Annotated in this window: 96 protein-coding genes and 4 pseudogenes (1 of these 100 only partly in view); 50 read left to right on the forward strand and 50 right to left on the reverse strand. The window is 71.5% G+C overall.

Annotation, left to right across the window (positions count from 1 at the left end; translation table 11 throughout):
• From KBX00_RS14685 to KBX00_RS14695, 3 genes are all read left to right on the forward strand, one after another.
• On the forward strand, positions 1-126 hold the final stretch of the coding sequence (locus KBX00_RS14685) for a helix-turn-helix transcriptional regulator (RefSeq protein WP_210827169.1). The gene continues 855 nt to the left of window position 1, outside the view; 126 of the gene's 981 nt are visible here — the last part of the coding sequence; its start codon lies beyond the left edge, outside the window; its stop codon occupies positions 124-126.
• Between the two features lie 68 nt (positions 127-194).
• Complete coding sequence (locus KBX00_RS14690) at positions 195-431, forward strand: DUF397 domain-containing protein (RefSeq protein ID WP_210827171.1); 237 nt, start codon at positions 195-197, stop codon at positions 429-431.
• A 212-nt stretch (positions 432-643) separates the two neighbouring features.
• On the forward strand, positions 644-916 hold the full coding sequence (locus tag KBX00_RS14695; RefSeq protein WP_210827172.1) for a hypothetical protein: 273 nt from the start codon (positions 644-646) through the stop codon (positions 914-916).
• A 137-nt stretch (positions 917-1,053) separates the two neighbouring features.
• On the opposite strand, the gene nudC is transcribed toward KBX00_RS14695, so the two are convergent.
• The 9 genes and pseudogenes from nudC to KBX00_RS14740 form a co-directional block, all read right to left on the reverse strand.
• On the reverse strand, positions 1,054-2,007 hold the full coding sequence (gene nudC / locus KBX00_RS14700; RefSeq protein ID WP_210827177.1) for an NAD(+) diphosphatase: 954 nt from the start codon (positions 2,005-2,007) through the stop codon (positions 1,054-1,056).
• Positions 2,004-3,335, reverse strand: a complete 1,332-nt coding sequence (locus KBX00_RS14705; RefSeq protein WP_210827375.1) for a pitrilysin family protein — start codon at positions 3,333-3,335, stop codon at positions 2,004-2,006. Before KBX00_RS14705 ends, nudC begins: the two co-directional genes overlap by 4 nt.
• Before the next feature lie 197 nt (positions 3,336-3,532).
• The gene (locus KBX00_RS14710) at positions 3,533-4,846 is read right to left on the reverse strand and encodes a pitrilysin family protein (protein WP_210827179.1); all 1,314 of its coding nucleotides are present in this window, start codon (positions 4,844-4,846) and stop codon (positions 3,533-3,535) included.
• 98 nt (positions 4,847-4,944) lie between these two features.
• Entirely contained in the window at positions 4,945-5,127 is a 183-nt protein-coding gene (locus KBX00_RS14715; RefSeq protein ID WP_210827181.1) for a hypothetical protein, read from the reverse strand.
• A gap of 265 nt (positions 5,128-5,392) precedes the next feature.
• A complete protein-coding gene (locus KBX00_RS14720; RefSeq protein WP_013735772.1) occupies positions 5,393-5,596 on the reverse strand; it encodes a cold-shock protein in 204 nt (67 codons plus the stop codon).
• 201 nt (positions 5,597-5,797) lie between these two features.
• The gene (locus KBX00_RS14725; RefSeq protein WP_210827183.1) at positions 5,798-9,301 is read right to left on the reverse strand and encodes an ATP-dependent DNA helicase; all 3,504 of its coding nucleotides are present in this window, start codon (positions 9,299-9,301) and stop codon (positions 5,798-5,800) included.
• Positions 9,298-12,885 carry an ATP-dependent DNA helicase gene (locus KBX00_RS14730; protein WP_210827185.1) on the reverse strand — a complete coding sequence of 1,196 codons (3,588 nt, stop codon included), beginning with the start codon at positions 12,883-12,885 and terminating at the stop codon, positions 9,298-9,300. The genes KBX00_RS14725 and KBX00_RS14730 overlap by 4 nt, the downstream gene beginning before the upstream one ends.
• A 455-nt stretch (positions 12,886-13,340) precedes the next feature.
• On the reverse strand, positions 13,341-13,886 hold the full coding sequence (locus KBX00_RS14735) for a TIGR00730 family Rossman fold protein (protein WP_210827187.1): 546 nt from the start codon (positions 13,884-13,886) through the stop codon (positions 13,341-13,343).
• Positions 13,887-14,048: 162 nt separating this feature from the next.
• Positions 14,049-14,873: pseudogene (locus KBX00_RS14740) on the reverse strand (TIGR00730 family Rossman fold protein); the annotation flags it as partial.
• Between the two features lie 138 nt (positions 14,874-15,011).
• Here KBX00_RS14740 and KBX00_RS14745 point away from each other — a divergent pair.
• Positions 15,012-15,170 carry a hypothetical protein gene (locus tag KBX00_RS14745; protein WP_210827398.1) on the forward strand — a complete coding sequence of 53 codons (159 nt, stop codon included), beginning with the start codon at positions 15,012-15,014 and terminating at the stop codon, positions 15,168-15,170.
• Between the two features lie 53 nt (positions 15,171-15,223).
• On the opposite strand, the gene dapE is transcribed toward KBX00_RS14745, so the two are convergent.
• Positions 15,224-16,297 (reverse strand): succinyl-diaminopimelate desuccinylase, encoded by a 1,074-nt coding sequence (gene dapE / locus KBX00_RS14750; RefSeq protein ID WP_210827191.1) that lies wholly within the window; start codon positions 16,295-16,297, stop codon positions 15,224-15,226.
• Between the two features lie 127 nt (positions 16,298-16,424).
• Between dapE and dapD the strand changes: the two genes are divergently transcribed.
• On the forward strand, positions 16,425-17,384 hold the full coding sequence (gene dapD / locus KBX00_RS14755) for a 2,3,4,5-tetrahydropyridine-2,6-dicarboxylate N-succinyltransferase (RefSeq protein WP_210827193.1): 960 nt from the start codon (positions 16,425-16,427) through the stop codon (positions 17,382-17,384).
• A 48-nt stretch (positions 17,385-17,432) separates the two neighbouring features.
• Here dapD and KBX00_RS14760 read toward each other — a convergent pair whose 3' ends face one another.
• A complete protein-coding gene (locus tag KBX00_RS14760; RefSeq protein WP_210827195.1) occupies positions 17,433-20,762 on the reverse strand; it encodes a S8 family serine peptidase in 3,330 nt (1,109 codons plus the stop codon).
• A 140-nt stretch (positions 20,763-20,902) separates the two neighbouring features.
• Between KBX00_RS14760 and KBX00_RS14765 the strand changes: the two genes are divergently transcribed.
• The gene (locus KBX00_RS14765) at positions 20,903-21,460 is read left to right on the forward strand and encodes a sugar O-acetyltransferase (protein ID WP_210827197.1); all 558 of its coding nucleotides are present in this window, start codon (positions 20,903-20,905) and stop codon (positions 21,458-21,460) included.
• 103 nt (positions 21,461-21,563) lie between these two features.
• The gene (locus KBX00_RS14770; protein WP_210827199.1) at positions 21,564-24,191 is read left to right on the forward strand and encodes a hypothetical protein; all 2,628 of its coding nucleotides are present in this window, start codon (positions 21,564-21,566) and stop codon (positions 24,189-24,191) included.
• Here the strand turns inward: KBX00_RS14770 and KBX00_RS14775 are convergent.
• The 4 genes from KBX00_RS14775 to KBX00_RS14790 form a co-directional block, all read right to left on the reverse strand.
• Positions 24,168-24,815 (reverse strand): nucleoside/nucleotide kinase family protein, encoded by a 648-nt coding sequence (locus KBX00_RS14775; RefSeq protein ID WP_210827202.1) that lies wholly within the window; start codon positions 24,813-24,815, stop codon positions 24,168-24,170. The genes KBX00_RS14770 and KBX00_RS14775 overlap by 24 nt on opposite strands.
• Positions 24,815-25,462: an SIMPL domain-containing protein gene (locus tag KBX00_RS14780; RefSeq protein ID WP_210827204.1), complete on the reverse strand. Its 648-nt coding sequence runs from the start codon at positions 25,460-25,462 to the stop codon at positions 24,815-24,817. Before KBX00_RS14780 ends, KBX00_RS14775 begins: the two co-directional genes overlap by 1 nt.
• 51 nt (positions 25,463-25,513) lie before the next feature.
• A complete protein-coding gene (locus KBX00_RS14785) occupies positions 25,514-26,524 on the reverse strand; it encodes a prephenate dehydrogenase/arogenate dehydrogenase family protein (RefSeq protein WP_210827211.1) in 1,011 nt (336 codons plus the stop codon).
• Between the two features lie 158 nt (positions 26,525-26,682).
• Positions 26,683-27,018, reverse strand: a complete 336-nt coding sequence (locus tag KBX00_RS14790; RefSeq protein WP_210827213.1) for a hypothetical protein — start codon at positions 27,016-27,018, stop codon at positions 26,683-26,685.
• A 274-nt stretch (positions 27,019-27,292) separates the two neighbouring features.
• On the opposite strand from KBX00_RS14790, the gene KBX00_RS14795 reads away from it, so the two are divergent.
• A complete protein-coding gene (locus KBX00_RS14795) occupies positions 27,293-29,137 on the forward strand; it encodes a M48 family metallopeptidase (RefSeq protein WP_210827215.1) in 1,845 nt (614 codons plus the stop codon).
• A 99-nt stretch (positions 29,138-29,236) separates the two neighbouring features.
• Here KBX00_RS14795 and dapC read toward each other — a convergent pair whose 3' ends face one another.
• Together dapC and fdxA are read right to left on the reverse strand one after the other, a co-directional pair.
• The gene (dapC, locus tag KBX00_RS14800; protein WP_301547977.1) at positions 29,237-30,340 is read right to left on the reverse strand and encodes a succinyldiaminopimelate transaminase; all 1,104 of its coding nucleotides are present in this window, start codon (positions 30,338-30,340) and stop codon (positions 29,237-29,239) included.
• Positions 30,337-30,663 carry a ferredoxin gene (gene fdxA / locus KBX00_RS14805; protein WP_030490464.1) on the reverse strand — a complete coding sequence of 109 codons (327 nt, stop codon included), beginning with the start codon at positions 30,661-30,663 and terminating at the stop codon, positions 30,337-30,339. Before fdxA ends, dapC begins: the two co-directional genes overlap by 4 nt.
• A 79-nt stretch (positions 30,664-30,742) precedes the next feature.
• Here fdxA and KBX00_RS14810 point away from each other — a divergent pair, with 79 nt between their 5' ends.
• A complete protein-coding gene (locus tag KBX00_RS14810) occupies positions 30,743-31,771 on the forward strand; it encodes a GNAT family N-acetyltransferase (RefSeq protein WP_210827217.1) in 1,029 nt (342 codons plus the stop codon).
• Positions 31,772-31,780: 9 nt separating this feature from the next.
• Here the strand turns inward: KBX00_RS14810 and KBX00_RS14815 are convergent, their stop codons facing one another.
• The 3 genes from KBX00_RS14815 to mshB all read right to left on the reverse strand — a co-directional run bounded on the left by KBX00_RS14815 (position 31,781) and on the right by mshB (position 33,766).
• Complete coding sequence (locus KBX00_RS14815; RefSeq protein ID WP_210827219.1) at positions 31,781-32,245, reverse strand: hypothetical protein; 465 nt, start codon at positions 32,243-32,245, stop codon at positions 31,781-31,783.
• A 112-nt stretch (positions 32,246-32,357) separates the two neighbouring features.
• Positions 32,358-32,792 carry a hypothetical protein gene (locus KBX00_RS14820; protein WP_210827221.1) on the reverse strand — a complete coding sequence of 145 codons (435 nt, stop codon included), beginning with the start codon at positions 32,790-32,792 and terminating at the stop codon, positions 32,358-32,360.
• 14 nt (positions 32,793-32,806) lie between these two features.
• Positions 32,807-33,766 (reverse strand): N-acetyl-1-D-myo-inositol-2-amino-2-deoxy-alpha-D-glucopyranoside deacetylase, encoded by a 960-nt coding sequence (gene mshB, locus KBX00_RS14825; protein WP_307868657.1) that lies wholly within the window; start codon positions 33,764-33,766, stop codon positions 32,807-32,809.
• Positions 33,767-33,852: 86 nt separating this feature from the next.
• Between mshB and KBX00_RS14830 the strand changes: the two genes are divergently transcribed.
• The 7 genes from KBX00_RS14830 (at position 33,853) to KBX00_RS14860 (ending at position 43,347) form a co-directional block, all read left to right on the forward strand.
• A complete protein-coding gene (locus KBX00_RS14830) occupies positions 33,853-35,994 on the forward strand; it encodes a prolyl oligopeptidase family serine peptidase (protein ID WP_210827231.1) in 2,142 nt (713 codons plus the stop codon).
• Between the two features lie 92 nt (positions 35,995-36,086).
• Positions 36,087-36,239 (forward strand): hypothetical protein, encoded by a 153-nt coding sequence (locus KBX00_RS14835; protein ID WP_210827233.1) that lies wholly within the window; start codon positions 36,087-36,089, stop codon positions 36,237-36,239.
• Positions 36,240-36,273: 34 nt separating this feature from the next.
• Complete coding sequence (locus KBX00_RS14840) at positions 36,274-37,710, forward strand: TldD/PmbA family protein (RefSeq protein WP_210827234.1); 1,437 nt, start codon at positions 36,274-36,276, stop codon at positions 37,708-37,710.
• 88 nt (positions 37,711-37,798) lie between these two features.
• Positions 37,799-39,232, forward strand: coding sequence for a TldD/PmbA family protein (locus KBX00_RS14845; RefSeq protein ID WP_210827379.1), 1,434 nt, complete (start codon positions 37,799-37,801; stop codon positions 39,230-39,232).
• A 259-nt stretch (positions 39,233-39,491) separates the two neighbouring features.
• Entirely contained in the window at positions 39,492-40,298 is an 807-nt protein-coding gene (locus KBX00_RS14850) for a hypothetical protein (protein ID WP_210827235.1), read from the forward strand.
• A gap of 11 nt (positions 40,299-40,309) precedes the next feature.
• The gene (locus KBX00_RS14855; protein WP_210827236.1) at positions 40,310-42,277 is read left to right on the forward strand and encodes a fumarate reductase/succinate dehydrogenase flavoprotein subunit; all 1,968 of its coding nucleotides are present in this window, start codon (positions 40,310-40,312) and stop codon (positions 42,275-42,277) included.
• Positions 42,277-43,347, forward strand: a complete 1,071-nt coding sequence (locus tag KBX00_RS14860) for a succinate dehydrogenase/fumarate reductase iron-sulfur subunit (RefSeq protein WP_210827237.1) — start codon at positions 42,277-42,279, stop codon at positions 43,345-43,347. The genes KBX00_RS14855 and KBX00_RS14860 overlap by 1 nt, the downstream gene beginning before the upstream one ends.
• A gap of 160 nt (positions 43,348-43,507) precedes the next feature.
• Here KBX00_RS14860 and KBX00_RS14865 read toward each other — a convergent pair whose 3' ends face one another.
• Positions 43,508-43,945 carry a (deoxy)nucleoside triphosphate pyrophosphohydrolase gene (locus KBX00_RS14865; protein WP_210827238.1) on the reverse strand — a complete coding sequence of 146 codons (438 nt, stop codon included), beginning with the start codon at positions 43,943-43,945 and terminating at the stop codon, positions 43,508-43,510.
• Between the two features lie 183 nt (positions 43,946-44,128).
• Here KBX00_RS14865 and KBX00_RS14870 point away from each other — a divergent pair, with 183 nt between their 5' ends.
• From KBX00_RS14870 to KBX00_RS14890, 5 genes are all read left to right on the forward strand, one after another.
• Positions 44,129-44,434, forward strand: a complete 306-nt coding sequence (locus KBX00_RS14870) for a 4a-hydroxytetrahydrobiopterin dehydratase (RefSeq protein ID WP_164447772.1) — start codon at positions 44,129-44,131, stop codon at positions 44,432-44,434.
• A gap of 29 nt (positions 44,435-44,463) precedes the next feature.
• Positions 44,464-44,826 carry a PH domain-containing protein gene (locus KBX00_RS14875; RefSeq protein WP_210827244.1) on the forward strand — a complete coding sequence of 121 codons (363 nt, stop codon included), beginning with the start codon at positions 44,464-44,466 and terminating at the stop codon, positions 44,824-44,826.
• Between the two features lie 203 nt (positions 44,827-45,029).
• Positions 45,030-45,764: a class I SAM-dependent methyltransferase gene (locus KBX00_RS14880; protein WP_210827246.1), complete on the forward strand. Its 735-nt coding sequence runs from the start codon at positions 45,030-45,032 to the stop codon at positions 45,762-45,764.
• Positions 45,765-45,851: 87 nt separating this feature from the next.
• Positions 45,852-46,574 (forward strand): vancomycin high temperature exclusion protein, encoded by a 723-nt coding sequence (locus tag KBX00_RS14885; protein ID WP_210827248.1) that lies wholly within the window; start codon positions 45,852-45,854, stop codon positions 46,572-46,574.
• A 162-nt stretch (positions 46,575-46,736) separates the two neighbouring features.
• The gene (locus tag KBX00_RS14890) at positions 46,737-46,958 is read left to right on the forward strand and encodes a hypothetical protein (RefSeq protein WP_210827251.1); all 222 of its coding nucleotides are present in this window, start codon (positions 46,737-46,739) and stop codon (positions 46,956-46,958) included.
• Positions 46,959-47,002: 44 nt separating this feature from the next.
• Here the strand turns inward: KBX00_RS14890 and KBX00_RS14895 are convergent, their stop codons facing one another.
• The 4 genes from KBX00_RS14895 to KBX00_RS14910 form a co-directional block, all read right to left on the reverse strand.
• Positions 47,003-47,605, reverse strand: a complete 603-nt coding sequence (locus KBX00_RS14895) for a hypothetical protein (RefSeq protein WP_210827253.1) — start codon at positions 47,603-47,605, stop codon at positions 47,003-47,005.
• 124 nt (positions 47,606-47,729) lie between these two features.
• Positions 47,730-48,815: a redox-regulated ATPase YchF gene (gene ychF / locus KBX00_RS14900; protein ID WP_210827257.1), complete on the reverse strand. Its 1,086-nt coding sequence runs from the start codon at positions 48,813-48,815 to the stop codon at positions 47,730-47,732.
• 71 nt (positions 48,816-48,886) lie between these two features.
• On the reverse strand, positions 48,887-49,891 hold the full coding sequence (locus tag KBX00_RS14905) for a hypothetical protein (RefSeq protein WP_210827259.1): 1,005 nt from the start codon (positions 49,889-49,891) through the stop codon (positions 48,887-48,889).
• A gap of 137 nt (positions 49,892-50,028) precedes the next feature.
• Positions 50,029-50,514, reverse strand: coding sequence for a hypothetical protein (locus KBX00_RS14910; protein ID WP_210827261.1), 486 nt, complete (start codon positions 50,512-50,514; stop codon positions 50,029-50,031).
• Positions 50,515-50,687: 173 nt separating this feature from the next.
• On the opposite strand from KBX00_RS14910, the gene KBX00_RS14915 reads away from it, so the two are divergent.
• From KBX00_RS14915 to valS, 5 genes are all read left to right on the forward strand, one after another.
• Positions 50,688-52,130 carry an AlkA N-terminal domain-containing protein gene (locus KBX00_RS14915; RefSeq protein WP_210827263.1) on the forward strand — a complete coding sequence of 481 codons (1,443 nt, stop codon included), beginning with the start codon at positions 50,688-50,690 and terminating at the stop codon, positions 52,128-52,130.
• A gap of 97 nt (positions 52,131-52,227) precedes the next feature.
• The gene (locus KBX00_RS14920; protein WP_210827381.1) at positions 52,228-52,752 is read left to right on the forward strand and encodes a methylated-DNA--[protein]-cysteine S-methyltransferase; all 525 of its coding nucleotides are present in this window, start codon (positions 52,228-52,230) and stop codon (positions 52,750-52,752) included.
• Positions 52,753-53,114: 362 nt separating this feature from the next.
• Positions 53,115-54,965 (forward strand): ABC transporter ATP-binding protein, encoded by a 1,851-nt coding sequence (locus KBX00_RS14925; RefSeq protein ID WP_210827265.1) that lies wholly within the window; start codon positions 53,115-53,117, stop codon positions 54,963-54,965.
• The gene (locus KBX00_RS14930; protein WP_210827266.1) at positions 54,962-56,839 is read left to right on the forward strand and encodes an ABC transporter ATP-binding protein; all 1,878 of its coding nucleotides are present in this window, start codon (positions 54,962-54,964) and stop codon (positions 56,837-56,839) included. Before KBX00_RS14925 ends, KBX00_RS14930 begins: the two co-directional genes overlap by 4 nt.
• Positions 56,840-56,897: 58 nt before the next feature.
• Entirely contained in the window at positions 56,898-59,462 is a 2,565-nt protein-coding gene (valS, locus tag KBX00_RS14935; protein WP_210827268.1) for a valine--tRNA ligase, read from the forward strand.
• A gap of 90 nt (positions 59,463-59,552) precedes the next feature.
• Here valS and KBX00_RS14940 read toward each other — a convergent pair whose 3' ends face one another.
• Genes KBX00_RS14940 through KBX00_RS14955 form a run of 4 tightly spaced genes read right to left on the reverse strand, consistent with a single transcriptional unit; the run spans position 59,553 to position 62,998 of the window.
• Positions 59,553-60,263: an ABC transporter permease gene (locus KBX00_RS14940; protein WP_210827270.1), complete on the reverse strand. Its 711-nt coding sequence runs from the start codon at positions 60,261-60,263 to the stop codon at positions 59,553-59,555.
• Entirely contained in the window at positions 60,263-61,213 is a 951-nt protein-coding gene (locus tag KBX00_RS14945; protein WP_210827272.1) for an ABC transporter ATP-binding protein, read from the reverse strand. The genes KBX00_RS14940 and KBX00_RS14945 overlap by 1 nt, the downstream gene beginning before the upstream one ends.
• The gene (locus KBX00_RS14950) at positions 61,210-62,091 is read right to left on the reverse strand and encodes an ABC transporter permease (protein ID WP_210827274.1); all 882 of its coding nucleotides are present in this window, start codon (positions 62,089-62,091) and stop codon (positions 61,210-61,212) included. Before KBX00_RS14950 ends, KBX00_RS14945 begins: the two co-directional genes overlap by 4 nt.
• Positions 62,084-62,998: an ABC transporter ATP-binding protein gene (locus tag KBX00_RS14955; protein WP_210827276.1), complete on the reverse strand. Its 915-nt coding sequence runs from the start codon at positions 62,996-62,998 to the stop codon at positions 62,084-62,086. The genes KBX00_RS14950 and KBX00_RS14955 overlap by 8 nt, the downstream gene beginning before the upstream one ends.
• Before the next feature lie 220 nt (positions 62,999-63,218).
• On the opposite strand from KBX00_RS14955, the gene KBX00_RS14960 reads away from it, so the two are divergent.
• From KBX00_RS14960 to galT, 5 genes are all read left to right on the forward strand, one after another.
• A complete protein-coding gene (locus KBX00_RS14960; protein ID WP_210827278.1) occupies positions 63,219-64,814 on the forward strand; it encodes a glycosyltransferase family 2 protein in 1,596 nt (531 codons plus the stop codon).
• A 47-nt stretch (positions 64,815-64,861) separates the two neighbouring features.
• Positions 64,862-65,437 carry a DM13 domain-containing protein gene (locus KBX00_RS14965; RefSeq protein WP_210827280.1) on the forward strand — a complete coding sequence of 192 codons (576 nt, stop codon included), beginning with the start codon at positions 64,862-64,864 and terminating at the stop codon, positions 65,435-65,437.
• A 196-nt stretch (positions 65,438-65,633) separates the two neighbouring features.
• Positions 65,634-67,163: an adenylyl-sulfate kinase gene (gene cysC / locus KBX00_RS14970; RefSeq protein WP_210827281.1), complete on the forward strand. Its 1,530-nt coding sequence runs from the start codon at positions 65,634-65,636 to the stop codon at positions 67,161-67,163.
• Positions 67,164-67,256: 93 nt separating this feature from the next.
• Positions 67,257-68,045, forward strand: coding sequence for a DeoR/GlpR family DNA-binding transcription regulator (locus KBX00_RS14975; RefSeq protein WP_210827282.1), 789 nt, complete (start codon positions 67,257-67,259; stop codon positions 68,043-68,045).
• On the forward strand, positions 68,042-69,118 hold the full coding sequence (galT, locus tag KBX00_RS14980) for a galactose-1-phosphate uridylyltransferase (RefSeq protein ID WP_210827283.1): 1,077 nt from the start codon (positions 68,042-68,044) through the stop codon (positions 69,116-69,118). Before KBX00_RS14975 ends, galT begins: the two co-directional genes overlap by 4 nt.
• Before the next feature lie 333 nt (positions 69,119-69,451).
• Here the strand turns inward: galT and KBX00_RS14985 are convergent, their stop codons facing one another.
• A complete protein-coding gene (locus KBX00_RS14985) occupies positions 69,452-70,669 on the reverse strand; it encodes an NADP-dependent isocitrate dehydrogenase (protein WP_210827284.1) in 1,218 nt (405 codons plus the stop codon).
• 184 nt (positions 70,670-70,853) lie between these two features.
• On the reverse strand, positions 70,854-71,252 hold the full coding sequence (locus KBX00_RS14990) for a VOC family protein (RefSeq protein ID WP_210827384.1): 399 nt from the start codon (positions 71,250-71,252) through the stop codon (positions 70,854-70,856).
• Positions 71,253-71,334: 82 nt separating this feature from the next.
• Here KBX00_RS14990 and KBX00_RS14995 point away from each other — a divergent pair, with 82 nt between their 5' ends.
• Positions 71,335-72,111 carry a TetR/AcrR family transcriptional regulator gene (locus KBX00_RS14995; RefSeq protein WP_307868665.1) on the forward strand — a complete coding sequence of 259 codons (777 nt, stop codon included), beginning with the start codon at positions 71,335-71,337 and terminating at the stop codon, positions 72,109-72,111.
• 69 nt (positions 72,112-72,180) lie between these two features.
• Here KBX00_RS14995 and KBX00_RS15000 read toward each other — a convergent pair whose 3' ends face one another.
• Both KBX00_RS15000 and KBX00_RS15005 read right to left on the reverse strand, forming a co-directional pair.
• A complete protein-coding gene (locus tag KBX00_RS15000) occupies positions 72,181-73,131 on the reverse strand; it encodes a malate dehydrogenase (protein WP_210827289.1) in 951 nt (316 codons plus the stop codon).
• Positions 73,132-73,211: 80 nt separating this feature from the next.
• Positions 73,212-74,072 carry a bifunctional methylenetetrahydrofolate dehydrogenase/methenyltetrahydrofolate cyclohydrolase gene (locus KBX00_RS15005; RefSeq protein ID WP_210827291.1) on the reverse strand — a complete coding sequence of 287 codons (861 nt, stop codon included), beginning with the start codon at positions 74,070-74,072 and terminating at the stop codon, positions 73,212-73,214.
• Between the two features lie 652 nt (positions 74,073-74,724).
• Between KBX00_RS15005 and KBX00_RS15010 the strand changes: the two genes are divergently transcribed.
• From KBX00_RS15010 to KBX00_RS15040, 9 genes and pseudogenes are all read left to right on the forward strand, one after another.
• The gene (locus KBX00_RS15010; protein WP_210827293.1) at positions 74,725-76,329 is read left to right on the forward strand and encodes an ABC transporter substrate-binding protein; all 1,605 of its coding nucleotides are present in this window, start codon (positions 74,725-74,727) and stop codon (positions 76,327-76,329) included.
• Positions 76,330-76,410: 81 nt separating this feature from the next.
• Positions 76,411-77,349: an ABC transporter permease gene (locus KBX00_RS15015; protein WP_210827295.1), complete on the forward strand. Its 939-nt coding sequence runs from the start codon at positions 76,411-76,413 to the stop codon at positions 77,347-77,349.
• Positions 77,342-77,464 carry a hypothetical protein gene (locus KBX00_RS29305; RefSeq protein WP_301547943.1) on the forward strand — a complete coding sequence of 41 codons (123 nt, stop codon included), beginning with the start codon at positions 77,342-77,344 and terminating at the stop codon, positions 77,462-77,464. The genes KBX00_RS15015 and KBX00_RS29305 overlap by 8 nt, the downstream gene beginning before the upstream one ends.
• Positions 77,461-78,417 (forward strand): ABC transporter permease, encoded by a 957-nt coding sequence (locus KBX00_RS15020; protein ID WP_210827297.1) that lies wholly within the window; start codon positions 77,461-77,463, stop codon positions 78,415-78,417. The genes KBX00_RS29305 and KBX00_RS15020 overlap by 4 nt, the downstream gene beginning before the upstream one ends.
• A gap of 123 nt (positions 78,418-78,540) precedes the next feature.
• Positions 78,541-79,578 (forward strand): ABC transporter ATP-binding protein, encoded by a 1,038-nt coding sequence (locus KBX00_RS15025; RefSeq protein WP_210827299.1) that lies wholly within the window; start codon positions 78,541-78,543, stop codon positions 79,576-79,578.
• Positions 79,562-80,590 carry an ABC transporter ATP-binding protein gene (locus tag KBX00_RS15030; RefSeq protein WP_210827301.1) on the forward strand — a complete coding sequence of 343 codons (1,029 nt, stop codon included), beginning with the start codon at positions 79,562-79,564 and terminating at the stop codon, positions 80,588-80,590. Before KBX00_RS15025 ends, KBX00_RS15030 begins: the two co-directional genes overlap by 17 nt.
• A gap of 87 nt (positions 80,591-80,677) precedes the next feature.
• Entirely contained in the window at positions 80,678-83,047 is a 2,370-nt protein-coding gene (locus KBX00_RS29680) for an EAL domain-containing protein (RefSeq protein ID WP_307868668.1), read from the forward strand.
• Between the two features lie 63 nt (positions 83,048-83,110).
• Positions 83,111-83,212, forward strand: a pseudogene (locus KBX00_RS29315) (NUDIX hydrolase); the annotation flags it as partial.
• A 62-nt stretch (positions 83,213-83,274) separates the two neighbouring features.
• Positions 83,275-83,502, forward strand: coding sequence for a hypothetical protein (locus tag KBX00_RS15040; protein WP_301547991.1), 228 nt, complete (start codon positions 83,275-83,277; stop codon positions 83,500-83,502).
• 123 nt (positions 83,503-83,625) lie between these two features.
• Here the strand turns inward: KBX00_RS15040 and purH are convergent, their stop codons facing one another.
• Complete coding sequence (gene purH / locus KBX00_RS15045; protein WP_210827387.1) at positions 83,626-85,197, reverse strand: bifunctional phosphoribosylaminoimidazolecarboxamide formyltransferase/IMP cyclohydrolase; 1,572 nt, start codon at positions 85,195-85,197, stop codon at positions 83,626-83,628.
• A 3-nt stretch (positions 85,198-85,200) separates the two neighbouring features.
• Positions 85,201-85,812 (reverse strand): annotated as a pseudogene (purN, locus tag KBX00_RS15050) (phosphoribosylglycinamide formyltransferase); the annotation flags it as partial.
• A gap of 154 nt (positions 85,813-85,966) precedes the next feature.
• On the opposite strand from purN, the gene KBX00_RS15055 reads away from it, so the two are divergent.
• On the forward strand, positions 85,967-86,266 hold the full coding sequence (locus tag KBX00_RS15055) for a CD225/dispanin family protein (RefSeq protein ID WP_210827305.1): 300 nt from the start codon (positions 85,967-85,969) through the stop codon (positions 86,264-86,266).
• Positions 86,267-86,273: 7 nt separating this feature from the next.
• The gene (locus KBX00_RS15060; protein ID WP_210827306.1) at positions 86,274-86,933 is read left to right on the forward strand and encodes a DUF4190 domain-containing protein; all 660 of its coding nucleotides are present in this window, start codon (positions 86,274-86,276) and stop codon (positions 86,931-86,933) included.
• Positions 86,934-87,064: 131 nt separating this feature from the next.
• Here KBX00_RS15060 and KBX00_RS15065 read toward each other — a convergent pair whose 3' ends face one another.
• Positions 87,065-88,357 carry a DUF6350 family protein gene (locus KBX00_RS15065; protein WP_210827307.1) on the reverse strand — a complete coding sequence of 431 codons (1,293 nt, stop codon included), beginning with the start codon at positions 88,355-88,357 and terminating at the stop codon, positions 87,065-87,067.
• A 179-nt stretch (positions 88,358-88,536) separates the two neighbouring features.
• Here KBX00_RS15065 and KBX00_RS15070 point away from each other — a divergent pair, with 179 nt between their 5' ends.
• A complete protein-coding gene (locus tag KBX00_RS15070) occupies positions 88,537-88,797 on the forward strand; it encodes a DUF4190 domain-containing protein (protein ID WP_210827308.1) in 261 nt (86 codons plus the stop codon).
• Positions 88,798-88,840: 43 nt separating this feature from the next.
• On the opposite strand, the gene sucD is transcribed toward KBX00_RS15070, so the two are convergent.
• The 3 genes from sucD to KBX00_RS15085 all read right to left on the reverse strand — a co-directional run bounded on the left by sucD (position 88,841) and on the right by KBX00_RS15085 (position 91,850).
• Positions 88,841-89,728, reverse strand: coding sequence for a succinate--CoA ligase subunit alpha (gene sucD / locus KBX00_RS15075; protein WP_210827309.1), 888 nt, complete (start codon positions 89,726-89,728; stop codon positions 88,841-88,843).
• Between the two features lie 3 nt (positions 89,729-89,731).
• A complete protein-coding gene (gene sucC / locus KBX00_RS15080) occupies positions 89,732-90,910 on the reverse strand; it encodes an ADP-forming succinate--CoA ligase subunit beta (RefSeq protein WP_210827310.1) in 1,179 nt (392 codons plus the stop codon).
• Positions 90,911-91,445: 535 nt separating this feature from the next.
• Positions 91,446-91,850 (reverse strand): cobalamin B12-binding domain-containing protein, encoded by a 405-nt coding sequence (locus KBX00_RS15085; protein ID WP_210827311.1) that lies wholly within the window; start codon positions 91,848-91,850, stop codon positions 91,446-91,448.
• A 472-nt stretch (positions 91,851-92,322) separates the two neighbouring features.
• Here KBX00_RS15085 and KBX00_RS15090 point away from each other — a divergent pair, with 472 nt between their 5' ends.
• Positions 92,323-93,036, forward strand: coding sequence for a M23 family metallopeptidase (locus tag KBX00_RS15090; RefSeq protein WP_210827313.1), 714 nt, complete (start codon positions 92,323-92,325; stop codon positions 93,034-93,036).
• Between the two features lie 278 nt (positions 93,037-93,314).
• The gene (locus tag KBX00_RS15095) at positions 93,315-94,097 is read left to right on the forward strand and encodes a M23 family metallopeptidase (RefSeq protein WP_374225303.1); all 783 of its coding nucleotides are present in this window, start codon (positions 93,315-93,317) and stop codon (positions 94,095-94,097) included.
• 42 nt (positions 94,098-94,139) lie between these two features.
• Here KBX00_RS15095 and pcrA read toward each other — a convergent pair whose 3' ends face one another.
• A complete protein-coding gene (gene pcrA / locus KBX00_RS15100; RefSeq protein WP_210827316.1) occupies positions 94,140-96,542 on the reverse strand; it encodes a DNA helicase PcrA in 2,403 nt (800 codons plus the stop codon).
• Between the two features lie 284 nt (positions 96,543-96,826).
• On the opposite strand from pcrA, the gene KBX00_RS15105 reads away from it, so the two are divergent.
• Positions 96,827-97,165, forward strand: a complete 339-nt coding sequence (locus KBX00_RS15105; protein ID WP_374225301.1) for a chorismate mutase — start codon at positions 96,827-96,829, stop codon at positions 97,163-97,165.
• 147 nt (positions 97,166-97,312) lie between these two features.
• Here the strand turns inward: KBX00_RS15105 and KBX00_RS15110 are convergent, their stop codons facing one another.
• From KBX00_RS15110 to KBX00_RS15145, 8 genes are all read right to left on the reverse strand, one after another.
• Complete coding sequence (locus tag KBX00_RS15110) at positions 97,313-98,323, reverse strand: ABC transporter ATP-binding protein (RefSeq protein WP_210827317.1); 1,011 nt, start codon at positions 98,321-98,323, stop codon at positions 97,313-97,315.
• Positions 98,316-99,353 (reverse strand): ABC transporter ATP-binding protein, encoded by a 1,038-nt coding sequence (locus KBX00_RS15115; protein WP_210827318.1) that lies wholly within the window; start codon positions 99,351-99,353, stop codon positions 98,316-98,318. Before KBX00_RS15115 ends, KBX00_RS15110 begins: the two co-directional genes overlap by 8 nt.
• 85 nt (positions 99,354-99,438) lie before the next feature.
• The gene (locus KBX00_RS15120) at positions 99,439-100,374 is read right to left on the reverse strand and encodes an ABC transporter permease (RefSeq protein ID WP_210827319.1); all 936 of its coding nucleotides are present in this window, start codon (positions 100,372-100,374) and stop codon (positions 99,439-99,441) included.
• A 72-nt stretch (positions 100,375-100,446) separates the two neighbouring features.
• Complete coding sequence (locus KBX00_RS15125) at positions 100,447-101,508, reverse strand: ABC transporter permease (RefSeq protein ID WP_210827320.1); 1,062 nt, start codon at positions 101,506-101,508, stop codon at positions 100,447-100,449.
• Positions 101,509-101,608: 100 nt separating this feature from the next.
• Positions 101,609-103,246: an ABC transporter substrate-binding protein gene (locus KBX00_RS15130; RefSeq protein ID WP_210827323.1), complete on the reverse strand. Its 1,638-nt coding sequence runs from the start codon at positions 103,244-103,246 to the stop codon at positions 101,609-101,611.
• A 417-nt stretch (positions 103,247-103,663) separates the two neighbouring features.
• Positions 103,664-104,848, reverse strand: coding sequence for a thioester domain-containing protein (locus KBX00_RS15135; protein ID WP_210827325.1), 1,185 nt, complete (start codon positions 104,846-104,848; stop codon positions 103,664-103,666).
• 178 nt (positions 104,849-105,026) lie between these two features.
• The gene (locus KBX00_RS15140) at positions 105,027-105,713 is read right to left on the reverse strand and encodes a response regulator transcription factor (RefSeq protein ID WP_210827327.1); all 687 of its coding nucleotides are present in this window, start codon (positions 105,711-105,713) and stop codon (positions 105,027-105,029) included.
• Positions 105,713-106,978: an ATP-binding protein gene (locus tag KBX00_RS15145; RefSeq protein WP_210827391.1), complete on the reverse strand. Its 1,266-nt coding sequence runs from the start codon at positions 106,976-106,978 to the stop codon at positions 105,713-105,715. Before KBX00_RS15145 ends, KBX00_RS15140 begins: the two co-directional genes overlap by 1 nt.
• 172 nt (positions 106,979-107,150) lie before the next feature.
• Here KBX00_RS15145 and KBX00_RS15150 point away from each other — a divergent pair, with 172 nt between their 5' ends.
• The 3 genes and pseudogenes from KBX00_RS15150 (at position 107,151) to KBX00_RS15160 (ending at position 110,748) form a co-directional block, all read left to right on the forward strand.
• A complete protein-coding gene (locus tag KBX00_RS15150) occupies positions 107,151-108,887 on the forward strand; it encodes a PspC domain-containing protein (RefSeq protein ID WP_210827329.1) in 1,737 nt (578 codons plus the stop codon).
• Positions 108,884-109,066, forward strand: a pseudogene (locus KBX00_RS29685) (hypothetical protein); the annotation flags it as partial. The gene KBX00_RS15150 and the pseudogene KBX00_RS29685, both read left to right, overlap by 4 nt.
• A 434-nt stretch (positions 109,067-109,500) precedes the next feature.
• Positions 109,501-110,748 carry a phosphatidylserine decarboxylase gene (locus KBX00_RS15160; RefSeq protein WP_210827333.1) on the forward strand — a complete coding sequence of 416 codons (1,248 nt, stop codon included), beginning with the start codon at positions 109,501-109,503 and terminating at the stop codon, positions 110,746-110,748.
• A gap of 66 nt (positions 110,749-110,814) precedes the next feature.
• Here the strand turns inward: KBX00_RS15160 and KBX00_RS15165 are convergent, their stop codons facing one another.
• Together KBX00_RS15165 and KBX00_RS15170 are read right to left on the reverse strand one after the other, a co-directional pair.
• Positions 110,815-111,759 (reverse strand): phosphatidylcholine/phosphatidylserine synthase, encoded by a 945-nt coding sequence (locus KBX00_RS15165; RefSeq protein WP_210827393.1) that lies wholly within the window; start codon positions 111,757-111,759, stop codon positions 110,815-110,817.
• 363 nt (positions 111,760-112,122) lie between these two features.
• Complete coding sequence (locus KBX00_RS15170; protein ID WP_210827397.1) at positions 112,123-113,031, reverse strand: NUDIX hydrolase; 909 nt, start codon at positions 113,029-113,031, stop codon at positions 112,123-112,125.
• Between the last annotated feature and the right edge of the window lie 14 nt (positions 113,032-113,045).

The raw sequence follows: 113,045 nt of genomic DNA on the forward strand, positions 1-113,045 counted from the left end.
CTCTCCTGGCTGATGGATTCGTCGGGACGGCTGTCCGGCGCGGCGATCCCGCCCACCGTGGCGGGTGGTCCGGCAACGGCGCCGACCCAACGCCGCAGACCCTCCGGGCGCCTGACGGAACGGTGACCAGCACCGGCCCGCCGTCGGGACGTGCGCTGCCACTCGGTCCATCGGTTCACCTCAGGAGCGCAACGATGAACGAGTTCCGCAACACGCCGTCCGTCCTCGCCCAACTCGCGGACGCACCCTGGCGCACCAGTACGCGCAGCCAGACCTCCAACTGTGTGGAGGTCGCACCGCTGTCCAACGGTCGCAGCGCGGTGGCGCTACGCGACAGCAAGGACCGTGGTGGCCCGGTGCTGCTGTTCGGCCGGGCGGGATGGCAGGGCTTCATCTCCGGCGCGAGGAACGGGCAGTTCGACAAGCCCTAGCAAGCGGACATCCTCGCGGGGCCGCCGGCTGACCAGCCGGCGGCCCTCGTCGTCCACACTCCACCGACCCTGAGCAGGGATCGGATGATCGGTCGGGTCTGCCGAACGATGGGCGCGTTTCAGTTGCTGGGACGAGCGCCGGGCGTACGATGGCGGCATAGTGACGTGGAACTTCCACGGTTCCACCCGTCGCGACACATCCGGAGACCCACATGCGGTTCCTGATCGTTCGCACCGAGATTCGCACCGCCGCCGACGCCGACATCACCGCCGCCTGGGCGGAAGGTCAACGCCTGCGGGACGAGACCGCCCGGCCCGAGCCACGCCGCCAGGTCGTTCACGCCGACGACCGCGACGCCGCACTGCTGCTGGCCCGCGCGATCGCCACCGTGGGCTCCGTACGCTCCGGTAAGCAGCGGGTCAAGGTGCTGCCGCTGGACGGACCACGCCACCACCAGGCCATCGCGGACTGGCCCGGCACCTGATCCACCGCACGTCCGTCGTGGTCGACCGGCTCCCCCGCCGAGTTCCTCACCCAGCCGACCACGACGGCCCGTGTCCCCGGTCCGTGACCGCCGCGGCAACGACGGTCACGGGCCGGGGCCGCACCGCGTCGGGCTGATCAGCAGCGTCCGTCGAGCCAGCGGTGCATCAGGAACAGCGCGATCGACGAGGGCGGTGGCAGCAGCAGGCGGGTGCCACCCACCTCGACCGCCCCGCCGGCGAGCGCCACCTCGATCTCCTGCCGGGAGAACCAGCGCGCCTCGGCGATCTCGGCCGGATCGAGCCGCAGCGGATGCGCCGGGTCGGCGGTGGCCAGGAAGCCGAGCATCAGCGAGCCGGGGAACGGCCACGCCTGGCTGCCCGCGTACGTGATGTCGTGGACCTCGACGCCGACCTCCTCGCGGACCTCGCGCAGTACCGCGGCCTCGGCCGACTCCCCCGGCTCCAGATAACCCGCCAGGCAGGAGAACCGCCGTCCGCCCTTGGTACTGGGCCAGGTGGCGTTGTTGCCGAGCAGGCACCGGCCCTCGCCGCCACCGACCCCGTCGTGCACGAGCACGATCATCGCCGGGTCGGTACGCGGCCACACCCGCTCGCCGGTACGGTCCACCCGGCTCCAGCCTGCCTCGTCGGCCCGGGTCGGCTCACCGGTCACCGGGTGGTAGAGATGCCGCAGGTGCCAGTTGGTCAACGCCAACGCGGTGGTGAACAGCCCGGCGTCCCGGTCGCTGAGCAGGTGCCCAATGGTCCGCAGCTGGGCCGGCCGGGTCGCCGGCACCGTCGGCAGGGTGCCGTGGACACAGAAGACCGGCGTCCCGTCCGGCTCGACGCCGAGGAACATCGCTCCGGCGGCGAGCGCCGGTGGCAGGCCGTCGGCAGCCACCAGCACCAACTCCGGTACGACCGTGTCGGTGCGGACCAGCGCCCGCCCGCCCGCCTCGACGTCCAGCACCAACACCCGCGCACCGGCCCACGCCTGGGCCAGCCACTGCAGATCGGTACGCCGGTGCGCCGACCGGTCCAGCGTGGACCGGGCCAACGGCGGACTGCCGTCCCCACGCCCGTCCGTCACGGAACAGGGACGGTCTCGACCGGGGCGAGCGTGGCCAGTGCGGCGGCGACCCGTTCGGCGTCGCCGAGCACGACCGTGACCGCTCGTGACGGCGCGAGATAGCGGGCAGCCGCCTCGGTGACGTCATCGACGCCCACCTTCGCCAGCCGGGCCGCGTGTTCGGCCAGGAAGTCCAGCCGCAGCCCGTTGCCGGCGTAGGCGCTGACCAGTGACGCCAGCCCGGCCTGGGTGGAGATGCCGAGCTGGAGCGTACCGAGGGCGTACTGCCGGGCCTGCTCCAGCTCGTCCGGAGCGGGCGGCACGGTGGCGAGCCGACCCATCTCGTAACTCGTCTCCAGCAACGCCGGCGCCGTCACCTCGGTGGCCACCTCGGCGGCGGCCACCAGTACCGAGCCGGCCACCGCGTGCTCGATCAACGAATGCGGGCCGTAGGTGTAGCCCTTGTCCTCGCGGATGTTCTCCACCCAGCGCGAGGAGAAGTAACCGCCGAAGATCAGATTGGCCAGTTGCAGGGCGGCGTGGTCGGGATGGGTACGCGGCACCGCCGGCAACGCCACCCGCATCGACGACTGCACCGATCCGGGCCGGTCGACAAGCAGCAGCGGACCCGGTTCCAGTGGTGGGGCGGGTGGCACGTCGGTTGGGTGTCCGGCACCGTTCCAACCGCCGAGGGCCTTCTCGGCCGCGTCCAACGCCCGCTCCGCACGCAGGTCACCGACCAGCACGAGCACCGCACCCGCTGGATGCACCCGCTGGGCGTGCAGCGATCGCAGCGCCGCCGGACGGACCGCTGCGACCTGCTCCGGTTCCGGTGTCTGCACGGCGTACGGATGCCCGTCGAAGATCCGCCGCAGCAGCGCCGTACGCGCCAGGTGCGCCGGCTGGCTCCGGGCGACCTGGATGCCGTCGACGAGCCGGTCCCGCTCGACACCCACCCACCCGGCCGGGTAGTTGGCCCCGGTGAGGACCTCGGCGAGGATCTCCAGCATCCGGTCCAGCCCGGTGGCCAGGCCGGTGCCGGAGATCATCAGCCGGTCCGGGTCGAGCCCGGCGGAGAGCCCACCGCCGATCTTCTGCAGCTCCGCGGCGATCTGCACGCTGCTCATCGTCTCGGTGCCGGAGAGCAGGGTCTGCGTGAGCAGATGCCCCCGGGCCAGGTGAGCCCGCCCGAAGGGCATCCAGAGCCGCAGCTCCACCAACGGGACCGCCGGGCGGCGTACCACGATGACGGTGAGCCCGTTGCCGAGCGTGCGCTCGGCCTGCCGGGGCAGCTTGAGCCGGCGGGTCGGGCCCAGCGGCGGCAACTGCCGCGACTGCGGGGCTCGCAAACCCGGCTCACTCCTCGCGCTCACCGGCCATCCTCCGTTCGCGACTGCGGGGCTCGCAAACCCGGCTCACTCCTCGCGCTCACCGAACCACCTCCGTTCGCGACTGCGGGGCTCGCAAACCCGGCTCACTCCTCGCGCTCACCGAACCACCTCCGTTCGCGACTGCGGGGCTCGCAAACCCGGCTCACTCCTCGCGCTCACCGCGACCCACCTCCGGGGAGGATCTCGACGGACGCGCGGCGCTCCGGGCGCAGGGTGGCCGCGGCGGCGCGGACCTGCTCGTCGGTGACCTCACCGATCAGGCTGGGCAGCTCGCCGAGCAGCCCCGGCTCGCCGCGCTGCTGCTCCAGCACCGCCATCCGCAGTGCCCGGCCGAGCACCGCGTCGGTGTCGCGGAGCAGGTGGGTGGCCATCCGCGCCTGGGTGCGCGCCAGTTCGCCGTCGCCGAGCCCGTCGTGGGCGAGCCGATCCAGTTCCTCGTCCAGGGTCCGCAGCACCTTGTCGACGTCGCCACCGGGCGGCAGATGCGCCTGGAGCAGCAGCGCGGTCGGGTCGCGTACGTCGAACGGATCGCCCATGAAGCCGAGGTAACCACCGACGCTCGTCACCGCGCGGTCCCGACGCACCAGCCGCTCCACCAACCGCGACGCATCACCGTCGGTGAGCACCTCGGCCAGCACCACGTACGGCAGGTAGGCGTCGAAGTCGTCGATCGGGTCGGGCACCCGCCACGCCGACGCCACCGCCGGCAGCGGAGCCAGCTTGTCGGGGTACGCGGTGCGCCGCTCGACGGTCAGGTCCGGCTCGGCGAAGTCCGGCCGGTCGGGTGCCGGGCGGGCCGGTACGTCACCGAAGTGTCGCTCGATCAGCGTGACCGCCTCGGCGGTGTCGATGTCCCCGCTGACCGCGAGCACCGCGTTACCGCTGGCGTAGTAGTGGCGGAAGAAGTCGGCGGCGTCGGCGACGGTGGCCGACTCCAGATCGTCGAAGGAGCCGTACCCGTCGTGTGCGTTGGGGAAGGTGTCGAACAGCACCGGCGGCAGGGTCAGCCAGGGAAACCCGCCGTACGGCCGGTTGAGCACGTTGACCCGGATCTCCTCCTTGACCACGTCGACCTGGTTGCGCAGGTTCTCCTCGGTCAACCGGGGGCCGCGCATCCGGTCGGCCTCCAGGAACAGCGCCCGCTCCAGCGCGTTGCTCGGCAGGGTCTCGAAGTAGTCGGTGTAGTCCAGGTGGGTGGAGCCGTTGAAGGTGCCGCCGGCCCCCTGCACGTGCCGGAAGTGGGCCAGCTTCTCCAGGTTCTCCGAGCCCTGGAACATGAGGTGCTCGAAGAGGTGCGCGAAGCCGGTGCGTCCCTCCGGCTCGGATCGGATGCCGACGTCGTAGACGACCGCCACACCGATGACCGGGGCGCTGCGATCGGGGGTCAGGACGACCCGTAGGCCGTTGTCGAGGGTGAACCGTTCGACCGGATACCTCGTCGCTGGGATTCTCGCTCTGCGGGTCGGCACGGATCCGACCCTAACGTCTCGGCACGCCCGCCGGTGCCTGCGTGCGAGGAAGCGCACGTGGGTCGGGTCGGCGCGCACCCGATTGGCGCGCCCGGCCGTCAGCCGGCCGCGCTGCCGGTGCGGTCGGTCGGTGCCGGGCGGTTCAGTTCCACCAGGCCGGACGGAGCGGACCCACCCGGGGCGACCGGCCACGGCGCGAACGTCACCGCCGTGGCCAGCAGCAGCCCGACTGCCGCGACCGCGATCACCAGGAGCAGCTCACGCGCCGCCACGCCCACCATTGTCGTCCTCCCCCGGCCGATCACGAGCCCCCCGGCCCTGCCCGCCAGGGTCGCGGAGCCGGACGAGGAAAACAGTCGCCCACCCGACGGTCGACAGGCTGATTGCCGACTCAGGGTTGCGATGCTGCTCGCGCGTGCCGGCACGCGCGAGCAGGGCCGGCCGGTAGGGCCGAACCTCGCGCCCGCGCAGGAAACACGGACGGCCGGGCCGCCACCGGTGCGCAGAGCACGGCGGCGACCCGGCCGACACCGGGTGACCGAAAGGTCAGAGCGGACGGATGTTCTCCGCCTGCGGGCCCTTCTGGCCCTGCACGACCTCGAACTCCACCCGCTGGTTCTCGTCGAGGCTGCGGTAGCCGGAGGACTGGATCGCCGAGAAGTGGGCGAAGACGTCCGCGCCGCCGCCGTCCGGGGTGATGAAGCCGAAGCCCTTGTCAGCGTTGAACCACTTGACGGTGCCAATAGCCATGCTTGTTTCGTCTCCTTGACGGAACGTCAACTCCGCACCTGTTGCGGAGTTGAAAGAGGAATGTCCCGGACGAACCTGCCCGGAACGCCTGTCGCTGCTGGTCGCCCCGCCCGGAGAAGTCCGGACATAACAAAGAGCGCCTGGGGCCACATTCCGCCAGGCGCAAACAGAGCTGGTAACCGAAACTGCAACGCGGGAACTCTACCACGGATTCGCCACCACGCCAGTGCTTCCCGGCGACTCGGGAACCGATCTGATCAACTCGGTCAGCCCGTCGGCGTCGAGCAGGTCCGCCGGCCGGACGGTCACCCCGTCCCGCACGTAGTGGAACGCCGCGCCGACCCGGTCGACCGGCACACCGGCCAGCTCCGCCCAGGCCAACCGGTAGACCGCCAACTGCACCGCCGCCACCTCGGCGGCGGTGCCGTCCGGGCGCGCCCCGGTCTTCCAGTCGACCACGTCGAAGCGGTCGCCGGGCCGGCGGAACACGGCGTCCATCCGGCCGCGTACCACCACGCCGCCGAGCACCGTGGCGAAGGGCACCTCCACCTCGAACGGCGTTCGGTCCGCCCACTCGCTGGCCAGGAAGCGCCGCTGCAGCTCGGCGAGTTCCTCGTCCGGTGCCGCGTCGGCATCCGCCGCCCCCGGCAGCTCGTCGGTGTCGAGCAACCGGTCCGCGCCGAACCGCTGCTCCAGCCAGGCGTGGAACGCGGTGCCCCGGCGGGCGTACGGGTTGGGCTCGGTCGGCATCGGGCGGCGCAGTGCCCGGGCCAGCCCGGCCGGGTCCCGGCGCAACGCGACGAGTTGCGTCACCGACAGGTGTTCGGGCAGCGACACCTCGACCGGGCCGGCGAGCCGGCTCAACTCCGCCCGCTCGGCCAGCAGCAGCTCAGCCTCCCGCCGCCACCGGATCACCTCCGGATCCGACCCGGCCGGGTCGTCCGGCCGGTCCCCGTCGGCGTCGGCGTCACCGTCGGCGTCGGCGTCGGCGTCGGCGTCACCGTCGGCGTCGGCGTCGCCGTCGGCGTCACCGTCGGCGTCGGCGTCGCCGTCGGCGTCACCGTCGGCGTCGGCGTCGCCGTCGGTCAGGAAGCGGCGTACCAGCGCGGCGGCCTCAGCCAACACCGGACGGCGGGGACCGAGCGGGTCGGCGGGCCACTCGGCGCGCAGTACCACCTCGGTGGTCGGGTTCACCGCGTCCGGCGCGGGTTCCGGGGTCCACTCGTCCACCAGGTGACCGGCACCGCCGGCCAGGCAGGCGTCGTGCACCTCGCGCAGCAACGCCGACGGGCCGCGCGGCCGCTTGGTGCCCTCACCCCACCAGTGACCGGAGCAGAGCAGCAGCCGCCGGGGACGGGTCACCGCCACGTACGCCAGCCGCCGTTCCTCCCGCTCGTCGTGGGCCCGCCAGGCGTCGGTGAAGTCCTCCACCGCCCGGGCCACCCCACGCTGGTCGTCCACCTCGGCCAGGGCCAGCTCGGGCAGCCCGTCGGCGTCGCCGCGCAGTGGGAACGGCAGCACGCCCAGGCCGCCGAGCCAGTGGTCCGAGTTGCGGACCGGTCCCGGCCATACGCCACGGCTCAGCCCGGCCACCGCCACCACGGCCCACTCCAGCCCCTTGGCGGCGTGCGCGGTGAGGATCTGCACCGCCCCATCGACCACCTCCACCTCGCCCGGCGCGAGCCCGCGCTCCTCGTCCTCGGCGGCGGCGAGATAGGCCAGGAACCCGGCGAGCGTGGCCGCCGGTGACTCCCCGCTGAACCGGGCGGCCACGTCACCCAACGCGTCCAGGTGGCCCCGGGCCAGGCCGGCGTCACCGGCACCGTCGCGGCCGGCCCGCACCGCCACCTCCACGTCCAGCCCGGTGGTCCGCTCCACGTCCGCGATGAGTTCCGGCAGGGTCTGGTCCAACCGGTAGCGGAGCAGGCCGAGTTCCCGCGCGTACGCGCGCAGCCGCGCGTACCCCTCGGCCGAGTACGCCTGCGCCGGCCCCAGGTCGGCGAGCGCCTCCACCAGGGTCGCCTCGTCGAGGCGATCGGGGGTGATCTCCGGAGCGCCGTCGTCGGCCAGCCGGCGGCGGGCCGCCGCGATGGCCCGCGCCCGGCGGTGCAACGCCACCAGATCCCGTGGTCCGATCCGCCACCGGGCGCCGGTCAGCAGCCGCAGCAACGCGGCACCGTCGGTCGGGTCGGCCAGCACCCGCAGGGTGCAGACCACATCGCGTACCTCGGGGGTGTCCAGCAGGCCGCCGAGCCCGACCACCTCGACCGGCAGGCCGCGCTCGCGCAGCGCCGCGGCGATCGCCGGGATCTGGCTGCGCAGCCGGACCAGCACCGCCGTGGTCGGGCGTCGGGTCACCGGGATCTGCTCGGGCAGTACGCCCGGGGTGCCGGCCGCGCCCCGCCAGGCGGCCAGCAGGCTGTCGGCGATCCACTCGGCCTCGTCGGCGTACGTGGGCAGCAGCGCGCAGTGCACCGTGCCGGCGGCGGATCCGCGCGGGCTGCGATGCGGGATCGGGTCGTCGACGCCGAACGCGGCGTGCAGCTCGGGTACCTGGGCCCCGGCCGCGCGCAGCGGCGTGGCCAGCGCGTTGGCCACCGCCAGGATCTCCGGTCGGTTGCGCCAACTGGTGGTCAGCCCGAGCACCCGTGCCGGCGCACCGTCGGTGCGGGCGAACTCGGTCGGGAACCGGTCGAGGGTGCCGGCGCTGGCTCCCCGCCAGCCGTAGATCGACTGGCAGGGATCACCCACCGCGGTCACCGGGTGTCCGCCGCCGAACAACGCCTTGAGCAGCACCACCTGGGCGTGGCTGGTGTCCTGGTACTCGTCGAGCAGCACCACCCGGTAGCGGCTGCGCTCGATCTCACCGACGCCGGGGTGGTCCCGGGCCACCCGGGCGGCCCGGGCGAGCTGGTCGGCGAAGTCCATCGCCTCGAAATCGTCCTTGCGGCGGGCGTACCCGCGCACCAGCGGCAGCAGCTTCAACCGGGTCTGCTGCAGGGCGAGGGCCTTGCGTACCCCGGCGTAGACCCGACCCGGACGCGACTGCACGTCGGCGAAGAACCGGCCGGTCCAGGCGGCCAGCTCGGCCGGGTCGACCAGGTGCTCGTCCAGCTCGCCGGCGAGCGCCAGTACCGCGTCGGTGACCGTGCTCGGCATCCGGTCCACCTCGGACATGTCCCCGTCGTAGTTGCGCACGATCAGGTCGACCAGCTGCCAGCGGGAGGCCTCGGTCAGCAGCCGGGTGGAGGGCTCGTAGCCGGCGCGCAGGCCGTGCTCGGTGACGATCCGGCCGGCGTACGAGTGGTAGGTGGCCACCGTCGGCTCGCCGGCGAGGGGATCGTCGAGCGGGTTGCGCTCCCGGCGGCCGAGCCGGCGGACCAGTTGGTCGAGCCGGACGCGTACCCGGTGTGCCAGCTCACCGGCGGCCTTGCGGGTGAAGGTGAGGCCGAGCACCTGCTCCGGCCGGACGTACGAGTTGGCCACCAACCACACCACCCGGGCGGCCATCGTCTCGGTCTTGCCCGAGCCCGCGCCGGCGACCACCAGCAGCGGCTCCACCGGCGCGGCGATGATCGCCGCCTGTTCCCGGGTGGGGGCCGGCAGGCGAAGCAGCTTCGCCAGCTCCACCGGCGTGTACCGGGGGCCCGCGTCGGCGGCCCGGGGCGCCGGCGGGACCGGCTCGAACAGGGTGGGCTGGGTCACGGCTCGACCACCTGCCGACCCTGACCGGACACCGGGCAGCTGCTGCGGACCGGGCAGACCCGACACTTCGAGTTGGCGACCGCCGCGAAGGTCGCGGCGGCCATCGTGTCGGCGGTGCGACGCACCAGCGCGGTCGCCCAGCCGGCCTCGGGCCCGTCGGTGGCGGGTGACTGGGCCTGCTCGCGGGCATCCTTCGCGCCGGTGCCGAGTTGCACGAGGGCCGCACCGCCGGGCTCGTCGCCGAACTCGGCGAACGCGCCGGCCTCCACCGCCGCCTGGTACGCGCCCAACTGCGGGTGCTCGGCCACCTCTCCCTCGGTGACCGCGGTGGACTTGCCGGTCTTGAGGTCGACCACCACAAGCCGGCCGTCCGCGTCGATCTCCAACCGGTCGACCCGGCCGGTCAACTCGACCGGCCGGTGCGGGTCGTCGAGGCGTACCGCGAACTCCTGTTCGATGGCGAGCAACCGGCGCGGGTTGGCGGCCAGCCAGCGCAGCAACTTGTCGACCATGGCCTCGGCCCGGGCCTGCTCCGGACCGACCATCCACCGCGCGGCCAGTTCGATCGCGTCGAACCGGGCGGCCACGTACTCCAGCAGCGTCTCCCGGTCGGCACGGGCGTCCTCGGCGAGCATCGCCGCCGCGTGCACCAGGTTGCCGACACCCTGCGCGGTGCTGGCCGGCGCGCTGCCGCCGTGTCGTTCCAGCAGCCAGCGCAGGCTGCACCGCAGCGCGCTCTCCATTCCCGACGGGGTCACCCGCACCGGCTCGCCGTCGTCGACAAGCGGCCGGTCGTCGGAGAGGGGGCGCAGCCCCCACCAGTCGTCGGGGTGTGCACCGGACACCCCGGCGGCGGCCAGCCGGGCCAGTTCGGCCGCCGCCGCGCGCCGCCGGGCGACCGGCGCCGCCGGATCGACGATCGCGGTACGCAGCTCCGCCACCAGCGCGGGCAACGTGAGCGCCCGGGGCGGCCGACTCAACGGCAGCCGACCGGGACCGGGATGCTCGCTCGCGACGCTGTCCGCCGGGTCATCGTCGCCCGCGTTCTGGTCCACCGGGGCACTGCTGGCCCGCGACGTGTCCGGCGAGGTCGACGGCCTGCCCGCGATTGATGGCGCGTCCGGTGACCGGGGCGGCGGCGGACCGGCGGACCCCTCGACGGCGCCACCCGGGTCGTCGGTACGGCCCAGCTCGTAGAGGAAACGGCTGGGTTGCTCCTCGTGGTCGTCGCCGCCCACGGACGCGGAGGCGACCGCGCTGACCAGCAGCCGCCGCCGAGCCCGGGTCACCGCGACGTGGAACAGCCGCCGCTCCTCGTCCAGCAGCGCCGAGGTCTGCCCGACCACGGTGGCCACCGCGGCCGCGCCGTCCCCCCGGCCGGCCAGCACGTCGACCAGGCGCTCCGAGCCGAGCAGGCTGCCACGCAGCCGCAGATCCGGCCAGACCCCCTCCTGCACCCCGGCCACCGCGACCAGGTCCCATTCGAGTCCCTTGGCCGCGTGCGCGGTGAGCAGCCGCACGGCGTCGCCCCGGTCGGCGGTCGGTGCGAGCGTGTCGGCGGGCAGCTCCTGACCGAGCACGTGGTCCAGAAACACCTCGGTACGCGCGCCCGGCAACCGGTCGGTGAACCGGGCGGCGGCGTCGAAGAGAACCAGCACGGCGTCCAGGTCCCGGTCGGCCGCCTCGGCCCGGCGACGTCGGGCGAGATCACCCTCGCCGGCCACGGCCGGACCCCGGGTCAGCGCGGCCGACCACAGCTCGGCCAGGCCGCTGACCCGCCACACGGCCCAGAGGACCTCCTCGGCGGTGGCGGCCGGCCGGTCCGCCGCCTCCCGGGCCACGGCCAGCAGCCCGGCCACCGTCTGGGCCGGTTCCGCCCACCGCCGCTCGACTCCGGCAAGCTCGGTCGGGTCACGGAGCGCCTCGATGATCAGCTCTCCGGAGGGCCGGCGATCGCCCCGGGCCAGGGCGAGGGCACGCAGGCCCTGCCGCAGCCGTCGCTCCGCCAACGGGTCGGCACCGCCGAGCGGTGAGTGCAGCAGCGCCACGGCGGCCTCCTCGTCGAGCCGCTCCGGCTCCAGCGCGCAGCGCAGCAGGAGCAGCAGCGGCGCGACCGCCGGTTGCAGGTGCAGCGGCAGATCCTCGCCGTGCACCACGGTCGGCACACCGGCCGCGTGCAGCGCCCGTCGCAGCCCGGGCAGCTGCCGGGCGGTGGAGCGGACCAGCACCGCCATCCGCGACCACGGCACGCCGTCGAGCAGGTGTGCCGCGCGTAGCGCGTGCGCCAGCCACGCCGCCTCGCTCGTGGTCGAGGAGAACGTGCGCACCTCCACGGTCCCCGCCGGGGCGTCCGGCAGCGGTTGCAGCCGCCGGTGCGCGGCTGGCCCGCGCAGCCGTCGGGCCAGCCGGGTGGTGGCGGCCAGCAGCCGCTCGCCCGCGCGGTAACTGGTGCTCAGCAGCACCTGGGCGGCCGGCGCGCCGGAGGCGGTGCGGAACCGGTGCGCAAAGGTCGTCACGCCGCCCGGGTCGGCTCCCCGGAAGGCGTACGTCGAGGAGTCGGGGTCGGCGAAGGCGACCAGGGGTAGGCCGCCGCCGGCCACGGTGTCCAGCAGCTCCAGCTGCGCGGGGTCGGTGTCGGCGAGCTCGTCGACGTAGACATGCGCCAGCCGGCGTCGCTCGGCGGCCAGCAGCTCCGGATCGTCGCGCAGCATTCCGGTGGCGGCCCGCACCAGCTCCGCCGGGTCGTAGGCGACCGAGCCACGGTTCGCCACGTCCCGCAGGGCCAGCACGGCCACGTACTGCCGGAGGAACCGGGCGGCGGCCGGCCAGTCGGCGCGGCCCAGCCGCTCACCGAGCCGGGCCAGCTCGACCGGACCCACACCCCGCTCGGCGGCACGCATCAGCAGGTCGCGCAGTTGGGCGGCGAATGCCCGGGTGCCCAGCGCCGGCCGTAGATCTTCCGGCCAACCGACCGGGTCGTCGTCGGGCTCCCCGTCGGGTTCCGCACCGACGACATCCAGCAGCTCGCGGATGATCAGATCCTGCTCCGGGCCGGTGAGCAGCCGGGGTGACGGCTCGCCGCGCTCGGCGGCGGCCCGCCGCAGCAGCCCGAAGGCGTACGCGGGAAAGGTGCGCACCAGCGGCTCGCGCAGCACCCGCTGACCGGTCGCGGCGATCCGCGCCTCGATCCGGTGCCGTAGGTCGACGGCGCCACGTCGGCTGAAGGTCAGCACCAGAATCCGCTCCGGGTCGACTCCCTCGGCGACCCGGGCGGTGACCGCCTCGACCAGGGTCCGGGTCTTCCCGGTGCCCGGCCCGCCGACGACGAGCATCGGACCGGCGGTATGCGCGACGACCTCCGCCTGCCGCGGATCGACCTCTCCCCGCCCCGCGTCCCGCCTTAAGGCGCGACCCGAGTCGGCGTGACCCGACGCAGCATGGCCCGACGCAGCTTGACCCGACGCAGCATGACCGGACGCAGCATGGCCCGACGCAGCATGACCGGACGCAGCATGGCCCGACGCAGCATGGCCCGACGCAGCATGGCCCGACGCAGCGTGACCCGACCCGGCGTGACCCGGCACAGCCGAGTCCGGCGCATGACCCGACGCAGCATGACCCGACCCGGCGTGACCCGGCACAGCCGAGTCCGACGTGGCGTGGCCCGGGGCGGGCTGCGGATGAGCTGCGTCCGAGGGCGGCCCGGCGGACGGGCCACTCCCCTCGGTCGGCCCGGCGGGCCGACGCACCAACCGGTACGCCTGCATCCCGCCATCCCATCACGGCACTGAGACAACGCCCGACCCGCCACACCCGACGCGGTCGGTATCCAGCGCTCGACATGCGGCATGTCGCGGCTTCCGCTCGGCGAGAAGGCCCGACATGCCGCATGTCGAGTCGATCAGCCGCCCGACGCGATCAGCCACCCGACGCGACCGGCCGCCCGACGCGACCGGCCACCCGACGCGACCGGCCGACCGGCCGACCGCGTCGGTGGGGCGCGCCGGGTCGAGCCACGGCCCCGGCCGGGTGGGTGGGTTCAGCTGAGCTGGGATTCGATGAGGTCGAGTGCGCCGGGGACGGTGTCGACCGACCGGAGCAGGTCGAAGCCGGCCGGTTTGAGGAACGTCTGGTCGGTCAGGTCGCGCAGCCAGGCCAGCAGCGGGTCGTAGAAGCCGTCGGTGTCGACAAGCACCATCGGCTTGTGGTGCAGGGCGAGCGTCGCGGTGGTCCAGACCTCGAAGAGTTCGTCGAGCGTGCCGAGCCCGCCGGGCAGGGTGAGGAAGGCGTCCGACTTCTCGATCATCAGAATCTTTCGGCTGGCCATCGACTCGGTGACAAGCAGTTCGTCGGAGGCGAGGTCGGCGACCTCCAGGTCGACAAGCGCCTGCGGGATCACCCCGACCGTGCGGCCTCCCGCGGCGCGTGCGCCGTTGACCAGCGCACCCATCATCCCGACGCAGCCGCCCCCGCTGACCAGCGTGTGCCCGCGTCGAGCGACCTCCGCACCGGTTTCGGCCGCCAGGTCCAGCCACCGCCTGTCGAGCGTGCGGGAGGACGCGCAGAACACGCAGATCGCGGCCACCGGTCAGCGCCCCGCAGGGTCGTCGGTCGCGGCCGACCCGTCGACAGCGGCCGCCCCGTCCGCAGCGGCCCGCCCGTTGACAGCGGCAGATCCGTCCCCCGCGCCCGCCCCGTTGGCAGCGGCCGGCCCGTCCGCAGCGACCGGCCCGTTGGCAGTGGCCGAATCGTCGGCGGCCGCCTGCTGGTCGGCGGCCACCCGGGCGACCGCTTCCTCGCGTACGGTCTCCTGCTCGACGTTGAGGGCGGCCTCGGCCTCCACGATGTGCCGCACCGCCGCGGCGACTTCGTCGGTGACGCAGATCAACTCCAGATCGACCGGGCCGATCTTGCCTTCGGCAGCCATCGTGTCCCGCAGCCAGTCGAGCAGGCCCTGCCAGTAGTCCACGCCCATCAACACCACCGGGAACCGGGTGACCTTCCCGGTCTGCACCAGGGTGAGCGCCTCGAAGAGTTCGTCCATGGTGCCGAAGCCGCCGGGCAGCACCACGAACGCCTGGGCGTACTTGACGAACATGGTCTTGCGGGCGAAGAAGTACCGGAAGTCTATGGCCAGGTCGACCCACTCGTTGATGCCCTGCTCGAAGGGAAGTTCGATGCCGAGGCCGACCGAGTGACCGCCGGCCTCACTGGCCCCCCGGTTGGCCGCCTCCATCACACCCGGGCCGCCCCCGGTGATCACCGCGTAGCCGGCGCGGGCCAGTGCCGCGCCCAACGCCTCGGCGAGTTGGCACTCGGGGCTGTCCGGCTTGCTGCGCGCCGAGCCGAAGACGCTGACCGCCGGCGGGAGGTCGGCGAGGGTGTCGAAGCCCTCCACGAACTCGGAGAGGATGCGTAGCGCCCGCCAGGCGTCCTTCGTTTTCCAGTCGGCCCGCGCCCGGGAATCCAGCAACCGCTGATCCGCAGTGCTACCGGTGATCGACTGGCGACGAAGTGTGACGGCGCCGCGATGCCGCTCCTGTCCTCGTTCGCGCCCGTTGCTCTGGGTCATGGAAGCAACCGTAGTGGAGTCGGACCGAAGAACTCGGCAAACACTTCGTGATCTTGTGCAACCAAATCGCTTTCCCGTACGTCTTACTATTCACATACCGGGTATGCCCCGGCACGCGACTTCTGGGGAGGAGACAGCGTGATCAGCAACGACGAACGGGTCCGGATCCGCCGCCAGATGCAGCGGCGCATCCGCGACGTGGTGGCCGAGCGCCGCCGCGCCCGGCTGCTCGACAAGCCACCCGAGCCGCCGGCCGATCCCGACGCCGAGTCCCAGTCCCACCTGACCACCGTCTGACTACCCCTCACCGAACCCGCCGGCCACGCCACTACTGGTCGCACCGACGGTGGTCAGGCCGGGGCGAGCCAGCGGTGCAGCGTCGCCGCACCGTCGCGGATCTTGCTGATCTCGACGTGCTCGTCCGGGTGGTGTGCCAGGTTCGGATCACCCGGACCGAAGTTCAACGCCGGGATCCCCATCGCCGCGAACCGGGCCACGTCGGTCCAGCCCAGCTTGCCGATGGGTGCGGCACCCACCGCCGCCACGAACTCCCGCGCCGGGGGCGCCTCCAGGCCGGGCAGCGCGCCGGCCGCGCAGTCGGTCACCGTCAGCTCGTAGTCCGCGAACACCTCGCGCAGGTGTGCCTCGGCCTCTGCCGGCGTACGGTCCGGCGCGAAGCGGTAGTTCACCTCGATCTCGCACCGGTCCGGCACCACGTTGCCGGCGACCCCGCCATGGATGCGGGTCGCGTTCATGCCCTCCCGGTACTCACACCCGTCGATGGTCACCCGCCGGGCCTGGTACGTCGACAGGCGGCGCAGCACCTCCCCGGCGCCGTGCACCGCGTTGACACCGTGCCAGGAACGGGCCGAGTGGGCTCGGACCCCGGTGGTCACCACCACGGCCCGCATGGTGCCCTGGCAGCCGGCCTCGACGATGCCGTACGTCGGCTCCAGCAGCAGCGCGAAGTCGGCCGTCAGCCAGTCCGGGTGCGCCTGCGCCACCAGGTGCAGGCCGTTGTACCGCGACTCGATCTCCTCGGCCTCGTAGAAGAAGTACGTCACGTCGTAGCGGGGCTCGGGCAGGGTGGTCGCGAGATGCAGCGCGTAGGCGACTCCGGACTTCATGTCCGAGGTGCCGCACCCGTACATCAGATCGCCGCGCAGGGTCGACGGGAAGTTGTTGTTCAGCGGCACGGTGTCCAGGTGGCCGGCGAGCACCACCCGCGAGGCCCGCCCCAGGTCGGTACGGGCCATCACCGTGTTGCCGTGCCGGTAGGTGGTCAGGTGCGGGACCACCCGCAGAACCTCCTCCACGCAGTCGGCGATGGCCTTCTCGTTGAGGGACACCGACTCGATGTCGACCAGCGCGCGGGTCAACGCCACCGGATCGGCGAGGACCTCGGGGGTAAGCGGGTTCTCCATGGTCCGCACGGTACCGTCACAACCGGCGACCGCGAGACGCGAGCCCGTCGGGCAGCGCGAGGCGTGGGCCGGCGAGCCCCACGGTCGCGAGCAGCAGCCAGCCCGCAGGGGAACGAGAGGTGAGTAAGTGACGTCCACACAATCCGCGTGGGGCATCGGCCTGGCCACCGTCACCGCCGAGGACCAGGTGCTCGACACCTGGTACCCGACCGGCAAGCTGGGCCTCGGCGAGCTGCCGCTGGTCGCCGGTGAGGACGAGGCCGACGTGCTGGACCTGCCGCCCGGCGCGATCGGCGACCGGGCCCTGCCGGGTCTGCGTACCGTCCAGGTGGTCACCGTCATCGGCTCGCTCGACGATCCGATCAAGGACGCGGCGGACGCGTACCTGCGGCTGCACCTGCTCTCCCACCGCCTGGTGCGGCCCAACGAGATCAACCTCGACGGCGTCTTCGGCAAGCTGGCCAACGTGGCCTGGACCTCCGCCGGGCCGTGCCCGCCGGAGCGGGTGGACGAGCTGCGCGTCATCGAGCGGGCCGCCGGCCGCCACCTCGGCGTGTACGGGGTGGACAAGTTCCCCCGGATGACCGACTACGTGGTGCCCTCCGGGGTGCGGATCGCCGACGCCGACCGGGTCCGCCTCGGTGCCCACCTCGCCTCCGGTACCACCGTCATGCACGAGGGCTTCGTCAACTTCAACGCCGGCACGCTCGGTGCCTCGATGGTCGAGGGACGCATCGTGCAGGGCGTGGTGGTGGGTGACGGTTCGGACATCGGCGGCGGCGCCTCCATCATGGGCACCCTCTCCGGCGGCGGCACCGACAAGGTACGCATCGGCGAGCGCAGCCTGGTCGGCGCCAACGCCGGTGTCGGGATCTCGCTCGGCGACGACTGCGTCGTCGAGGCGGGTTGCTACATCACCGCCGCCTCGAAGATCAGTCTCCCGGACGGCCGGGTCGTCAAGGCGCGCGAGCTGTCCGGCGTCGACGGGTTGCTGTTCTGGCGAAACTCGGTCTCCGGCGCGCTTGAGGCCCGTCCCCGCACCGGCCGGGGCATCGAGCTGAACGCCGCCCTGCACGCCAACGACTGAGCCCCCCGGTGGGGCGGGCCCTGATCGGACCCGTCCCACCGGCACGGCTCACCGCAGGCGGTACGCCTGGATGATCCGTTGGGTGACGGTGTTGCCGTCGGTGTCGCGGGCGGTGGCCCGCAGCGACACGTGGCCGGCACCGCGCGGGTGCTGCACGGTGGCCTGCCAGCCGTTTCCGGCCTTGCGCAGCTTGGCGCGCTGCCAGCGCTTTCCGCCGTCGTAGGAGACCTCGACGGTCAACGACGCCGTCTTCGCCGCCGGTACACCGGGTTGACGCTGGACCGCCACCGGGATCACGTAGGCCCGGCCGGCCGGCGCCGCGTTCCGCTCGTCGAGTCGCGGCGCGAAACGGATCGCGGAGGCGGGCAGCCGGACCGGGTCGTCGCCCCGGACGTGCCGGGACCGGAAGGTCCAGGTGACGGCGACCTCGGTGCTCAGGTCGGAGACGCTGCGCTTTGCCGACGTCTCCAGCCGATACCTGGCGAGCCCGGCGGGCACCTCGAACTGGCCCCAGCCATAGTCCGAGGTCTCCCCGACCAGTTTGCCGTTGCGGTAGAGGGCGACACGCGAGGCGTCCGTGAGCGAACCACCCACGTGCCCTGCGGTGTCGCCGTGCAGCGGCACGGACAGGCTGATCAGATCGCCCTGCCTGGTCAGGCCCTCGTCCGGCCAGCGTGGCACCGGGAACGACGGTCCGTGGGGCGCACCGTTCCAGACGTCCCGGTAGGTCCGTCCGCCCCGGTACGCCGTCGGGTCCGAATACAGCGCGGCCACCGATTCGAGCCAGGGTGAGTCGTCGCTGCGGGTGCCGAAGAACAGCTCGGTGCTCCAGCGCACGTCCCTGGTGCTGTAGTACTCGACCCGCTGGCCCGGCACCGCGGCCGGCAGCGCGAGGGCCCAGCCGCCCAGGTCGGGCTCGAACACCGCGAAGGACATCCGCTCGGCGAGCGTGCCGGGGTAGCCGTCCCGGAACGTCTGCTTGACGGTGGCCAGGTCACTGCTGCGGTAGTTCCGGGTCAACCCGGCAGGCATCCGGCCCGGGACCATCTCGGCCAGCGCGTAGAGGTACGGACTGCTGGCCGCCTCCAGGTCGGCGAACTGGCTGCTGAACGTGGCGAAGAAGTGGTCCGCCGCAGTCCGCCCGCCGACCTGTCCGCTGAAGAGCCCACCGAAGTCGTCGGCGACCGCGCCGAACCCGGCCGACCCGTCGTCGAGCAGGAAGGTCGCGTCCACGGCGACAAGCGCTGGCGTCGCCGACCGGTCCGGCACGGTCATCCGCACCGGCCCCGCCGTGCGCGCGTCAACGACGATCTCGGCGTCCGACCGCACCATCAGTTCCGGCCGGCTCATCAGCGTCAGGCTCTCGCTGTCCGCGTCCAGCAAGAAGCTGGCCAGCCCGTACCGTCCCTTCGGCACGCGCACCTCGGCGGTGCCGTCCGGGTCGTACGCGAGAATGTCGACGAACTCGTCCAACCCGAGCAGGAAGGTCGCGTAGTCGTCCGGCACGGTACCCTCGCGGCTCAGGTGGCTCAGGGTCAGCGTGTAACTCTCCACCTCCTTGTGGACCGCCACCGGGGTGACCGCCACCAGGTCGCCGGAGCGGGCGACCACCCGGCCGGTGTAGTGGCCGTCCGGGCTGTCGAGGCTCGTGTCGACCGTGACCGTGGCGGACGCGGTACCACCCGCCGGCACCTCGACCTGCTCCGTGCCGAGCGTGAACACGCCAGCCGGGGCGGTCTCCCCGTCCGGGCCGGTCGCCTCGATGCCGAGGTCCAGGGTGAGCGGGGCGGTGCCGGTGTTGCGCCAGGTCACCTCGCGCTGGATGGGTTCGTCGTCGTCGTGCGGCCAGAGCGTCCGGCCGAACGAGACGCTCGCCGGCTCGCTGACCACCGACTGGTCGATGGCACGCGCCACGTCGACCCGGCCGGCACCCTGCTGGTACGCGGTCAGCTCCGGATGTGGCCGGGCCGAGGCCATCAGGGTGGCCTTGAGCAGCTGCGCCGTCGCGTCGGTGTGCTGCTGGGCGAGCAGCGCCGCCGCACCGGCGACGTGTGGTGCGGACATCGACGTGCCGGAGAGCGAGACGTACTGGTCGCCGACCGGTTCACCGAGCTGCGTGCCCTGCCCCCGGGCGGCCACGATGTCCACTCCCGGGGCGGTGATGTCCGGCTTGAGGGCGTCGTCACCGACCCGCGGGCCCTGGCTGGAGAAGTAGGCGAGCTGGTCGTCCCGGTCGACCGCACCGACGGCGAGCGCGGCGTCGGCGCTGGCCGGCGAGCCGACCGTCCCGGCCCGTCCGGCGTTACCGGCGGAGATCACGAAGAGGGCACCCGTCTGCTCGGTGAGGGTGTTCACCGCCTCTTCCAGCGGATCGACCTCCGGGGTGTCCGCCCCGCCCAGGCTGAGGTTCACCACGTCCGCCTCGACCTCGGTGGCGGCCCACTGCATGCCGGCCAGGATGGCCGACTCGGTGCACCCGAACTCCTCGCAGACCTTGCCGGAGAGGAGGGTGGCGTCGGGTGCCACCCCCCGGTTGCGGCCCTCCGAGGCGGCACCGCTGCCCGCGATGATCGAGGCGACGTGGGTGCCGTGCCCCACGATGTCGCCCGCGTTCGTCTCCTCGGTGAAGTTCCGCGACTCGGCGACCCGGCCGGTGAGGTCGGGATGCGCGGCGTCGACACCGGTGTCCAGCACCGCCACGCGTACCCCCTGACCGGTGAAGCCGGCCTGGTGGGCAGCGGGCGCCCCGATCTGCGGCACGCTGTGTTCCAACGTCAACTGCCGTCGACCGTCGAGCCAGATCCGCTCGACACCCCCCGCCGCGTCGAACCGGGCGCCACCGTTGCCGGCGACCGTCGCCCAGAGCTGGCTCGCTCGCTGCTTGTCCGCGGTGGCCGCGACCCCACCGATGGCCGCCAGGTCGCGGGTGACGGTCACCCCGTCGGGTGCGCCGGTGCGCCGGGCGGTCGACCCGTAGGTCATGAGCAGCGGCAGGTCGTCGCGGTGCGCGTCGTCGTAGCCGGCGGCGATCAAACCGGCCACGTCGAAGAGCCGGCGGTCGACCCGTCCGTCGCGGACCAGCGGCAGGGCGTCCTGCGGCAGCACCCAGAAGTGGTCGCCCTGCCGCTGGGTGAGAAAGCGGATGCCGTCGCGGCCATCGGCCGGGCGTACGCTCGCCCCGGTCGCGGTGACCGTGACCTGGTCACCGGTGACCAGGGTGACGGTGGCTGAGGTGCGGGCGTTGTCGGGTCGGCCGGTCGGGACGGGGGTCGGTGAGGCCGCTGTCGGCGCCGCCGGTGCGGCCGTGGCCGCCGCCGGTACGCCGAGCACCAGACCCAGCACGAGTCCGGTGGCGGTCAGTTTGCTTCTTCGTCGCAACTGAATCCTCCTCTGGAGCGTCTATATCGATGTACGACACATCGACTCTCATCAGAGTTGCATACTGAGTATGCAAAAGGGAGTCAAGAATTCGACGAAGTCGAGTCCTCGCCGCGGCGGTGCCAGGCATGATCGGACGGATGACGTCCATGAAGGAACGCATGCTCGCCGGCGAGCCCTACCTCGCCGACGACCCGGAACTGATCGCCGATCACGTCCGTGCCCTGCGCCTGATGGATCGGATCAACGGTGGGGGCGTCGACGACCAGGAGGCACGTCGGACGGCGCTGCACGAACTGCTCGGCGAGATCGGCGAGGAGACCGGCATCCGGCCTCCGTTCTACTGCGACTACGGCTACCACATCCGGATCGGGCCGCGCAGTTTCGTCAACTACCACGCGGTCTTCCTCGACGTCGCACCGATCACCATCGGCGCCGACGTGCAGATCGGCCCGAACGTGCAACTGCTCACCCCCACCCATCCGGTGGAGCCGGCACCGCGCCGGGCGAAGTGGGAGGCGGCCCGACCCATCACCATCGGTGACAACGCCTGGCTCGGCGGTGGAGCGATAGTCCTCGCCGGAGTGACCGTCGGTGAGAACACCGTCGTCGGCGCGGGTGCCGTGGTAACCCGGGACCTGCCCGCAAACGTCGTCGCGGTCGGTAACCCGGCTCGGCCGGTACGCCAGCTCGACTGACCCCCAATCAGCCTTCTAGCTGCGCAAACATCTCCACGGCGAGTGGCAACCAGCGCACCACATCGGGCACTGTAGGTGACAGGAATGTCACCGGGAGGCCCTCATGGGAGGTCGGATCCTCGAACTTCGCGTACACGGAGTGTCCAACACCCCGCCCGCCGAGACCCTGGGTCTGACCGGTGAACCCGGGGGCGAGCCGCCCCAGCCACGGCTCGTCGCCGGCGGCCCGGTCACCGGCTTCTACCGCTTGCCGACCGCCGCGCCGCTCGACCCGATCGTCGTCGAGGCGTACAGCTGGGGGCAGTTGACCTCCGGCGCGCGGACCGCCCGTGACGTGGAGCGGGCCCTGTGGACGCTGCTGCTGCCCTTCACCCTGGCCAATGTGGCGTTGCATGCCCGGCCGGGGATACCGGCGGACCCCACCACCGAACGACTGGCCAGCCGCTCCGGCGTGACGGCCTGGCTGATCAGGCTCTTCTGCCTGAGCCTGACCGCCACCCCGGTGCTCGCGATGACCGGCGTCGGCGTCGATCTCATCGGCTGGCAGTGCGTGGACGAGGTCTGCCTGAGCCGGGTTCCCGGCCCGTGGGAGTTCCTCGCCGGCGCCTGGTGGCAGCAGGGCGGCCGGGCCCTGGCCGTCGGCCTGACCGTGCCACTCGCCATGATCGGAGTCCTCGGCCTGGTCACCTGGCGCACCTACCAGTACGAGGCGGTGATGCCGGCCGACCCCACCACGAATCCCGTGGGACGCCGTACCCCGCCGCCGGCCGACGCCGACGTGCCGGTCGGTCAGCCGACACCGGAGCCACCGCCCCTACCCGAACCACCCCCCGGAACCCCGACCAACCCTCTTCAGGATCCGACGTTCTGGTGCGGCGAGGGACAACTACGCCGAACCGCCGTGCTGCACCTGTGCACCGGCACCGTGGTGGCGGCGGCGGTCCCGCTCGGCACGGTCACGGTGCTCGACCCGCCGCAGGGTGCTCGGGCGGTGGTCACCTGGGCAGCCGCGGCCGCCTTCACCGCCGTCCTGACAGTCACGCTGGTGGCCATCGGCCGACCCTTCCTGACCCAGCGCGAGGGTGCCAGCCCGCTCGGCCGATGGAGCATCGCGGTCATCATCCTCACCGGACTCGGCGTGGCCGGCACCTTCGCGGTGCTGCTGCTAACCGACGCCGCCACGGGCAGCGCACTTGCCGAACTACGTCCACCCGCCGGCTGCGACCAGGACCCCACCCAGCCCGGATGCCGGACCGATCGATCGCTGCCCGGCTTCGACCGGGTCGTCGCCTGGCTGGGCACCGGTCAGCTGCTACTGCTCATCGCGATCGGCGCGACCGCCCGCTCCGGCCGACGCGGCGGAGCCACGCCGGCCGCCGCCGCGCTGCTGATCGCCCTCGGCGCCGCCTGGTGCCACGGCTGGCTACCCGCCGCACCACCGAGTCCGGTGGCGCTATGGCAGTTCGCCCTGCCACTGCTCGCCCTCGCCGGGATCGGCCTGCTGCTACCCCGGACCCGCCCAACCACTGTCAAACAACCGCTCGAACCGCACACCGACCTGGCCTGGCGTGGTCAGGCACCCGCCGTCATCGCCGGCTTCGGCTGGCTGCTCTGCCTCGCGTACAGCAACGGGGTGCTCTACTGGTTCACCAACCGGCTCAACGGCGGGGACACGCCCGGCGGCCGGTCCCTGGTGTTCCTGCCGACCCCGGTGACCTGGGCCGGCCTGACCTTCGCCGCCACATTGCTGATGCTCGCCCTGGTCGCCATCCGCGCCGCGGTGCTCTTTCACCAGCTACGCCGCCGGGAGTACGCCCAACTGAGCGCCCGTGGCGGCCGACTGTCCGCGCACGACCTGCGGCGCGCCCGGGACGTCAGCACCCACCAGGCGCTGCACCGCCTGGTCGGCGAACACGCGCTGCGGCTGACCGGCTGGTACGCCGCTGCGATGGCCGTCCTCGCCGTGCTGGGTTGCGCGGCAGTTCTCGCCCGCCCCCTCCCCCTCAACGGGACGGACGGACCGACCGTCGTGATCAAGGCGGTCGCGAACGTCGGCGACGCACTGCTCGGCTGGCTGCCGGTGGCGGTGGCCGCCGTCGGCCTGCTCGTCTACCGCAAGAACACCATCCGCCGCTCCGTCGGCGTGGTCTGGGACGTGGGAACCTTCTGGCCGCGCGCCGCCCACCCCCTGGCACCACCGAGCTACGCCGAACGGGCGGTGCCCGAACTGCTCACCCGCACCGCCGGTCTGATCGCACTGGCCGAGCACGATCCGCGCCGGGTGGACGGGATCATCCTCTCGGGGCACAGCCAGGGCACGGTGATCTGCACCGCCGTCATCCTCCAGATGCCGAACCGTTGGCGGCGCCGGATCTGGTTCTTCTCCTACGGCTGCCAGCTGACCCGCCTCTACGGCCGGATCTTCCCCGCCTACTTCGGACCCGATCGCCTACCCGTACTGGCCGAGGTACTGACCCGCCCCGGCGGCGGCACCCGGTGGACGAACTTCTGGCGGGACACCGATCCGCTCGGTTGGTCGGTCACCGCGGGGGAACGGGACATCGCGGTGACCGACCCGGAAGCGCTGCATCCGAGCGACGGCGAGGTTGCCGATCCACCGATCCGCAGCCACAGCGGCTATCCGGAGGCCGCCGAGTTCCAACGGGAGAGATCCCGGGTGGCGTGGCTGCTGCGGCGGGCGGTCCCGTCACCCCGCCGGGGGCTCGGCTAGGCGTACCACCAGATCGGCGCGGTCGGCGGTGCCGGCCACCAGTGCCGCGTTCGCCTCGTCGCTGCCCAGCGCCCAGGCCCGGGCATCCTGCTCCGACCTGCCGTGCGCCATGTGCCGGGCGATCAGCCGACGACGCCGCAGGTCGGCGTCGAGGTCCAGGAACCACGCCTCGTGCAGCAGGGCGCGGACCTCGTCCCAGGGCCAGTTCGGAATCAACAGATAGTTACCCTCGGTGACCACCAGCCGGACCTCCGGCGGCACCTCGACCGCACCGGCGATCGGCTCCTCCAGATCCCGGCGGAACTGCGGCGCCCAGACCGACGTCGGCTCCTTGCGGCGCAGCCGACGCAGCAGCGAGACGTAACCGTTGGCGTCGAAGGTGTCGACCGAGCCCTTCCGCAGCTCCCGGCCGAGCCGACGCAACTCGCTCTGGGCGAGGTGGAAGCCGTCCATCGGCACCAGCCGGGCGGCCGGGCCGACCGCCTCGACCACCTGCTCGGCCAGCGTGGACTTGCCGGCCCCGGGTGCGCCGGTGATGCCGAGCAGTTGCCGCGGCCCGGCATCGGCCAGCCCTCGGGCCCGCTCCAGCAGCGCCTCGACCGACAGCACCTGTGCGACGGTCATCAGGACAGGACCGGCCGGCTGATCGTGAACCGGGCCCGGACGGCCGCGTGCACGCCCTGCGGCTGCGGGTCGAGTTCCAGCTCCGGCGGGCCACCGGACTCCACGCCGCCGGCGTCGAACGCCATCCGGGCCATCATCGGCTGGGCGGTGCCACCCTCGTCGGACAGCTCGACCAGGTCGGTCACCTGGGCACCGAGCGCCTCGGCGTACTCACGGGCCCGCTGCAACGCGTCGCTGATCGCGGTGTGCCGGGCCTGCCGGTACGCCGGGCTGTCCGGGCGCAGCGACCACCACGGGCCGGCCACCTCGACCTGGTCCTGGTCGGCCAGACGCAACATCAGCTCGCCCAGAGCGGTGAAGTCGGTGACCGTCACCGTGGTCACCACCGAACCGTGCCAGGCCACCACCCGCTCACCGGAGCGGCGGGTCTCGGGGCGCACCCGCAGCTCGCCGGTCTCGCGTCGGTCGATCGTCGGGCCGTACGAGTCGAGCAGCACCCGGATCGCCGCGGCCCGCTCGGCCAGCCGGGTCAACGTCGGCTCCCGCTCCCGGTCCCGGGCCAGCGCGGTCACGGTGAACCGGGCGAGTTCCGGCGCGACCTCACGGTACGCCTCGCCGCGTACGGTCACGACTGGTCCGTCCACCATGCCCTCACCCTACTGGCGGGCTCTTCGCCGCGCCCACCGATGAGCCGGGCTTCAGACCTGCGGACGTTGAGCGACGTAGGAGACGGTGCCGGCACCGACCCGGCACCCGCTGAGGTGGCCACCGGCCGCCCCGACGCCGTACAGCCAGGCCACCTCGGCCGCCGCCGCGCCCACCGGGAACGACATGACCTGCTCGTCGTGCGGGCGACCGGTCAACTCGGCGCGGGCGGCACCGGCCTCGGCGTACCGGGCGGTGAGGGCGTCGACGTCGTCGGAGCGCAGCGCGGCGGCCAACTCGTCGAGGAACGCGGTGACCTGGCTCAACGCGGCCAGCACCTGATCGCGGTTGCCGCGCAGCATGTTGCCGGTGCGATGGGCCGGGGTGCCGGCGACCCGGGTGCCGTCCCGGAAACTCCCGGCGGCCAGCGCCAGGACCGCGTCCCGCCAGGGCGACCGCTGCGCCGCACCGGCCAGCGCCCCGGCGAGCAGGTGCGGCACGTGCGAGGCGAGCGCCACCACGGCGTCGTGCCGGTCCGCGGCCATCGGCACCACCCGGGCGGCGAAGACGTCGGTGACCAGGGTGACGAGGCGGCGGAACGCGGCCAGCCCATCCGGTGCGGGGCAGAGCACCCAGGCGGCGCCGGTGAACAACTCCGGCAGCGCCGCCGCGAGCCCGGCCCGGTCGGTGCCCGCCATCGGGTGCCCGGGTACGAACCGACTGGTCAGCCCCTGTTCCGTGGCGAATGCCGCCAACTCGGCCTTGGTGCTGCCCACGTCGGTGAGCAGGCAGTCCTCGGTGGTGGCGGCGGCGACCTCGACCAGGGTCGCGGGGAGCGTGGGCAGCGGTCCGCCGAGGAACACCACGTCCCGTCCGGCGACGGCGTCGGCCAGCCGCTCCGCCATCGGTATGCCGGCCCGCCGGGCCTGCCCGCGGGTGTGCTCGTCCGGATCCCAGCCGGTCACGTCGGCTCCGGCGGCGTGCAGTCGGAGGAGCACCGATCCACCGATCAGGCCGGTGCCGACCACCGCCGCCCGCAGCCGTGCGTCAGCCCTGAGCACCATCCGCGTACCTCGGCGTTCCGTGTCGTCACGGAGCCGGCCGGCCCCGCGGCGTGCCTGCCCGTCCCGCGCGGAACCGCCACGGCGTCCGCGGGCACGCCCTGCGTCCGCGCCGAGGATAACGCCGGCCGGGTCGACGGTCGGACCGCGCCGCCCGGCGGTCAGGCACGTACGGCGTATGCCTTGTCCCGGAAGCGACCGAACGCGCCGGTCGGATCCGCACCGTCGAAGTACTGCCACGGCCACTCGGTGACCTGGTCTCCGATGACGTCGAACTGCCCGCCGGCCGAGATCAGGTTCCCCGAGAAGGCGAACCCCGTGGCGAACAGGTTGTGCACCGCCGCCCGGCCGGGCCGCCGCGCGTACGACGGATGCCGCACGGACTGGTCGGCGGCGGCGTTCAGCTCGTCGATCACCTCGTCGGCGCCGATGTGGTCGGCGTCCTCACCGGGCGGAAGGTCCAGCCACATCTCCAGGTGCGCGTGTCTGCGCGGCACGCGCCCCGCCCCGCGCCTCGCCGGCCCAGAACACCGCGTGCGCGCCCCGCACCAGCAACGGCAGGGTGGACCGGGGTTCCGCGTCGACCCATTCGCCGATCCAGTCCTGCACGCCGCTCACGCCGGCCAGCACGGAGACGTGGAAGGCGTCGGAATCGGCAAGATCGTAAGGCCGGCCGAACCGGACCGGAAGGGGGTTGTCCGGCAAAGATCCACGTCGTACGGTCCCTGCGCCGCCCGCAGCCAGGCGGGCACGGAACGGGGAGGAACGGTCATGGCCGCGACGTACCGGGCACTCGCCTCGGTGGTCATGTTGATCGGGTTCTACGTGGTCGCGCTGCTTCAGTTGGCGGCCGTCGCCGCCCTCGGCGTATGGCTGTACGGCCACACGAACGGACTGGTCACCGGGAAGCTGCTGCTGCCGCTGATCGTCGCGCTGGGTGCGGTGGCGGTCGGGCTCTGGCGGGCGATCCGGACGAAGAACGAACCGGCACCGGGTCTGGTGCTCGACGAGCGGGAGGCACCGCAGCTGTGGGCCACCGTCCGGGAGCTTGCCGACGCGGTCGGTACCCGGGCGCCGGACGAGATCCGGCTGGTGCCCGAGGTGAACGCGGCGGTCGGCGAGCAGAGCCGGCTGCTCGGGCTGATCGGCGGGCGACGCACCCTCTACGTGGGTCTGCCGCTGCTCCAGGCGATGCGGGTCGACCAACTCCGCTCGGTGCTGGCGCACGAGCTGGGTCACTACTCCGGTAAGCACACCCGGCTCGGCGGCGTCGCCTACCGGGGACGGCTGGCGATCGAGGGCACCATCGAGCGGATCAAGCCCCGCAACCCGATCGGCCTGATCTTCAAGGGATACGCGAAGCTGTACCTGATGGTCGACAACGCCGCGTCGCGGCGGCAGGAACTGGAGGCCGACCGGGCCTCCGTCCAACTCGCCGGCCACGAGGCGGCCACGTCCGCGCTGCGCAGCCTGCCGGCGCTCGACGCGGCCTGGAACTTCTTCACCGACCGCTACGTGGACTCGGGCTGGCAGGCCGGCCTCGCCCCGGACGACCTGTTCGGCGGCTTCGGACAACTGCTGACGGCTCGTCGGGAGCAGATCGACGCGCTCCAGCAGGATGTGCCGGACCGCGAGCCGTCCCGGTGGGACACCCACCCACCGATCGGCATCCGGATCGAGGCGATGGCACAGCTGCCGGCCGGTGCGGCCTGCATCGACGACCGTCCGGCACACGTGCTGGTCACCGACGTCCCGGCCGCCGGCCGCCGGCTGCAGAGCCTCGTCGTGGACCTCGGCAACCGTCAGGTGCTGCCCTGGCCGGAGTTCACCCACGCGGCGATCGCCGCCGGGATGCAACGTCAGGCGGACGGCATCTACCGGGCGGCCGGCCGGTTCACCGGCAGCCCGGAGCCGGGCCTGACGACCGTGCTCGACCTGGTCCGGGCGGGCCGGCTCGGCGAGTTCGCCGAGCAGTTCTTCAGCGGCGCCACCCGGCGGGAGGCAGCGGCGCGCTTCGCCGGACCGATGGAGATGCTGCTCGACAACGCGGCCGTCCGCGCCCAGCGGGCCCGTTGGCAGCTGTCCTGGGGTGGCCCGGCCCAGTTCGTCGGCACCGACGGTGAACCGTTGGACCTCGCCGAGATCGCCAAGCTGGCGGTATCGGCGGAAACCCTCGACGAGGCCCTGGTCCGGCTGGCCGAGTTGGGCATCGACCCCTCCGCCGCCACCGTGGTGCAGGGCCGGGCCACCGCCGACAACGCCGGCGTCATCGGTGCCATCGGCAACATGAAGGTCGACGGTGTGCCGCACGACCTGCTGATCCTCGACCGTGGTCTGATCCTCGTCGGGGGCCCGGGCAAGGCCGGTGACGGCGAGAAGCGGCTCAAGAACCTGCTCGAATCGACGCCGGTGGCGACGTTGGCCACCCGACACCAGTTCCTGCCGTACGAGGAGCTGGTGTCGGTGAACGTGACCAGGGAGATTCCGCTGAAGGCCGAGCTGACGCTGCACGGTGGCCGGACGGTGGCCCTGCAGGAGTTGTACGGCAGCGAGTTGCTGGAGCGGCACAGCCGGGACAACCTGCTGCGGGTGTTCGAGCGGATCAACGAGGACTGAACCGACGAGGCGAGGCGAGGTCGCGCCCGGCAGGTGTCGGGCGCGACCTCGAAAGCTGTCGGCAAAAGCGGAACCAGCATCCGACCGCCTCGGCCGTGGTCAGGACAGGCGGGCGGCGACCGCCGCGATCCGCTCGTCGGACTCGGTCAGCGCCGCCCGGACGTACTGCCGCGCGCCGGGACCGTAGAAGACACCGGCGGCGACCAGGATCCCCCGTCGGGCCAGCCAGTCGACGGTGGCCCAGCAGTCCTCGCCACGGGTCAGCCACAGGTAGAGCCCCGCCTCGGAGTGCGCCACGGTGAAACCGGCGCCCACGAACGCCGCCCGCAGCGTCTCGCGCCGCGCACCGTACCGCTCCCGCTGCTCGTCGGCGTGCCGCTCGTCGCTCAGGGCCGCCACCATGGCCGCCTGCACCGGCGCCGGCACGATCATCCCCGCATGCTTACGGATCTTGAGCAGCTCCGCCACCAGCGCCGGGTCGCCGGCCACGAAACCGGCCCGGTAGCCCGCCAGGTTGGAACGCTTGGACAGCGAATGCACCGCCAGCACGGAGTCGTACGACCCGCCGCACACCTCGGGTGCCAGCACCGACACCGGCTCGGCGTCCCAGCCCAACGGCAGGTAGCACTCGTCGCTGGCCACCACCGCGCCGCGCTCACGCGCCCAGTCCACCACCTTGCGCAGGTGGCTGGCGGGCAGCACCCGTCCGGTCGGGTTGCCCGGCGAGTTCACCCAGACCAGGCGCACCCGGGACGTCGGACCGACCGCGGTCAGCGAGTCGGCGCGTACGGTGGTGGCGCCGGCCAACCGGGCACCGTCCTCATAGGTCGGATAGGCGATCGACGGGACCACCACGACGTCGCCGGGCCCCACCCCGAGCAGGGTCGGCAACCAGGCCACCAGTTCCTTCGAGCCGATCGTCGGCAGCACCCCGAGCCCGTCCGCGCCCGCGCCGCAGGCCCGCGACACCCAGCCCGTGATCGCTTTCCGCAGCGCCGGGGTGCCCGCGGTCAGCGGGTAGCCGGGCGCGTCCGAGGCGTCCGCGAGAGCCTGCCGGATCACCTGCGGCACCGGATCGACCGGCGTACCCATGGAGAGGTTGATCAGGCCGTCCGGATGCGCCGCGGCCAGCGTGGCCGCGGCGTCCAGGGTGTCCCAGGTGAACTCGGGCAGCCGCGACGAGACGGGGCGGGGCCGGTTCAGTGGCCCTCGCCGCGGGGCGGCTGGGCGGCGACGAAGGTGGCGTCCTTCTCCACCTTGCCGACCTTCGAGGCCCCGCCGGGCGAGCCGAGATCCTCGAAGAACTCGTAGTTGGCGCCGGTGTAGTCCTTCCACTGCTCCGGGACGTCGTCCTCGTAGAAGATCGCCTCCACCGGGCAGACAGGCTCACAGGCACCACAGTCGACGCACTCGTCGGGGTGGATGTAGAGCATCCGGTTGCCCTCGTAAATGCAGTCGACCGGGCACTCCTCGATGCATGCCTTGTCGAGCACATCCACGCACGGCTCGGCGATGATGTAGGTCACCGGTCTTCTCCTCCGCAAGACACGCCGCGATCACCCGCGACGGTAAGAGCCTAGTATCTCGCCGGGGAGGAGGTCGATCGTGCTCCGAGAGCAAGACGTGGGACACCGGATCGTGGTGCGGCGTCGCGTCGGCGTACGCGGTGGCCGTCCGGTCTACTCGGATGCCCTCGGTGAGCTGGTCGAGCTGAGCGAGACACATCTCACGCTCACCACCCGACAGGGCCGGCTGCGGGTGCCGATCGCCGAGGTGCACCGGGCCAAGCGGGTTCCGGCCGCCCGGCGGCCGACCGCCGCCGCCATGGTCGAGCTGGAACTCGCCGCCGACGAGGCATGGCCGGCACCCGTCCGGGCCCGGTTGGGCGACTGGCTGCTGCGGGCCGCCGACGGCTGGACCGGCCGGGCCAACTCGGCGCTGCCGGTGGGCGATCCGGACCGTCCGCTGCCGGCCGCCGTCGACGCGGTCGAACGCTGGTACGCCGAGAACGGACGGCCGGCCATGATCAACACGCCGCTGCCGCTGGCCGCACCGATCGGCAGCGAACTCGACCGGCGCGGCTGGGGCAGCCGCCCACTGGTGCTGGTGCAGACCGCTCCACTCGCCACCCTCCTCGCGGCGGCATCCGACGACGCGGTCGCCGCAGCGTCCGCCGCCCCCGGAGCCGGTGGCGACCCGGGTGGCGCCGCCGGCACGGGGGGCGCGGCCAGCCCGGTGGTCGAGCTGGCCGCCGCGCCGTCAGCGGACTGGCTCGCTGTCGCGGCCGGCCGCAAGGGCGGGCTGCCGGATGCCGCCCGGCACGTGCTCACCGCCGTCGACCACATCCGCTTCGCCCACGTGTACCTCGACGGCGTGCTCGTCGCCGTCGGTCGTGGCACCGTGACCGGCCGGGGGCGCTGGTTCGGGCTGTGCCTGGTCGAGGTGCTGCCCGCCGCACGCCGGCAGGGACTCGCCGTGCGACTGATCCGGGCGCTCGCCGACTGGGCCGCCGAGACCGGCGCGACCGACGCCTTCCTCCAGGTCGAGCAGAGCAACGCCGGTGCCGTCGCGCTCTACGGCAAGCTGGGCTTCACCACCCACCACACCTATCTGACCCGCGTCGCGCCACGGTGACCTGGCCGGTCAGCGACGGACCACGCGGCGGGGCTTGGCCGCGGTGGTCTCGGCGTACCGTTGCAGGCTGCGCGAACGGTAGTCGCGACCGAGGGTGACCAGCAGCAGGTAGCCCAGCATCGTCCCGACGGTGGTCGCCACCAGATAGAGCCCGATCTGCGCGAAGAACGTACCGCCGCCACCGGCGAACGGGTTGTCGCCGACCAGCAGCGGCCCGACCAGCACGGTCAACCCGACCGCGATGCCGATCGCGGCGGCCACGTCGCCGGCCCAGCGGGCCAACGGACGCCGCGCGCCCCAGACGAAGGCGACGCCGGCCAGCAGCAGACCGATCACCACGAACATCCCGAGCGACACCCGGTCGGCGACACTGTCGTTGCCGTCGAAGCCGAACCGGATGACCAGCCGGGCGACCACGTTGACCGCGAACAGTGCGATCGCGAGCACCCCGACCGCACGCCACCGCTGTCCCATCACACGCCTCCCGCCGTACCGCCCGCCCGGATGGCGGGTCTCCTGGCAGGAATATCTACCACCCGTCGCTGAGCGGCGTCAGTACCGTCCGGAAGCCGGGGCCGGCGCGAGATTACCGTCCGGAAGCCGGGGCCGGCGCGAGGATCGACCGGAACGCCATCACCGTGAAGGTCATCGCACCGCCCACCACCAGGGTGAGCCCGACCCAGTTGCCGACGAGCAGGACGTCGCCCTCACTGGTCCGGTCGGCGGCGATCACCATGACTGCCACCCAGGGCAGTGCCGGCAGCGCCACCGCCCAGCGCCGGCCCACGGTCTCCACGGCCAACCAGCTCAACGCGATGTTCGCGGCCACCGCCACGAGTACCGTGACGCCGATCAGGTGCCCGCCGATCCGCAGCGGGGCGAGCAGCAACTCCAGCACCGCGCTCAGCATCGCCGCCACGACAGCGAACCCGCCGCCGGCCACCCGCAGGCCGACGTCCAGCGGACGTCGCCACCTCCGGATCGGCCGGGGCGGCTCCTGCTCCTGCGGTGCGACCGACATCGCGGCGGGCAGCGTCACCGCTGACCGGCCGGGGTGACCGGTCTACGGCCGGGACCGCCGACGGCCTCCGGGCCGCCGGCCGCGTCCGGCGCTACGGCGTCCACGCCGGCGAACAGATCCGACTCCCAGCCGTACGGGCCGTTGCCCGCCCCCTTCTCGCCGAACGCCAGGGTGAAGTACTCCACCCCCATGAACTCGGCGCCGAAATTGCCGGCGATCGAGTACAGCCAGGAGGTGGCCGGGATCTGGGTGGCGTGGGCGCGCATCGCCGCCTCCTTCGCGGCGTGCTGTTCGGTGGCGTCGATGCGGGCGGCGATCTGCGCGTCCGGTGTGCAGAACGGCAGCTCGGTGGCGTCGGCGATGCCGGCGAACGGGTTGTCCGACGCCTCCGCGAAGTGCGTCATGCCGGCCTCCAGCACACTGTGCGGCATCGCCGTCCAGTAGACCTTCGCCGGTGCCAGGCCCTCGGCGGTGGCCAGCTCCACGGCCCGCATGGTCACCCGGTGCGCCTGGATGTGGTCGGGGTGGCCGTAGAAGCCGTTGTCGTCGTACGTGACGACCACCTGCGGGCGGATCTCCCGGATGATCTCCAGCAGCTGGCCGGCGGCCTCGTCCAGGTCGGCACCCCAGAAGGCCCGGGGATGCTCGTTGGTCGGCAGCCCCATCATCCCGGAATCGCGGTAGCGGCCGGCCCCGCCGAGGAACCGGTGATCGGTGACGCCCAGCTCGACGCAGGCGGCCGCCAGCTCGGCGATCCGGTACCCGCCGAGCTGGTCGGCCTCGGTCGCGGCGAGCCCGGCCAGCTCCGGTACGTGGATCTCACCCTCCTCGCCCAGAGTGCAGGTCACCAGGGTGACGTGCGCACCCATGGCCGCGTAGTGGGCCATCGTCGAGCCGGTGCCGATGGACTCGTCGTCGGGATGCGCGTGGACCAGCAGCAGGCGGCGGTCAGGCAGCGTCGTCACGACGGTCACTCTAACCGGCGGTTCTCGCCTACCGGCCCAGGCGCGTCCGCGCAGGTCGCTCACATCGGACTCGGTACCGGCCTACGATCTGGCCTGTGGACTTTCCCGAGCTGGCCGCCCGCACCCGCAGGTTCAGCCACGGGGCGCCGCGTGCCGTCTCCGTGGCCGACGACGGTGCCCGGGTGGTCTTCCTACGCTCGGCCGGGCCGGAGGACCCGGCCGACGCGCTCTGGCTGCTGGACCTGACGACCGGCACGGAAACCCTGGTCGCCGACCCGGGCGCCCTGCTCGGCACCGACCCCGACGCGCTGAGCCCGGGGGAACGGGCCCGCCGGGAACGGCTGCGGTTGAGTGCCTCCGGCATCGGCTCGTACGCCCTCGACGCCGCCGGTCGGGTGGCGGTGTTCGCGCTGGCCGGGCGGCTCTTCCGGGCCGACCTGGTGCACGGCGACGTGATCGAGGTGCCCACCGTCGGGCCGGTGCTCGACCCCCGGCCCGACCCGAGCGGGCAGCGGCTGGCCTACGTGACCGACGCCGCCGAGGGAGTCCGCCGGGGCGAGCTGCGGGTGATCGACAGCGACGGCGCCGACACCATCCTGGCCGGCGAGGACTCCGGGGTGCTCTGGGGGCTGGCCGAGCACATCGCGGCGGAGGAGTTCGGGCGGCACCGCGGCTACTGGTGGGCCCCCGACGGTCGGTCGGTGCTCGCCGCCCGGGTCGACGAGACCCGGCTGCCCCGCTGGCACCTGCACGATCCGGCACAGCCGGGCAGCCCGCCGACAAGCGTCGCGTACCCGGTCGCGGGTGGCCCGAACGCCGAGGTCAGCCTGCACCTGCTCGACCTCGACGGCGGCTGGGTCGACGTGCACTGGGACCGGGAGACCTACCCGTACCTGACCGCGGTGCACTGGGGCGAGGGCGCCCCACTGATCACCGTGCTGCGCCGCGCCCAGCAGCACGGGCTGGTGCTCGCGGTCGATCCGCGTACCGGGGAGACCCAGGTGCACGCCGAGCTGGCCGACCCACGCTGGGTCGAGCCGGTTCCGGGCACCCCCGCGCACCTGCCCGACGGGCGGGTGCTCGTCGGTGGCGAGCTGGCCCACGACGGGTACGACGCCCGTTGCCTGTTCGCCGACGGCACGCTGCTCACCCCGCCCTCGCTGTACGTGCGCCGGGTGGTCGGCCGGCTGGCCACCGGCGGCGGTCCGGCGGACCTGCTGGTCGAGGCGAGCGACGGCGAACCGAGCGAACAGCACCTGTTCCGGGTCCGGACCAGCATCGGCGGCGGCGTGGACGCCCGCCGGATGACAAGCGAGGCCGGCTGGCACGTCGGCGCGGTCGGTGGTGGCGTGCTGGTCATCGGCAGCGCCTCGCTTGATCACGCGGGCGTGCGGTGGACGGTGTTCCAGGGAGACCGGGAGGTGGGCACGCTGCGGTCGCTGGCCGCCACGCCCAGCTACTCGCCGCTGCCGCTGCTGGAGCGGGTGACCGACCGGCGGCTTCCTGCGGCGGTGCTCTACCCGGACAACCACGTCACCGGTCGTCGGCTGCCGGTCCTGCTCGACGTCTACGGCGGTCCGGGCCATCAGGAGGTGGTGGCCGCCCGCTCGGCCTGGCTGGAGCGGCAGTGGTGGGCCGACGCCGGTTTCGCGGTGGTGGTCACCGACAACCGGGGTACGCCGGGCATTGCCCCGTCGTTCGAGAAGGCCATCCACCGGCGGGTGGCCGACGTGATCCTGCTCGACCAGGTGGAGGCGCTCACCGCGCTCGCCGACAAGCACCCGGACCTGGACCTGGACCGGGTCGCGGTGCGCGGCTGGTCGTTCGGTGGCTGGCTGGCCGGCCTGGCGGTGCTGCGGCATCCGGAGCTGTTCCGGTGCGGCATCGCCGGCGCGCCGGTCACCGACTGGGCCCTGTACGACACCGCGTACACCGAGCGGTACCTGGGTCCGCCCGCGGACGGCGAGGACGTCTACGCGCACCACTCGCTCGTGGAACTGGCCGCCGAGCCGGTCACCGACCCGGCACACGCCCGACCGCTGCTGCTGGTGCACGGCATGGTCGACGACAACGTGGTGGCGGCGCACACGCTGCGGCTGTCGGCGGCGTTGCTGGCCACCGGCCGGCCGCACTCGGTGCTGCCGCTGACCGGCGCCACCCACATGGCCGCCGGTGGCCTCGCCGAACGCCTCCTCCGCCTGGAACTCGACTTCCTCCGCACCCACCTCGGGGCGTGAGCCGCGGCTACGGTTCGGCGCCGTGCCACTCGCACGAAGGGTGCGACGATGGAGACGCCCCGGCAGGCAGGATCCCGGCGGGACGAGCGGAGGTGACCATGACCGTGGCGGTGTTCGACCACGAGGGCCCGTGGACCGAGGAGGAGTACCTCACCGAGTGGTACCTGCTCATCGAGCCGGGCCAGGTGCTGGTGCTCAGCGAACCGGTCAAGGTGACCATCCGTCCCGAGGACCTGCTTCCCTGACGGTTGTCGGTCGGCTGGCCTAGGGTCGGGTGCCATGAGCGAGTTCGGGGCGGCCGAGGCGGCCGTGCAGGCGGCGCTGGACGCGGGTGCCCGCTACGCCGACGTCCGGGTGATGCACCGGCGCTACGAGTCGATGACCGCCCGCAACGGCGACATCGAGTCGCTGACCCAGGACGAGAGCGTCGGTCTGGGCGTACGCGCGCTTGTCGGTTCCAGCTGGGGCTTCCACGCCGTACCGGAGCTGTCCGACCGGGCCGCGCGCGACGCCGGCCACCGGGCCGCGCGGACCGCGGCGGCAAGTGCGCTGGTTCCGGGCCCGCCCGTCGACCTGGTCGCGGTCACCCCGGTCACGGCGAGTTGGTCCGCGCCCTGCGCGGTCGATCCGCTCGGCGTCTCCCTCGCCGTCAAGGGTGACCTGCTGGTGGCCGCGACCCGCACCATGGCCGAGCACGGCGCCGACCTCGCCGAGGGGCTCTACCAGGTCTGGGACACCGCGAAGTGGTTCGTCTCCAGCGAGGGACACCGCATCGACCAGCGCATCCGTGAGTGCGGCGGCGGCATCTCGGCCACCTCTGTCGGTGCCGACGAGACCCAGCGCCGGTCCTGGCCGAGCTACCGCGGTCAGTACGGCACCACCGGCTGGGAGCTTGTCGACTCGCTGGAGCTGACCGCCCATGCGGCACGGATCGCCGAGGAGTCCCGGGCGCTGCTGACCGCACCGCTCTGCCCCACCGGAGAGACCGACCTGATCCTCGGTGGCGAGCAGTTGGCCCTGCAGATCCACGAGTCGGTCGGGCACGCCATCGAGCTGGACCGGATCCTCGGCTGGGAGGCGGCCTTCGCCGGCACCTCATGGCTGGATCTCGCGCAGCTCGGCTCGCTGCGCTACGGCTCCGAGCTGATGACCATCACCATCGACCCGACAATTCCCGGCGCGCTGGGCAGTTTCGGCTACGACGACGAGGGCTCACCGGCGGTCAAGCGCGACGCGGTGCGGGACGGCCGTTGGGTGGGTGTGCTGGCGGGCCGGGACTCGGCCGCCGTCGCGGGCCTCGACCACGGCGGCAGCGTACGCGCCGACGGGTGGGCGCGGCTGCCGATGGTGCGGATGACGAACGTGGGCTTGGAGCCCGGTCCGCACACCCTGGAGGAGATCGTCGCCGCCACCGACAACGGGGTGCTGATGGACGTCAACCGGTCCTGGTCCATCGACGACAAACGGCTGAACTTCCAGTTCGGCTGCGAGATCGGCTGGGAGATCCGCAACGGCCGGCGCGGACGGATGCTGCGCAACCCGACCTACACCGGCATCGGCCCGCTGTTCTGGCGTTCGATGGACATGCTCTCGTCGGAGACGGTGCCGTGGGGCACCCCGAACTGCGGCAAGGGCCAGCCCGGCCAGATCGGGCACACCGGGCACCCGTCGGCACCGGCCCGCTTCCGCAACGTCCGGGTTGGGGTACGCGCATGACCGGCCGCCAGCCGACGACTCGACGATGTGCGGTGGTGGCGCCGCACGGCGTCGCCGATCCCGGGGAGGCGGCGTGAGTCGCGCGCCGATGCGGGCCGGTGACACCGAGTTGGACATCGCCGGCCGGGTGGTGGATCTGGTCACCCGGCTGGCCGGGCCGGCCGCGCAGGCGGAGGTGACGGTGACCCGGGTCGAGTCGGCGTTGACCCGGTTCGCCAACTCGGCGATCCACCAGAACGTGGCCGCGTCCGCCGTGGACGTCCGGCTGCGGGTCCACCTGGCCGGCCGTACCGCCACCGGCAGCGGAAACGCCGTCACCACCGACGGGTTGCGCGCGCTGGTGGAGCGGGTGCTGACGGCGGCCCGGTTCACTCCGCCGGATCCGGCCTGGCCGGGACTCACCCCCGCGACACCGGTGGCGCCCGTCCCGGACTGGGACCCGGCCATCGCCCACGCCGGACCGGAGCAACGGGCCGCCCTGGTCCGGGCGTTCGTCGACGCGGCCGCCGGGTTGACCACCGCCGGATACTGCCGCACGGGTTACCGCGTCACGGCCTTCGCCAACTCGGCCGGCCACTCGGCTCAGGGGCAGGCGGCCGAGGCGGCGATGGACGGCATCGCCCGGGCCGGCGGCGCGGACGGCACGGCCCGCCAGCACGTCGATCGGCTCGCCGACCTCGACGGCACCGGCCTTGGGCGGGAGGCCGCCGCGAAGGCGCGGGCGGCGGTCCACCCGGTCGAGCTGCCCCCCGGACGCTATCCGGTGGTGTTTGAGCCGGCTGCCGTCGCGGACCTGCTGGAGAACCTGGCCTGGTACGGCTTCAACGGCCGGCGGTACGCCGAACGTCAGTCGTTCGCCGCTCCCGGCGTGGCCCAGTTCGATCGTGCGGTCACCCTGGTCGACGATCCGCTCGCCGCCTCGGGGCTGTCGTTCGACCTGGAGGGCACCCCGACCCGGGCACTGACCCTGGTGGACGCGGGCACCACACGCGCCGTCACCCACGACCGGCGCAGCGCCGCCGAGCTGGGCGTCGCTTCGACCGGCCACGCCTGGGCCGGCAGCCCCACCTTCGGCCCGATCCCCCGCAACCTGCGCCTCGCCCCTGCCGGCACGGCGGGCGCAGCCGACCCGACGGGCGTTTTCCTGGCTGGCGGTCAAGGGCTCGGCGGCCCGGCAGTGGACGGTGCGATCGGCGATCCGGACACCGCCGCCCTGGTTTCCCGGATGGGCCGCGGCCTGCTGGTCAGCGACCTCTGGTACACCCGGGTCCTGGATCCGTTGAGTCTGGTCGTCACCGGCCTGACCCGCAACGGGTTGTGGCTGGTCGAGGACGGTCGGATCACCCGGGCGGTCCGCGATCTGCGCTTCACCGAGTCGTACCCCCGGGCGCTCGCCCCCGGGGCGGTGCTGGAGCTGGGCCGGCGCGCGGTACGCCTGCCGGACCGGGTGGACGGTGTCTGGTGGGAGGCCCCGCCACTGCGGTTGGCCTCGTGGAACTTCACCGGCGGGGCGTCCGGCTGACCGTTTGTCGATCTTTTCCGCACGCTCGCATATCGATCTTGGCGAGAGGCTTTCCAAAGTGCGGGACACACGGGACACTGCCTTGCGCGGACGGCCCGCCTAGATCGGCGTAACGTGTGTCACTTAGCTGCTCCGGTACGCCGGCGCGGTCGTTGGTGCGCGCATGACGCGACAGGCGGGTGCGGGTTCGCCCGGGTCCGCGTGCCGCCCGTAAGTGTTCCGCCGCCCGTGACAGGGCCCCGTCAGGGAGACGACGCGAATGACATCATCGGCAACGAAACCGCGGGGTGTGCGCGCACGCGCCGCCATCGCGGCGAAGACGTTGCGGACGGACCGTTGGTGGTTTGCCCCGCTGATCACGGTCATCGGGCTCAGCGCGTGGGTAGCGTACGCGACGGTCCGGGTCTTCATGCACAAGTGGTACTGGGTCGAGGACTACCACTACCTGACCCCGTTCTACTCCCCGTGCGTGACCGACCGGTGCCTGCCGGAGGCCGCCCACTTCGGGCAGTACCTGCCCGGCTGGTGGATCATCCCGGACGCCGCGTTCACCCTGCCGTTCCTGCTGCTGTTCCGGCTCACCTGCTACTACTACCGCAAGGCTTACTACCGGTCGTTCTGGCTGTCGCCGCCGGCCTGCGCGGTGCCCGACGGTCACGCCTCGTACGGTGGCGAGACCCGGTTCCCGCTGATCGTGCAGAACTCGCACCGGTACTTCTTCTACTTCGCCGCGATCATCTCGCTGATCAACACCTGGGACGCGATCCTGGCCTTCCACAGCCCCGAGGGCTTCGGCTTCGGGCTGGGCAACCTGATCCTGCTCGGCAACGTGGTCATGCTCTGGGCGTACACCATCTCCTGCCACTCCTGCCGGCACATCATCGGCGGGCGGCTGAAGACCTTCTCCAAGCATCCCGTCCGCTACCGGGCCTGGGGCTACGTCTCCTGGCTCAACGTCCGGCACATGCAGCTCGCCTGGATCACGCTCGGCACGCTGGCCCTGACCGACTTCTACGTCATGGCCGTCTCCGCTGAGTGGATCTCCGACCTGCGGTTCATCAACTGAGGGCCCCTGACATGACGACCAATTCTCACCGCGACACGAGCGCTACCACTCGCATCGAACGACACCACTACGACGTCGTCGTGATCGGGGCCGGCGGCGCCGGCCTGCGCGCGGCGATCGAGGCGCGGCTGGCCGGCAAGAAGACCGCCATCATCTCGAAGTCGCTGTTCGGCAAGGCGCACACGGTGATGGCCGAGGGCGGCGCCGCCGCGGCCATGGGCAACGTGAACAGCCGGGACAGCTGGCAGGTGCACTTCCGGGACACCATGCGCGGCGGCAAGTTCCTCAACAACTTCCGGATGGCGGAGCTGCACGCGAAGGAGTCGCCGCAGCGGATCTGGGAGCTGGAGACCTACGGTGCGCTGTTCGACCGCACCAAGGACGGGAAGATCTCGCAGCGCAACTTCGGCGGCCACGAGTACCCCCGGCTGGCGCACGTCGGCGACCGGACCGGCCTGGAGCTGATCCGCACCCTCCAGCAGAAGATCGTGTCGTTGCAGCAGGAGGACAAGCGCGAGCACGGCTCGTACGACGCACGGATCAAGGTCTTCTCCGAGACCACCATCACCGAGCTGCTGCTCGACGGCGACCGGGTCGCGGGCGCGTTCGGCTACTACCGGGAGTCCGGCGAGTTCGTCCTCTTCGAAGCGCCCGCCGTGGTGCTCGCCACCGGTGGCGTCGGTCGGTCCTACAAGGTCACCTCGAATTCGTGGGAGTACACCGGGGACGGCCACGCGCTGGCGCTACGCGCCGGCGCGACTCTGATCAACATGGAGTTTCTCCAGTTCCACCCGACCGGGATGGTCTGGCCGGTATCGGTCAAGGGCATCCTGGTCACCGAGTCGGTACGCGGTGACGGTGGCATCCTGAAGAACTCCGAGGGCAAGCGGTTCATGTTCGACTACGTCCCCGACGTCTTCCGCAAGCAGTACGCGGAGACGCCCGAGGAGGCGGACCGCTGGTACGACGACCCGGACAACAACCGGCGTCCGCCGGAACTGCTGCCCCGCGACGAGGTCGCCCGGGCGATCAACAGCGAGGTCAAGGCCGGTCGGGGTACGCCGGCCGGCGGCGTCTACCTGGACATCGCCTCCCGGTTGCCGGCCGAGGAGATCCGTCGTCGTCTGCCGTCGATGCACCACCAGTTCAAGGGGCTGGCCGACGTCGACATCACCAAGGAGCCGATGGAGGTCGGTCCGACCTGCCACTACGTGATGGGTGGCGTGGAGGTCGACCCGGACAGCGGCGCCGCGTACGGCGCGGTGCGGGGGCTGTTCGCCGCCGGTGAGGTCTCCGGCGGCATGCACGGCTCCAACCGGCTGGGCGGCAACTCCCTGTCCGACCTGCTGGTCTTCGGCAAGCGGGCGGGCGGCCACGCCGCCACCTACGTCGACCAGCTCACCGGCCGCCCCCGGGTGGCGGTGACAGCGGTGGAGACGGCGGTGGAGACCGCCCTGGCGCCGTTGCAGCGGGACACCGGCGAGAACCCGTACACCCTCCAGCAGGACCTCCAGGCGGTGATGGGGGATCTGGTCGGCATCATCCGGCGGGAGGCCGAACTGGAGGACGCGCTGGCCCGCCTGGCGGAGTTGCGCGAGCGGGTGGCGAAGGTCAGCGCCGCGGGCGGCCGGCGGTACAACCCGGGCTGGCATCTGGCGCTGGACCTGCGCAACATGCTCGTCGTCTCCGAGTGCACCGCGAAGGCGGCGCTGGAGCGGCGCGAGTCGCGCGGCGGGCACACCCGCGAGGACTTCCCCACGATGGATCCGCAGTGGCGGCGGGTCAACCTGGTCTGCTCGCTGGTGGGCGACACCGTCCGGCTGGAACGCAAGCCGTTGCCGAAGATGCGCTCCGAACTGATCGGTCTGTTCGACCGCGCCGAGTTGGCCAAGTACCTCACCGACGAGGAGCTCACCGAGTTCGACGCCCTCGTCGCCGCCGATGCCGCCGCCGCTGACGTCGAGAAGGAGAACCGCTGATGGGGACGAAGCGCCAGTTCCGGGTCTGGCGGGGTGACGCCGAGGGTGGCGACCTGCAGGACTACACGGTCGAGGTCAACGAGGGCGAGGTGGTCCTCGACGTGATCCACCGGTTGCAGGCCACCGACGCGCCCGACCTGGCCTGCCGGTGGAACTGCAAGGCCGGCAAGTGCGGCTCCTGCTCCATGGAGATCAACGGGATGCCCAAGCTCGGCTGTATGACCCGGATGTCGACGTTCGAGGAGAACGAGACGATCACGGTGACCCCGCTGCGGACGTTCCCGGTCATCCGCGACCTGGTCACCGACGTGTCGTTCAACTACGAGAAGGCGCGGGAGACCCCCGCCTTCGCTCCCCCGGCCGATCTGGCTCCCGGCGACTACCGGATGCAGCAGGTCGACGTGGAGCGCTCGCAGGAGTTCCGCAAGTGCATCGAGTGCTTCCTGTGCCAGAACGTCTGCCACGTGATCCGGGACCACGACGAGAACAAGCAGGCGTTCTCCGGCCCCCGGTACTTCATCCGGGCCGCGGAGCTGGACATGCACCCGCTGGACACCCGGACCGACCGCAAGGACTACGCGCAGACCGAGCAGGGGCTCGGCTTCTGCAACATCACCAAGTGCTGCACCGAGGTCTGTCCCGAGCACATCAAGATCACCGACAACGGGATCATCCCCATGAAGGAACGGGTCGTCGACCGCAGGTACGATCCACTCGTGTGGCTCGGTAGCAAGATCTTCCGGAGGGGTCAGGTGCCTCAGACCAGCGTGACCAGCGGACACTCCCCGGGCGCGGTGCGCTCCAGCGCCGCGGGCGGCGGCGTTCACTCCCACGCGGGTGGCTCCCACGACGCCCAGGCCGAGATTCAGGCCCAGCAGGGCGTCAACTGGCACCGTGAGGTGCCCCACCCGACCGCCCCGGCGGTCGACGCCAGCGGCAAGCTCCCCCTCACGGAGCTAACCTTCGACCGCGCGGCGGCTCCGTCGCCCTTCGGCGACGACGTCACCTTCCCCCTCCCCCCCGAGCACCTCAACTTCGCCCACCCCGACCAGGACGAGCGCAACCACTAACCACCCGAACATCAACGGGGGCCGCGGCATCCGCCGCGGCCCCCGTCCCTTTCCATCCCAACCCTTGTTGATCATGAAGTTATTGCCCCTGCAAGCGCTTACCGCTGGCAACAACTTCATGATCAGCGCAGGGAAGGGTCGGCGCAGGGTCAGCGGGGGATCAGGGGGAGAGGAGGGGGCGGAGGGCGGCGACTATGGGGGCGTCGGCGGGCAGCCAGGTGACGGTGTCCAGGTCGGCGGCGGAGAGCCAGCGTAGGGCGGAGTGTTCGAGGGGCTGGGGTTCGTCGTCGTGCAGGAGGCGGGCCGCGTACACCTTGAGGACCGAGCGGCCGTGCGCCATCCGGACGTCGCGGCCGATTCGCTCGCCGATCTCCACACGTACGGCCAACTCCTCGACGCACTCGCGGGCCAGCGCCGCCGTCTCACTCTCCCCCGGCTCCACCTTGCCACCCGGAAACTCCCACATGCCCGCCACCTCCGGCGGGGCGGACCTGGCGCAGGCCAGCACCCGCCCTTCGCTGATGATGGCCGCGCCAACGATCACCTTCGGATCGCGCCGTGCGGCATTTCCGCCGCCGTTCGCCCGTTCGGTCCGCACGGGCGTCCAGGGTGCCAGATCAATCGGCGGTTTGGGTAGCTTGGTCGTCCGTCAGGCCAGGAATACCCGGAAGTGTGGGCGTGGACACCCCCTCCGTGCGACGTAAGACTAGAAGCACCGACAATGACACGGGGCGGCGACGATTTGGCCACAAGCCGGCAACGAAGCCTGGGAGGAGCGGTGATGCGTGCGCTGTTTGGCGGTCGGACGAAGCACGACTACCTCAGCGACGCCCTCACCCTACTGTCCGGTTGGACGCGTGAGGGTGAGCAGATCCGGCGGACTCTCGTCATCGACGACACGCAGCACGCGGCGCTCACCGAGCGGGTGAAGGTGGTCGCCGACGCACTGCATCTGCGCCCGGAGATCAGCCGGCGCGCCGATCACACCCAGATCCGGGTCGGCCACGGCAACGAGCCCCTCTCCGAGGGCGAGGTCCTGTTGGCCGCCCGCATCGAGGATGCCTACCGCGCGGTCACCGAGAGCTGAACTGGCGGACGCTGCCTACCGTGGGCGTCATGGCCAACGCGACCTATGACCGCAAGGAACAGTTCCAGCAGATCCAGAGCGGCCTGCTCGACGGTGAACAGATCATCGCGGTCTACGACGCCGTCGGTACCGGCACCGGGTTCATCGGGCTGACCGATCGGCGCGTCATCATCCAGGACCGCTCGTTCGTCGGCAAGAAGTACGCGATCACCAGCATTCCGTACACGAAGATCACCAGCGTGAGTGTGGTCAGCAACAAGTCCTGGGGCGGCTCGTTCTTCTCCACCGGCGCGATCGCCATCCACGTCGGCACCCACACCTACGAGGTGGAGTTTCGGGGCGACCAGAAGAGCCACCACGTGCACAACGTCATCCTGCACTACATCAGCTGATCGGTGAATTGCAGTTGCCGCCGGCCATCGATACCGATTGACTGACGAGCCAGCCGAACGGAGGGAGCGACGACATGAGGCACAGCACGACGCCCAGGCAGCGAGTAGGCATCGTCAACCCCATCGAATCGAGGCTTCGTGCGTACGTGGGAATCATCGAAGAAGGCGCCGTGCGGCGCCGGTAGCAACGACGGAGGCCGCTGATGTCGGTCTTCGACGACCCGGGACACTTCGGCCGGCTCTGGGCCGACACCTATGACCTGCCGGGTGGCCTGCCCGACCCGGCACCGGCGGTGGAGTTCCTCGCCGAGTTGGCCGGCGACGGCCCGGCGCTGGAACTGGCCATCGGCACCGGTCGGGTCGCCCTCCCCCTGGCCGAGCGCGGGATCGCCGTGGCGGGGGTCGAGGCGTCGCCGGAAATGGTCGCGAAGATGCGGGCCAAGCCCGGTGGTGGCGACATCCCGGTGGCCATCGGCGACATGGCGGACGTGCCGGTGACCGGCCCGTACACCATGGCGTACCTGGTCTTCAACACCCTGTTCAACCTGGTCCGCGCCGAGCGGCAGGCGGACTGCTTCCGCAACGTCGCTCGGGTGCTCGCCCCCGGCGGCGCGTTCGTCGTCGAGACGTTCGTGCCCGACCCGGCGGACTTCGACCGGGACGAGCAGGTCCAGATGCGGGAGGTGACCGAGGACTCGGCCACCATCCGGCTGCACAGGTACGACCGGGAGGCGCAGACGTTCCTCCGGCAGACCATCACGTTCAACGCCGCCGGAGTGCACCTGCACCCGTTCGCGATGCGTTACCTGTGGCCCGAGCAGATCGACGAGCTGGCGGAGCGGGCCGGTCTCCGGCTCGCCGAGCGGTACGCCGACTGGGACCGGTCACCCTTCGGCCCGGACAGCACCGCACACATCTCCGTGTACCGGCTCGGGTGATCCACGGCGCGGGTACGACGATCCAGCCGTCGTACCCGCGCCACAGCGCGCACTGAACGGCTCGCGCCGCGCTGGGATACTGGCCACATGCCGATCCGTGTGTCACTGACGGCCATACTTCGACAGCTCCGGGACCGAGGCCGTGGGCGTTGGCTACGCCGAGCGGCGCTGGCCGGAGCGCTCGGTGCGGTGCTGCTGACAGCTGGCGTGTGGGCGAGCGCGACCTGGATCCGCTCCGGCGCGCAGGGGCGTACCTACCCGGTCGCGACGGTGCCCGAGGCGCCGGTCGCCCTGGTGCTGGGGACCCGGGTCCAGCCCGACGGCACGCCGGCGCCGTTCCTCGCCGCCCGGCTGGAGATCGCTCGCGAGCTGTACGTCACCGGCAAGGTGCAGGCGATCCTGGTCTCCGGCGACAACATGCGCCACGAGTACAACGAGCCCGAGGCGATGCAGCGCTGGCTGGTCGAGCAGGGTGTGCCGGCCGACAAGGTGGTGCTCGACCACGCCGGCTTCGACACGTACGACTCGTGCGCCCGGGCGAAACGGATCTTCGGGGTGGAGCGGGCGACGGTGGTGACCCAGCAGTTCCATCTGGCCCGCGCCGTCACGGTCTGCCGGCACCTCGGCATCGACGCCAACGGCGTCGGCGACGAGACCGCCCGGGAGCTGAGCCACCGCACCTGGCGGATCAGCTCCGCCCGGGAGTACGGCGCCGGCCTCAAGGCCGCGCTGGACGTGCTCTCCCGCCGCGACCCGGTGCATCTGGGCGACCGCGAGACCGGCGTCGACGACGCCCTGCACGCCGGCTGACACCGCCCGCCGGCAGTTCCGCCACACCGTCGAACAGGGCGGTGCGAGGTGGCGGGCGATCAGGGCGGAACTGAGAACACCTGTCCCGCCACCAGCGGGAACAGCGTCCGACGCCTGCTCACGAGTCGTCTCGGGCGGCCGAACCTCTGGCAGACTGCGGCCATGCCGCCTCAACCGCAGTCGTGGACCATCAGGCACTTCTCGCAAGCCAATCCCGAAGGCCCCGGCCAAGGTAGCGTCCCGGCGCTGCTACGCCGCATCGCAGACAGCATCGAACAGTGGCCTGCTGGCATCGAGGTCCAAGACGTCGTCCTGCACAGCGAGGTGACTGCCGACGGCGACTGGTGGTCGGCCACCGTCTACTTCCATGAACCATCGCTCTAGCGGGTAGGGCCAGACGACCCCTCGCTTGCTTGTTCTGGGCGCTCCTACTGGTACGTCAGCGGCAGATACCGCTCCCGGCCGCCCTGCTCAGTCGTCTGCGTGAACCCGGCCGCCTCCAGGATCGCAGCGAACCTAGCCCGTCTGCGTCGACGAATGGAGACCAAGAACAGGGTAACGGACATCAGCGCCGCCCAGGTGACAGCGGCGACAGCCGCGGCGGCGGCGGGGGACGTCCCTCCTACTCCGAGCCACACACCGAGGATCGTGCACAGCACGGTGAGGACGACATAGAGGAGCCACGTTCGCTGCTTGTCGTCGTTCCAGCCCTCAAGGTCGTAGCTGATACGGGCCTTGAACAGATCCAGCACGTCGGCAGGCACGGGGGGCAGTGCGCCCCCGGTGGAAGCATCCGGGTACTGCACTCGGTTCCGCTCGGCCCTTTCGCGGGCCTGCGGACGGGGGTCGGGTACGAAGAACAGCTGCGGTCCGTTGCGGTGTCGCTGCCGCGTGTCCGTGTACGCGTAACCGAATTGCTCGGCAACAGCAGCCATGAGGGCGAGTGAGCGCAACGTGGCCACCTGCTCGACCTCCACCGGCTGCCCGCCGGCCATCTTCCGCAACATTTTCCGCACGTGCCGCTGTCCCACCAGCGATCCCCCATCACATCGTTGATCAGACTTGCACAGCCTCTCGCCCGGGAAAGGCCGGAGGTCCACGACCAGCGCCACGGTCCGAAGGACCAACCCGCTGACCTGTGCGAACGGGCTGGATTCAGACGTTGAAGCGGAACTCCACGACGTCGCCGTCCTGCATCACGTACTCCTTGCCTTCGATGCGGACCTTGCCGGCCGCCTTCGCCGCGGCCATCGAGCCGGCCTCGACCAGGTCGGTGTAGGAGACCACCTCGGCCTTGATGAAGCCGCGCTGGAAGTCGGAGTGGATCACACCGGCGGCCTCCGGGGCGGTCGCGCCGATCGGCACGGTCCAGGCCCGCGCCTCCTTGGGGCCGGCGGTGAGGTACGTCTGGAGGCCGAGCGTGCGGAATCCCACCCGGACCAGTTGGTCCAGCCCGGGCTCGGACTGCCCGATCGACTCCAGCAGTTCCCGGGCCTCCTCCTCGGGCAGGTCCACCAACTCGGACTCGATCTTGGCATCCATGAAGACCGCCTCGGCCGGTGCCACCAGCGCCCGGAGTTCGTCGAGGAACTGGGCGTTGTTCAGCTCGGCCTCGTCGACGTTGAAGACGTAGAGGAACGGTTTGATGGTGAGCAGGTGCAGCTCACGCAGGTGCTCCAGCTCGATGTTGGCTGCCGCGGCACCGGCGTAGAGGGTGGTGCCGTTGTCCAGCACCTCGACCGCGGCCTTCGCGGCGGCCACCGCGGCGGCCCGGTCCTTGCGGAGCTTGGCCTCCTTCTCCAACCTGGGCAGCGCCTTCTCCAGCGTCTGAAGGTCGGCGAGGATCAGCTCGGTGTTGATCGTCTCGATGTCGTCGGCCGGTGAGACCTTGCCGTCGACGTGCACCACGTTCGGGTCGGAGAAGGCCCGCACCACCTGGCAGATCGCGGCGGCGTCGCGGATGTTGGCCAGGAAGGCGTTGCCCCGTCCCTGGCCCTTCGAGGCGCCGCGCACCAGGCCGGCGATGTCGACGAACGACACCGGGGCGGGGATCACCTTCTGCGAGCTGAAGATCTCGGCGAGCTTGTCCAGCCGCCCGTCCGGCAGCCCGACCACGCCGACGTTGGGCTCGATGGTCGCGAACGGGTAGTTCGCGGCGAGCACGTCGTTCTTGGTCAACGCGTTGAACAGGGTGCTCTTGCCGACGTTGGGCAGGCCGACGATGCCGATGGTGAGACTCACGACGAGCCAGCTTACGCGCTCCGCCGCCGCATCTTGGCGGTAGTCCCGGCACGCCGACACGGGCCTCTCGATCAGGAGCCGGTACTGACCAGCCGAAGCTGATCGATCATCGTGGTGGCCGGGTTCCCGTCGCCGCCGGAGAGAGGCAAATGCCGCAGCGTCAGCCGGTGGGCACCGGCGGTGAGTCGGACCGTGCCGTGCGGCGTCCAATCGGTCAGCCGGTAGCGGGCCGCTGACTCGGCGAACTCACCGCCGACCGGCTGATCGGCGATGAGGTATGTGGTTCTTCCCGAATGCGGCCCGATCAGGCGAATGTCGAGCAGTTCGTAGTCTCCGCTCGCCGGGACGGTGACCGTCACGGTGAAGGAGTCGTGCGGCCGGGCGTAGAAACCAAGTGCGTGCCCACCGGAATAGCCGTAGTGACAGCAATCATTGGCGGCCCACAACTCACAGGCGCGCCCGGCACAGGCCGGCCGGGCCGGTACCCCACCGACCGTCACCGTGGTCGCCGGGTCGCCGACCAACTCCTCCATCTCAACCGTCACCACGACCCTGGTCGACGGCGTGACCGGCGGGGTGGTCGACGGCGTGGCCGGCGGGGTGGCCGGCGGAACGGCGGCGGGCACGCGGCCCGGACGAAGCAGGGACACCCCGACCGTCACCAGCGCGACCGCGAGAACCGCCGTCGCGACCGCAGCGAGGATCCACCGCCGGCGGCGCGGCCGCTCGGGCTGCCGGTGCTGTTCGACGGTCACCCGGCCGCTGAACCGTGAGCTCTCTTCGGGGGGAGAACCGGCCGAGAAGACCAGTGCGCGCACCTCGTACCGGCCGGCCGGCACGTCGGCCGGGACGTTCACGGTGACCAGGTACGAGACAGTGCTGTTGGCGGGGACAGCGCGCTGTGGTCGGTCGACGGTGAACCAGGACGACGGCACACCGTCGTCGGGGGCGAGTTGCAGCACCGCGGTGTCCGGCGTGGCGCTCGGATTGGACACCGTGAAGACGATCTCGCCGTGTCCGGTGTGATCAAGCATGACGTGTGCGGCGACCGCGTCGACCGCCCAGGACGTGGTCATGGGTCGACTCCGAGAGATTGGCAATCGCGAGTGCCTGAACGGTAGAAGAAGAAACCGCTCGGGTGGTGGCCGGAGTCGCAAGAACGACCGTCGATCCCACTTCGACGCCGCCACCTCGGAATCTCAGCGGCGGGCGTTCAGTCCCGCTCGGCTGGAGCAGCCTGGCGCGGTGGCCCGCTTCCCACCCAGGGCAACACGCGCGGCGCCAGTTCACCCGCTGCGGCGAGTGGCAGCGAGAACCGGTCGGCGGCCACCGGGCTGGCCGCGTACGACTCGCGCAGCATCCAGTGGACCTCGTCGGCCGTCCAGCCAAGCGCCGGACGAGCCGCGATCTCCCGGAGCAGCCGCCGCGCGGCGCGAGTGTCGTCGTCGTAGAAGCGCATGCACCAGTGGTGCACCCACATCCCGAGCGCACGCACTCCGTCCGGTTCGAGCGAGCCGACCAGCCGGCCGCAGGCGGTGTCGCCGAAGGCACGCCCCGGGTCATCGGCACGGTCCCGCTCGATGGCGCCGACCGCGGCCGGAGCCACGGCGCGCATCCGGCGATAGAAGCGCTCAACCACTGTCGGGGCGGGCGGTGGGTGCTCGTGTCCCGACGCCGCCCGACCCGCCACGCTCGCCATTGCCGCACCCTTCTGGAGTTGGTGGCCGAACGCTACCCACGACAACCGACAGTTCCTCTCGCCCCGCCCCACGCTCCGGCCGCGATCATGCAGTTTGTGGCAGACGGGCGGAGCGAGGGTGTGGTCCGAATTCCGCGAGCCGGGTGGGTGGTGGCAGGCGCATCATCGGTGACGTGGAACTGGACTTCGAGCGGTGTTACCGGGCCGTCGACAGCCGTGACCAGCGGTTCGACGGCTGGTTCTACACCGGCGTGACCTCGACTGGCATCTACTGTCGGCCGTCCTGTCCGGCGATGACCCCGAAGCGACGGAACGTGCGTTTCTTCCCGTCGTCGGCGGCGGCCCAGCGGGCCGGGCTGCGCGCCTGCCGGCGCTGCCGCCCGGACGCCTCCCCCGGCTCACCCCAGTGGGACGTACGGGCCGACGTGGTCGGCCGGGCGATGCGACTGATCGCCGACGGCGTGGTCGACCGCGACGGGGTACCCGGGCTGGCCGCCCGGCTCGGCTACACCGAGCGGCACCTGCACCGGATGCTGCGGGCGGAACTCGGCGCGGGACCGCTGGCACTGGCCAGGGCCCAGCGCGCGCAGACCGCCCGCACCCTGATCGAGACGACTGGGCTGGGACTGGCCGAGATCGCGTTCGCCGCCGGGTTCGGCAGCGTCCGGCAGTTCAACGACACCGTACGCGCGGTCTACGGCGCACCGCCGTCGCAGTTGCGTGCTGGAAACGGCACGGCGGTCGGCGGCGCGGGCACCGTCACCCTGCGGCTGGCGTACCGGCCGCCGCTGCATGCCGCCGCGCTGCTCGACTTCCTCGCCCGGCGCACGCTGCCCGGAGTCGACGAGGTGGTGGACGGGACGTACCGGCGGGGGTTGCGGTTGCCGCACGGTTCCGGAGAGGCCACGCTGACCCCGGCGGTCGGTCATGTGGCGGCGACGCTGCGCCTGACCGACCTGCGCGACCTGGCCCCCGCCGTGGCCCGCTGCCGGCGTTTGTTCGACCTGGACGCGGATCCGGTCGCCGTCGACCAGGGGCTCGCCGCCGACGCCGCGCTGACCGCGACGGTGGCGGCCGAGCCCGGCGTACGCGTTCCCCGCGCGGTGGACGGCTTCGAGATGGCCGTCCGCGCCATCGCCACCCAGCAGGTCTCCCTGGCCTCCGCCCGCACCACCCTCACCCACCTCCTCGCGCACACCGGCACAGTTGATCAAGAGGTTCTGGTCAAGGGTGGCGCGCTGCGCGGGTTCGCCACCGCGGAGGAGGTGCTGGGGGTGGCGGATGCGGGGTTCCGGATGCCGGCCGGGCGGCGCGAGACGATCCGAGCGGTGGCGCGGGCGGTCGCGGCCGGTGAGCTTGACCTGGAGTCGGGTGGCGACCGGGAGGAGACAGTGCGGCAGCTGACCGCGATTCCTGGCATCGGTGCCTGGACCGCCGGCTACCTGGCCATGCGCGCGCTCGGCGACCCCGACACGTTCCTCCCCACCGACCTCGCGCTACGTCGGGGCGCCGCGACCCTCGGCCTCACCGACAACCCCAGAACCCTCGACGAGTACGCCGTCCGCTGGCGTCCCTGGCGGTCGTACGCCGTGATCCGCCTCTGGCGATCGGCGTGAGCGCCGCCTGCGCCACCCGAATCCAACCGCCCGACCCAGCCTGCGTTCGCCTGGGCAGGCCAGCATCGATCCAACCCTGGAGTGCCGCATGAGCAGCATGAACACCACGAGCAGCAGGAACAACATGATCGACAGCACGGTCGTCGACACCCCCGCCGGGCCGTTCACCGTCCTCGTCGGTCCGGATGGCGCGGTACGGGCGTCGGGTTTCACCGCGGACCCGGCGAACCTGCTGCCGCTCGTGCACCCGAGCCTGCGCGGCGAGCCGCGACGCCGGCTGGACCTCGGTCCGGTCACCGCAGCCGTCGCCGCCTACCTCGGCGGTGACCTGGCCGCGATCGACGACGTTCCGGTGGAGCAGCACACCGGCGGGGCGTTCATGTCACATGCCTGGCAGGTGTTGCGCGACGTCAAACCGGGGGTCCCGGTCACCTACACCGGGTACGCCGCTCTGGCCGGCCGTCCCACCGCGGTACGCGCCGCCGCAGCGGCCTGCGCCCGCAACGCCGCTGCGCTCTTCGTCCCCTGCCATCGGGTGCTGCGTACCGACGGCACGCTCGGCGGCTACCGCTGGGGGCTGCCGGTGAAGCGCTGGCTCCTCGACCACGAACGACTCGGCTAGTAACGCACAATCCGTAACGATCACGGTGTGCGACGACACTCGCCGGTCGCCCGCCGACCAAGGTGCCCCACCCACCCGCTTTGCTCTGCTTCACTCCACGCAACAGACCGCTGAGCAGCGACGACGCACCGACGGCGAATCGATCACGAAGCTGCCATCCAAACGGAGGGTAACCGTTGCGTGGGTTGAAGCAGAGCAAAGGCGAGGATTAGTAGGGCGGCGGACCGTGAACGCACACGCAGTGTGAGAAGCCAGCCGGACAGTGACGGGCAGCGGGAGCAGGGCCACAAGCAGCGGAGCAACGGAGCAGCTGACAGCAAGCCGACAGCGGCGTTGCTCTCAGATGCGGCTACCGTCGGGTAGTGGCTGCGGGGAGCGGCGGCGGCCCGGCCGACCGGGACGAGGTCCGTCGACATCCCCTGCGCAACCTCTGGCGGCTGCGCCGCTACCTGCGTCCGCACGCGGTCGAGTTCGGTTGGCTGATGCTGGCCGGGCTGGCCGCCACGGCCGCCGGCATCGCCGTGCCTCTGGTGGCGCAACGGGTGGTCGACGGGCCGGTGGCGGGGCGTGACCTGACCGGCCTGTTCCTGCTGGCCGGGTTGGCACTGCTGCTCGGCCTCGCCGAAGCCCTACTGATCTTCATCCGTCGGTGGGTGCAGTCGTCGTCCTCGGTGGCGATGGAGGCGGCCATCCGCACCGACGTCTACGCCCACCTGCAACGGCTGTCAGCCAGTTTCCACGACCGGTGGCCGTCCGGCCAGCTGCTCTCCCGGATCACCAGCGACCTGTCGGTGCTGCGCCGGTTCCTCTCCTTCGGCCTGTTCTTTCTCGTGCTCAACGTGGTCACCTACCTGGTCGTGGTGGTGCTGCTGATCCGGCTGCACCCCGCGCTGGGCCTGCTGGTGGCCGCCAGCGCGGTACCGCTGTTCCTGATCGCCCGTCGTTTCGGCCGGCACTACCACGTCGCGTCCCGCCGGATGCAGGACCAGCAGGGCGACGTGGCCACGCTTGTCGAGGAGACCGCGCAGGGCCTCCGCACCATGAAGGCGTACGGGCGGGGGCCGCAACTGGCCGGCCGGTTCGCCGTCGGCACCAAGGCGTTGCACGACACCGGGGTCGCCAAGGGCCGGCTGCTCGCGCGTACCTCCGCGCTGCTCGACCTGGTGCCGAACCTGACCCTGGGCACGGTCCTGGTGGCCGGCGCCGCAGCGGTCGCCGGCGGACGGCTCACCATCGGTCAGCTCGTCGCCTTCGTCAGCCTTCAGCTGATGCTGATCTGGCCGGTGCAGTCGCTGGGCTGGATCATCGCCAACGGGCAGGAGGCGGCCACCGCCGCCGACCGGATCCAGGAGGTGCTGGACACCCGGCCGCTCATCGTCGACCCTCCGGTCGCCATCGCCCTGGCCCGCTCGACGGTTCGCGGTCGACTCCGCTTCGAGGCAGTGACCTTCCGTTATCCGGGGAGCATCGTGCCGGTGTTACGCGGGCTCGATCTCACCGTCGAGCCCGGTGAGACCGTGGCCGTGGTCGGTGCCACCGGCAGCGGCAAGAGCACCCTGTTGTCCCTGGTACCCCGGCTGCACGAGGTGAGCGGCGGCCGCATCACCCTCGACGGGCACGACCTGCGCGAGCTGCGGCTGGCCTCGCTGCGCGGACTGGTCGGGGTCGCCTTCGAGGAGCCGACACTGTTCTCCATGTCGGTGTGGGAGAACCTCACCCTCGGCCGGCCCGACGCCGACGAGGACGAGGTTCGGGCCGCCCTGGCACTGGCCCAGGCCGAGTTCGCCTACGACCTGCCGTGGGGGCTGCGCACCCGGCTCGGAGAGCAGGGCCTGTCGCTCTCCGGCGGCCAGCGGCAACGACTCGCCCTGGCCCGGGCGGTGCTGATCCGACCGGCCGTGCTCGTGCTCGACGATCCGCTCTCCGCGCTCGACGTGCACACCGAGGCGTTGGTGGAGTCGGCGCTCAAGCGAGTGCTGCGCGACACCACCGCGCTGCTGGTGGTGCACCGCCCGTCCACCATCGCCCTCGCCGACCGGGTGGCGCTGCTGGAGCACGGTCGGATCACCGCCGTCGGCACCCACACCGAACTGCTCGCCAGCGTGCCCACCTACCGTGGGCTGCTCTCCGCCGAGCCGGCCGCGGCGTCGATCGCCGGCACACCCACATCGGTCGATCCGGCGCCCGGTGGCTCTCCCCTGGTGCTCTCGTGACCGCCGCGTCGGCCGTGCCGGATCCGCCGCCGGATTCGGACCGAGCCCACTGGCGAGGGGTGGCTCCGGATCCGCACGCCGACCGCAGCCTCGCCGAGGACACCGATCCGGCGGCGGTGGCGCGGCTGCGGGCCCGCAGCCGGGCGCTGCTGACGGACGTGCTGCGCCCGCACCGGGCCCGGCTGGGCACGGCGGTCGCGCTGCTGTTGACCCAGAACGCGGCGGCCATGTCCGGGCCGTACCTGGTCATGCTCGGTATCGACCGGGCGATCGAGCCGCTCCGGGCCGGCGAGCCCGGCCCGCTGATCACCGTGGCCGTCTCGTTCGCCGCCGCCGCCGGCATCGAGTACGCGGCCCGGCGCGGTTTCCTCTCCATCTCCGCCCGCATCGGCCAGGCCGTCCTGCTCGACCTGCGCCGCCGGGTGTACGCGCACTTCCTGCACCTGCCGGTGGCCTTCCACGAGCGCTACACGTCAGGGCGGATGATCTCGCGCCTGACCAGCGACATCGACTCGATCGCCGAGCTGGTCGACGGGGGTGTGGAGAGCCTGGTGATGGCCGCTCTGACGATCGTGTCGGTGGCCGGCATCCTGCTCTGGCTGGACCTGCCGCTGGCCTCGGTGACCCTGCTCGCCTTTCCGCTGCTGTTCTGGCTGTCCCGCTGGTTCGCCCGGGCCTCGGCCTCCGCGTATCGGCGCACCCGGGAGGCGATGGCGCTGGTCATCGTCCATTTCGTGGAGTCGATGCGGGGTATCCGGGCGGTGCAGACGTACCGCCGCGAGGAACGCAACCAACACATCTTCGACTCGGTCAGCGACGACTACCGGCGGTCCAGCCGGCACGCGTTCCACCTGATCGCGACCTACTCGCCCGGCATCAAGCTGATCGGCAACGTCACCGTCGCGGTGGTGCTCTGCTACGGCGGTGCCCGGGTGCTGGGCGGCGAGACCGGGGTCGGTGTGCTCGCGGCCTTCCTGCTCTACCTGCGTCGGTTCTTCGAGCCGATGCAGGAGCTGAGCCAGTTCTACAACTCGCTCCAGTCGGCGACGGCGGCGCTGGAGAAGCTCGCCGGGGTGCTCGACGAGCGGCCCTCGGTCGCCGAACCGACCCGACCCGTGCCACTGCCCGACGGCCCGACCCGCGGCGCGGTCCGCTTCCACGCGGTGTCGTTCGGGTACCGCCCGGACTCACCGATCCTCACCGGGCTGGACCTCACCATCCCTGCCGGTCAGACCGTGGCCCTGATCGGGCCGACCGGCGCCGGCAAGTCCACCGTCGCCAAGCTGCTCGCCCGGTTCCACGACCCGGACGCTGGCACGGTCACCCTGGGCGGTGTGGACCTGCGCGAGGTCGCCGACGCGGACCTGCGCCGGGCGGTGGTGCTGGTCACCCAGGAGACCCACCTGTACGGCGGCACCGTCGCGGACAACATCCGGTTCGGCCGCCCGGACGCCGACGACGAGGCCGTGGAGGCCGCCGCCCGGGCGATCGGCGCACACGACTTCATCGCGGCGCTGCCCGACGGGTACGCCACCCAGGTGCACCGGCGCGGTGGCCGGCTCTCCGCCGGGCAGCGGCAGTTGGTCGCCTTCGCCCGGGCGTTCCTGGCCGATCCGGCGGTGCTGATCCTCGACGAGGCCACCTCCTCGCTTGACGTACCGACCGAACGTCTGGTGCAGCACGCGCTCGGCAACATCCTGCGGGACCGGACGGCGCTGGTGATCGCGCACCGGCTCTCAACGGTGGAGACCGCGGACCGGGTACTGGTCCTGGACCGGGGCCGGATCGTCGAGGACGGGCCGCCGGCAGAGCTGATCGCCGAGGGCGGCCGGTACGCCGACCTGCACCGCCAGTGGCGCGACTCGCTGCTCTGAGCGTGAGCGGGCGGGCTAATGAGGTGCTGCCGGGCCGCACGGTGCATACGATCCACGGATGACTGATACGGCGAGGACGGCCCGCACCGGCGTCCCCGAGCGTCCGAATCTGGACGGTCTCGAGGAGACCTGGTCGCGCCGCTGGCAGGAGGAGGGCACGTACGCGTTCGACCGCAGCAGGCAGCGGTCGGACGTATACGCGATCGACACCCCGCCGCCGACCGTATCGGGCGAGCTGCACATGGGGCACGTCTTCTCGTACACGCACACCGACCTGGTCGCCCGGTTCCAACGGATGCGCGGCCGGACGGTCTTCTACCCGATCGGCTGGGACGACAACGGGCTGCCCACCGAGCGCCGGGTGCAGAACGTGTACGGGGTCCGGTGTGACCCCTCGCTGCCGTACGACCCGGACTGGGCACCACCGACCGGACCCGTGGACGACGCCGCCCGGAAGAACCCGACCCCGATCTCCCGGCGGAACTTCATCGAGCTGTGCGAGCGGTTGACCGTCGCCGACGAGCAGGTCTTCGAGGCGCTGTGGCGGCGGCTCGGCCTGTCGGTGGACTGGTCGTTGATGTACACCACCATCGGGGAGGTGGCCCGGGCCACCTCCCAGCGGGCGTTCCTGCGCAACCTGGCCCGGGGCGAGGCGTACCAGGCCGAGGCGCCGACGCTGTGGGACGTCGGTTTCGCCACCGCCGTGGCGCAGGCCGAACTGGAGGACCGGGAACGCCCCGGCGCGTACCACCGGTTGCGCTTCCACGCCCCGGGCGGGCGGGAGGTGCTCATCGACACCACCCGGCCGGAGCTGCTGCCGGCCTGCGTCGCGCTGGTCTGTCACCCCGACGACGAGCGGTACGCGGACCTGGTCGGCACGACTGTGCGTACCCCGGTGTTCGGAGTGCAGGTGCCGGTGCGCGCGCACCCGCTGGCGGACCCGGCCAAGGGCACCGGCATCGCGATGGTCTGCACCTTCGGTGACCTGACCGACGTGACCTGGTGGCGGGACCTGGCCCTGGACACCCGGGTGGTGATCGGCCGGGACGGCCGGCTGCTGCCGGAGCCACCGGCCGACGTGCCCGCGCAGCCGTACGCGGCGCTGGCCGGGCAGACGGTGAACGGCGCCCGACGGACGGTGGTGGAGCAGCTGACCGAGGCGGGTGACCTGGTCGGCGAGCCGCGCCCGATCAGCCACCCGGTGAAGTTCTACGAGCGGGGCGACCGGCCCCTGGAGATCGTCTCGACCCGGCAGTGGTATCTGCGCAACGGTGGCCGCGACACCGATCTGCGGGAGGAACTGCTGGCCCGTGGCCGGGAGCTGCGCTGGGTGCCGGAGCACATGCGGCACCGCTACGAGCACTGGGTGGGCGGCCTGACCGGCGACTGGCTGGTCAGCCGGCAGCGCTACTTCGGGGTGCCGGTGCCGGTGTGGTACCGGCTCGACGACGCTGGCGAACCGGACTGGACCGAGCCTCTCACGCCGGCGGAGTCCGCGCTGCCGATCGATCCGTCCGAGGAGACCCCGCCCGGGTACGACGAGTCGCAGCGCGGTGTGCCGGGCGGCTTCGTCGGCGACCCGGACGTGCTGGACACCTGGGCCACCTCGTCGCTGACCCCGCAGATCGTCGGCGGCTGGGAACGTGACCCGGACCTGTTCTCCCGGGTCTTCCCGATGGACCTGCGCCCGCAGGGGCACGACATCATCCGCACCTGGCTGTTCGCCACCGTGGTCCGGTCGCACCTGGAGCACGGCGTGCTGCCCTGGCGGACGACGGAGCTGTCCGGCTGGATCCTCGATCCGGACCGCAAGAAGATGTCGAAGTCCAAGGGGAACGTGGTGACCCCGATGGCGCTGCTGGAGCAGCACGGCTCGGACGCGGTGCGGTACTGGTCGGCCAGCGGCAAGCCCGGCACCGACCTGGCCTTCGACCCGGCCCAGATCCGGATCGGCCGGCGATTGGCCACCAAGCTGCTGAACGCCTCCAGGTTCGCGCTCGGGCTGGGTGCCGCCGACGCGCTGCGCGCCCCGGCGACCGAACCCCTCGACCGGGCCGTGCTCGCCGAACTGGCCGAGGTGGTGGCCACCGCGACAACCGCGTTCGAGGGGTACGACCACACGGCCGCGCTCCAGGCCACCGAGTCGTTCTTCTGGCGGTTCTGTGACGACTACATCGAGCTGGTGAAGGAACGCGCCTACGGCAGCGGAGCCGGGGCCGACTCGGCCCGGGCGGCGCTGGCCACCGCGCTGTCGGTGCAGTTGCGGCTGTTCGCCCCGGTGCTGCCGTACGCGACCGAGGAGGTCTGGTCGTGGTGGCGGTACGGGTCCGTGCACCGCGCGCCGTGGCCGACCACGTACGAGGTGGGCCGGGCCATCCAGGGTGACGGCGACCCGCAGCTGCTGCGGCTCGCCGCCGACGCGCTGGGGCAGGTCCGCCGGGCCAAGTCCGAGCGGAAACTGTCGATGAAGGCGGAGGTGCCGCTGGCCGAGGCCCTCGGCCCGGCCGCCGTACTCGACCAGCTCACGCTGGTAATCGACGACCTACGCGCCGCCGGCCGCATCAACAAGCTCGACCTGCTCCCCGACCGCACCCCCGAACTGGTCATCGCCTGCGCCTTCTGACGGGCACAACATCGGGGAAAGTGCTGCCTCAACGGCCGTGGAGGCAGCACTTTCCCCGAAAGTGCTGCCTCCCGATGCCCACCCCAGGGGTCAGCTGGTTTCGCCGGCCATGGAGAAGGAGCGTAGGCGGTCGATGGAGAGGAAGGTGGCGGCGACGATGATGAGGGCGGTCATCACGGCGGCCACCGGGACGGAGACCGTGGTGGCGAGCAGGTTGGTCGGGGCGAGGCGGTCGGCCAGGGCGATCACGTAGTGCTGGATCGACAGCACCCGGGTGCCGGTGATCACGTTGCTGAGCAGCCCCTCCCAGATCAGCACGTAGACCAGCCCGAGCAGCACCGGCCGCCGGGTGAGCAGGCTGGCCGCCACGAACAGCGCCGAGTAGGCCAGCGCACCGACCGACGCGGCGACGGCGAGCGCCACGCCGAGGCGTACCGAGTCGGCCAGCAGGCCCGCCGCGAACAGCGGGACCGCGACGGTGACCGCGGTGACCCCGGCCGCGACGGCCAGCTTCGGCAGCACGATCTGCCACCGTGGCAGCGGCGTGGTGAGCACGTGTACCACCGTGCCGTCGTCGATCTCGGCACCGAGCACCCCGGTGCCGACGATCAGGGCGACCACCGGCAGCACCACGGCCAGCCCGAGGCCGACCAGCACCGGCGGACCCCAGTCGGTGGGTTCGACCCCGAGCCCCCGGGAGAGCACGGCCAGCCCCACCAGCAGTATCGGTAGCGGTAGCAGCAGCAGGAACCGACGACGCCCGAACAGGCCGCGCACGGTGATCCAGGAGACAGTGGACATCAGGCCTCCACCAGGTAGGAGAAGACGCTCTCCAGGGACTCGTCCTCGGGTACCAGTTGCTGGACCCGTACGCCGCGGGCCAGGGCGACCTTCGGCAGCATCCGGGTGAATGCTCCGTAGTCACCGGCGCGTACGGTCAGGCCATCGCGCCCCAGCTCGACCCCGCTGACCGAGGTCTCGGCCATCAACGCGACGGCCAGCGCCCGGTCGTCGGTGGAGCGGATGGCGAAGACGTGCGGCCGGTTGGTCATCAGCCGCCGGATGGTCCGGAAGTCGCCGGAGGCGGCGAGCCGGCCGGCGACCATCACCTGGACCGTGCCGGAGACCTGCTCGACCTCCTCCAGGATGTGTGAGCTGAACAGGATCGTCCGGCCCGCGTCGCCGAGGGAGTGCAGCAGCTCCATCATGTGCAACCGCTGGCGCGGGTCCATGCCGTTGAACGGCTCGTCCAGCAGCAGCACCTGCGGGTCGTGCACCAGCGCCGCCGCCACCCGGGTGCGCTGCCGCATGCCCTTGGAGTAGGTGCCGATGCGGCGGTCCTGGGCGTCGGCCATCTCCACCATGTCGATGGCGCGGCGGGCCGCGGCCTGCGGATCCGGCAGCTTGTGCAGCTTCGCGGTGGCCAGCACGAACTCGTACGCGGTGAGGAAGCTGTGCACCGCCTCCCGCTCGCTGACCAGGCCGAGCCGGCGGTAGACCTCCGGATTGCGCCAGGTGGGCCGACCGTCCAGGGTCACCGCCCCTCGGGACGGGGTGAGGAAACCGGCCATCATGTGCAGCAGGGTGGTCTTGCCCGCCCCGTTGGGGCCGAGCAGCCCGGTCACTCCGGGCCCGAGGCTCATGCTCACGTTGTTCACCGCGACCACGTTGCCGTACCAGCGGGAGACCTCGGCGAGGTCGAGGGTGCTGGTGGCGGTGGCCGGCGGTGCGGCGGTACTCGTCGTGGTCATCGTGCGGCCACCTTCTTGTAGCGGGCAAGTAGCAGGGCGACGCAGCCCGCCACGAGCGCGACGGCGGCCAGCGCGTACACCGGGCCGAAGGCCCCGAGGTCGAGGTCGGCGGTGTTGGCCTCGGTGACCAGCAGGTCGCGCATCGTCCAGAGGCCGACGCCCTGCACCAGGGTGGGCGGCGAGGCGATGCCGGCGAGCTGGTTCGCCGTCTGCGAGGGCAGGACCGACAGGATGCCGACGATCGGCGTGGTCATCAGGAACACGGCGACGATCCCGCCGGCGGCGAAGGCGCGCTTGCCGGTCATCGAGGCGACCAGCAGCCCGACCGAGGCGAAGACCACGGCCCACAGCCCGGCGTAGAGCAGGCCGGGCAGCAGGTCGAGCAGTTCGTCCCAGACCGCTCCCATGCCGTCGCCGGTGAAGGCGCCGCCGAGGAACATCAGCAGCTGCGGCGCGCCGAGCAGCAGGAACAGCGCGGTGACCAGGGCGAGCAGCTTGGCCAGCGGGTAGTCGGCGTGCGGCAGCGGGCGGGAGAAGTACAGCGGCAGGACGCCGCTGCGCATGTCCCGGGAGACCAGCTCGGGCGCGGCCACCGCGACGAAGAAGATGACCAGCCAGCTCATCGCGTCGGCGAACTGGGCGTACGTCATGACCACTTCGCCGATCTGGCTGCGGATCGCGGTCACCGCGGCGGCCACCATCAGCACGATGCCGACCACCAGCCAGGGAAAGATCTTGGCCTTGGCGCTGCGGCCCAACCCGAAGGTGGTCCGTACACCGTGCAGGTACAGCGCTCCGAAGACGTGCCGGCGGCCGAGCCGGGGGCCGGTGTAGCGCTGGTAGCCGATGTCGTGGATGACTCCCGTCGGCTCAGACAAGGCTGTTCTCCCTCCGGGCGAAGAGTTCGGCCACCCGGTGCCGGCGCTGGTCCAGCCGGTGCAGGGGCAGGTCCAGCTCGGCCACCGCACCGAGGATCAGGTCGTAGGTGCCCTGGTCGGCCAGCGGCACCAGCAGCAGCCTTCCCTCCCGGGTCACCGGCAGATCGAGGGCGGCCAGCCGGGCGGCCAGCGCCTCGGTGCCCTCGCTGACCTCGACCGCGAGCACGTCGGTGACCGAGGTCATGGCGGCGATGTGGTCGGCCCGCAGCAGCCGCCCACCCTCGATGGCGACCAGGGTGTCGCAGATCCGCTCGACCTCACCGAGCAGGTGCGAGCAGACCAGGACCGAGATGCCGAACTCGGTGCCGATCCGCTGCACCAGCGCGAGCATCGCGTCCCGGCCGGCCGGGTCGAGCCCGTTCGTGGGCTCGTCCAGCAGCAGCAGGTCGGGATCGTGCACCAGCGCCTGAGCGAGCTTGACCCGCTGCTTCATGCCGGTGGAGTAGCCGCCCACCGGCCGGTGGCGCTCCTCGTGCAGACCCACGTGGCGCAGCGCCTCGGAGGCCCGCTCCCGGGCGACGGTGCGCGGTAGGCCGCTGATCCGTCCCAGGTGGGTGACCAGTTCGGCGGCGGAGAGATCGGGCGGCAGGCAGTCGTGCTCGGGCATGTAGCCGACCCGGGCCCGTACCGTCGCCGTGTCGGCGGTCGGGTCCAGGCCCAGCACCTGTATCCGGCCGCGAGTGGGAGTGAGCAGGCCGAGCAGCAGCTTGATCAGGGTCGACTTGCCGGCGCCGTTGGCGCCGACCAGACCCACGATCCCTGGTTCCACCGCGACCGTCAGATCGGACAGTGCGGTGACCCCGCCGCCGTAGACCTTCGTCAACGACTCGGTTGCGATCAGTGTCACGTCGTCAGCCTAGAGGCGTCGGACAATGCACCGCGCTCCGGAAGCAACCCCCGTTTCCCCTGATACCGACTCACCGCTACCCCTAGGGAGATCAACCACGTCCCGGGCCGGCTACGGCGTGGCCGGCGGGCATCCTGTCCCGCCGCGACGGGTGGTCTGGTACAGAATGGACCCTGGCCGTCCGCCCGGCGCGGCGGCCACACCGGCTGACGGGAGAACCATGACCGCTGGGGCGCTCAAGGTGAGCGTGGTGGTGCCGACGTACAACTCCGGCGAGGGTCTCGACCGGCTCGTCGCGTCGTTGCTGCGTCAGTCACTGCCGACGAGCGAGTTCGAAGTGATCTTCGTCGACGACGGTTCCACCGACGCCACACCGGCTCGACTGGATGCGCTGGCCGCCGCCCATCAGCACTTCCACGTGCTGCACGCCGAGCATTCCGGCTGGCCCTCACGCCCCCGCAACCTGGGCGTGGCGCGCGCCGAGGGTGAGTACGTCCAGTTCGTCGACGATGACGACTGGCTCGCCGACGAGGCCCTGGCCCGGTTGTCCGGGTACGCGGCGGAGAACGGGGCGGACATCGCCATCGGCCGGATAGCCGGCCACGGTCGTGCGGTGCCGCGGGAACTGTTCCGGGTCAACCGGCCCGATGCCACGCTTGTCGACGCGCCGCTGATGGAGAGCCTGACCTGTCACAAGATGTTCCGCCGGGCCTTCCTGTCCCAGCACGACCTGCGGTTTCCGGAGGAGGGCCGGAAACGGCTGGAGGATCATCACCTGGTCACCCGGGCCTACCTGCTCTCCCGCCGCACCTGCGTGCTGGCCGCCTACACCTGCTACCACCACTCCCGGCGGCCCGGTGGCGACAACCTCACCGCCACCCGGATGGAACCGGAGGGCTACTTCCGAAGCCTGCGCGAGGTCCTCGACATCGTCGAGGCGCACACCGAGCCGGGTCCGCTGCGTGATCGGCTGCACCAGCGCTGGTTGCGGATCGAGATGATCCGCCGGCTGCGTGGCAGCCGGCTGCGCAACGCGCCCCGTGACTGGGTCGACCAGGTGGTGACGGAGGCGCGGCGGACCATCCGGGAACGCTTCGCGCCGGGCGTGGCCGCCGGGCTGCCGGCGTTGGAGCGAATTGTCGCCGGCCTCGTCGAGCGGGGACGGGTCGAGGATCTGTACCGCATCGCCGAGTGGGAGGCCGGCGTCGTGGCGAAGGTCCGGCTCAAGACGTACGAGCTGACGGGACACACCCTCGACGTCACCGTCTCCGGTCGGCTCCGCAGCGGTGACCGACCCGTCTCGTACGACCGCACCCCGGATGGTCGGGAACTGCTGGACCTGCCGGTCGAGGAGGTGCCCGCGGACCTGCTCGACTGCTCGGACGAGCTGCTGTCGGCCACCGACGAGCTGCGCCGACCCCGGCTCGACGTGGTCGCCCGACGGGTCGTCGACGGCGACGAGTTCTACCTGCCGGTGAGTTTCGACGTGGATCGCGTACCGCATCGCTGGGGCGGGTTCCGCCTGATGTGGCGGGGGCGGGTGAGGATCGACTTCCGCATCCTCGACGGCGGCCGTACCCAGGGCGACTGGATCCTCAAGGCGCGGCTCACCGGCTCCGGGTGCGAGGTCGACGCGACGCTGCCGCTGGCCGTGTCGTGTGCCGCCGACGGTGCCCGGCCGGTGGTGGTCGACACGCGGCAGCCGCCGCCGCGCCCGGCTCCCCCGCCGGCCAGCACCGGGCCGTGGCAACGGCTGAAGCGGGCCGTGCGCCGCCGACTCGGCCGCAGCGTCGGGCAATCGGTTCGCACTTCGTAAGGTTTGTCCGGCAGACACGCCGCGACCACCCGCGAAAGACTGGGCACATGCTCAGTCGCCGCCTGTTCCGTACCCCGTTGACGTGGATCGCGATCACCGTCCTGGCCGCCGGCGCGGCCTTCGGCCTGTACTGGTTCCAGCCCTGGAAGCTGCTGACCGACGCCGAGGTGGCCGAGCGACTGACGACGGTCGCCACCCCGGGGAGTTCGGCCGCACCGACCGGTTCGGCCGCGCCGACCGGTTCCGCCGCGCCCGCCTCCCCCGACGCCACGGCGGCGACGCTGGTCAGCTCCGGTGACTTCATCAGTCACGAACACGACACCTCCGGCAGCGCGCGCATCGTGCGCACCGCCGACGGGCGGCATCGGCTGGAGTTGGTCGGTCTGAACACCTCCAACGGCCCGGACCTTCGGGTCTGGCTGACCGACCAGCCGGTGATCGAGGGCCGGGACGGGTGGCACGTGTTCGACGACGGCCGCTGGGTCGAGTTGGGGCGGCTCAAGGGGAATGTCGGCGACCAGGGTTACGCGATCCCGGACGACGTCGAGCTGACCGACCTGACGAGCGTCTCCATCTGGTGCAAGCGATTCGCGGTCTCCTTCGGGGCGGCCACCCTGGGTTGAGGTCGAGCGGGTACGACTGCGCACAGCGGCCGGCGACCGGGCACCGCCAGCCCCGGTTGCCGGCCGCTGTGCGCAGTCGATTCGCGGGACGACGGGCACCCCGTCCGTACCAGGGGCCCGGCGGACGTGGTGGCGCTCTCGACCGATCGGCGGCCGGCTGCGAAACTGTGTGCCGGTCGCCGGAGTTGGGGGTCTGATGAGCAACGGGTGGGTGCTGCCCGACGAGGTGCTGCGGGAGGCACCGACGTACACGCCGCGTCCCGGTGAGCTCGCAGATCTCGAGCTGCTGCTGATCGGTGCGTACGCGCCACTGACCGGGTTCATGACCCGGGCCGACCTGGTCTCGGTCAGCCGCCGGGGCCGGCTGGTCGACGGTGCCCCGTGGCCGGTCGCCGTCGCCCTTCAGGTGCCCGCGACGCTGGCGCAGCAACTCGACCTCATTGACCCGGGCCGGCGAGCCCTGGTGCTCACCGACAGTGAGGGTGCGCCGATGGCGGCCCTGGAGGTGGCCGACGTCTGGACGATCCGCGACGGCGTGTCCGGGGTCGGCGGCACCGTGCGCCGGCTGGGCGACGGCGCGCACGGCCCGTTCCAGCGGCTGCGGCGTACGCCCGAGGAGATTCGCGCGTTGCTGCCGCCGGGTCGGGTGCTCGGGGTGGTCGCCGACCGCCCGCTGCACCGGCCGCAACTGGCCCAGATCGCGCACGCCGTACGCACCCTGAGCGCCCACGTGTTGATCATGATTCCGGTCGGCGAGGACGGCACCGGCGGACTGCCGCCGGAGGCACTGGTACGCAGCGTGTTCGCGGCCCGGGACCGGATGCCTCCGGCGACCCTGGTCGCCGTGCCGTTCTCCCGGCGACGCGACGAGATCAGTGACGCCCTGCTGCTGGCCCGGGTCTCCGCTGCGTACGGCGTCACCCATCTGCTCTCCACCGGCGAGATGCTCTCCGGGGCCGGGCTGCGGGTGCTGGTGCCCCGTGAGCTGGCCTACGACAACCGGGACGGCCAGTGGCGCTGGCGCGACGACATCCCGCCCCGCAACCGGCGACTGGCGCTGACCCAGGCGGAAGTCGAAGACCTGCTGGACCGGGGTTTCCCGCTGCCCGAGTGGCACACCCCGCCGGCGGTGGCCAAGGAGCTGAGTCGGGCCCGGCCGCCCCGGCGGCACCGTGGCCTGGTGGTGTTCCTGACCGGGCTCTCCGGTTCCGGCAAGTCGACCGTCGCCCGGGGGCTCGCCGACGCGCTACGCGAGGAGGGCGAGCGTACGGTCACGCTGCTCGACGGCGACGTGGTGCGGCGCGAGCTGACCGCCGGGCTTGGCTTCAGCAAGGCCGACCGGGACACAAACGTGCGGCGGATCGGTTGGGTCGCCGCCGAGATCGCCCGGCACCACGGCATCGGCATCTGCTGCCCGATCGCCCCGTACGCCCAGGCCCGGTCGACCGCCCGGGAGATGGCGACGGCGGCGGGTGCCGGGTTCGTGCTGGTGCACGTCGCCACTCCGCTGGAGGTCTGCGAGAAACGCGACCGCAAGGGCCTGTACGCCCGGGCCCGGGCGGGACTGCTCACCGGGATGACCGGCATCGACGACCCGTACGAGGAGCCGACCGACGCGGATCTGGTGCTGGACACCACCGATCTGACCGTCGGCGAGGCGGTGCAGCGGGTTCTGCACCACCTGACCGAGACCGGTTGGGTGGAGCCGCGCCTGCCCTCGCTCTGACACCGGGCCAGCGCCCTTCCGGTGGTCGACTCCGCGCGCTAATGTTTGTTTCTGTTCGGATGCGTTCGATCATGTGACTGCGGGGAGGGGTCGATGCTCGCGCGGCAACGCCATGCGGCGATCCTCGACCGGGTCCGCCTGACCGGCGGCGTGCGCGTCGGCGAGTTGGCCGCCGAGTTCGGCGTCTCCGAGATGACCATCCGCCGCGACCTGGACCTGCTGCACGAACGTGGCCTGCTCGCCAAGGTGCACGGTGGTGCCACCGTCGCCGGCGCCACCGACGAGCCGGGCTTCCAGGCGAAGTCGGTGCGCCAGCAGGCCGAGAAGACGGCGATCGCGGCGCGTGCCGCCCGGCTGGTCCGTCCCGGAGCGGCGATCGCGCTCTCCGCCGGCACCACCACCGCCGAGCTGGCCCGGCAGCTGGTCGACGTGCCGGCCCTGACCGTGGTGACCAACTCGCTGCCGGTGGCCGACATCCTGCACGAGCGGGGCCGCGCCGACCAGACGGTGGTGCTGACCGGTGGGGTACGCACCCCCTCGGACGCCCTGGTCGGGCCACTTGCCGTCGGCGCCGTCCGCACCCTGCACCTCGATCTGCTCTTTCTCGGCGTGCACGGGATAACCGAGCGGACCGGTTTCACCACCCCGAACCTGACCGAGGCCGAGACGAACCGGGCGCTGGTCGCGGCGGCGGACCGGTTGGTGGTGCTCGCCGACCACACCAAGTGGGGCACCGTCGGCATCTCCGCCATCACCGACCTGGGCGCGGCCGACGTGCTGGTCACCGACGACCGGTTGGCGCCACAGGCCCGACGACTGCTCAGCGACCGGGTCGGCGAGCTGATCGTCGTGCCGATCCCCGAAGGCGGGACACCACGATGAAGCGTACGGCGATCAGCCTGGCCGACGGCCGCGAACTGATCTACTTCGACGAGCGCGACGACGCCGTCCGGGACCAACCGGACCGGCGCCCGTTGCCACCTCCCCCACCCGCCTCCCAACTGCGCTACGACCCGCTCACCGACGAGTGGGTGGCGTTGGCGGTGCACCGGCAGACCCGCACCTTCCTGCCACCGGCCGACCAGTGCCCGCTCTGCCCCTCGACGGCGGACCGGCTCAGCGAGATCCCGGCCCCGGACTACGCGGTCGCGGTCTTCGAGAACCGGTTCCCGGCGTTGAGCGAGCGGGTGGTCGCGGAACCGGCCGCGATCACGCCGTTCACCGCGGCCCGGCCGGGGCAGGGGCGCTGCGAGGTGGTCTGCTTCACCGACGACCACAACGCCTCCTTCGCCGCGCTGCCGCCGCGCCGGGTGCGTACCGTGCTGGACGCGCTGGCCGACCGGACCACGGTGCTCGGTGGGTTGCCCGGTGTCGAGCAGGTGTTCTGCTTCGAGAACCGGGGCGTGGAGATCGGGGTGACGCTGCATCACCCGCACGGGCAGATCTACGCGTACCCGTTCGTCACCCCCCGGACGCGGTCGCTGCTGGGTGCGGCCCGCCGACACGCCGAGCGCACCGGCGGCGGCAATCTCTACGCCGACGTGCTGGCCGCCGAACGCGCCGCCGGCGAGCGGGTGGTGGCGACGAACCAGCACTGGACGGCGTACGTCCCGGCAGCCGCCCGGTGGCCGTTCGAGGTGCACCTCGCGCCGCACCGGGCGGTACCCGACATCCCCGCGTTGACCGACGCGGAACGCGACGCGTTCGGGCCGCTCTACCTGGACCTGCTGCGTCGCTTCGACGGGCTGTTCGACACGCCCATGCCCTACATCGCCGCCTGGCACCAGGCACCGGTGCGCGTCGAGCGTGAGCTGGGGCATCTGCACCTGCAACTGTTCAGCGTCCGGCGGGCGGCGGACAAGCTGAAGTACCTGGCCGGCTCGGAGTCGGCCATGGGGGTCTTCATCAACGACGTCGCCCCGGAACGGGCCGCCGAGCTGCTGCGCACGGTGTGACGGACGGTCGCCGCAGGGCACCGGGCCGCGCCAGCGCCAGCAGGGCCGGGACAGCAGGGCGCGGGGGGCCCGGGACAGGGCCCCCCGCGGGGAAGGGACGGCTGGCTGTACTCGACAGCCGGGAAGGCTGGCTGCTGGGCACGCGCGTCGCGCGGTGGCGACGGTCAACCTTCCAGGACGGGACTGGCATCTCGTCCACTCAGGTCAACGAGGCGCGCCGGACGAAGTGACGCCGACTGGCGCGTCCCGTCGCGACACGCCGCCGGTGCGGGTTCCGGATACGCCGAACCCGCCGGCGCTCGGCCGGCGGGCTCGATGTGCTGCGGGTGAGACTCAGGCGGCCAGGCGGCGCGCCAGGTTCTCGTCGAGCGTGTTCATGAACTCGTCGGTGGTCTGCCACGGAGCGTCGCGCGAGATCAGCAGCGCGAGGTCCTTGGTCATCTGGCCGCCCTCGACGGTGTCGACGATGACCTGCTCCAGGGTGTTGGCGAACTCGGTGACCGCCGGGGTGTCGTCCAGCTTGCCCCGGTGGGCCAGGCCCCGGGTCCAGGCGTAGATCGAGGCGATCGGGTTGGTCGAGGTCTTCTCGCCCTTCTGCCACTGCCGGTAGTGCCGGGTGACGGTGCCGTGGGCGGCCTCGGCCTCGACGGTGCGACCGTCGGGGGAGAGCAGGACCGAGGTCATCAGGCCGAGCGAGCCGAAGCCCTGCGCGACGGTGTCGGACTGCACGTCACCGTCGTAGTTCTTGCAGGCCCAGACGTAGCCGCCTTCCCACTTGAGCGCGGCGGCGACCATGTCGTCGATCAGCCGGTGCTCGTAGGTGAGGCCCGCGGCGTCGAACTCGGCCTGGAACTCGTTCTCGAACACCTCGGCGAAGATGTCCTTGAACCGGCCGTCGTACGCCTTGAGGATGGTGTTCTTGGTGGACATGTAGACCGGGTAGTTGCGGTCCAGTCCGTAGCGGAACGAGGCGCGGGCGAAGTCCCGGATCGAGTCGTCGAAGTTGTACATGCCCATCGCGATGCCGCCGCCGGGGAAGTTGGCGACCTCCATCTCGACCGGCTCCGAGCCGTCGGCGGGGGTGTAGGTGATGGTCACCGTGCCCGGGCCGGGGACCACGAAGTCGGTGGCCTTGTACTGGTCGCCGTGGGCGTGCCGGCCGATGATGATCGGCTTGGTCCAGCCGGGCACGAGCCGCGGCACGTTGGACATGATGATCGGCTCGCGGAAGACCACGCCGCCGAGGATGTTGCGGATGGTGCCGTTCGGCGACCGCCACATCTTCTTCAGCCCGAACTCCTCCACCCGGGCCTCGTCCGGGGTGATGGTGGCGCACTTGACGCCCACGCCGTGCTGCTTGATGGCGTTGGCGGCGTCGACGGTCACCTGGTCGTCGGTGGCGTCGCGGTGCTGGATCGAGAGGTCGTAGTAGTGCAGGTCGACGTCGAGGTAGGGCAGGATCAGCTGCTCCCGGATCTGCTTCCAGATGATCCGGGTCATCTCGTCGCCGTCGAGCTCCACGACCGGGTTGTTTACCTTGATCTTCGCCATCGGCCGGCGCTCCTCTCGGGTGACATGCTCAAGCAGTACGAGCGTACTGGATCGGCTCGAACGAGGAACGGCGCGCCCGCCGGTCGACCCGCACCGGCGGTGCCGGCGCCACGGACGGGCACCGGGCCCGGGGAGGCAGTACCCCCGCCGGGCCCGGTGCACACCAGCACCCGGACCACCTGGCTCAGTCGGCCGCCTCCGGCTCGTGCATCCACTGCACGAGCTGCAGGATCACCCCGTTGGGATCGGTGACCTGGAAGAAGCGCTCACCCCACGGCTCGGTCTGGATCGGGGTGGCGATCGGCACCCCGGCGGCAGTGAGCCGGGCGTACTCGGCGTCGATGTCGTCGACGACGAAGGCGACGAGCACCCCTTCGGCCCGCTGCGTCCGCAGGCTTTCCGGCTGGAGACTTGCCAACCCGGTACGCAGGAAGATCAGGTTGAACCCGACGTCGTCCCGGGCCAGCGAGACGAAGCCGTCGGCCGACATCTGCTCGTGGAATCCGAAGTGCTGCTTGACGAACGCGGCCGAGGCCGGCACGTCCTCGACGTTCAGCGAGATCGCCGATGCCGTGATGTGCACGCGCACCCCCTGTGCGGAGACGATAACTACGTACATTGTACAACGTACGTCGTACGGCGATTCGACCTGCGAAGATCGTGGGGTGCCCGACCATCGCACCGGGGGCGGAGACCCCGCGCACACCCTGCGCCTGCTCTGGCGCCAGACCGGCGACGTCCCCCGTCGTGGCCCCCGCCCGGGCCGCTCACTCGACGAGATCGTGACCGCCGCGATCGAGCTGGCGGACGCCGAAGGGCTGGACGCGGTGACCATGCGCGCGCTCGCCCAGGCCGTCGGCGTGGCGCCGATGACCCTCTACACGTACGTGCCGGGCAAGGCCGAGCTGCTCGACCTGATGCTCGACGCGATCTACACCGGCATGCCCCGGCCGGACCGCTCCGGCGACCCCTGGCGGGCGCGGGTGGCAGCGGTGGCGGCGGACAACCGGGACCTCTTCACCGCGCACCCCTGGGCGGCCGAGGTCGCCACCGGCCGCCCGCCGCTGGGGCCGGGTCAGATGACCAAGTACGAGTACGAACTGCGCGCCTTCGACGGCACCGGGCTGGACGACGTGACCCGCGACGCCGCGTTGACCTTCGTCCTCGACTTCGTCCGGGCTGCCGCCCGCGCGGCGGCCGAGGCACGCTCGGCGCAGCAGGCGAGCACCTGGACGGACGAACAGTGGTGGACGGCGAACGCACCCCTGTTGGCGCAGGTGCTCGACGAGCGGCGCTTTCCGACCGCCGTCCGGGTCGGTGCCGCGGCCGGCGCCGCCCAGAACGCCGCATACCACCCCGGTCAGGCGTACGAGTTCGGCCTGGCCCGCGTCCTCGACGGCCTGACGACCCTGATCGCCCTCACCCCCGAACCGCCACATTGACCAAGAGGTTCGTGTCCCGGATCAGCTTCTCCGGGACGCGAACCTCCTGGTCAACTCAGCTCGTCGCGGTCACATGGACGCGACATCGGCCTGCTTGGCGCGGACGGCCTCGGCGGCCTCCTTGAGCGCGGCCAGCTCGTCGGCGTCGAGGTCGGTCTCCACCACGCGCTTGACGCCCTGGGCACCGATCTCGGCCTCCACACCCAGGTAGACACCGGAGATGCCGTACTCGCCGTCGACCCAGGCGCAGACCGGCATGACCTCGCCGGAGTCCTCCGCGACGGCTTTCGCCATCCGGGCCGCCGCCGCCGACGGCGCGTAGTACGCCGACCCGGTCTTGAGCAGCGCCACCACCTCGGCGCCACCGTTGCGGGTACGCACGACCAGGTCCTCGATCTGCTCGGCCGGCATCACCTCGCGCAGCGGCTTGCCGTTCACGCTGCTCTGCGACGGCACCGGAACCATGGTGTCCCCGTGCGAACCGAGGGTCAGCGTCTTCACCGACTTCACCGGCACCTGCAACGCCTCGGCGACGAAGTTGGTGAACCGGGCGGTGTCGAGCATGCCGGCCTGGCCGAGCACCCGGTTGCGCGGGAACTGGGTGGCGATCTGGGCCAGCGCGGTCATCTCGTCGAGCGGGTTGGAGACCACGATGACCACGGCGTTCGGTGCGTACTTGGCCACGTTCTCGGCGACCTGGCGGACGATCTTGGCGTTGGTCTCCAGCAGGTCCATCCGGCTCATCCCGGGCTTGCGCGGCAGGCCGGCGGTGATGACGACCACGTCGGAGCCCTCGATGCCCTCGTAGCCCTCGCCGTTCGGGCCGGTCGTGACCCCGACCACCTTGCTCTCGAAGCCCTCCACAGCACGTGACTGGTTGAGGTCCAGGGCGATCCCCGCGGGCTTGCCCTCGATGATGTCGGTGATCACGACGGTGTCGAAGACGTCGTACTCGGCCAGGCGCTGCGCGGTGGTGGAGCCGTAGAATCCGGCCCCGACGACAGTGACCTTCTTACCCATGGTCGTCCCACTCCCTGATACCAGTCGGTTTTCCGGACCGTATCAGCCATCCTGGCACCGATCGGGCCAGGGGCGGACGGTTATGGGCGTTCGGCCCGCTCCACGACGTTCGTGAGCAGCATGGCGCGAGTCATCGGACCGACGCCACCGGGCATCGGCACCAGCTTGCCGGCCACCTCGGCGACCTCGGGGTCCACGTCACCGGTGTAGCGGCCCTTGCCGTCCGCACCGATCACCCGGGTGATGCCCACGTCGACCACGACGGCACCGGGGGTGACCATGTCCGCGGTGAGCAGGCCGGGTACGCCGGCCGCCACGATCACGACGTCGGCGGCCCGGGTGTGCGCGGCCAGGTCCAGCGTGCCGGTGTGGCAGAGGGTGACGGTGGCGTTCTCGCTCCGCCGCGTCAGCAGCAGTCCCAGCGGGCGCCCGACGGTGTTACCCCGGCCCACCACGGCCACGTTGGCGCCCCGCAGCGGCACGTCGTGCCGGCGGAGCAGTTCCACGATGCCGCGCGGGGTGCAGGGCAGCGGCGCGTCGTAGCCGAGCACCAGCCGACCCAGGTTGACCGGGTGCAGACCGTCGGCGTCCTTGTCCGGGTCGATCAGCTCCAGCACCCGCTGCGTGTCCAGGTGCGCCGGCAACGGCAGTTGGACGATGTAGCCGTGGCAGGCCGGATCGGCGTTCAGCTCGGCGAGGACCTGGTCGACCTGGTCCTGGGTGGCGTCGGCCGGCAACTCCCGACGGATGGAGGCGATGCCGACCTCGGCGCAGTCCCGGTGCTTGCCGTTGACGTACGCCTGAGAGCCCGGATCGGACCCGACCAGCACCGTGCCGAGCCCCGGCACGGTGCCCCGTTCCGCCAGCGCCTTGACCCGCGCCCGCAGCTCGTCCTTGATCTCGGCCGCGGTCGCCTTGCCGTCCAGAAGCGTCGCCGTCACGACCAGATCGTCTCACGGCCGTCGCCACCGGCTCCCCCGACCTCGGCTACCCGACCGATCGGCCACCCGGCGAGCGGCTCGGTGACCTGGAGGGGTGATGGGGGTGATGCCCCTGTCGAGCTGAGGGCGTGGACGGGTCGGGCGCATCGGCCTTCGGCGCGGCTGCGCGGGCGCAGGGGTCGGTCGGAGCGCGCTGCGAGAGCACAGACGGGTCAGCTCGACAGGGGCCGAACAGGAGTGTTGCCGGGGCGCCAGCCGGCCTCTGCCGGCCCGAACGACGAGACCACCAATTACTTAAAGTCACGTGGTCTTAATCACTTAGCGTGACGGCTTGTGCGGCAGCGCACAGCAATTTCGGACGGCAGGGCATGAAGGCCTGCAATCTGGCGGTCAGGCCGAGTGGCCCACCAAGCCTCCCAACCGACCTCGGATGCTGCCGAATTGGGCCACATCACCGCACTTCGCAGCGGAAAAGGGCCGGCGGACCTAGCACGGGAGCACGAGACCGACAAGACCAAGGGTGGGGTTCCGTTATCCCTTCGCAACCGCCGCGTTGCCGAGCTGCGGCATTCGACCTACCGTTGCCGGTCGTTGCGCAGCGTCACCCAATGCCGGGCCCGACTGCGCAGCGTAATGGAGATGAGGAGGCTAGATGCGTGTTCGTAGGCTCGCCGCCTGGACCGCCCTCCCGCTCGCGGTGACCCTGGGCCTGGTGGCCTGCGGCTCGGGCGGCGACGGCGGATCCGGCGAGAGTGACCCCAACGCGGCCGTGCGGATCGAGATCGCCGAGCCGCAGCACCTGGTACCGACAAACACCAACGAGACGAGCGGTTCCCAGGTGCTCGCCGCCCTGTTCAGCCCGCTTGTCGACTACGACGAGGCACACAAGCCGTACGAGGTGGCCGCCGAGTCGATCACGTCCGAGGACAACACCACCTGGACGATCAAGCTCAAGGACGGCTACACCTTCCACAACGGTGAGCAGGTGACCGCCGACAACTACATCGACGCCTGGAACTACGGCGCGTACGCGCCGAACGGGCAGAACTCCAGCTACTTCTTCGAGAAGATCGCCGGCTACGACGACCTGCAGGGTGAGAGCCCGAAGGCCGAGACGCTCGGCGGGCTGAAGGAGGTCGACGACCTGACCTTCACCGTCACGCTCTCGCAGCCGTACAGCGAGTTCAAGTCGATGCTCGGCTACACCGCCTTCTACCCGCTGCCGGAGGCCGCGTTCAGCGCTCCCGGCGAGCTGGCCGAGGGCTTCGAGCAGGCGCCGATCGGTCAGGGTCCGTTCAAGATGAAGGGCACCTGGCAGCACGACGCCAAGGTCGAGGTCGAGCGGTACGACGCCTTCCCCGGCGAGCAGCCGAAGGTGGCCGGCGTCGAGTTCCGGATCTACCAGCAGCTGACCGCGGCGTACGCGGACGTACTGTCGGACAACCTCGACGTGATCAAGACGATCCCGACGGAGAACCTCTCCACCGCCGGCACCGACCTGGGCGACCGCTTCCTGCAGAGCCCGGCGTCCTCGCTGCACTTCCTGGCGTTCCCCACCTTCCAGGAGGAGTTCAGCAACCCGGACGTGCGTAAGGCCATCTCGATGGCGATCGACCGCGACGAGATCACCCGGTCGATCTTCAAGGACTCGCAGCAGCCGGCCCGGGCGTTCGTCTCCCCGGCCGTCGCCGGCTACCGGGAGAACACCGTCGGTGCCGCAGGCGAGTTCGACCCGGCCAAGGCCAAGTCGCTCTACCAGGCCGCCGGTGGACCGTCGAAGATCACCCTGTCCTACAACGGCGACGGTGGCCACAAGGACTGGATCGACGCCACCTGCAACCAGCTCAAGGCCAACCTGGGCGTGGACTGCGTCGGCAGCGCCGAGCCCAAGTTCGCCGACCTGCTGACCAAGGTCAAGGCGAAGCAGCCGGTGGGCCTGTTCCGGATGGGCTGGATCATGGACTACCCGTCCATGGAGAACTACCTGGGCCCGCTGTACAGCACCAACGGCTCGTCGAACTACTACGGCTACAGCAACCCGGACTTCGACCGGCTGCTCGCCGAGGGCGCCAGCGCCCCCAGCGAGGAAGAGGCGATCAAGAAGTACCAGGAGGCCGAGGACCTGCTGGCCGAGGACCTGCCGGTCGTACCGTTGCGGTTCGGCCAGAACAACTTCGGTCACTCGACCAAGGTCAAGAACGTCGAGATGGATCTCTTCGACCGGGTCAACCTGACCAAGATCGAAGCGATCAGGTAACACGCACGTCGGCGGGTCGGGTCATCGCGAGGTGACCCGACCCGCCACGCGGTTCGCCCCTTTTCAGGGAGACTGCCAAGTATGTTCCGCTTCATCGTGCGGCGTCTGCTCCAGATGGTCCTGGCCTTCTTCGGGACCACGCTGATCGTCTACGCGCTGATGTTCGCCGGTCAGGGTGACCCGATCCAGGCGCTCGCCGGGGAGCGTCCGGTCACCGCCGCGCAGCGGGCGTACCTCACGGAGAAGTACCACCTCGACGCCACCGGGGTCGGCGGCTTCTTCTACCGGTACTTCGACTACATCTCCAACCTGCTCCGCGGCGACCTGGGCGAGTCGCTCACCGGCCGGTCGATCGGCGACATCCTCGCCGCCGCCTGGCCCGTCACGATCAGGCTGGCGCTGATCGCCATCGCGGTAGCGGTCATCTTCGGCGTCACGGCGGGCGTCCTCGCCGGCATCCGGCGGGCCAGCGTCTTCGACAACGCCACCCTGCTGCTGACCCTGCTGGTGCTCGGGATACCGACGATCGTGCTCGCCCCGCTGGCGCAGTACTTCCTGGGTGTCAAGTGGCAGATCTTCCCGCCCACAGCCGGCGCCGACCCCGACTTCTTCGCGCTGCTGTTACCGGGCATCGTGCTCGGCTCGCTCTCCCTGGCCACCGCGCTGCGGCTGACCCGCACCTCGGTCGCCGAGAACCTGCGCGCCGACTACGTACGCACCGCCCGGTCGAAGGGTCTGCCGAACCGGCGGGTGGTGAGCGTGCACGTGCTGCGCAACTCGCTCATTCCGGTGATCACCTTCCTCGGTGTCGAGGTCGGCAACCTGATGAGCGGCGCGATCATCACCGAGGGCGTGTTCAACATCCCCGGCGTCGGCTTCAACCTCTTCCGCGGCATCCGCACCGAGGACGGCCCGCTGGTGGTGGGCATCGTCAGCGTGCTCGTCGTGGTCTACCTCGTCTCCAACCTGGTGGTCGACGTCCTGTACGCCGTCCTGGACCCGAGGATCCGCTATGAATGAGCACACCCTCAGCAGGTCGATCATGAAGTTGTTGCCGCGCCACGCCGAAGACGCTGGCAACAACTTCATGATCGACGCACATGGTGGGGTCGACCGTGGCGGGGTGCCGGCATGAGTGATTTCGAGACGGTGGCGGCGTCGGAGAACCAGGCGGCCCGGCGCGGGCCATCCGGGGAGCCGGGCACGCCGAACCAGGTGGGCCGGCCCCGCAAGCCGCGCAGCCTGGCCGGCGACGCCTGGCGCGACCTGCGCCGCAAGCCGATCTTCTGGATCAGCCTGATCCTGGTGCTGCTGGTGACCGCGATGGCCGCCGTGCCCGGCCTGTTCACCAGCAACGACCCCGCCGACTGCGTGCTGTCCCGGCAGCACGCCGGGCCCTCCGGCGGGGCCATCTTCGGGTACGACTTCCAGGGCTGCGACACGTACGCCCGGGCGGTCTACGGCGCTCGCGCCTCGCTGCTGGTCGGCGCCCTGAGCGCGCTGTTCACCGGCCTGATCGCGCTGGTCGTGGGGATGCTCGCCGGATACTTCGGCGGCTGGGTCGACGCGGTGCTCTCCCGGGTGATCGACATCGTGCTCGGCATCCCGCTGCTGCTGGCCGCGATCGTCCTGCTCAAGCGCATCGGCAGTGACAGCGCCACGGTACGCATCGCCGCGGTCATCTTCGTGCTGGCGGTGCTCGGCTGGACGACCGCCGCCCGGGTGGTCCGCTCCTCGGTGATCACCGCCCGGGAGCAGGACTACGTGGCCGCGGCCCGGATGCTGGGGGCCGGCGACGGGCGGATCATGTGGCGGCACATCCTGCCGAACGCACTCGCCCCGGCCATCGTGGTGCTGACCATCGCGCTCGGCTCATTCATCGCCGCCGAGGCGACGCTGTCCTTCCTCGGTATCGGGCTGCGGGAGCCGACCATCTCCTGGGGCATCGAGATCAACAACGGTCGCGTGCACATGCGGGAGTCGGCGACCCCGCTCGTGGTCCCGTCGGCCTTCCTGGCATTGACCGTCCTGGCCTTCATCATGCTCGGCGACGCGATCCGCGACGCCTTCGACCCGAAGCTCCGGTGACGCGGTCATGCGAGCGCGAGGAGTGAGCGCAGCGAGCCCCGCAGTCGCGAGCGAAAGGCAGGCACCGCGAGCGCGAGGAGTGAGCGCAGCGAGCCCCGCAGTCGCGAGCGAAAGGGTTGCACCGTGAGTCAGCACGCCGTCCGGCCGACGCCGGCCTCGCCCACCCCGCCCGACGGACACCTGCTGGAGGTGCGCGACCTGCACATCGAGTTCCGCACCGGTGAGGGTGTGGCCAAGGTGATCAACGGGGTCAGTTACCACCTGGACCCGGGCGAGACGCTCGCCGTACTGGGCGAGTCCGGTTCCGGCAAGTCCGTCACCGCCCAGGCGATCATGGGCATCCTGGACACCCCGCCGGCGCACATCAGCTCGGGCGAGATCCGCTACGCCGGCCGCGACCTGCTGGGCCTGCCGGAGGAGCAGCGCCGGCAGATCCGGGGCAAGGAGATCGCGATGATCTTCCAGGACGCGCTCTCCGCACTGAATCCGGTCTTCCCGGTCGGCTGGCAGATCGGCGAGACGCTACGCCAGCGACTCGGGATGTCCCGCACGGACGCCCGCCGCCGCTCGGTGGAGCTGATGGACCTGGTGCAGATCCCGGCGGCGGCACGGCGGCTCGGTGACTACCCGCACCAGTTCTCCGGCGGCATGCGGCAGCGGGTGATGATCGCGATGGCTCTGGCGATGGAGCCCAAGGTGCTCATCGCCGACGAGCCCACCACCGCGCTCGACGTCACCGTGCAGGCCCAGATCATGGATCTCCTCGCCGACCTGCGGCGGGACCTGGACACGGCGATGATCCTGATCACCCACGACCTCGGTGTGGTCGCCGACGTCGCCGACCGGATCGCGGTCATGTACGCGGGCCGGATCGTCGAGCACGCCGACGTCCGGTCGCTGTACCGGGCGCCCGCCCACCCGTACACCAAGGGTCTGCTGAACTCGATTCCGCGCCTGGACCAGCGGGGCGGGAAGCTGTCCACGATCCGTGGCCTGCCGCCCAACCTGATGCGGATCCCCAGCGGTTGCCCCTTCCACCCCCGGTGCCCGTACGCGCAGCAGGTCTGTGTGGACGTGGTGCCGCATGACCTGGTCCTCGGCGACGGCCGGACCAGCGCGTGCCACTTCGCCCAGGAGGTCCGTGATGACCGCGCCGGCTAGCCCCACCACCGTTCGCGGCGAGACCCTCCTCGACGTCGACCACGTGGTCAAGCACTTCCCGATCACGCAGGGCGTGGTGTTCAAGAAGAAGACCGGTGCGGTCAAGGCCGTCGACGGGGTGAGCTTCCAGCTGCGCCGGGGCGAGACGCTCGGCATCGTCGGCGAGTCGGGCTGCGGCAAGTCCACCCTGGCCCGGCTGCTGATGCGGCTGGAGAAGCCGACCGCCGGCCGGGCCACCCTGGCCGGCCGGGACCTGTTCGCCGCCTCCGGCGGTGAGCTGCGCCGGATCCGGCGCAACATGCAGATGGTCATGCAGGATCCGTACACCTCGCTGAACCCACGGATGACCGTCGGCGACATCATCGGCGAGCCGTTCGAGATCCATCCGGAGGCGACCCCGAAGGGCAGCCGCCAGCGACGGGTCCAGGAACTGCTCGACGTCGTCGGGTTGAACCCGGAGCACATCAACCGGTATCCGCACCAGTTCTCCGGTGGCCAGCGCCAGCGCATCGGCATCGCCCGGGCGCTGGCGCTGCGGCCTGAGGTGATCGTCTGCGACGAGCCGGTCTCCGCGCTGGACGTCTCCATCCAGGCGCAGGTGATCAATCTGCTGGAGGAGCTTCAGGACGAGCTGGGCCTGTCCTACATCTTCATCGCCCACGACCTGTCGGTGGTGCGGCACATCTCCGACCGGATCGCCGTGATGTACCTGGGTCGGATCGTGGAGATCGGCACCGAGGACGAGATCTACGACCGGGCCACCCACCCGTACACCCAGGCGCTGCTCTCCGCCGCACCGGTGCCGGACCCGGACGCCCGGGAACACCGCAGCATCATCCGGCTGCGTGGCGACGTGCCGAGCCCGGCGGACCCGCCGAGCGGCTGCCACTTCCGCACCCGGTGCTGGAAGGCGCAGGACATCTGCGCCACCCAGGACCCGCAGGCGGTGCCACGTGCCGCCGACCCGCACCCATCGGCCTGCCACTTCGCCGAAGTCCGCCCGGGACGGTGAGCCTCCCTCCCCAGTGGATACTGCGGCATCGAAGAAGCACCCGATGACGGATGGCGAGCCCTTGCTCACTCACTAGGGTGTACAGCCGTGACGCAGGTGGCGCTACGGCCGACGACGGGCCCCACGGTCGGGGCCGCCGCGACGAACAGTCGGATCACCGTGCGGTTTGTGCAGGCCACCGTCGCGGTCGCCGCCCTCGGCACCGCCTGGTGCATCGCGAACTTCACGGTCGGCGCCGGCACCGAGGCGCTCGCGTACCTCTTCGTGCCCGCCGGCGGGGCCTTCGCCGCCGGGTCCGTCGTACACCTGCTCCGCCACGCCGACCTCGACCCGGTCACCCGACGCTTCTGGCGGGCGCTCCTCGTCGCGGCGGCCACCATCACCATCGGGTACGGCTGGCTGGCGCTGGACATGCTGACGCACGCCGCCGAGGCCCGTACCCGGAGCATGCCGTTGCCGGCGGCGGCCTGCGTGGCGATCGGATTCGTCGTCGCCATCTGGGCGGTGACCCGGGTGCCGATCGTCGAGACCGGCGGTGTCGAGCGGTGGCGCATCCTGCTCGACCGCACGATCGCCTTCCTCGGCTGCGCGGCCCTGCTCTGTTACATCGGGCTGGCCCCGATGCTCACCGCTGCCGAGCCGTGGAGCCGGCAGGCGATGGCGCTGATCGGGCTCGCCTTCCTGGTCGCGGTCGGCGCCGCGACGAAGGTGTCCTTCGTCGCCGGCGGTCCGGTCGACCGCGTCGCCCTGCGCTTCGTCGCGGCCAGCGGCGGCGTCACCGCCGCGATCGTCGCCGTGCTGGCGGTCCGGTACGGGTACGTCGCCGGCATCTCCGCCCAGGCGATCGTGATGCCGCTGACCCCGGTCCTCTTCACGCTCGGCGTCCGGGCGCAGTGGCGGGCCCAGCTCGGGGTCCGCCGTGATCAGACCCGCAACGGCGTGCTGCTGCCGTACCTGGCGGTGGTGGCGGTCGACGTGCCGTTGCTCGCCGTCGCGTTCGGCGCTCCGCTGACCTGGCCGGTCCGGATGGTCCTGATCGCCGCCGTGGTGGTGACCGCGCTGGTGAGCGTCCGGCAGTTCATCGCCTACCGGGAGAACGCCCGACTGCTGCGCAACACCCGCATCCAGGAGGAGCGTCTCCAGTACGAGGTCAGCCACGACGGCCTCACCGGGCTGGCCAACCGGGCGCTGTTCCGGGACCGGCTCGCGTCCGCGCTCACCGCCACGACACCGGCGTCGGTGCTCCTGGTCGACCTGGACGACTTCAAGACGGTGAACGACCTGCTCGGGCACGGCGTCGGTGACCGGCTGCTCGTGTCGGTCTCCGAGCTGCTGCGTGCCGAGGTCGGCGACGAGGGTCTGCCGGTACGGGTCGCCGGTGACGAGTTCGCCGTCCTGCTCACCGGCCCGGACGCCGACCCCGAGAAGCTGGCCGGCCGGCTGCTGGCCGCACTCGACCAGCCGATCAGTAAGCACCGCCTGCTGGTGCAGGCCAGCATCGGCATCGCCGACGCCGGGCCCGGTGCCACCGTCGACTCGGTGCTGCGGGACGCCGACGTCGCGATGTACACGGCCAAACAGCGTGGGAAGGCGAGCTTCGTCCGGTACGTGGACGGCATGGGTGAGCCGATTCTGGCGCACATGCAGCTCGGCGGCGAGCTGCGGCGGGCCCTGGACGACAACGAGCTGCGGGTCGTCTACCAGCCGATCCTGCGGCTCGACGACGGGTGGTTGGTCGGGGTCGAGGCGCTGGTCCGCTGGCATCACCCGACGCGCGGGATCGTCGGGCCGGCCGAGTTCATCCCGGCCGCCGAGCGGACCGGTCTGATCGTGCCGCTGGGCCGGTTCGTGCTGCGCGAGACGTGCCGCCAGGCGGCGGCGTGGTCCCGGGAGTTCGGGCCGGACGCACTCCGGGAGGCGGGCCTGAACGTCTCCGCCCGGCAACTGCACGATCCCGACTTCGTCTCCGACGTGACCGCCGCGCTTGTCGAGAGCGGGCTGCCCTGCGAGCGGCTGGTGCTGGAGGTGACCGAGTCGGCGGTGCTGCGCGGTCAACAGGTCTCGCGAACCCTCTTCGAACTCGACCGGATGGGGATCCGCCTCTCCCTCGACGACTTCGGCACCGGCGAATCGTCGCTGAGTCTGCTGCGGGCCTTCCCCGCCGCCATCGTGAAGCTCGACAAGTCCTTCGTCGACGGCATCGAGATCGACGACGGCCAGGCGGCGGCCTCCGACGCCCGGCAGGCGGTGGCCCGCGCGGTGATCCAGCTCGCCCACGCCCTCGGCCTGGAGACCGTCGCCGAGGGCGTCGAGAGCGCCGAACAGGTCGCCGTGCTCCGCGCCCTCGGCTACACCCGTGGCCAGGGCTACCACCTGGCCCGACCGATGACCGCCGAAGGCATCTCCGGCCTACTGGCCGGTCAACGGACCGTGGCGACCGTCCAACCGAGGACCTGAGACGGGGACTGGCGGGCCAATCTGGTGGGGCGGCAGATAGAGCGCTGGTCGGATACTGGCCGGATGGTGGAAGAACAGGGCACCGGATCGACGCGGTGGACGATCCACGGTGAGCGGGTGGCGGATGGTGGCCGGCGGGCGCGGTTGAGCATCGCTGATGTGGAGTCCACGGCCCGGTGCTGCTGATCTGGAGCTGCGGCGGCTGCGACCTGCCCTGGCCGTGCCCCATGCGGCGGCGGGAGCTGCGCGCGGAGTACGCCGACGCGCCGGTGTCGCTGGCCCTCTACCTCGGCGGCTATCTCGTCCAGGCCGCCGAGGACATGCCCTGGGCACCGGCCGGGGCGCTGCACCGACGCCTCGTCGGCTGGACCAGACAGCCCCCGAAATTACCGGAGCGACGTAGCGCAACCGTGCCAGCCGAACCGGGCCGGGCCGGACGCCACCAGACCCGATGACCCCGGCGATGCAGTTGCCAGCTACAGGTTCGGTCCGAATCTTGGACAGTTTCCGTTAGCCGCTAACGGAAACTGTCCAACATTTCGCATCCGCGTCTCATCCGCTGAGAAGCCGGACCACGCCTAGTGGAAGAAGTGGCGGGTGCCGGTGAGGTACATGGTGACGTCGGCCTGCTTGCAGGCCGCGATCACCTCCTCGTCGCGGATCGAGCCGCCGGGCTGGACGATCGCCCGGATGCCGGCGTCGATGAGGATCTGCGGGCCGTCGGCGAACGGGAAGAACGCGTCCGAGGCGGCCACCGCGCCGCGCGCCCGGTCGGCGCCGGCCCGGCTGACCGCGAGGCGAGCCGAATCCACCCGGTTGACCTGCCCCATGCCGACCCCGACCGTGGCGCCGTCGTGGGCCAGCAGGATCGCGTTGCTCTTCACCGCGCGTACCGCCCGCCAGGCGAAGGCCAGGTCAGCCAGGGTGGCCTCGTCGGCCGGCTCGCCGGTGGCCAGCCGCCAGCTGCCGGGGTCGTCGCCCTCGGCGTCGACCGCGTCCCGCAACTGCACCAGCACGCCACCGCTTACCTGCCGCCACTCGGTCGGACGCGGCTGGAAGGCGGGCGCACGCAGCAGCCGGATGTTCTTCTTGGCCCGCAGCGTCTCCACCGCACCGGGTTCGTAACCGGGCGCCACCACGACCTCGGTGAAGATCTCGGCGATCTGCCCGGCCAGCTCGACCGAGACCGGACGGTTGACGGCGATCACCCCGCCGAAGGCGGAGACCGGGTCACAGGCGTGCGCCTTGCGGTGCGCCTGCGCCACGTCCGCGCCGACCGCGATGCCGCACGGGTTGGCGTGCTTGATGACGGCCACCGCGGGCTGATCGGCGAAGTCGTTCGCGGCCCGCCAGGCCGCATCCGCGTCAACGTAGTTGTTGTAGGACATCTCCTTGCCGTGCAACTGCTCGGCCTGGGCCAGCCCGACCGGGCCGGCCGGGTCGGCGTAGAGAGCGGCGCCCTGGTGCGGGTTCTCGCCGTAGCGCAGCACCGACTGCCGACGCATCGCCAGACCGGCGAACTCCGGCAGGCCGTCGGCGGCCGGGGCCACCGACGAGGCGAACCACTCGGCGACCGCCACGTCGTACTCGGCGATGTCGGCGAAGGCGCGGGCGGCCAGCGCCCGGCGCTGCGCCAGGGTGAAGCCACCGCCGTCGAGGGCGGCCAGCAGCATCGGGTACGCGCCCGGGTCGGTCACCACGGCCACCGAGGCGTGGTTCTTCGCGGCCGCCCGCACCATGGCCGGGCCGCCGATGTCGATCTGCTCGACGCACTCGTCCTGGCCGGCGCCGGAGGCGACGGTGTCCTGGAACGGGTACAGGTTGGACACCAGCAGGTCGATCCCGGCGATGCCGTGCTCGTCGAGCTGGGCGGTGTGCGTGTCCTTGCGCAGGTCGGCGAGGAGCCCACCGTGAATGGCCGGGTGCAGGGTCTTCACCCGCCCGTCGAGGATCTCCGGGAAGCCCGTCACCTGTTCCACCGGCGTCACCGGCACTCCCGCCGCGGCGATCGTCGACGCGGTGCTGCCGGTGGAGACGATCTCCACACCGGCGGCGTGCAGCGCCTTGGCCAGGTCGGCCAGGCCGGTCTTGTCGTAGACAGAGACAAGTGCCCGCCGGATCGGGCGACGCCCGTCCTGGATGGAGTTCACGCCGACCATGACCTTTCTTCCGGTTATCGTCCAACCGTCACGGACCAGCCGGCCCACCTGCTCGACGAGCTGGCTCCGCTCCGCTTGCTTGATGCGTTCGGTGAGCGTGTCGACGTCGTCGTCGTCGCGTACCGGCACCGCCACCTGCGCGACGATCGGGCCGGTGTCCATCCCCGCGTCGACGAAGAAGAGGGTCGCCCCGGTCACCTTGACCCCGTAGGCGAGCGCGTCGCGCGGGCCGTGGATGCCGGGGAACGCCGGCAGCAGGGTGTTGTGCGTGTTCAGGTAACGGTCGCCGAAGGCGGCGAGGAAACGCGGACCGACGAGCTTCAGGAACCCGGCCGAGATGACCAGGTCGGGTCGGTGCCCGGCGACCCGGGCGGTGAGCGCGGCGTCCCACCGATCACGGTCCGGGTGGTCCTTCACCCGCTCCACGAAGGTCGGCACCCCCGCGGCGGCGGCCCGGTCCAGGCCCGCGATCCCGTCGCGGTCCGCCCCGACCGCGACCACCCGCGCCCCGTACGCCGGGTCCGCGGTCGCGTCCAGCAGGGCCTGAAGGTTGCTGCCGGAGCCGGAGACAAGGACGACGATACGGGCGGGCTGGTTCACCGGCACACCCTATCCGGCCGCCAGCCGGTGCCCATTCGCCGGGCGGCGCGGCGCGGGTGACCACCGAACTGGCCGGAACCGGGTACGCTGCCGGTCGCTTGGGACCGGCGCACGTCCGGTCCCACACCCGTCAGCGAACAACCGTGAGGAGCACGTCGTCATGCAGCCCGAATACCAGTCACAGCCACCGCAGTCGGTCGACAACAACATGACAATGTCGATCGTCGCGATCTTCCTGTTCTGGCCGCTGGCCATTCCGGCGATCATCAATGCCTCGAAGGTCAACCCGCTGGTCCAGCAGGGTGACTACGCCGGCGCACAGGCTGCGGCGGCCGAGTCGAAGAAGTGGTCCAAGTGGGCCCTGATCGTCGGCATCGCCTGGATCGCGATCGTCCTGGTGTGCTGCCTCGGCGGCGGCCTGCTGGGCTCGATGAGCGGCAGCAACGCCAGCGGTTACTGAGCACCGGATGCAGCCCGGTCAACCCGGTCAGGACCCGTACGGCCAGCAGCCGCCGTACGGGGACCCGACCACGCCCCAGCCGGCCAATCCGTACGCGCCACCCCCGGCGAACCCGTACGCACCGCCGCCGGCGAACCCGTACGCCCAGCCGGCCGACCCGTACGGTCAGCAGCCTCCGGCCGACCCGTACGGTCAGCCGGAGGCCCAGCCGCCGGCCTCCCCCGGGCCCTACGGTCCGTACGCGCCGCCGGCCGGTCCCCCGCCGGCCGCCGGGCAGCCCCCGGCGTACGGCCAGCCGGGCTACGGGCAACCGGGCTACGGGCAGCCCTACGCCGACCCGTACGCCCCGCAGCCGTACGGCGGCACGCCGATGTACCCGAACGCGGGTTTCACCGGCGGGCAGGGACAGCAGAACACCCTCGGCCTGGTTGCGATGATCCTCGGCATCGCCTCGATCCCGTTGAGCTGCTGCTACCTGGGAATCCCGCTCGGGTTGGCCGCACTCGTGACCGGCTGGCTCGGTAAGCAGAAGGCCGACCAGGGCCTGGCCGGCAACTCCGGCCAGGCACTTGCCGGCCTGATCTGCGGCGCGGTGGGACTGCTGCTGGGCCTGCTGCAGATCGTGGTGGTGGCGCTGAATGTCGGTGGGTCGGGGCTGTACCCCTGACCAGCAACCTGCCCGCCGCCAGGGGCGTCCCGGTGCACCCGGGACGCCCCTGGCTCGTCAGCAGGCCAGTTCTCGCCCGCCCCACCTCGTGCGGGGCCTCCACACCGTCGCCCTTACGGCGGAGGGGAAATTCAGGTCGCGTCCCGTGTGAGCCAGCGGGTGCCGGCGGCACCGAGCAGTGCGCCGGCACCGGTGACCAGCAGTGCCGCGAGCGCCACCTGCCAACCGACCGGCCCGACCTCCGCCAGCCGGCCGGCGCCCAGCGGCCCGCCGGACGCCTTCGCCGCCGCACCCAGCAGCAGTCCGGCCACCGGTCCGGCGAGCGCCGCCGGCACGAGCAGCCGCCGCCACGACAGCGGTGCCCCCTCGGCGCTGGACAGGCGCAGCAACCGGCGCGCGAGCAGCCAACCGGCGGCCATTCCCACGAGAACGGGCAGGGCGAGGACGGTTACCGCGCCGAGCCCGGCTACCGGCCCGCTGGGCAGGCCGGCGAAGAACGGCACCGCCGGTAGCGGGCCGACCGAGACCTCGCTGGTGCGTACCGCCGTGTCGGTGCCGACCGCGAAGCCGGGGCCGAGCAGGTAACTGGCCGACCACACGCTGACGTTCGGCGCGTATGCGAGGCTGACCAGGGTGATGCCGGCCTGTCCAGCCACACCGGTGCGGTACGCGCCGATCAGGTCGGCCGCGTCACCACCACCGGTCGCCACGGCCAGCCCCGCCACCGCAGCGCCCGCACCGAGCAGCACCAGGGCGGCCACCGTGCCGGCACGTACGCCCTCGCGCAGCGGCACCGGCACCTGCTCGGCGAAGACCCCGGACACGCCGGTCGTGCGGGCGGCACCGACACCGGCGGCGAGGGTGCCGACGGTCACCAGCGTCAGCCCGGCGCGTACCGGCGACACGCTGAGGCCACCGGCTCCGACAAGCATGGCGGCGAGCGCTCCCAGCAACCCGTACGCGATGCCGACCGCAGCGGCGGCGGCGAGCATACGGCCCGGCGACCGGCTGGCTCGCGCACCGATCGCGCGGCTGGCGTGCACCCCGGCCCGGGTGAGTCGCCACACCACCAGCGCCGTCACCGCGAGCGGCGCCAGGCCCAGCGGACCGCTGGCCGTGGCCAGGGGCACCCCGTGCCCGAGCAGCCACCCCGCCGCTCCAGCGCGGGCGGCGTCGAGCAGGCTCCCGGCGTCCTCGCTGAGCTGGAACAGCCACAGTGCCAGCGCCACGGGCAGCCAGGCGGTGACGGCCGCCCCTCCGGCGGCGACGAGTGCGGCGACCGCGAGCGGCGCGTGGCTGCGCCCCGAGTGCGCCGACGGGGCGGCCGGCACCCGGCGCGGAGGGCCGGCCCGGCCGGGTGGCCGGGCGCCGGCGCCACGGGCGTCGGTGGCCCGGCGAGGCTGGTCAGGGGTGACAAAGGACATCGGCTCTACTCTGGCACGCCGGGCCGGCCCCGGCTGCCCGACACCGCCCGCCGGGTCGGCACTCGGCGCGCCGAAACATCCGAGTTCGGCTGATCCGGCGTGGCCGGGCACCGGCTCCTCTAGCCTCGGCACTGGGGCCGTGACCGATGTCGCGGCAACATGTGACCGGAAGGGGAGTCGTGAACGCTCCGTATCCACCGCCCCCGCCACCACCCGCCGGCCGGGACCGTACGACCCTCTGGGGCGTGCTCGGCATCGTGACCGGTGTGCTCTGCTGCGGCATCCTCGGCATCGTCTTCGGCTGGTTGTCGATCCGCGACGCGCGCCGCTACGGCAAGTCGCCGGTGCTTGGCTACGTGGCCATCGCGCTGGGCGTGCTGAACATCGTCATCAGCCTGATCCTGCAGGCCACCGGGAACTACCCGTACTGGAACCGCTGAGGGGCCGACCTCTCGGTCGGCCCCTCAGCGCGTGTGTCCCCGCTCAGCCCGCGGACATGAGCTCGCGCATCAGGTTGGCCGTCTCGGTCGGCGTCTTGCCGACCTTCACGCCCACCGCCTCCAGGGCTGCCTTCTTGGCGTCGGCGGTGCCGGCCGAGCCGGAGATGATCGCACCGGCGTGCCCCATGGTCTTGCCGGGCGGGGCGGTGAACCCGGCGATGTAGCCGACCACCGGCTTGCTGACGTTGGCCTTGATGAACTCGGCCGCCCGCTCCTCGGCGTCGCCGCCGATCTCACCGATCATGACGATGGCGTCGGTGTCCGGGTCGGCCTCGAACGCGGCCAGCGCGTCGATGTGGGTCGTCCCGATGATCGGGTCGCCACCGATGCCGACACAGGTCGAGAAGCCGATGTCGCGCAGCTCGTACATCATCTGGTAGGTCAGCGTGCCGCTCTTGCTGACCAGACCGATCCGGCCGGAGCCGGTGATGTCCGCCGGGATGATGCCGGCGTTCGAGGCACCCGGCGAGGCGATGCCGGGACAGTTCGGGCCGATGATCCGGGTCCGCTCGCCCTTGGCGACGTTGTACGCCCAGAAGGCGGCGGTGTCGTGCACCGGCACCCCCTCGGTGATCACCACGGCCAGCGGGATCTCGGCGTCGATCGCCTCGATGACCGCGGCCTTGGTGAACTGCGGCGGTACGAAGATGACCGTGACATCCGCGCCGGTGTCCTTCATCGCGTCGGCGACGCCGGCGAAGACCGGTAGCTCGGTGCCGTCGAAGTCGACGGTGGTGCCCGCCTTGCGCGGGTTGACGCCGCCCACCACGTTCGTGCCGGCGGCGAGCATCCGGCGGGTGTGCTTGGAACCCTCGGAACCGGTCATCCCCTGGACGATGACCTTCGAGTCCTTGGTCAGCCAGATAGCCATGTGTCAGACCCCCGCAGCCGCCAGCTCGGCGGCCCGCTCGGCCGCGCCGTCCATGGTGTCGACCCGCTCGATCAGCGGGTTGTTCGCGCCGTCGAGGATCGCTCGACCGGCCTCGGCGTTGTTGCCGTCGAGGCGGACGACGAGCGGCTTGGTGACCTGCTCGCCCCGCTGCTCCAGCAGGCCCAACGCCTGCACGATGCCGTTGGCGACCGCGTCGCAGGCGGTGATGCCACCGAAGACGTTCACGAAGACGCTCTTGACCGACGGGTCGGAGAGCACGATCTCCAGACCGTTGGCCATGACCGCGGCGCTCGCGCCGCCGCCGATGTCGAGGAAGTTGGCCGGCTTGACGTTGCCGTGCCGCTCCCCGGCGTAGGCGACCACGTCGAGGGTCGACATGACCAGGCCGGCGCCGTTGCCGATGATGCCGACCTCACCGTCGAGCTTGACGTAGTTGAGGTCCTTCTCCTTGGCCGCCTGCTCCAGGGGGTCCACCGTCGCCTGGTCGACAAGTGCCTCGTGGTCGGGGTGCCGGAAGCCGGCGTTCTCGTCCAGCGACACCTTGGCGTCCAGCAGCAGCAGCTTGCCCTCGGCGGTCTTGGCCAGCGGGTTCACCTCGACCAGGGTGGCGTCCTCGGCGACGAACGCCCGCCACAGGCCGACCGCGACGTCGACGACCTGGTCGGCGACCTCGGCCGGGAATCCGGCCGCCTCGACGATCTCCCGCGCCTTCGCCTCGTCCACGCCCTTCACGGCGTCGATCGGCGCCTTGACGACCTTCTCCGGGGTCTCGGCGGCGACCTGCTCGATGTCCATACCGCCGGCGACGCTGGCGATGCAGAGGAACGTGCGGTTCGCCCGATCGAGCAGGTACGAGAAGTAGTACTCCTCGGCCACGTCCGCGGTCACCGTGATCATGACCTTGTGGACGGTGTGACCCTTGATGTCCATGCCGAGGATGTCGGTGGCGCGGGCCACCGTCTCCTCCGCGCCCTCGGCCAGCTTGACGCCGCCCGCCTTGCCTCGTCCGCCGACCTTCACCTGTGCCTTGACGACCACCCGGCCGCCGAGGCGTTCGGCGATCGCGCGGGCCTCCTCCGGGGTCGTGGCGACGCCGCCGGCGAGCACGGGAAGCCCGTGCCGCTCGAACAGGTCCCGCCCCTGGTACTCGTACAGGTCCACGATTGCGCGTCCCGTCCCGTCTCTGCGGCGCACCGTCGCGCCGCCACCAGCGTATGGAAAGAAAACAGTGTGATGCCCGACATCAGTCGAAGTTGACGCAGGCCGTCGAACCCTCGCCACCGCGACCACGCGCCGCCGCCGACCTGACGGTGCGGCCCGCGAGGGGAGGTCGGAAAGGGTTCATTGGGCGCAGCCTAGCGATGCCGGCACTTCCGGCAACCGAGCGGGTGCGTGGTGTGCGGTAATGCACAAACCAGGCCGGCGTCGGGTCACCGGAGGGCACCCGCCGGGGCGGTGGGCCGAGCCACGTCACCCGTTCGAGCGATCTTGCCTGGGCGGCGACGGTTCTCGGCGGTCCCGCGTAACCCCGCCGGAAGGGCGTCGTTGAGTCAGATGTCGGAGCGCTGCGGAGCGCGAAGACGGAAACGGCCGATGCCCTGTCGGTCGAGGGGTGGCGGCGGGGCATCGTGCATAGAGGGGCCGGACGTGTGAGGGGTGCGTCCGGCCCCTCCCCCGTGCTCAGACCACCGACGGCTCAGGCCACCGGCTGGGCGACGTTGTCCCGGACCCAATCCACGATGGACGTTGTGGTCGCGCCCGGGGTGAAGATCTTGGCTACGCCGAGCCGCTCCAACTCCGGCAGGTCGGCCTCCGGGATGATGCCCCCGCCGAAGACGACGATGTCCCGGGCCTGCCGTTCGTCGAGCAGTTCGAGGACCCGGCGGAACAGCGTCATGTGTGCCCCGGAGAGCACCGAGAGACCGACGGCGTCGGCGTCCTCCTGGATCGCGGTCTCCACGATCTGCTCCGGGGTCTGGTGCAGGCCGGTGTAGATGACCTCCATGCCGGCGTCGCGGAGGGCCCGCGCCACCACCTTGGCACCACGGTCGTGGCCGTCCAGGCCCGGCTTGGCGACGACGACCCGAACACGAGAGCTCATCTGGGCATCCCTTTCACCGGCTCTGCGGCATTCACCTGAACGAACGGTAACCCGCCCGACCTTTGCCGGGGAACCGGGGCCGGCAGGGCGGCCGGTAAACAGGGGTCGCCGTCCGGTCTTCGCCACCAACCCCTGCCACGTCACGCAGGTACCACTGTCACCTCACGCAGAGGCACGACGAACGCAGGCCGCGTCAAGCGGGACGCCTCCGCCGATCGGTCACGGTGTGCGACGAACGGAGGATAACGAGGACACTCCACTACACCTACGAGCCATGACAATCTCGGACGGAAACGGACAGAACGTTGCAAGCAATTCGGCGTTCCGGCTTGTGACGGGACTGACGGTTGGCTACCGTGTCCACGGTTGTCATCAGGTCTACGGACGGGTGACGACGCGACCAGCCGACGCACGGTCACCAGATCCGGACGGCGGCTGATCCGCATCGGAACCCCGACAACGGAGGGTATGCGTGCGCCAGCGCCTGTCGTCTGAGCCCGATCGATATCGCGGCCGCCGCCGCGTACCCACCCCCCCGCGCAGCCGTTACGCCGCGGTCGTCACCACCGCCTTCGTCGGTGCCGGTGTGGTGGCACTGGGCGCCAGCGCGATGCCGGACGCCAAGGACGTCAGCCCCACGGTGCTTGACGAGCTGAAGCAGGCGTCGATCAGCAACGAGGGCGTGGCCGACCGCGCCGACGCCGCCGAGCGGGCCTCCCGGGACGGTCGCGATGCGCCGGAGAGCGCCGAGGAGACCGGCGTCTGGCTGCTCCCCCTGCAGGGCTACGACTTCAACTCCCCCTACGGCATGCGCTGGGGCAAGCTGCACACCGGCGTCGACCTGGTGGCACCGGAGGGCACCCCGTACGTCGCGATTCACGAGGGCACCGTCACCAAGGCCGGCTGGTTCGGCGGCTACGGAAACGCGGTGATCGTTCAGCACGCCGACGGCAGCGAGGCCATCTACGGCCACTCCTCCGCGCTCAGCGTGCGCGAGGGGCAGCAGGTCAAGGCCGGTGACCAGCTCGGTCTGGTCGGCAACACCGGTCACTCCTACGGTTCCCACCTGCACCTGGAGATCCATGTCAAGGGGGAGCCACTCGACCCGGTGCCGTGGCTGCAGGAACGCGGAGTGGACATCAAGCTGCAAGTCGAGGCAATCTACAGCGAGGTAGCCGCCTCCTGACCGCCCGTGACGCCCGTTGACCGCCCGGATCTGTTGATCCGGGCGGTTTCGTTTGGCCCACCGCGACCGCAAGTGTCCCAGCTCACTCGGCGGATTGTGATGAGCACCACACCAGGCTGCCGGGTCCGCATCGGGCAGTGGGGGACACTTGCCCGCGAAGTCGGACACCGGCACCGACCACCGCGACTGCCCCGCACACCCCCGGTACCCGGCCCCGCCCGGACCGACACCAGGATTTCGAGGTCACGTACCACTCGAAACCAATGAGGTCCGTACCCGTGCAGGACGACAACCCCACCCCGACCCGCAGGATCCCGCACGCCCCGGCCCGCCACCGGCGACGCCTGAGCCGGAACTTCCGGCTCCTCGTGGTCGGTGTGGTCGCTCTCACGGGGCTCGGCGTCGGCGGTGTCGTCGTGAGCGAGCGCGACGACCGGCCGACCACCAGCCCGGTCGCGCTCGACGGCCAGGCCCGCGCCGAGGCCGCCGAGCGCGCCGACCGTTCGGCCCGGGAGACCGCCGGCCCGGGCAGCCCGTCGCCGAGCCCGACCACGAGCGCCAGTCCCACCGCGAAGCCCAGCCCGAAACCGAGCCCGAAACCGAAGGCCAGCCGAACGGCGACCACCAAGGCCAAGCCGAAGAAGAGTACGCAGCCGAAGTCGTCCTGGGTGCTCCCGATGGCGGGAGGTGCGATCACCTCCTGCTACGGGCCCCGCTGGGGCACGCTGCACGCCGGCATCGACTTCGCCATGCCCGCCGGAACCCCGGTACGCGCCGCCTTCGGTGGCACCGTGACGAAGGCCGGCGACGTCGGCGACGGGTACGGCATCTCCGTGGTCATCGACCACGGCAACGGCTACCTCACCCACTATGCCCACCTGAGCACGGCAAGGGTGAGCGTGGGCGCGAAGGTCAGCACCGGGCAGACGATCGGCCTGGAGGGCTCCACGGGCGACTCCACCGGTCCGCACCTGCACTTCGAGGTGCACCAGGGCCAGCTGTGGAACCAGATCGACCCGGCGCCCTTCCTGCGCGCCCGGGGCCTCGACGTGGCCTGCTGACCGATCTGGACCGCCGCACCGCACGGCCGCGGTCGATCCGAGTCAGATCTTCTCGATCGGGGCGTGTCGCAGCACCAGCCACAGCGTCTGGTCACCGAAGTCGATCTGCGCCCGGGCACCCGGGCCGTGCCCCTCCACGGTCACCACCCGGCCGAGACCGTACCGCTGGTGGTTCACCCGGTCCCCGGCGGCGACCTTCGGCCCCTGCGGCAGCTCGCTCGCGGTGGCCAACCGGCTGCCGTCCACCCCGAGCTTGCGGGCCAGCTGGACGGCCCGGGGCGTGCCGCCGGCAAAACCGCCGCGACCGCCGGGCGTCCGGTCCGCGCGGCCACCCACGCCGCCACCACCGCCACCCCACGAGGTGTACGACCCCTCGGTCCGCTCCCAGCGGACGAGTTCGGGTGGCAGTTCCTCGACGAAGCGGGACGGCGGGTTGTAGGCCGGCTGGCCCCACGCGGAGCGGGTCACCGCCCGGGAGAGGTAGAGCCGCTGCCGGGCACGGGTGATGCCGACGTACGCCAGCCGGCGCTCCTCCTCCAGCTCCCGGGTGTCGCCGAGCGAGCGCAGGTGCGGGAAGACGCCGTCCTCCAGGCCGGTCAGGAACACCACCGGGAACTCCAGGCCCTTGGCGGTGTGCAAGGTCATCAGGGTGACCACGCCCTGATGCTCGGGGTCGTCGGTGGGCACCTGGTCGGCGTCGGCGACGAGGGCGACCTGCTCCAGGAAACCGGCCAGGGTGGCCCGCTCGCCCTCCGCGCCGGTCGCCTCGATCCGCTCGGTGTACTCGCGCGCGACGCTCACCAGCTCCTGAAGGTTGTCGACCCGACCGGCGTCCTGCGGGTCGAGACTCTCCTCCAGCTCGGTCAGGTAGCCCGAACGGGTCAGCACCGCCTCCAGCACCTCCTCCGGGGTGCCGTCGACGGCCAGCTCACGGGCGGAGTCGAGCAGCGCCACGAAGTCGGCGATGCCGTTGGCCGCCCGGGTCGAGATACCGGGCGCGTCACCGGCCCGCCGCAACGCGGCACCGAAGGAGATCCGGTCCCGGCTGGCCAGCGCCTCCACGCATGCCTCGGCGCGGTCGCCGATGCCCCGGCGCGGGGTGTTGAGGATCCGCCGCAGGCTCACCGTGTCGTCGTCGTTCACCACCGAACGCAGGTAGGCAAGTGCGTCCCGGACCTCCTTGCGCTCGTAGAAGCGCACCCCGCCGACGACCTTGTACGGCAGACCGAGCCGGATGAACACCTCCTCGAAGACCCGGGACTGCGCGTTGGTGCGGTAGAAGACCGCCACGTCGCCCGGCCGGGTCTCCCCGTCGTCGACCAACCTGTCGATCTCCCGGGCCACCCAGTCCGCCTCGGCGTGTTCGGTGTCGGCGACGTACGCGACGATCGGTTCGCCCGGGCCGGCGTCGCTCCACAATCGCTTCGGCTTGCGCGACGTGTTGCGGTCGATCACCGCGTTCGCGGCGTTCAGGATGGTCTGGGTGGAGCGGTAGTTCTGCTCCAGCAGGATGGTGCGGGCGTCGGTGAAGTCGCGCTCGAACTCCAGGATGTTGCGGATCGTCGCGCCCCGGAAGGCGTAGATCGACTGGTCCGCGTCGCCGACCACGCACAGCTCCGCCGGTTCGAGGCCCTCGGTGCCGGAGACCAGCTCCTTGATCAGGACGTACTGTGCGTGGTTGGTGTCCTGGTACTCGTCGACGAGCACGTGCCGGAACCGACGGCGGTAGCTCTCCGCGACGTGCGGATGCGACTGGAGCAGGTGCACCGTCGTCATGATCAGGTCGTCGAAGTCGAGCGCGTGGGCCTCGCGCAGCCGCCGCTGATAGAGCGCGTACGCCTCGGCCAGAGCGCGTTCGTTGGGCCCGCTGGCCCGCGCGGCGAACGTCTCCGGGTCGACCAGCTCGTTCTTCAGGTTCGAGACCTGGGCGGCCAGGCCGCGCGCCGGATAGCGCTTCGGATCGAGGTCGAGTTCCCGGGCGACGAGCTGCATCAGCCGGCGGGAGTCGTCCGCGTCGTAGATCGAGAAGGTGGACTTCAGGCCGGCGTGCTCGTGCTCGGCGCGCAGGATCCGCACGCAGGCGGAGTGGAACGTGGAGACCCACATCAGCCGGGCCCGCGGGCCGACCAGGGCGGTGACCCGGTCCTTCATCTCGCCGGCGGCCTTGTTGGTGAAGGTGATCGCGATGATCTCGCCGGGGTGCACGTCCCGGGCGGCGAGCAGGTACGCGATCCGGTGGGTCAGCACCCGGGTCTTGCCGGATCCGGCACCGGCCACGATCAGCAGCGGCGAGCCCGCGTGGGTGACCGCGTCCCGTTGCGGACCGTTGAGCCCCTCCACCAGTTGCGCTGGGTCGAGGCGGCCGGGCGCGGGCCGATGGGGTGGCCACGCCCGGCCAGGCTCGGGCTCGGGCGGGGACGCGGGGATGTCGAAGAGAGGATGCATCGCACGGCGAGTCTATGCCGCCGGCCGGACATCCCCGGCCCACGGCACCTACCGACCAGATGTGGGGAAGGGGCGGCTTTCCTTGCGTGCCACCCCGGAGGGCGGGCATACTCGACGGCGTGTTCGACGAGCGCTTCTACTTTTACTACGGCTCCGGGAGTCCGGCAGCCGTAGGTCGCGCCTGATCGATCAGACCTACGAAATGCCCCGGGCTCTCGGAGCCCGGGGCATTTCGCGTCCCGGGATCCGGGCAACGGGCACCACATCGCGAGAGGTACCCGAAGATGGCAGACGTGATGGAGCAGAACGGCAGCGCGAACGGCGCCGGTCCCGCCGGGCCCGAGGTTGGCGCCCCGGCCACCGGCACCGCCGAGCCGGACGCCGCCAGTCGGATCGCCGAGATCCGGGTACGGATCGACGAGATCGACCGAGCGCTCATCGAACTGTGGCAGGAGCGGGCCACGCTCTCCCAGGAGGTCGGTGCGACCCGGATGGCCTCGGGCGGTACCCGTCTCGTCCTCTCCCGCGAACAGGAGATCCTGGAGCGGTTCCGGTCAGCCCTGGGCGCGGACGGCACCCAACTGGCCCTGCTGCTGCTCCGCGCCGGCCGCGGCCCCCTCTGACCCACCCCACCCGCCTCCCGCACCATCCAGGTAAGTGTGGACCGGGGCGCCGGCTGCTGGTGACGGCCGACGCCCCGAATCACTGAGGAGGCACTACCTTCACCGCTGCTTCCGGTACGGATGGACGGAGCGGCGGCGTCTGTGGGGCTACTCCGACGCGTGCACCACGTCGCGTACCTCGGCGAAGTGGCAGGCACTCGGGTGACCCGACTTGTCGCGGATCTCCAGCAGCGGCTGCTGCTCGGCACAGATGTCCTGGGCCTTCCAGCACCGGGTACGGAATCGGCAGCCCGAGGGCGGGTTGGCCGGCGACGGCACGTCACCGGTCAGCACGATCTGGTCCCGGTGCCCACGCCGCCTCGGATCCGGCACCGGCACCGCCGACAGCAACGCCTGCGTGTACGGGTGGGTCGGGTTGTCGTAGATCTCGTCCTCGGTGCCGATCTCGATGATCTTCCCGAGATACATGACCGCGACCCGGTCGGCGATGTGCCGGACCACCGACAGGTCGTGGGCGATGAAGACGTACGACAGCCCGAGCTCCTTCTGGAGCTTCTCCAGCAGGTTGATCACCTGGGCCTGAATGGAGACGTCAAGTGCGGAGACCGGCTCGTCACACAGGATGATCTCCGGGTTCAGCGCCAGCGCCCGGGCGATGCCGATGCGCTGCCGCTGGCCGCCCGAGAACTGGTGCGGGTACCGGGTGATGTGGTCCGGGTTGAGACCGACCAGATCGAGCAGTTCCTGCACCTTGGCCCGCCGCCTGGCCTTCGGCAGCACGTCCGGGTGCACCTCGAAGGGCTCCCCGACGATGTCGCCGACGGTCATCCGTGGGTTGAGGGAGGTGTACGGGTCCTGCATCACCAGCTGGATGTTGCGCCGGCCCCGACGTCGCTCCTCGGCGCTGACCTTCGACATGTTCTTGCCCTGCACGAACAGGTCACCCGAGGTCGGCGTCTCCAGCCCGACCAGCAGCCGGGCCAGCGTCGACTTGCCGCAGCCGGACTCGCCCACGATGCCGAGCGTCTCGCCGCGCCGCAGCTGCAGGCTGACCCCGTCGACCGCCTGGACCGCACCGTACTGCTTCTTGAAGACGATGCCCCGGGTCAGCGGGAAGTGCTTGACCAGGTCGCGGGTCTCCAGCACCACGTCACTCATCGCCCTTGACCTCCTTCCAGAAGTGGCAGGCGGCCGTCCGGCTCGGCGACACCTGGTACAGCGGCGGCGCCGGGTCCTGCCGGCAGACGTCCTGCGCGTACCCGCACCGGGGATTGAAGGCGCAGCCCGGCGGGATGTTGGTGAGCATCGGCGGCAGGCCCTTGATGGCGCTGAGCTCGTGACCCTTGAGGTCCAGGCGCGGGATCGACTCCAGCAGACCCTTGGTGTACGGGTGGGCGGGGTTGGCGTAGATGTCGTTCACGCCGGCTTCCTCGATCACCCGGCCGGCGTACATCACCGAGATCCGGTCCGCCACGTCGGCCACCACCCCCATGTCGTGGGTGATCAGCACCAGGCCCATGTTCCGTTCCCGCTGCAACTCGGCGAGCAGCGCCATGATCTGCGCCTGCACGGTCACGTCCAGCGCGGTGGTCGGCTCGTCCGCGATCAGCACCTCGGGGTCGAGCGCCAGCGCCATGGCGATCATGACGCGCTGCCGCATACCCCCCGAGAACTGGTGCGGGTAGTCGTTCACCCGCTGCTTGGCCGCCGGGATCTTCACCAGGTCCAGCAGTTCGACGGCCCGGGCCTTGGCGTCCTGGCGGGACATGCCCCGATGCTTGCGGAACAGCTCGGCCAGTTGGAATCCGACGGTGAAGACCGGGTTCAACGCGGAGAGCGCGTCCTGGAAGATCATCGCGACCCGGTTCGCCCGCACCTTGCGGCGCTCCGACTCCGGCAGCTTGAGCAGGTCGACCCCCCGATAGAGGATCTCGCCGCCGGTGATGAAGCCGGGCGGGGTGTCCAGGATGCCCATGATCGCCTGTGCGGTCACGCTCTTGCCGCAGCCGGACTCACCGAGGATCGCCCGGGTCTCGCCGGCCCGCAGGTCGAAGCTCACGCCGTTCACGGCGTGCGCGATGCCGTTGCGGGTGCGGAACTCCACGTGCAGGTCCTTGACCTGTAGTGGCAGCGCGTCCGGGTCGACACCCGCCAGCGCCTCCATCTTGACGTTCACATCAGTGCTCATGCCAGCACTCCGCTCGCTCCGTGCCCTCGTGAGGCACCTGTCGCCCTTGGCTGATGATTCGCTCGCTGCGACTCGGTCATCCGACTCACCGGAACTTCGGGTCGAGGGCGTCCCGCAGCGCGTCACCCATGAGGATGAAGGACAGCACCGTGCCGACCAGCAGACCACAGGGGAAGAGCAGCAGCCACGGGTCTTCCAGGAAGTAGACCTGGTGCTGGCTGATCATGATGCCCCAGGACTGGGTGGGCGGCTGGAGCCCGACACCGAGGAAGGTCAAGGTGGCCTCGGCGGCGACGAACGAACCCAGCACGATGGTGGCGTAGACGAGCATCGGGGCCATCGCGTTCGGCAGGATGTGCCGGAACATCAACCGGGAGTTGCGGGCACCGACCGCCTTCGCCGCGTGCACGTAGTCCAGGTCCTTCGACGAGATGACGCTGCCCCGGATGATCCGGGCGATTGTCGGCCAGGCCAGCAGGAACAGCACGGCCGTGATGGTCCACTCGTTCTGCCGCTTGATCACGGTGAGGAAGACGATCGCGCCGAGCAGGAACGGCAGCGAGAAGAAGATGTCCATCACCCGGGAGATGATCGCGTCGACCCAGCCGCCGTAGTAGCCGGCGAGCAGGCCGAGCACCCCACCGAACAGCACGATGCCGCTGGTCGCCATCACCGCGATCACCATCGACGGGCGCGCACCGTAGATCGCGTGCGAGTAGTAGTCGCAGCCCAGGATGTCGAAGCCGAAGGGATGATCCCAACTCGGCGCGACCCGGGTCCGGTCGGTGCTGCACGCCCGCGGGTCCTGGCTGGTCCAGAGCTTCGGGAAGAGCGCCATCGACCCGACCGCGAGGATGTAGAGACTGGCGATCACGAAGACCGGGTCGCGCAGCAACTGTCGTCGGGCGTCCGCCCACAGGCTCGCGTTGCGCTCCTTGCCGCCCGGCGCGCCGGGCGTAGGGCCGTCACCGGCCACCGGCGCACCGCCGGCGGCGGAGCCCGTGCTCGTCAGGTCACTCATGTCCACACCTCGTTTCGCTCCACCCGGCCACCAGGAACGGTCGGAAGACCTGCGTCCGCCACCGTGATTCGGTCACTCATAGCGGATCCTCGGGTCGAGCACGGCGTAGAGCAGGTCGACAAGCAGGTTGGCGAGCAGGACCACAAGCACCAGCATGGTCACCACGCCGACCACCACCGAGGACTCACCGCTGCGCGCCGCCATCGTCACCAGCCGGCCGATGCCCGGCACGTTGAAGATGGTCTCGGTGACGACCGCGCCGGCCATCGCGGCGCCGATGTCGACGCCGAGGAAGGTGATCACGGGGATCAGCGAGTTGCGGAGCGTGTGCACGCCGATGACCCGCTTGTTGGTCAGGCCCTTGGCCTTCGCGGTACGGACGTAGTCGGCACGGATGTTCTCCATGATGCTGGTCCGGGTGAGCCGGGCCGTGGTGGCCAGCGAGAGCGCACCGAGCACCATGCCCGGGATCACCAGGCTGGCCAGCGGATAGTCGGCCTTGAAGCCTGGCGTGAAGACGCCGACGGAGATCACGTCGGGAATCCAGTCCTGGCCGCGCAGCACGTTTCCGAACTTGACCCCGACGAACTCCCGGACCACCACGCCCAGCACGAAGATCGGCACCGAGATGACGAAGACGGTGCTGATCTTCACCGCGTAGTCGGTGAAGCTGCCGCCCCGCAGGCCGGCCAGCACACCCGCCGCGATGCCCACGACCGCCTCGAACACGATCGCGATGACGAGCAGCTTCAGAGTGAACGGAATGGCGTCGGCGACCAGGTCGGTGACCTCCCGCTGGCGCAGGTTGATGCCGAAGTCGAAGTGGAAGAAGATGTTGCCCAGCCGGTCGAAGAACAGTCCCGGCTCGTAGCCGGTGCCCAACCAGCCGCTGCCACTTTCCGCCTCACGCCAGAGGCAGGGGTCACCCCGCTTGTCCAGACAGGGGTCGGCGTAGCCGAGCCGCTCGGTGATCGCCGCAAGCAACGCGGGATCCGGCGTCCGGTCCCCGAACAGCGCCCGGACCGGGTTCCCGCTGAACTGAACCGCCAGCGAGGTCATGTAGTGCAGTAGGAACATGGTGCCCAGCACGGTGGGGATGAACTGGAGCAACCGTCGAATGACGTAGCGCCCCATGACGGGGTCTCCTCTCGGCGCTGACGTGGCGGCAACGATCACCCTGGTGGGGTAACCGTTGCCGCCACGTCGTATTACGGCAGGATCAGGAGTCTGAAGCTCAGTTCTGCTTCAGCGAAATCGCACCGTAGTCGGCGTCCGAGACGGCGTTCCAGACGAACTGGTCGACGTTCTCGCTGTAGACCGCGCCAACCTTGTTCCACCACATCGGGATGACCGGCAGGTCCTCGCCGAGGATGTCCTCCGCCTGCTGGTACGCCGGGATGGCGGCCTGGATCGACTCGGCCGAGTCACCCTGCTTCATCAGGTTGTCGAAGGTCTCGTTCGAGTAGCCCGAGTTGTTGCTGCCGGCACCGGTGCCGTACAGCGGGTAGAGGTAGGTCTCCATGAACGGGTAGTCCGGACCCCAGCCGAGGCGGAACCCACCGGTGAACTTCTTCTGGTCCGCGGTCTCGAGGTACTCGGCGAACTGCAGGTTGACCTTGAGCTCGTAGTCGATGCCCAGGGCCTCCTTGATCTGGTCACCGACCGCCTGCAGCCACAGGTCGTGGCCGGCACCGGCGTTGGCCCACAGGATCAGCTTCTCACCGGCCGGCCAGCCGCCGGCGTCGGCGAGCAGCTGCTTGGCCTTCTCGACGTCCTTGGTGCAGTACTTGCAGACGCCTTCGCGGGCACCCTCGAAGGTCGGGGCCACGTAGCCGGACGCCGGGGTGTACCGGCCGTCGAAGACCGCGTCGATGATCGACTGCCGGTCGATCGACAGCGACAGCGCCTGACGGATCCGCTTGTCCTTGAAGATGTCCTGGTACAGCGGCATGCCGACGTAGGTGAAGCTGTCACCCGGCTGCTCGTAGATCCGGTCGCCGTACTGCGCCTTGGCCTCCTTGTAGCGGGCCGGGGGCAGGGTGTAGAGCACGTCCAGCTCGCCGGCCTGGAAGGCGGCGTAGCCGGCGTCGATGTCGGCGAAGATCCGGTACTCGATGCGGTCCGGCTTGCCGGCCTCACCCTTCCAGGTGTCGCTCCGGACCAGGTTGATGGCGACGTTGTGCTGCCAGCTGCCGTCCATCTTGTAGGGGCCGTTACCGATCGGCTTCTCGTTGCACGCCGCGATGTCGTCGACGCAGGCCTGGGCCATCGGGAAGAAGCCCGGGTAGCCGATCGTGGTCGGGAAACCGGAGAACGGCGCGTCCAGCTCGACGGTGAAGGTCAGGTCGTCGACCTTCTTGAGACCCGACATGGTCTCGGCGGCCGGCTTCGGAGCCTCCTTCGGGCCCTCGCCGTCCGGGTCCACCGGCGCCACGTCGGCCTTACCGGCGATCCGCTTCATGAAGTAGCCGTTGTTCTGGGCGTTCGGCCCGTAAGCGGCGTAGTTCCACGAGCGGAGGAACGCGTCGGCGTTGACCGGCTCACCGTTGTCGAAGGTGTAGCCGCTCTTGAGCTTGATCGTCCAGAGCTTCTGGTCGGTCGACTCGACCGACTCGGCCAGGTCCATCTCGACCGCGGAGGTCTCGGCGTTGTACTTGACCAGACCGCGGTACAGCTGACGGATCACGTACAACGACGGCTCGTCGTCGCCGCCGGACGGGGTCAGGAACGCCGGCTCGGCGTTGTACACCCGCAGCGTGCCGCCGGACTCGCCGGCCGGCTCGTTGTTGTCGTCGCCACCGCTGCTACAGGCGGTGGCCAACATGGCGGTGGCGGTCGCCGCGACCGCCACCTTCAGGAATTTCCCGCGCATGGGAGTGCCTCCTCAGGGCGCTCGGCTCACGAGGGGGTTGTGAGGTGCCTGCAACTGTGACACCCGATGCGCCCAGGCGGGAAGGCGTGTTATCAACCCGATACCCGCCCGGGACGGGGCCGACATCGACCCGCAGGCGCCTCTCCGGCACCCCGGACGCATGGTATGAGCTGCTCGTCAACCACATTTCCACGCACGACCGGCCGTCAGATGGCGTGCGGTCGACACCTGCGCGAACCCACCGGAGTGTCGACGTGAACCCGCCACTTTCGCATGGATGCTACCCGAAAGTATGAGTCGGATTCCAGACCGAAAGCCGATCACCGTGGTCGGGCGAAGGGCTCCTGCCCCGAAAGGGTCCGACCCCGGATCCACTATCGGGATCCGGGGTCGGACGAGGTGCCGTGGTGTCGGCGATCAGGCCGTGAAGTGAATCCGGCGACGACGCAGCACCAGAACGGTGACCGCGCCGGCGACCAGGAGCACCAGCCCGGCGGCGATCGCGGTGACGATCGGTGCACCGGTAAGCGGCAGACCACCGTCGTTCGAGGCCGGCGAGGTGGACGGGGCGGGGCTCGCCGGCGACTCCTCGGGAGCGCTCGGCGACGGAGACTCTTCCGGGGTCGACGGGGTCGGCTCCGGCGTCGTCGGCTGTGGGCTGCTCGGCTGCGGCGACGGCGCCGCCGTGAAGGTGGCCTTCGCCTCGGCGGTCACCGTGGCGCCGGTGCTGCCGCCCAGGATCAGCTTCTGGGCCGCCTTGCGCCCGGTGTAGAGGAACACCCGGCCGAAGGAGACCGAGTCGGCAGCGGACGCGGTCACGCTGACCTCGCCGGCCTGCTCGGTCGTGAGCCAGAACTGGCCACCGTTGTCGGTCGTGGTCACGGGCGCGCCCTCGGCGTCGACCGCCGACCCGCCGGTGACCGCCAGGGTGATCTCACCCGCCGGTCCCTTCACGGTAAACGGGCCGGCCTTCTCACCGACCGTCGCGGTGGCGGTGGTCGGATCGATGCTCAGCTCGGCCTTCGGCTCGGGCTGGTCGGTGGCGTTCGCGATCAGGTAGTCGTGAACCTTCTTGATCACGTCGTACCGCTGCTTGCCGATCAGGCCACGCCCGGCGGCCCAGTCGCCGAGCTCGATGCCGTCGCTGAAGTGCCAGACGGCGGTCTGGGTGCCGAAGTAGAGCAGGTTGCGGCGTACCTTCGCGTCCGTCCCGGCGGGCACGGTGGCACCGGCGGCGGCCAGCAGCGCGGCGGAGTCGGCGTTCGGGTACCCGTGAGTCAGCACCCACTGGACCTTCGCGAGGTTCTTCACCTGGGACTCGTCCCAGGTGCCCTCCTGGTACTTGCCGTCGATCGCGACGTTCGTGTGGTAGTCGATGCAGAAGGCGGGCAGCCGCTCGCCGTCGATCTTGATGGCCAGTGCCGAGGTCCGCTTGACCTCGCCGTCGAGCAGGAGCTTGACCGTGCTGTCCGGCACCGTCTTCGCCACACCGGTGGCCGGGTCCTCGGCAGCGGCCGGGGCGGCGGCACCGAGCGCCAGCGCGCCGCCGGTGACGGCAGCGAGCGCGATCCGCGCCCAGCGCCGTCCTCGTTGTCCGATCATGAGTTTCGTGCACCTCTCGGGCAGGGAGTGACCCGCGTACGCGCGGGCGGCCGGAGTCGCCGTTTCCCGCGGGATGAGCGGTATCCGCACGCGGGAAAGGCGAGGGGCATTATCGACCGCTACTTGATCACATGTCACGCCCTGCGGCCGGATTAGCCGCTTATGCCGGAAAGATCGGTTATACCAAGCGTCGATCGGCCGCCCAGCGGGACAGTTCGTACCGGTTCGACATCTGGAGCTTGCGCAGCACGTTGGAGACGTGGGTCTCGACGGTTTTGATCGAGATGTACAGCTCCCGGGCGATCTCCTTGTACGCGTACCCCCGGGCGAGCAACCGCAGCACCTCGCGTTCCCGGTTGGTCAGCTGGTCCAGCTCCGGATCGGCCACCGGGGCGTCCGGACGGGCCGCGAAGGCGTCCAGCACGAACCCGGCCAGCCGCGGGCTGAACACCGCGTCGCCGTCGGCCACCCGCCGGATCGCCGCGGCCAGATCGTCCGGCGAGATGGTCTTGGTGACGTACCCGCGTGCACCGGCCCGGATCAGCCCGATCACGTCCTCGGCCGCGTCGGAGACGCTGAGCGCCAGGAAGCGGACCTCGGGGTGGCTGCGACGCATCGCTTCCAGCACGGCCCGACCACCGCCGTCGGGCATGTGCACGTCGAGCAGCACCACGTCGGGCCCGGTGGCCGCGATCCGGCTGACCGCGTCGGCCACCGTGCTCGCCTCCCCCACCACCTCGACGTGCGCGCCGAGTTCCGCGCGTACCCCCGCTCGGAACATGGCGTGGTCGTCGACCAGGAAGACCCGCAGCCGTCCGGGCACGTTGCCTTCCGGTTCGACCGGTGACGTCGACTGCTCGGCCATCATCTGTCCCTCTCCGCCGTGGCCGAGTCCCGGGAGATCGGCAGGATCAACCGGACCTCGGTACCTTCTCCAGGCCGGGAGCGGATCTCCGCCCGGCCACCGTGCCGCTTCATCCGCCCGACGATCGAGCCTCGGACACCGTGCCGATGGTCCTCCACCGTATCCGGGTCGAACCCGACACCCCGGTCCCGCACGAAAACGCTTACCTGCTCGGGCTCGACCTCGGCGTAGAGCGAGACGGTCTGCACCCCGGCGTGCCGGGCGGCGTTCACCAACGCCTCACGCGCGGCCGCCACCAAGGCGCCGACCCGCTCGTCGGTCTCCCGGTCACCCACCACGACCGCCTCCACCGTCATCGCGAAGGTGTCCTCCACCTCGGCCGCAGCCTGTTCCAGCGCGGCGGCGAGGCGTTCCGTGGGCGACGCGGTGGGCTTGTAGAGCCAGTTGCGCAGCGAGCGTTCCTGTCCCCGGGCGAGCCGCTGCACGGTCTTGACGTCGCTGGCGTTGCGCTGGATCAACGCGAGGGTGTGCAGCACCTGGTCGTGCACCATGGCCGCCAGTTCGGCCCGCTCCTGCTCGCGGATGCGGCCCTCGCGTTCCGAGCGCAGTTGGTTCCAGGTGCGCCAGAGCACCGGCGCGGCCACCACACCTACGCCGGCCAGCCCCACCAGCGCGAAGATCACTCCGTTGATCACTGCGTCGAGGTTCTGCGCCGGGGAGTAGACCGCGGCCACGCCGATTATGCCGACCGCGACCAGCACCCCACCGCCGACGAAGCGAAGCACGAAAGCCCGCCGGTCGCTCTCCTCTATCACCGCGCCGAGCCACGGCACGGGCATCGACTCGCCCCACTGCCGTCGCCGCTCGGGCGCGGACTGGTGCCAGATCACGCCGGCGCCGACCGCGATGATGGCGACCAACCAGCCCGCGGTGCCGGCTGCGCCGACCGAGTCGAAGACCATCACCTGGATCAGCAGCACGCCGAGCCCGATGGCCACGAAGGGCAGCAACTGGCCGACATCGCGGCGCGGCGGTACGGCGGTGTCACCGGGCCGCAGCGGCACGACCGCCCAGAAGGCCGCATAGAGCAGCAGACCAAGCCCGCTCAGCCCGAGCAGCACCATGAAGGCGATCCGGACCCGGACCACCGGGACGCCGAGATGCTCGGCGATGCCGGCGGCCACCCCGGCGCCCATCCGGTGCTCCGGAGCGCGGTAGAGGCGGGGTGGTGGATTGCTGCTGCTGATCGCGAGCTCCCTGGTCAGGACGGTCGGGCCGGACGAGAGGCGAGGTTCCCGGCGCCGATCCGATCGTCACACGTGGGGTGGCCAGCCGACCACGGGGACGCCCCCGACATTCGGGCGGGCCGGATCTCAGGGTGGGGTCAGGGTCGCCGCCGGAGGACGCTCGGGCCTCCGGCGCAGCAGGATCGAGGTTATGACCGACGACGCTGCCCAGCCGTACCGGCCGGGACCGACCGAACCGGAGCCGACGTCTCCGGCGGCCACCCGGTCGGCCGTACCCGAATCAACCGGTGCCGGGGCGGACGGCCCGGCCGTACCGCCGGGTGGGCGACCGCCCGCCGGCGGGACGGCGTGGGACGACACACCCCCACCCGTCGCCGCCGCGCCGCCACCCGGCGGAGCGACGGAGTGGGAGAACACCGCCGCACCGCCGTCCGCCGGGCCGGGGGGGCCGGGCGGACCTGGTGGATCTGGTGGATCTGGTGGATCTGGCTGGCCGGGCGGGCACGGCGGACCTGGCTGGCCGGGCGGATCCTTCGGGGGCACCGGCTTCACCTCCCGGTACGGCCTGGTCCGGCCTCGGGAGGGCCGTTACCTCGCCGGCGTCTGTGCTGCCGTCGGCCGGGCCACCAACACCGACCCGGTGCTCTGGCGGGTGCTGCTGGCGGTCCTGGGCTTCTTCGGCGGCATCGGCATCCTGGTCTACGTCGCCGCCTGGTTGATCATTCCAGGCGAGGGCGACACCGCCTCGCCCATCGAATCCATGCTGGGCCGTGGGCGTTCCAGCATGTCCCCGGTCACGGTGATCATCCTCGGCGTGGTGGTCGCGATCGGCTTCGGCTTCGTCGTCACCGACGCCTTCCGCGCGGTACTGCTCGGCGCGGCCATCCTGGTCGGCGGCGCGCTGTTGCTGAACCGTCAGCAGCGCGAAGCCCGACCCGAGTCGGCCGCACCCGGTGCAGGCGTCCCACCGAGCCCGCCACCGCCGCCGGGTCCGGTGCCTCCGGTCGGCTATCCACCGCCGACCGGCTACCCGGCGTACCCGGATTTCGGCCGGACGGCCACCGTCACGCCACCCGCCTTCCACCCGCCCGGTCCGCCGCCCGGCGTTTCCTCGGTACCGTCGGGGCCCGGCGGGCCTGATGAGCCGACCATGCAGTTGCCGTCGGCTCCGACGTGGCCGACGAGCGCTTCCGCGTCGGGCCCGCCGGTCGCCCCACCGACCTACCGCCCCCCGTTCGCGCCGCACGGCCCCTACGGCGGGCCGCCGAAGGTGACTCCGCCAGCCCCGCCCAAGTCCAAGCCGCCCCGCAAGCCCCGGGAACGATCGGCCCTGGGCCCGGTGACCTTCTCGTTGATCTTTGTCGCGTTGGGACTGGTCGGCGTGCTCGACCTGCTGGACGTCTTCGGGATCGGCGCGTCGGCCTACTTCGCCGCAGCACTCGCGGTGATCGGGCTCGGCCTGCTCGTGGGTACCTGGTTCGGGCGGGCCCGCTGGCTGATCGCGCTCGGCCTGGTGACCGCCGCCGCCCTGGCCGTGGTCACGGTCGTCGAGTCCTACGACCGGGTACGCGGCGTGGACGGCGCGGTCACGTGGGCGCCGACAAATCATCGCGACCTCGCCAACCGGTACGAACAGAGTTTCGGCGACGCGGTGCTCGACCTGCGGGCGATCGACTTCAGCCAGCAGGAGACGGAGGTCACCGTCGCCATCAACTTCGGCGAGGCCACCGTGGTGCTGCCGCCCAACGTGGACGTCACGGCGGTGACACAGGTGACCGCCGGTGACGCCGACGTCCTCGGCCAGCGGACGCAGGGCATGGACAACCGCGCGGCAGACGTCGTCGATCTCGGCCCGGACGGCGCCGGGGGCGGCAAGCTGCGCCTCAACCTGCACGTGAACGCCGGACACATGGAGGTGACCCGGTGAGGAGCCACCGCACCGACCTGGTCTCGTTCGCCTTCGGGCTGCTCTTTCTCGCCCTGGCCGCCTGGTGGCTGCTCGCCCAGGTACTCGGTCTCGTGCTGCCACCGGTCGGCTGGTTCCTGGCCGGTGGGCTGATCCTGGTCGGTGGGCTCGGCCTGATCGGCGCCCTGCGCTCCAGCCGGTACAACGGCCGGCCGGCACCGACCGAGCACCCTGACCACACCGGCCGGGAGGACTCGGCACCCGACACCGGCGACGACGCGGCCGATCCGCCCGCGGACCAAGCGGATGTCGACACCTCGACGGGCGGGCCGATCCCGGTCAGCTCGACCAGGACCGCCGAGCCGGAGCCGCAGCCGGACCGCACCCTCGACCTGTTCGGCGGGGCGGACGAGACGCCACCGTCCGGACGGCAGGGGCGCGACGCCTGACCGTGCGGCAGCGGTCGCCCGCCGCCTATGCTGGCCGGTGTGCTCCCGCCAGCGCCGGCCGGCCCGCGCCGCAGGGCAACCCCCGCGGGTCGTCGGCGTGCGCGGGCCGTCCGCGGCCGGGCCGACCACGCCGCCGGCGGTGACCCTTGCGTCAGTCGCCTCTACCCGTCAGGAGCCCGTTCGAGATGACCCAGTCCCCCGCCGTGCGTACGCCCGACCGATCCGGTCCGGTCCGCCTCGGCGAGCGCGCCGCCCGTACCCTCGTCTCCGAGCTTGCTCGGATCAACGACCCGAAGGCCGCCCTGCTGGTCGGCGCGGCCCCGGAGTCCGCGGTGCTGGCCGCGGCGATCGAAGCGCTGCTGCCCGGCGACACCCTCACCGTGGTACCCGCCGAACGGGTCAGCGCCGCCACGCTGCGGGAGCACGTCACCGCCCAGGGCCGCTGGGTGGCCGAGCGGGTCCGGGTCGTGGACAGCCTCGCCGAAGCGGAGGCCGCCGCGGTGGTCATCGCCGCCGAGGCGTTCAGCGGCACCGCCGACGAGGCCCGCGCCACCATCGGGGCACTCAGCAAGTACCTGGCCGACGGGGCGGTGCTCAGCGTCGCCACCGCCGTCGCGCGGACCGCCGGTGCCGCCGCCGAGTTGGACCGGCAGGGCGTGCTGTACGGCGTCGGTAACGACCTGGTGCTGCGCAACAACCCACCGGTACGGGTGTACCGGCTCCGCTTCACCCCGGCCGAGGCCGCCGCGGCCGAGCAGCTCGCTCCCGCCTACCGGCCGTCGAGCGTGCCGCTCAGCCGTGACATGCACATCGACTCCAACGGGGTCGCCGCCGCCGGCATCGCTCTCGGGCTGGCCGCACTCACCCGACTGGCCCGACCGAAGTCGAAGCTCTGGCTGCTGCCCGCGCTGGCCGCCGTGCCGGTGGCCGCCTTCTTCCGGGACCCGGAACGGGACGTGCCGGAGGATCCGTCGGCCGTGGTGGCCGCCGCCGACGGGCAGGTGCTGTCGGTACAGCGCCTTACCGACGAACGCTTCGGCGACGGCGAGTTCCTGCGCGTCGCGGTCTTCCTGTCGGTGCTCGACGTGCACGTCAACCGGTCTCCGGTGGCCGGCAAGGTGGTCGACTACTTCGTCGCGGACGGTGGGTTCGTCAACGCGATGAAGCCGGATGCGGAGCACAACGTGGCCGCCTACACGGTGCTGGACACCACCCACGGCACCGTGGTGGTGGCCCAGCGGACCGGCCTGATCGCCCGCCGGATCGTGCAGCGCGCGCCGATCGGCGCGCTACTGGCCCGTGGCGAGCGGTTCGGGCTGATCCGCTTCGGCTCGCGTACCGACGTGTATCTGCCGGCGGAGGCGGCGGAACCGCTGGTCGGGCCGGGTGACAAGGTGATCGGCGGATCGACCGTGATCGCCCGTTGGCGCTGAGTTCCGGACACCGGACACGGAAAGGGCGCCGCGGCCCGGCCGCGGCGCCCTTTCGCAGGTACGGAATCAGACGACGGTGCGGCGCTGGCGCAACCAGAGCACCGGACCGCTGATCAGATACCCGACCACGATCAGCCCGAAGGTGAGCCGGACGTCGATCAGGGCACCGACCACCGGCGCGAGCCAGACCCACGGCGGCAGCTTTACCAGACGGGCGAGCTTGGCGTACGGGAAGCTGCTGACCATGGTGAAGGCGAGCAGGGCCACTCCGGCGATCTGCACCGCCCCCGGCACCGGCATCCCGATCACCACCATCAGGGCGAGCACGGCGGCGGCCATCGTGGTGGGTACGCCGGAGAAGAACCGTCCGTCGTTGGGCGAGACGTTGAACCGTGCCAGCCGGATGGCGGCGCAGGCGGCGACGAGCGCGGCGGCCACCGCGGCGGCGGCGGTCGGCGCGGAACCGGCCAACGAGGCGTAGACCACCACGGGCGCGGCGAGGCCGAAGGAACACATGTCGGCCAGCGAGTCCATCTGGGCGCCGAACGGGCTGGACACCCCGAGCTTGCGGGCCAACGCGCCGTCCAGGCCGTCGAACGCGACGCAGGCGATCAGGAGGAACGCGGCCAGTCGCACCTCACCCTGCATGGCGACGAAGATCGCGTTGATGCCGAGCAGCAGGCTGGCCAGGGTGCAGGCGTTGACCAGAGCGAACTTCATCCGCCGGGCCGGTGTCCGCTCGCCCGGCAGCAGCGGTGCCGGCGTCGCCGTCGACGCGGCCGCAGTCGGCGCGACCGGTGGTGGGTCGACCGTGACCGGACCGACCAGCGGGGCGACCGGGGCGATGGTCTCCATCCCGGTGCGGTGGAACCGCCTCAGGCCGTACCGGCGACGCGGGCGGTCCTGGTACCGGGGCTCGGGCAACACGTCGATCGCGCCGTGCAGTTCTGCATCTCGGCGGCCGACGCGGACCAGCAGGACCTGGCGGGCGAGGGTGCCGCTGCGGCGCAGCGGGCCCGTCCAGCTTCGCCCTGCGGGACGCGGGCTGTCAGTCGTACGACGCCGGCGCCATGGGGCTCTCGGCACGTTTCCTCCATCACCGGATCGACTTACCGCCAGGTGGCGGGCGTCCGGCTGTCTCGTGCCGGACCTTCCTGGCCCGGCAGCCGTTTTGCGGAGTACACCATCGCACAGGGGGTGGGGGAATGGCGATAGCTGCCGGCGGTACTTATATCTCCCTTAACCGCGCGAACCGCCGTCTTATTCCCATCCGGGACATCATCGCCCGTTTTCTACGCCTGCCCTGCCATGACTGTACCGGAGGTCGTCCCTCCCGGCTCGGTGGTGAGATCGATGCGGCAGGGCCACGAAGGGTCACCTCGACGAATCCAGGGCAGTCACGGCGATCTCGGTCAGCGGAAGATTTCGCAGCTCAGATGGGGTGAACCAGGCGGCACGGGCGGTGGAGCCGCCGGCCATCTCGGTCACCGCCGGTTCGGTCGGCACGTCGACCGCCACCCGGTAGACGACCCGGACGCCGTGCCAGTCGAGGGGGTACCCCTCCGGCCCCAGGGCCGCCGGATTGTGCAGGTTGTCCACCCCGATCAGCTCGGTCACCCGGCCCAGTTGGCCGGACTCCTCGATCAGTTCCCGTAGCAAGGCGGTGACGGGCTGCTCGCCGTGATCGGTGCCCCCACCGGGCAGGTGCCACTGCCCGGCACCGGGATAGCCCTCGGCGATCAGGGTCAACAGCACCCGTCCGGCCGGATCGGCGACCACTCCGTACGTCCCGAAGCGCTGCCGGCGGTCGGTGCCGGGGCTGGGGAACGGCTCCCGGCGTCGCAGGGCACCGGCCGGCAGCGGAACGACCGGCAGACCGACGGCCTCGGCGGTGAACGGCAGCAGCGGCAACTCGGCCGCCTCGTCCAGGGCCAGCCAACGGGCCAGGTCGCTACTGCCGTCGCGCTCGGCACGCAGCCGCCCGCCCACCACGGCCACGTCGAACAGCAGCCGATCGGTGTGCAGAGCGACCCGGAGGTCCGGGTACGGCACCACGTCCGCGACGACCGCCCGCAGCCCGGTCACCTCGACGGTCAGCCCGGTTTCCTCGGCGACCTCGCGGACTACCGCGTGCGCGGGGTGCTCGGCGTGCTCCAGCCCACCTCCGGGCAGCGACCAGACCCCGGGAAAGTCCGCCGACGGGGAGCCCCGCACCAGCAACACCCGCCGCTCGACGTCCCGCAGGACTCCGTACGCCCCCACCCGCCGCACCCGCTCCACCACGCCCCGCCCCCGCC

This window comes from Micromonospora sp. C95, from assembly GCF_018070465.1.
Taxonomy (GTDB): domain Bacteria; phylum Actinomycetota; class Actinomycetes; order Mycobacteriales; family Micromonosporaceae; genus Micromonospora.

Bases quoted from the DNA above. Each gene is read 5' to 3' on its own strand.
- KBX00_RS14690 (WP_210827171.1), top strand. From the start codon at position 195: ATGAACGAGTTCCGCAACACGCCGTCCGTCCTCGCCCAACTCGCGGAC.
- KBX00_RS14695 (WP_210827172.1), top strand. From the start codon at position 644: ATGCGGTTCCTGATCGTTCGCACCGAGATTCGCACCGCCGCCGACGCC.
- KBX00_RS14715 (WP_210827181.1), bottom strand. From the start codon at position 5,127: ATGGTGGGCGTGGCGGCGCGTGAGCTGCTCCTGGTGATCGCGGTCGCG.
- KBX00_RS14720 (WP_013735772.1), bottom strand. From the start codon at position 5,596: ATGGCTATTGGCACCGTCAAGTGGTTCAACGCTGACAAGGGCTTCGGC.
- dapE (WP_210827191.1), bottom strand. From the start codon at position 16,297: ATGGAGAACCCGCTTACCCCCGAGGTCCTCGCCGATCCGGTGGCGTTG.
- KBX00_RS14765 (WP_210827197.1), top strand. From the start codon at position 20,903: ATGACGTCCATGAAGGAACGCATGCTCGCCGGCGAGCCCTACCTCGCC.
- KBX00_RS14770 (WP_210827199.1), top strand. From the start codon at position 21,564: ATGGGAGGTCGGATCCTCGAACTTCGCGTACACGGAGTGTCCAACACC.
- KBX00_RS14775 (WP_210827202.1), bottom strand. From the start codon at position 24,815: ATGACCGTCGCACAGGTGCTGTCGGTCGAGGCGCTGCTGGAGCGGGCC.
- KBX00_RS14780 (WP_210827204.1), bottom strand. From the start codon at position 25,462: ATGGTGGACGGACCAGTCGTGACCGTACGCGGCGAGGCGTACCGTGAG.
- KBX00_RS14785 (WP_210827211.1), bottom strand. From the start codon at position 26,524: ATGGTGCTCAGGGCTGACGCACGGCTGCGGGCGGCGGTGGTCGGCACC.
- KBX00_RS14795 (WP_210827215.1), top strand. From the start codon at position 27,293: ATGGCCGCGACGTACCGGGCACTCGCCTCGGTGGTCATGTTGATCGGG.
- KBX00_RS14815 (WP_210827219.1), bottom strand. From the start codon at position 32,245: ATGGGACAGCGGTGGCGTGCGGTCGGGGTGCTCGCGATCGCACTGTTC.
- KBX00_RS14820 (WP_210827221.1), bottom strand. From the start codon at position 32,792: ATGTCGGTCGCACCGCAGGAGCAGGAGCCGCCCCGGCCGATCCGGAGG.
- KBX00_RS14840 (WP_210827234.1), top strand. From the start codon at position 36,274: ATGAGCGAGTTCGGGGCGGCCGAGGCGGCCGTGCAGGCGGCGCTGGAC.
- KBX00_RS14845 (WP_210827379.1), top strand. From the start codon at position 37,799: ATGCGGGCCGGTGACACCGAGTTGGACATCGCCGGCCGGGTGGTGGAT.
- KBX00_RS14850 (WP_210827235.1), top strand. From the start codon at position 39,492: ATGACATCATCGGCAACGAAACCGCGGGGTGTGCGCGCACGCGCCGCC.
- KBX00_RS14855 (WP_210827236.1), top strand. From the start codon at position 40,310: ATGACGACCAATTCTCACCGCGACACGAGCGCTACCACTCGCATCGAA.
- KBX00_RS14860 (WP_210827237.1), top strand. From the start codon at position 42,277: ATGGGGACGAAGCGCCAGTTCCGGGTCTGGCGGGGTGACGCCGAGGGT.
- KBX00_RS14870 (WP_164447772.1), top strand. From the start codon at position 44,129: ATGCGTGCGCTGTTTGGCGGTCGGACGAAGCACGACTACCTCAGCGAC.
- KBX00_RS14875 (WP_210827244.1), top strand. From the start codon at position 44,464: ATGGCCAACGCGACCTATGACCGCAAGGAACAGTTCCAGCAGATCCAG.
- KBX00_RS14880 (WP_210827246.1), top strand. From the start codon at position 45,030: ATGTCGGTCTTCGACGACCCGGGACACTTCGGCCGGCTCTGGGCCGAC.
- KBX00_RS14885 (WP_210827248.1), top strand. From the start codon at position 45,852: ATGCCGATCCGTGTGTCACTGACGGCCATACTTCGACAGCTCCGGGAC.
- KBX00_RS14890 (WP_210827251.1), top strand. From the start codon at position 46,737: ATGCCGCCTCAACCGCAGTCGTGGACCATCAGGCACTTCTCGCAAGCC.
- KBX00_RS14905 (WP_210827259.1), bottom strand. From the start codon at position 49,891: ATGACCACGTCCTGGGCGGTCGACGCGGTCGCCGCACACGTCATGCTT.
- KBX00_RS14910 (WP_210827261.1), bottom strand. From the start codon at position 50,514: ATGGCGAGCGTGGCGGGTCGGGCGGCGTCGGGACACGAGCACCCACCG.
- KBX00_RS14920 (WP_210827381.1), top strand. From the start codon at position 52,228: ATGAACACCACGAGCAGCAGGAACAACATGATCGACAGCACGGTCGTC.
- valS (WP_210827268.1), top strand. From the start codon at position 56,898: ATGACTGATACGGCGAGGACGGCCCGCACCGGCGTCCCCGAGCGTCCG.
- KBX00_RS14940 (WP_210827270.1), bottom strand. From the start codon at position 60,263: ATGTCCACTGTCTCCTGGATCACCGTGCGCGGCCTGTTCGGGCGTCGT.
- KBX00_RS14945 (WP_210827272.1), bottom strand. From the start codon at position 61,213: ATGACCACGACGAGTACCGCCGCACCGCCGGCCACCGCCACCAGCACC.
- KBX00_RS14960 (WP_210827278.1), top strand. From the start codon at position 63,219: ATGACCGCTGGGGCGCTCAAGGTGAGCGTGGTGGTGCCGACGTACAAC.
- KBX00_RS14965 (WP_210827280.1), top strand. From the start codon at position 64,862: ATGCTCAGTCGCCGCCTGTTCCGTACCCCGTTGACGTGGATCGCGATC.
- cysC (WP_210827281.1), top strand. From the start codon at position 65,634: ATGAGCAACGGGTGGGTGCTGCCCGACGAGGTGCTGCGGGAGGCACCG.
- KBX00_RS14975 (WP_210827282.1), top strand. From the start codon at position 67,257: ATGCTCGCGCGGCAACGCCATGCGGCGATCCTCGACCGGGTCCGCCTG.
- galT (WP_210827283.1), top strand. From the start codon at position 68,042: ATGAAGCGTACGGCGATCAGCCTGGCCGACGGCCGCGAACTGATCTAC.
- KBX00_RS14985 (WP_210827284.1), bottom strand. From the start codon at position 70,669: ATGGCGAAGATCAAGGTAAACAACCCGGTCGTGGAGCTCGACGGCGAC.
- KBX00_RS15000 (WP_210827289.1), bottom strand. From the start codon at position 73,131: ATGGGTAAGAAGGTCACTGTCGTCGGGGCCGGATTCTACGGCTCCACC.
- KBX00_RS15010 (WP_210827293.1), top strand. From the start codon at position 74,725: ATGCGTGTTCGTAGGCTCGCCGCCTGGACCGCCCTCCCGCTCGCGGTG.
- KBX00_RS15015 (WP_210827295.1), top strand. From the start codon at position 76,411: ATGTTCCGCTTCATCGTGCGGCGTCTGCTCCAGATGGTCCTGGCCTTC.
- KBX00_RS29305 (WP_301547943.1), top strand. From the start codon at position 77,342: ATGAATGAGCACACCCTCAGCAGGTCGATCATGAAGTTGTTGCCGCGC.
- KBX00_RS15020 (WP_210827297.1), top strand. From the start codon at position 77,461: ATGAGTGATTTCGAGACGGTGGCGGCGTCGGAGAACCAGGCGGCCCGG.
- KBX00_RS15030 (WP_210827301.1), top strand. From the start codon at position 79,562: ATGACCGCGCCGGCTAGCCCCACCACCGTTCGCGGCGAGACCCTCCTC.
- KBX00_RS15040 (WP_301547991.1), top strand. From the start codon at position 83,275: ATGCGGCGGCGGGAGCTGCGCGCGGAGTACGCCGACGCGCCGGTGTCG.
- KBX00_RS15055 (WP_210827305.1), top strand. From the start codon at position 85,967: ATGCAGCCCGAATACCAGTCACAGCCACCGCAGTCGGTCGACAACAAC.
- KBX00_RS15060 (WP_210827306.1), top strand. From the start codon at position 86,274: ATGCAGCCCGGTCAACCCGGTCAGGACCCGTACGGCCAGCAGCCGCCG.
- KBX00_RS15065 (WP_210827307.1), bottom strand. From the start codon at position 88,357: ATGTCCTTTGTCACCCCTGACCAGCCTCGCCGGGCCACCGACGCCCGT.
- sucD (WP_210827309.1), bottom strand. From the start codon at position 89,728: ATGGCTATCTGGCTGACCAAGGACTCGAAGGTCATCGTCCAGGGGATG.
- KBX00_RS15085 (WP_210827311.1), bottom strand. From the start codon at position 91,850: ATGAGCTCTCGTGTTCGGGTCGTCGTCGCCAAGCCGGGCCTGGACGGC.
- pcrA (WP_210827316.1), bottom strand. From the start codon at position 96,542: ATGCATCCTCTCTTCGACATCCCCGCGTCCCCGCCCGAGCCCGAGCCT.
- KBX00_RS15105 (WP_374225301.1), top strand. From the start codon at position 96,827: ATGGCAGACGTGATGGAGCAGAACGGCAGCGCGAACGGCGCCGGTCCC.
- KBX00_RS15110 (WP_210827317.1), bottom strand. From the start codon at position 98,323: ATGAGTGACGTGGTGCTGGAGACCCGCGACCTGGTCAAGCACTTCCCG.
- KBX00_RS15115 (WP_210827318.1), bottom strand. From the start codon at position 99,353: ATGAGCACTGATGTGAACGTCAAGATGGAGGCGCTGGCGGGTGTCGAC.
- KBX00_RS15120 (WP_210827319.1), bottom strand. From the start codon at position 100,374: ATGAGTGACCTGACGAGCACGGGCTCCGCCGCCGGCGGTGCGCCGGTG.
- KBX00_RS15125 (WP_210827320.1), bottom strand. From the start codon at position 101,508: ATGGGGCGCTACGTCATTCGACGGTTGCTCCAGTTCATCCCCACCGTG.
- KBX00_RS15130 (WP_210827323.1), bottom strand. From the start codon at position 103,246: ATGCGCGGGAAATTCCTGAAGGTGGCGGTCGCGGCGACCGCCACCGCC.
- KBX00_RS15135 (WP_210827325.1), bottom strand. From the start codon at position 104,848: ATGATCGGACAACGAGGACGGCGCTGGGCGCGGATCGCGCTCGCTGCC.
- KBX00_RS15140 (WP_210827327.1), bottom strand. From the start codon at position 105,713: ATGGCCGAGCAGTCGACGTCACCGGTCGAACCGGAAGGCAACGTGCCC.
- KBX00_RS15150 (WP_210827329.1), top strand. From the start codon at position 107,151: ATGACCGACGACGCTGCCCAGCCGTACCGGCCGGGACCGACCGAACCG.
- KBX00_RS15160 (WP_210827333.1), top strand. From the start codon at position 109,501: ATGACCCAGTCCCCCGCCGTGCGTACGCCCGACCGATCCGGTCCGGTC.